The sequence below is a fragment of the Streptomyces nogalater genome (assembly GCF_039532885.1).
Lineage (GTDB): Bacteria > Actinomycetota > Actinomycetes > Streptomycetales > Streptomycetaceae > Streptomyces > Streptomyces nogalater.
In genome coordinates this window covers 82292-171605 of sequence record NZ_BAAASM010000019.1, presented here as the reverse complement: position 1 = coordinate 171605, position 89314 = coordinate 82292, and the positions used below count along the sequence as shown (strand labels likewise).

Here is an 89314-nt window from a genome sequence, read left to right as displayed (position 1 = left end):
CCTGGTTCACGGCGGCGACCGAGGCGTCCAGGGTCTTCAGGAACGGCACGATCCCGTTGGAGTGTCCGTTCGTCCCCCGGATCAGCGAACCGCGCGAGCGGATGCGGGAGTACGACAGCCCGATGCCGCCGGCGTGCTTCGACAGCCGGGCGACCTGGTGGTAGCGGCCGTAGATGGAGTCCAGCTCGTCCAGCGGGGAGTCCAGCAGATAGCAGGACGACATCTGCGGGTGGCGGGTGCCGGAGTTGAACAGGGTGGGGGAGGACGGCAGATAGTCCAGGCGGCTCATCAGACCGTAGAGCGAGGCGACCTCGTCCACGGAGCGGGCCGTGTCGTCCTCGGCCAGGCCGCTCGCGACGCGCAGCATGAAGTGCTGGGGCGTCTCGATGACCTTCCGGGTGATCGGGTGGCGCAGCAGGTAACGGCTGTGCAGCGTGCGCAGGCCGAAGTAGCCGAAGCGGTCGTCGGCGCCCTCCGCCACGGCGGAGTCCACCAGCGCGTCCAGCCGTGCGGCGTGGGTGCGGACGAACTCGGCGGTGCGGTCGGCGATCAAGCCCTCACGGTGACCCACCTCGACGGAGCCGGTGAAGGAGGTCACACCCTGGGAGGCGGCCTCGGACCGGATCGCGAGGGTCAGCAGGCGGGCGGCCAGCCGGGAGTAGGCGGGGTCCTCGGCGATCAGGCCGGCGGCGGCCTCCGTGGCCAGCTCGCGCAGCTCCGCCTCGTCGGCCCGCGCCGACCGTCCGCGCAGGGCGGCGGCGGCGACCCGCCCGGGATCGGCGTCGGGCAGATCGGCCGTCAGCCCGGACAGGGTCCGCAGCAGCGCGGCACCGGGACCGTCGGTCTCCGGTCCGCTGACCGAAGCCGGGTCGGCTGGCGCGATGGTCACGTGGGGGTCTCCCTCGCTCGGCACGGGGCCTGGCGGAGGGCAGGGGGCGACCACGAACGCACACGGCGTCGCGTCCGCCGGCCCACTCCACGAGGCCCGGACGTCGGAACGCACCCGGACCGGACGGCCGGGTGGGCTGCGGCAGGTCTTCGGACTGAACAGGCGCGCGAGCACGCAAGTACACCGTTGCGGGACAGTTCCGGATTCGCACCGGATTCCCCTGCGACGACAGCGAGGACGAGCATACATCTAGTGCCGGGCTGCCCGGACACCCCCAGATGTTGTGTCGCCCCCGCTCCGGGCGGTCAACGGGCAGACGAGGAGCGCCCGGGGGCCGTCCGGCGGGGCCGTGGGGCCGGGTCCGCCGGGCGGGTACGGCAACGGGCCGCCGGTGATCGTGCTTCCGGCGGCCCGCTGTGAGGGCCCGAGTCTTTCCGGGGCGTGGGTCAGTGGCCGGCGCCGGCCGTCGCGGGCGGCAGTTCCACCTGGACACCCGGGTCACCGGAGTCCGCCGTGTAGTCCGACGGCTTGGTCTCGTCGATGCCCTCGGGGGCCTTCAGAGCCTTCAGGACGACCGTCAGGACCACGGTGACCAGGACGTTCAGCACGAACGCCGTCAGGCCGATGTAGCCGATCTCGCCGATGCCGGGGATCTCCTTCGCGGAGCCGCCGAAGTGCTTCTGCGTCGGCGAGGCGACCCCGTACGCGGCGGCCGTGCCGTAGACCATGCCGACCGCCCAGCCGGCCAGCAGCGCCCAGCGGTGGAACCAGCGGGTGAACAGGCCGCCGACCAGGGCCGGGAAGGTCTGCAGGATCCAGATGCCGCCCAGCAGCTGGAAGTTGATGGCCACGGTCTTGTCCATGGTCAGGACGAACACCAGGGCGCCGACCTTCACCAGCAGGGAGACCAGCTTGGAGACCTTCGTCTCCTCCGCGGCCGTCGCGTTCGGCTTGATGAAGTCCTTGTAGATGTTGCGGGTGAAGAGGTTGGCCGCCGCGATGGACATGATCGCCGCCGGGACCAGGGCGCCGATGCCGATCGCCGCGAACGCCACGCCGGTGAACCAGTCCGGGAACATGTCCTCGAACAACTGCGGGATGGCGAGCTGGCCGTTGGAGACCTTCACCCCGGCCGCGATCGCCATGAAGCCCAGCAGTGCCAGCAGACCCAGCATCAGGGAGTACAGCGGCAGGATCGTGGTGTTGCGGCGGATCACCTCACGGCTGCGGGACGACAGGGTCGCGGTGATCGAGTGCGGGTACATGAACAGCGCGAGCGCCGAGCCGAGCGCCAGCGTGGCGTACGTCCACTGGCCCGCCTCCGGTGGCGCGAGCGCCCCGCGCGGCTTGCCGGTGGCCGGGTTGACCTGGTCGAACGCCTGGCCCGCCTTGGCGAAGACGTCGTCGAAGCCGCCCAGCTTGATCGGGATGTAGATGATCGCCACCGCGATGACGATGTAGATCAGCGTGTCCTTGACGAACGCGATCAGCGCGGGGGCGCGCAGGCCGGAGGAGTAGGTGTAGGCCGCCAGCACGCCGAAGGCGATGAGCAACGGCAGGTCCTTGATGAACCAGTTGGTGTTCTCGCCGCCGCCGACGCCCATCACGTCCAGCACCGCCTGGATGCCGACCAGCTGGAGCGCGATGTACGGCATCGTCGCCAGGATGCCGGTCACCGCCACCGCCAGGGAGAGGCCCTTGGAACCGAATCGGCCGCGCACGAAGTCGGAAGTGGTGACGTACCCGTGGCGGTGCGAGACCGACCACAGGCGGGGCAGGAAGGTGAAGATCAGCGGGTACACCAGGATCGTGTACGGCACCGCGAAGAAGCCGGACGCGCCCGCCGCGTAGATCGCCGCCGGTACGGCGACGAAGGTGTACGCCGTGTACAGGTCGCCGCCGAGCAGGAACCATGTGATCCAGGTACCGAAGGACCGTCCGCCCAGGCCCCATTCGTCCAGGGAGTGCTCGTTCTCGGCCCTGCGCCAGCGCGCGGCCAGGAAGCCCAGGACCGTGACGGCGAGGAAGAAGAAGATGAAGACGCCGAGCGCGACGCCGTTGACGCCGTCCTTCACTTCGCCGCACCCCCGCTCGCTTCCTTGCGGGCGCGCTGGTCACGCTGCCAGAGCTTGTACGCCACCATGGTGAGCGCGGTGGAGATCAGCACCCAGAGCATCTGGTACCAGTAGAAGAACGGGATCCCGATGAGCGTGGGGTCGACCTTGGAGTACGAGCCGACCCACAGCACCGCCACGAAGGGCGCGACGAGACACAGGGCGATGATCACCCTGGCCGGTGTGACCACCGGTGGCCTCACTTCAGGCGTTTCGGACATGCCACGGCTCCGTCCCCTTGCTGATCACCTGTGTAATGAGCAGGAAATCTAGGTGACGGTGTCGTGACAGCGGAAGCCCTCGTCCGCATATCGGTATACCGACTTGGCGAACGCGTCCCGCCGTTATCCTGCCGTTATTCCGCCGGGCGCTTCAGCCGGGCGACGAACTTGTAGCGGTCCCCGCGGTAGACCGAGCGCACCCACTCCACCGGCTTGCCCTCGCGGTCCAGCGAGTGGCGGGAGAGCATCAGCATCGGCAGGCCCACGTCGGTACCGAGCAGACCGGCCTCGCGGGGGGTGGCCAGGGAGGTCTCGATGGTCTCCTCGGCCTCGGCGAGGTGCACGTCGTAGACCTCGGCGAGCGCGGTGTACAGCGAGGTGTACTTCACCAGGGAGCGCCGCAGGGCGGGGAAGCGCTTGGCCGACAGATGGGTGGTCTCGATCGCCATCGGCTCGCCGTTGGCCATGCGCAGCCGTTCGATGCGCAGCACCCGGCCGCCGGCGGTGATGTCGAGCAGCTCGGCGAGCCGGTCGTCGGCGGTGATGTACCCGATGTCCAGCAGTTGCGAGGTCGGCTCCAGGCCCTGGGCCCGCATGTCCTCGGTGTAGGAAGTGAGCTGGAGCGCCTGGGAGACCTTGGGCTTGGCCACGAAGGTGCCCTTGCCCTGGATGCGTTCGAGCCGGCCCTCCACGACCAGTTCCTGCAGGGCCTGGCGCACCGTGGTGCGGGAGGTGTCGAACTCGGCGGCGAGCGTGCGCTCGGGCGGGACCGGCGTACCCGGCGCCTGCGTCTCCGTCATGTCGAGCAGGTGCTTCTTCAAGCGGTAGTACTTGGGCACGCGCGCGGTACGGGTGGTGCCTGCCTCGTTCTCCGCACTGCTGACGTCGGTGCTCATGCTCTGCCTTCCCGGCTCCGGATGCCGAAAGCGACCGACATCCCATCGGCCACGGCTCACATCGTGGCACGGGTTGCTGTACCAGTACTCCACCCGCACGCTCCGTGATCCCCTCTGTATACCGCCGCACCCGCTGTTGGTCTAGTCCATCGGGGCGGGGGAGTGGGGAGAAGGCCCGGCGGAACGCTCCGGTGCGGTGCACGGGAGGGGCGAGGGCGAGCGCACGGGCCGTAATAAGGGAGAGGCCAAGCATCGTCGGGCGCGCAGCCGACGCGTGGGTGACGCCGTGGCCGGCCGCGCGGTCTGCCGTCGGCGCAACCGGCCGCTCCCCGCGGTGGCCCGGCGGCTCGCGCCGCCGCCGGAGCGTTCGTGCCGCGGTCCTCCGCCGCCCCGCTCCTCCCCGTCGCCCCGGCGGCCGTCCCCGCCCGCGCCGGGGACCCGCCGCCGGGGTCGGCGGTGGTGGTGTCCTTCGCTAGATGCCCTGCCACTCCGGCTTGTTGGCGTAGGTGTGGCGGAAGTAGTCGGCCAGCTTCAGCTTGGACGCGGCGGCCTCGTCGACGACCACCGTGGCGTGGGGGTGGAGCTGGAGCGCGGAGGCGGGGCAGACCGCGGCCACCGGGCCCTCGACGGTCGCGGCGACCGCGTCCGCCTTGCCCTCACCCGTCGCCAGCAGCACCAGGTGCCGGGCCTCCAGAATCGTCCCGATGCCCTGGGTGATGACGTGGTGCGGGACCTGCTCGATGTCGCCGTCGAAGAAGCGGGCGTTGTCGATCCGGGTCTGCTCGGTCAGCGTCTTGATCCGGGTCCGCGAGGCGAGCGAGGAGCAGGGCTCGTTGAACCCGATGTGACCGTCGGTCCCGATGCCGAGCAGCTGGAGGTCCACCCCACCGGCCTCGGTGAGCGCCCGGTCGTACGCCTCGCACGCCGCCTGGACGTCCTCCGCCGTGCCGTCCGGGCCCATGAACGCGTCCATTCCTATGCCCAGCGGCTCCAGCACCTCGCGGCGCAGCACCGAGCGGTAGGACTCGGGGTGGTCCGCGGGCAGCCCCACATATTCGTCGAGCTGCGCGATCCGCGCCCGGGAGGCGTCCACGGCGCCGGAGCGCACCTTGGTGGTCAGCGCCTGGTAGATGGGCAGCGGGGTGGAGCCGGTGGCCACGCCGAGCAGGGCGTCGGGCTTGCGTCGCAGCAGCTGGGCCATGGCCTCGGCGATCAGCTCGCCGCCCGCCGCGGCGTCCGGAACGATGACAACTTCCACGCTGGGCCTGCCGTTCTGAAGTGGGCTCTGTGCGTCTATGTGGTTTAGACCAATCTAACAGAGCCGACGTTCGAGAGCGCGGGAAGAGGCGGGGAAGACCCGGGAAACTCTCAGGTGAGGGAGCCTCCCGTCGCGTCCAGCCAGTGACCGGTCACCCAGCGGCCGTCGTCCGAGGCCAGGAAGGCCACGACATCGGCGACGTCCGCCGGCGTCCCCACCCGTCCCAGCGCCGATATCGCGGCGGCGCCCTGCCACGCCTCGTCGTTCGCGCGCAGCCAGGAGGCGTTGATGTCGGTGTCGATGATGCCGGGTGCCACCGAGTTGACCGTGATCCCGCGCGGGCCGAGCAGCTTGGACAGGTCCCGGGTGAGGACGTCCAGCGCCCCCTTGGTCATGGAGTAGGCCAGGAGGTGGGGCATCGTGGCGGCCCGGGCCAGGCCGGACGATATGTTCACCACCCGCCCGCCGTCGCGCAGCCGGTCCGCGCCGAGCCGGGTCAGGAAGAACGGTGCCTTCACGTTCACCGCGAACAGCCGGTCGTACTCCTTCTCCTCGATCTCCTCGAAGGGGTGCGCGGCGGCGATGCCCGCGTTGTTCACCAGGATGTCCACCCCGTCCGCCTGCCGGTCGAACTCCGCCCACAGCCGTTCGGCGTCCCCGGGCGTGCCCAGCTCCACCCCGATCGCGAACGCGGAGCCGCCCGCCGACTCGATCGCGGCCACCGTCTCCCCGGCCGCCTCCTCGTTGGTGCCGTAGTGCACCGCCACGCGGGCCCCGTCGCGCCCCAGTCGCTCGGCGATAGCCCGCCCGATCCCCCGGCTCCCACCCGTGACCAGTGCCGTCTTCCCTGTCAGCGTGCCCATGACTGCCCCCTCCTATTTGTCTATCGGTCGCTACAGAAAGACCGTACACCACCTCGCCGACAATTTTCTAGGGGTCGCTATAAAATGGTCCGCATGACCACGGGGCAGGGCACACGGACCAAGAGCGGCGGCGCGGGCCGCACGCGGGGCAGGCCGCGTTCCTTCGACCGCGCCACGGCGCTGGAGAAGGCGCTGCTGGCCTTCTGGGAGCACGGGTACGAGGCCACCTCGGTCTCCGACCTCACCCGAATCATGGGCATCGGCGCCCCCAGTCTGTACGCGGCCTTCGGCGACAAGCAGTCCCTCTTCGACGAGGTCGTCCGCGTCTACAGCGGCACCCACGGCGCCTTCGGCGGGCGTGCCCTCGCCGAGGAGCCCACGGCCCGCGAGGGGGTCGCGCGCATGCTCCGCGAGGCCGCCGCCGAATACACCGACCCGGGCCATCCGCACGGCTGCATGATCATCCACGCCGCCATCAACTGCACCAATCCCGAGGTCGAGGGCGCGCTGAGGGAGCGGCGCAACGCCAACATCGCCGCCATCGAATCCCGGATCCGGGCGGACATCGCGGCCGGACTGCTGCCGGCCGACACCGACGCCGCCGCCCTCGCCCGGCACACCGGCGCCGTGGTCCAGGGCATGTCCCAGCAGGCCCGCGACGGCGCACGCCGGGAGGAACTGGAAGCACTCGCGGAAATTGCCATGGCCATCTGGCCCCACGACTGACCCGGGCGGGCTAGGCTGCGTGGCATCGCGGGCCGGCGCCTGTCGCGGCGCGGACGCTTCCGCACCATGGACACGCCTTCGTGGTCTAGTCCAGAATCGAACAACGACAAGCCTCCGTCTTCCCCGCACAGGAAGGCGGACCGAGGATCCGGTGCTCTCTGCCCTGACTGCCCCGGCTCCTCGACCTTCGGCCGACCGGGACCGCACACCCCACGGCCGTTGATGCTCCGGGCTGCGGTGCCGGGAGGGTTGAGGGTCCCTTCCAGGCGCCGCGGCCCGCGGGTGTTTTTTCGGCCACCGTCAGGCCCCGGGTACGCTCGCAGACGTGCCCTCCATGAACGAACTCGTACGCCAGCACACCGCCCTGGACGACTCCGACCTTGAGTGGCTCCACCTGCTGGTCTCGGAGTGGCAGTTGCTCTCCGACCTCTCCTTCGCCGACCTGGTGCTCTGGGTGCCCACCCGGGACGGCACCCGGTATGTCTCGGTCGCCCAGATGCGGCCCAACACCGGCCCGACCTCCTACCAGGACGACATGGTCGGCCACCTGGTCCCGCGCGGCCGGCGGCCGATGCTGGACGCGGCGCTGGACGAGGGCCGGATCGTGCGCGAGGGCGACCCGGAGTGGCGTGAGGAGGTGCCCGTACGGGTCGAGTCCATCCCGGTACGGCGTGAGGGCCGCGTCCTCGGCGTGATCGCCCGGAACACCAATCTGCTCACCGTGCGCACCCCGAGCCGCCTGGAGCTGACCTACCTCCAGAGCGCCTCCGACCTCGCGCAGATGATCGCCGCCGGATCCTTCCCGTTCCCCGGCCAGCAGGTCGACATGGACGCCTCCCCGCGCGTCGGCGACGGCCTGATCCGGCTGGACGCGGACGGCATCGTCCAGTACGCCTCCCCGAACGCCCTGTCCGCCTACCACCGGCTCGGCCTCGCCGCCGACCTGGTCGGTCACCACCTCGGGCAGACCACCGCCGAACTCGCCCCCACCCGCGGTCCGGTGGACGAGGCGCTGGCCAAGGTGGCCAGCGGCTGGGCGCCGCGCGAGTTCGAGATCGAGGCGAACGACGGTGTCATCCAGTTCCGGGCCATCCCGCTCAAGCCCAAGGGCACCCGCATCGGTTCGCTGGTGCTGCTCCGGGACGTGACCGAACTGCGGCGACGCGAGCGCGAGTTGATCACCAAGGACGCCACCATCCGGGAGATCCACCACCGGGTGAAGAACAACCTCCAGACGGTCGCGGCCCTGCTCCGCCTCCAGGCCCGGCGCATCGAGTCCGAGCGCGGCCGGGAGGCACTGGAGGAGGCGGTCCGCCGGGTCGGCTCCATCGCGATCGTGCACGAGACGCTGTCGCAGAACCTGGACGAGCGGGTCGAGTTCGACGACATCGCGGACCGGGTGCTGGCCATGGTCGCCGAGATCTCGCCGGGCAAGGTCACCGGCCGGCGCACCGGACGGTTCGGCATACTCGACGCCGAGGTGGCCACCCCGCTGTCCATGGTCCTCACCGAAGTCCTGCAGAACGCCCTGGAACACGGCTTCCGCGAGGGCGACACCGGCACGGTCGAGGTCTCCGCGGTGCGTGGCGGCACCACCAAGGAGGCGCGGCTGCTGGTCACCGTCCAGGACGACGGCGTCGGCCTGCCCGAGGGCTTCGACCCGCATCGCTCGGGCAACCTCGGTCTGCAGATCGTACGGACGCTGGTGGAGGGTGAGCTGGGGGGATCCTTCGACATGGTGCCCGCGTCCGGGCGCGGGACCCGGGTGATCCTCGACATCCCGGTGCGGGCCCAGAAGTAGGTGCCTTCCTCGCGGTGGCGCCTGGGGCGTCGGCAACTCCCTTGTCCGTCAACGTGTTTATCGGAGAAGGCGCCGACAAGGCGCTGCCCGGCGATGTGCTCGGGCACAGCAAAAAGCCCCGGACCGCCATTGGTCCGGGGCTGATGCTCGTTGCTGCTCTGCTTTATCGCTAAGCGCTCCGGGGGAACTGCGCGCTGCGGCTCGGGGGCGGGAGATGCGTACGTGCTGTGCGCGCCGCCAAGCTCAGGCTGTCAGCAGGGGTGGGTATGTCAGGCGGAGGCCTGACGGGCCCGGTTGCGGGCGGCGCGGCGCTTCATGGCGCGGCGCTCGTCCTCGCTGAGACCACCCCAGACGCCGGAGTCCTGACCGGACTCAAGCGCCCACTGCAGACACTGCTCGATCACCGGGCAGCGACGGCAGACGGCCTTGGCTTCCTCGATCTGCAGCAGCGCAGGACCGGTGTTGCCGATGGGGAAGAAGAGCTCGGGGTCTTCCTCGCGGCAAACGGCGTTGTGACGCCAGTCCATGGCTGCTACCTCTCCTTGGTATTACGTGCAGGTTGCTTGTGAATGTGAACGCTTTCACGAATCCCTCAACAAGTGAAGGGCCGACCGCCGAGTTCACACCCGGCGTGGTCCTTGGTTTGAAGAGGGGTTCCGGTGATCAGTGGAGGCCGGTGTTGCGGGCCGTCCCGATCGCCACGTAGAGACTCGCAAACCTCGGCGACGGATACAACCCCTTCCGGAAAGTTTTTTTTGATTCCTCGGTGTCGACTAGGTCACAGCCGTACTTCCATGGGGTGGATCCTGGCCTAAACGTTCGAGTGAAAGGACTTTTGCCCGTTCCGCTCACACAATCACACGCAGTGCACGGCGTACGCCTGTGAACGTCACGCTCGTACGCAGCCCGAGGTGGTCACCGTCCATCTGGAGGGGCAGCGGCACCTTCGAATGCAAGGTGAACTGGTCCAGATCGTGCAGGGAGACCGCGTGCTTTCCGTGCGGCCCGCGCTCGGGGGACGAAGTGAGCAACTGGGTGCCATACCGGGCAACCGCGGCCGTCGAGAGCCGGCTGAGCCCCAGCACGTCGATGCCGGTGTCGAACGACGCCTTGGGCGACGTGTACATGGGGCGATTGCCGAGGTACGTCCACGGGGACGTGTTCGAGACTATGGCGACGACGAGATCCTCGACGGGATCCGCGCCCGGCCGTTCCAGCGTGATCGTGCCGTTGCGGCGGTTCGGCTCCCCCAGGAACTGCCGGACCACCTGCCGGACGTACAGCGCGTGCGTCGACTTCTTCCCGCGCTCGCGCTGCTGCTCGACCCGGCCCACCACGCCCGCGTCGAAGCCGAGCCCGGCGTTGAAGGTGAACCAGCGGGCCGGCACGGCCTCGTCCTCGCTGCCCGGCGGGCCCGAGGTGAGCCCGAGGCCGACGATCCGCTCGGTTCCGTCGCGCAGCGCGTCCAGCAGCGCGCCGGTGGCCTCGACAGGATCGTTGGGCAGGCCCAGGGCCCGGGCGAAGACGTTGGTGGAGCCACCGGGGACGACGGCCAGACCGGGGAGGTGCTCCGGGTCCGGGCCGGCGTGCAGGAGGCCGTTGACGACCTCGTTGACCGTGCCGTCGCCGCCGAGCGCCACCACCAGGTCGATGTCGTCGCTCTCCGCCGCCTGCCGGCCGAGGTCGCGGGCGTGGCCGCGGTACTCGGTGGTGACCGCCTCCAGCTTCACCTCGCTCGCCAGCGCGTGGATGAGCACATCACGTCTGCGTGCGCTTGTGGTGGTAGCCGCCGGATTGACCACGAGAAGTGCACGCATGCATGGCAGCGTACCTACTGGGGGGTATCGGGCCCAGACCGAGGTAGGGATCCGGTAAGAGGCGGGGGCGTGAGCCTGGACACGCTCCGCCGGGCGCGTCCGCCGGGTGCCCGGCCGCCATCGGGGCGCGACGGCTACCCTTCAGGGGTGAGCAGTCAGCAGAAGCCCGCCCCCGCCACCGCCGAGACAGCCGCGACCGGGGAACCCCGTCCGCGCCGGCTGACGTATGCGGCGGTGCTGGCCGCGCTGGAGGGTGCCGCGCTGGTGATCGGCGGCCTGTGGGTGCTCGTCCGCGGGGTCACCGGGGAGCCGGACGACCGGCAGCAGGCCGTGACCCTCGGCATCACGCTGATCGTGCTCGCGCTGCTGCCGCTGCTCGCCGCGCGCGGGCTGCTGCTGCGGCGCGGGTGGAGCCGGGGACCCGCGGTGATCACCCAGCTCATGGCGCTCCCGGTGGCCTACAGCCTGGTCCAGGCCGACAGCATGGCCATCCCGGCCGGCATCGCCCTCGCCGCGATCGCCATCGCCACCCTGGTGCTCCTCGTCAACGCCGAGACGACCCGAGCCCTTGGCATCAAGGGCCCCGGCCGAGCCGAGTAGAGCCCGCCGGGGCGAGGCCGTCCGGGCAGGACGCACGAGACGAGGCCGCCCGGGCAGGACGGACGGGCAGACGGCCGGGACGAGGCCGCCGGCCGGGTCGGGGCGCACGGGGGACGGTGCCGACCGCGTGGGCCGCGGCTCACCGGACCGGCCGCAGCACTGACCGGGGCCGGCCGAGTGGGCCACGGTCGCCGAGCCGGTCGCGGTGCCGCCCGGAACTCGCCGGGCCGGTCGCGAGCGCTGACCGGGATGCGCCGAGTGGGTTGCGGCTCACCTCGTCGGGAGCGGGTGCGCTCACTCCTCCACGAGGAGCTTCTCCCGCAGCTGGGCCAGGGTGCGGGCCAGCAGCCGGGAGACGTGCATCTGGGAGATGCCGACCTCCTGCGCGATCTGCGACTGGGTCATGTTCCCGAAGAAGCGCAGCAGCAGGATCCGCTTCTCGCGCGGCGGCAGGTCCTCCAGCAGCGGCTTGAGGGACTCGCGGTACTCCACCCCCTCCAGCGCCTCGTCCTCGGCGCCCAGGGTGTCGGCGACCGCCGGCGACTCGTCGTCCGTATCGGGGACGTCCAGGGACAGCGTGGAGTACGCGTTCGCCGACTCCAGGCCCTCCAGGACCTCCTCCTCCGAGATGGCCAGCTTCTCGGCCAGCTCGTGGACCGTCGGCGACCGGCCGTGCAGCTGGGACAGCTCGGCCGTCGCGGTGGTCAGCGAGAGCCGCAGCTCCTGGAGCCGGCGCGGCACACGGACCGCCCAGCCCTTGTCGCGGAAGTGCCGCTTGATCTCGCCGACGACGGTCGGGGTGGCGTACGTGGAGAACTCCACCCCGCGCTCGGGGTCGAACCGGTCGACGGACTTGATCAGACCGATGGTGGCGACCTGGGTGAGGTCGTCCAGCGGCTCGCCGCGGTTGCGGAACCGGCGCGCCAGGTGCTCCACGAGCGGCAGATGCATACGCACCAGCTGGTTGCGCAGCTCCGCGTATTGCGGACTGCCCTCGGGCAGCGAGCGCAGCTCGACGAACATCGCCCGCGCCCCGCTGCGGTCCTGGACGCCGTGCTGCACGGCCTGCACGGCCTCCGTGTCCGGCGCGTCGTCCTCGGCGTATCGCTCGTGCTCGCTCATCGTCCCGCCCGTAGCCCTTCCCCGAGCCCTGGCCCCCGCGCGGACGGCGGATGCGGCGCCGTCGCGTGACGTCGGTGGCGTGCCCTGTCCGGCAGCGTCACCGTCGACCCGCGCGGAGCCGTCCTCCGGGTGCGGCCTGGCCTGCTCGGGGATGCCGTCGATGCCGTCCGCCGTGCGCCGGGACCCGTCCCGGGGGCCCGCCCCGGAGGTATCGGCGTCACCCGACCAGGAGGCACCCCCGTCCCCGGTCGGCAGCTCCCGTGTGCCGCGCTCTTCGTCCCGCACCGGCCCGTCCCCGTTCCTCAGGCCGGCCCTGGGCCGACACCACGCTGTTTGTAGAGGCTGATCGAGACCGTCTTGTCCTCGTCCACGGCGGACGAGACCTTGCCCGCGAGGGCCGACAGCACGGTCCAGGCGAAGGTGTCCCGCGAGGGGGCGTGGCCGTCCGTCGTGGGCGCCGACACCGTCACTTCCAGCGAGTCGTCGACAAGGCGGAAGACACAGCTGAGCACCGAGCCGGGCACGGCTTGCTGGAGCAGGATCGCGCAGGCCTCGTCCACGGCGATGCGCAGATCCTCGATCTCGTCCAGGGTGAAGTCCAAGCGAGCCGCCAGACCGGCCGTGGCCGTCCGCAGCACCGACAGGTAGGCACCCGCAGCCGGCAGCCGGACTTCCACGAAGTCCTGGTTCGCCGCGGGCTCGCCTGCGATCTGGGACACCCTCACCTCCATGGTGGTACAAGCTTTACGGGGCCGAGGGTCGCCCCCCGGGGTAACGCGTACGTGGTTCAAGCGGTGACGCTATCGCGCTCCGAACGTTCCTGTCCCCGGGACCCCAACCCCCTGGCGTCACTCACAGTAAAGCTCCGGATACGCTCCGTGTCTAGAGGGTGGGCGGGCCCAAATGGGAAGAGCGCGCGCCGGATTGACGTACCCAGACGTCAGACGCTCGAACCGTCGTGCGGAAGCCGCCACATGCAGTGTCACACGAGAACGCGCTCGGGTGAGAAGTCCCGTTCGAACGAACGCGGCTCAGACGAGCACGTGGTCGACGAAGCACCACCGCCAGTCCTCGCCGGGCTCGAAGGTCCGCATCACCGGGTGACCCGTCCGCGTGTGGTGCTCCGTCGCGTGCCGCCCCGGCGAGGAGTCGCAGCAGCCGACGTGCCCGCAGGTGAGGCACAGCCGGAGCTGCACCGGGTGCGTACCGTCCCGCAGGCACTCCGGACAGGTCGGGGCGAGCGGCGCCGGTTCCGGGTGCGGCAGCGCGTCGGCGTGCGTGCACTGTTTCATGATTGCCAGATTACGACGGGTGTGCGGATGACCGCGCCGAACAAGAGGGTGGGCGAGGACCTTGGACGTGATGCCGCTGCTGTTGCTGGTGGCGGGGAGCGCGGCGGTGGCCGCGGCGGCCCGGCGCACTCCCGCGCCGGCCCCGCTGCTGCTGGTCGCCGTCGGCCTGGCGGTCTCCTACATCCCCGGCGTCCCGTCGTACACCCTCGACCCGCACGTGGTCCTGCCCCTGCTGCTGCCCCCGCTGCTGTACACCTCGGCGAGCGACAGCTCCTACCTGGACCTGCGCGCGCAACTGCGGCCGGTGGCGCTGCTCTCGGTCGGCTACGTCCTCTTCGCGACGGTCGTCGTCGGCTGGGCCGCTTATGTGATCGTCCCCGGGCTGCCGCTGCCCGCCGCGCTGGTGCTGGGCGCGGTCGTGGCCCCGCCGGACGCGGTGGCCGCCACCGCGGTCGCGCGCCGGGTCGGCCTGCCCTCCCGGATCACCACCATCCTCCAGGGCGAGTCCCTGCTGAACGACGCCACCGCGATCACCGCCTACAAGGTGGCGCTCGGCGCCGCCGTCGGCGAGGGTGCCACCTGGGCCGGGGGCATCGGCGAGTTCGCGCTCGCCGCGGTCGGCGGGGTCGGGATCGGTCTGGTCCTCATGGCGCCCCTGCACTGGCTGCGCACCCACCTGACCGAGCCGCTGCTGCAGAACACGCTCTCTCTGCTGATCCCGTTCGTCGCCTACGGGGTCGCCGAGCAGTCGCACGCCTCCGGGGTGCTCGCCGTCGTGGTCGTCGCCCTCTACCTCGGCCACCGCGCGTGGGAGGTCGACTTCGCCACCCGGCTCCAGGAGGAGGCGGTGTGGAAGATGGTCGCCTTCGTGCTGGAGTCCGCGGTGTTCGCCCTGATCGGTCTGCAACTGCCGATCGTCCTCCAGCGGCTCGGCGAGTACGAGGGCGTCTCCGCGGCCTGGTACGCGGCCGCCGTCTTCCTGGTCGTCGTGGTGGCCCGGTTCGTCTGGGTCTACCCGGCCACCTTCCTGCCCCGGCTGCTGCCGGCACGCATCCGCGCGCGCGAGGAGAACCCCACCTGGCGGGGCGCGATGGTCACCTCGTGGGCCGGCATGCGCGGGGTCGTCTCCCTGGCCATCGCCTTCGCCATCCCGTCGACCATGGCCGACGGCCCGCGCAACCTGATCCTCTTCCTGACCTTCACCACCGTCATCGCCACCCTCGTCGTGCAGGGCGTGACGCTGCCGCCGCTGATCCGGCTGCTGCGCTTCCCCGGCCGCGACCGGCAGGCCGAGACCCTCGCCGAGGCCAACGCCCAGGCGCAGGCCTCGCGGGCCGCCGAGGCCCGGCTCGACGAACTGCTCGCCGACGAGCGCAACGCCCTGCCGCCGCCGCTCGTCGACCGGCTGCGCACCGTCCTGGAGCGCCGCCGCAACGCCGTCTGGGAGCGGCTCGGCCAGGTCAACCCGGTCACCGGCGAGTCCGTGGACGACACCTACCGCCGGCTGTCCCGGGAGATGATCAGCGCCGAACGCGAGGTCTTCGTCAGGCTCCGCGACCACCGCCACATCGACGACGAGATGCTGCGCGCCCTGCTGCGGCGTCTGGACCTGGAGGAGGCGGCGGCCTTCAGGGAGGCCGGTTAGCGCTGCGCGTCGGCTGCCGCGGGCTCCGGGAACGGCCGTCCGGTGACGACGGCGGCGATCGTGCTCCCGCGCGCGAAGGCGCCCTCTTCCGCGAGGGCGACAAGTCCGTAGAGCAACTTGGCGACATAGAGACGTTCCACCGGTAGTCCGTGCCGTTGCTCGAAGTCGCGTGCGAACGCCTCCAGTTCGGGAGTCCTACGGGCGTACCCGCCGAAGTGGAAGCGGTCGTCCAGGGACCAGGAGCCGGTACGGGCGCCGAAGGCACGTTCCTGCAGGGTCTGTATGTCGGCCTCCAGGAAGTCGCCCCTCAGCACCGGTATGCCGAGCGCGCGCCCGTCCGCCGCCAGCCCGGCGGCGAGTCCGGCGAGCGTGCCGCCGGTACCGCAGGCGACCGCGACGACCTCGGCGTGGCCGCGCAGTTCGGTGCCCAGCTCCCGGCAGCCGCGCACCGCCTCGGCGTTGCTGCCGCCCTCGGGGACGACGTACGCCCCCTCGGCGCCGGCCGCGCGCAGGATCCCGGCCAGGGTCTCCGGCTCGGTCTTGCGGCGGTACGTCGATCTGTCGACGAAGTGCAGCCGCATGCCGTCGGCCGCGCACCGGGCCAGGGACGGGTTGAGCGGGCGGCCGGCCAGCTCCTGACCACGCACCACGCCCGTGGTGGACAGGCCCAGCAGTCGGCCCGCGGCGGCGGTGGCCCGCAGGTGGTTGGAGTAGGCCCCGCCGAAGGTGACCAGGGGGCGGCCGCCGGCCGCAGCGATGTTCGGCACCAGCTTGCGCCACTTGTTGCCCACCAGGTGGGGGTGGACGAGGTCGTCACGCTTCAGCAGCAGCCGGAGCCCGTGACGCTCGAACCGGGGGTCCCGCGCCTCCTGGAGGGGCGAGGGGAGGTGCGGGGCGAGCGGGCCGGTGCTGGTCACGGCTCCATTGTCGCCCGCGGTGGGGTGTCCGGCCGCCGCCCGCGGCCGGCGGTGACCGCGACAGGGCCTAGTCCTTCAGCCGTTCCCGTACCCGCTCCCTCAGCGAGCGCATCGAGACCCCCCGCGGATCCACCTTCCCCGGCTGCCACTCCAGGTGGCCGATGACCGACCGCTCCGTCCAGCCGTGACGGCGGCACAGGGCCGCGGCGACCCGGACGATCGCCTCCAGCTGCTCGTCCGGCCACGGGTCCTCCCCGTCGCCGAGGTTCTCGCACTCGAAGCCGTAGAAGTGCCGGTTGCCGTCGGTGTTCGCCTCGTTGTCCGGCGGCAGCCCCCTCTCGGCGATCACGGCCCGCAGCACCTCGTCGTCGCCGAGCCCGGCGTGGTTGGCGCGGCCGTAGCCGACCAGGTGGACCCTGCCGTCCTTGGTGATCACGCCGTGGCACAGCGGGCCCGGCAGGTCCGGGTGGCCGTCGCGGCACAGGTCCACCGTCCGCTCGCTGCCCCGGGTCACCGTGTGGTGGATCATCACACCGTGGACGGGCCCCCAGGGACCCTTGTGATTGCGGTTGTGGTCCTGCCAGTCGCCGACCTCGACGACCGTGACGCCCTCGGCTTGGAGCGCGTCCAGGAATTCGCTCGCCGACATGGGTGGGGCCATGCCCGACTCCTTCGTTCCGTGCCCGTCCGGCCACGGAACGCGGCCGGATATCCTGCCTGCTTCTACCGAAACCGGACGACCCGGAACACATCGTTCGTACGGTGTGCGAGCCGATCCGGACAGCGGGCGGACGCCGTGCGCGCCTGTACGAAGTCCCTCTCTCTGCCCACTCATCCGATGATCCATTCCCGCTCTTTCGGGTAATGGCGCGGGCACACCCCGTGCTGGGACGCTCGGACGTGAGACCGGTGCCCGGTGCACTGCGGCACCGGGCATACATGGGAGGGCATTTCTTTATGTCGGTAGGCGAAGAGGTCCGTACCGATCAGAACAGGCCGCAGCAGTCCCTCGGGACGGCGGCAGCGCGGAATCTGGCCACCACCACCAAGTCCGTACCGCAGATGCAGGAGATCAGCTCACGCTGGCTGCTGCGCACGCTTCCCTGGGTCGACGTCCAGGGCGGCACCTATCGGGTGAACCGACGGCTGACCTATGCCGTCGGGGACGGCCGCATCACCTTTGTGAAGACCGGGGACCAGGTGGAGGTCATCCCGAACGAACTGGGCGAACTGCCGGCCCTGCGGTCGTACGCCGACGAGGAGGTGCTGGCGGAACTGGCCCGCCGCTGCCGCCAACGCGAAGTCGCCCCCGGCGAGGTGATCGCCGACTTCGGCCACCGGACCGACGAGGTGTACCTGCTCGCCCACGGCCGGGTGGAGAAGATCGGCACGGGTCCCTACGGCGACGACGCCGTCCTCGGGGTCCTCGCCGACGGCGCCTACTTCGGCGACCAGGCGCTGCTCGACCCGGAGGCGATCTGGGAGTACACCGTCCGCGCCGACACCGCGACCACGGTGCTGGTGCTCAGCCGTCAGGACTTCCAGCAGGTCGCCGAGCGCTCCGACTCGCTGAGCGCCCACCTGGAACGGCTGCGCTCGATCCCCCGGCAGCGGACCAACAAGTACGGCGAGAAGGAGGTCGAGCTGGCGGCCGGCCACTCCGGCGAGCCCGACATCCCGCACACCTTCGTGGACTACGAGCCGCGGCCCCGCGAGTACGAGTTGAGCATCGCCCAGACCGTGCTGCGCATCCACACGCGCGTGGCCGACCTTTACAACCAGCCGATGAACCAGACCGAGCAGCAGCTGCGGCTCACGGTCGAGGCGCTGAAGGAGCGCCAGGAGCACGAGCTGATCAACAACCCCGAGTTCGGCCTGCTCAGCAACTGCGAGTACGACCAGCGGATCCAGCCGCACGACGGCGCGCCGAGCCCGGACGACATGGACGAGCTGCTCAGCCGCCGCCGGGGCACCAAGCTCTTCCTGGCCCACCCGCGCGCGATCGCCGCGTTCGGCCGCGAGCTGAACAAGCGGGGCCTGGTCCCGGAGACGATCGACATCGGCGGCAACCGCATCCCCACCTGGCGCGGGGTGCCGATCTACCCCTGCAACAAGATCCCGGTCAGCGAGGCCCGTACGACATCCATCATCGCCATGCGTACCGGCGAGTCCGAGCAGGGCGTCATCGGTCTGCGGCAGTCCGGCATCCCGGACGAGATCGAACCGAGCCTGTCCGTCCGGTTCATGGGCATCAACGAGCAGGCCATCATCAAATACCTGGTGACGGCCTACTACTCGGCCGCCGTGCTGGTGCCCGACGCGCTCGGTGTCCTGGAGAACGTCGAGATCGGCCGGTGGAGGTGACGTTTCCGCACGTGGTGGCCGTGTTTGCGGCCGCCCGCAGGGGTAGGCCCTCGGGGAACGCGTCCGGGCGGCCCGGTGGCATCGGCTCGCGCGGACCTGGCGAGGGGGAGGCATGGCCGAGTACATGACGGAGACCGACGAGCGTTCCCCCGCGGTGCCGCATTCCGGCACGGCGGGGGAGCCCCGGGAGACCACGGGGGCCGCCACCGGTCCGTTCGACGGGCAGGAGGCCCTGGCGCAGCTGGAGCGCACCCGGACCCTGGTCTACCCGGAGTTGCGCGCGGCCGTGGAGTCACTGCCCGGTGCCATGCGCCGGATCGGGCTCTACCACTTCGGCTGGCAGCACGCCGACGGCACACCGGCGGCGGGCAACGCGGGCAAGGCGATCCGGCCGGCGCTGGTGCTGGCGGCGGCCGCGGCGCTCGGTGGCCCGGCGGCCCGGGAGGCGGCGGTCCGGGCCGCGGCGGCGGTCGAACTGGTCCACAACTTCACGTTGTTGCACGACGACGTGATGGACCGGGACACCACCCGCCGGCACCGGCCGACGGCGTGGACCGTGTTCGGGGACACCGATGCCATCCTCGCCGGTGACGCGCTCCAGGCGCTGGCCCTGCGGCTGCTCGCCGAGGACCCGCACCCCGCCTCCGTGCCGGCCGCGGCCCGGCTCGCGGCCTGCGTGGTGGAGCTGTGCGAGGGGCAGCACGCGGACACCGACCTGGAGCAGCGCGCTCCGGACGCGGTGACGCTGGACGAGGTGCTCGCCATGGCCGAGGCCAAGACCGGAGCGCTGCTGGGCTGCGCGTGCGCGCTCGGCGCGCTGTACGCGGGAGCCGGTGCGCAGGAGGTGGCCGCACTGGACGGCTTCGGCCGTCAGGCCGGGCTCGCCTTCCAGCTGATCGACGACGTGATCGGGATATGGGGAGACCCGCGGCACACCGGCAAGCCGGTCGGCGCGGACCTCGCCGCCCGTAAAAAGTCCCTGCCGGTGGTGGCGGCGCTCACCTCCGGCGCGCCGGAGGCGTCCGAGCTGGCCGCGCTGTACGGGAAGCCGTACCTCGGCGAGGAGGCGGAGACCGGGGAGATCGCGCGTACGGCACTGGCGGTGGAGCGGGCCGGCGGCCGGGACTGGGCACAGGCCGAGGCGGCCGATCGGATGGCCCGGGCCATGCAGGAACTGGCCCGCGCGGTCCCCGACCCGGAGGCGGCGGGCGGTCTGCTGGCGCTCGCCGAGTTCGTCACCCGGCGCAGCAACTGAGGGCCGACGGCCGGCGGCCGAGGAGAACCCGCAGGCTCCGGGTCCGGGTGGCGCCTGACCCCGCACGGCCGACCAAGGCTCCGGACCGGGGCCCCGCGCACCCCACAGTGTGCGGGGCCACCGCTTTCCGCCGCGGTCCGGGCGGCGGGAGGCGATGAGGGCGCCTACCCTGAGGGCATGGGCGGCGAGCAAGCCGACTGTCCCGTCTGCGGACAGTCCGTGGAGACGGTCGTCAAGCGGCACAAGACGCTGGGCGCCTGGGTGCCGGTCTGGGGCCGCGGGCCGTGCCGCAACCCGGGCTGCACGGCGTACACCGGCTCCGGCGGCACGGAGAGCGACCGGCATCCTGGTCCGGGTCCGGCCGCCGGCGGGCGGAATGACGGCGGCCGGGCGTCTGGGCGGCCGGGTACGCCGTAGCTTGGGTGGATGCCGAAACCGTCGTACATCCTGCACCTCACCGAACGCTCCCTGTGGGAGGCGGCGCGTGAGCGCGGTTCCTATGAGCTGTCCACCCGGGGCCGCACCCTCCAGGAGGAGGGCTTCATCCACTGCTCCGGCCGCGAGCAGCTCCCGCGCGTCGCCGCGTTCCTCTACGGCGACTACGACGGCCCGGACGAACTGGTCGTCCTGGTCGTGGACCCGGCCCGGGTCGGGGCGCCGGTGCGCTACGAGTCCGCCGAGCCGGGCGGGGAGGAGTTCCCGCACGTGTACGGGCCCCTCCCGGCCGAGGCCGTGGTGGACGTGGAGCCCTGGGGCTGAACCGGGCCGCACCCACCGGCCGGCCGGTCGCCGTCAGGACGCCGGGCGTTCGATGAAGCGGAGCTGATTGCCCGCAGGGTCCCGGAAGGCGCAGTCCCGGACCCCGTACGGCTGGTCCATCGGCTCCTGGAGGACGTCGGCGCCGGACTCCCGCACCCGCTCGTACAGCGCGTCGCAGTCGGGTGTGGTGAAGATGACACCGCGCAGCAGGCCCTTGGCGAGGAGTTCGTTGAGGGCCTGCTTGTCCGAGGGCGAGGCGTCCGGGCTCGCGTCCGGCGGCTCCAGCACGATCTCCACGTCCGGCTGGAGCGGGGAGCCCACGGTCACCCAGCGCATCCCCTCGAAGCCCACGTCGTTGCGGATCTCCATGCCCAGCACATCGCGGTAGAAGGCGATGGCCTTGTCATGGTCGTCCACCGCGAGGAAACACTGCGCGAGTTTCACGTCCATGGGCTCACCCTAGATCCGGCCGGCGCCCCGCGCCTCAGTAGGGGCGGCGGCGCGGCCTGGTCAGTCTGCGCGCCACACACGGCGGGATCGCGGCGCTCTCCTCGTGGTCGCGGGCGCGGTAGGCGCTCGGTGTCTCGCCGACCAGCTCGGTGAAGCGGGAACTGAAGGAGCCGAGGGAGGTACAGCCGACGGCGAGGCACACCTCGGTCACGGTGAGGTCGCCCCGGCGCAGCAGGGTCTTGGCCCGCTCGATCCGCCGGGTCATGAGATAGCCGTAGGGGGTCTCGCCGAACGCCTTGCGGAAGCTGCGCTGGAAGTGGCCGGAGGACATCAGGGCGTCGCGGGCCAGCTCGGTCATGTCGAGCGGTTCGGCGTACTCACGGTCCATACGGTCGCGCACCCGCCGCAGCCGTCTCAGGTCCTCCAGTGCGGTCACCCGCCCAGCCTCCCACAGTGCCGTCCGGAAAACCGGTACGAGGGTGGCGCCTTGGGACGGCACGGCCGGGAAGTCGTCGTGGCCGGAGGCGACTTCGGCCGTGGACGGCGGAGGACCGGGCGGTGTGCGTGCCGCCGGGAAGAACCGCACCCGGTCCGCGGGTGCGCGGGCCGGGTGCGGTCAGGAGGTGCTCAGGCGGTCAGGCCTGCTTGGTCTCCCAGAAGATCTTGGCGATCTGCTCGATGTAGTCCAGAGCCTTCTGGCCCGTCGCCGGGTCGGTGGACGCCTTGGCGGCCGAGAGGGCCTTCAGGGTGTCGTTGACCAGCTGGTGCAGCTCCGGGTACTTCTCGAAGTGCGGGGCCTTGAAGTAGTCGCTCCACAGGACGGAGACGTGGTGCTTCGCCAGCTCGGCGCGCTGCTCCTTGATGACGGTGGCGCGGGCCTGGAAGTGCGGGTCGGCGTTGCCGGCCATCTTCTCCTGGACGGCCTTGACCGACTCCGCCTCGATGCGGGCCTGGGCCGGGTCGTACACGCCGCAGGGCAGGTCGCAGTGGGCGCTGACCTTGACCTTGGGGGCAAACAGGCGGGAAAGCATGGAGCATTCCTTCCTCGTGATCGTCTTCTCAGGTGCGACATTACTCCCTGAGGAACGCGATTTCTCGGCTGCCCCCTGGGGCTTAGGACAAAAGTCCAGGGTGAGACTGAGACTGGTGGAGGAACGGACCGGGGAGGTGCCGGGGATGCCGGAACTGTCGCAGGAGACCGAGCGGGGGAGGGGGATGGCGCCCTTCGGGCTGGCGGAGGTGACCGGCCCGTCCATGGTGCCCACGCTGCACCACGGGGACCAGCTGCTGGTGCGGTACGGGGGTGTGGTGCGGCCCGGGGACGTGGTGGTGCTGCGCCATCCCTTCCAGCAGGACCTGCTGGTGGTCAAGCGGGCCGTGGAGCGGCGCGACGGCGGCTGGTGGGTGCTGGGGGACAACCCGTACGCGGGTGGGGACAGCACGGACTACGGGGTGGTGCCCGAGGAACTGATCCTGGGCAAGGCGCTGTTCCGGTTCCGCCCGGCCGGCGCCGGTCAGCGGTCGCCGCTCACGCTGCTGCGCTGGGCGCTCTCGGCGGTCCGGCCGCTGCTGCCCGACCGGTCGGCCTCCAGGCGTTTGCGGGCCCGGTAGGCGGCCACGTTGGCGCGGGTGGCGCAGCGGTCCGAGCAGTAGCGGCGGGAGCGGTTGGTGGAGGTGTCCAGGTAGGCGTTGCGGCACGGGGGCGCCTGGCACAGGCCGAGGCGGTCGACGCCGTACTCGGTGAGGTGGAAGGCGAGGCCCATCGCCGCGATCGCCGCGTAGCCGGCGGTGGCGTTGGAGGGGTGGTCGGCCAGGTGCATGTGCCACAGCGGCCGGCCGTCGTCGTCCCGGTAGTCGTGCCCGGAGATCTGCGGGCTGACCGGGAACTCCAGCAGCAGTGAGTTCAGCAGGTCCACGGCCAGGGTCTCGTCGCCCTGGTCGGCGGCCTCGAAGACCGCGCGCAGCCGTGCCCGGACCGAGCGGAAGCGGGTCACGTCCGCGTCCGTGGCGCGGCGGGCGGCCGACGCGTTGACGCCGAAAAGGTCGCGGACGGCCTCGACCGTGGTCAGGGTGTCCTTGCCCCGGGCCGGCTCCTCGCTGTTGACGAGGCGTACGGCGTAATCCGAGTAATAGGCCAGTTCCACTTGTAGTCCTTACGCGGGCGTCTTATGGTCGTGTCTGCGGTCGGGTAAGAGCCGGTCGTGCTTCCAGGGTATTACGCGAGATGAGGGGAGTCGGCTTTCATGGCGACGAGTACCGGAACCGACTGGGCGGCCTGGCAGGAGAGCTGGGACCGGCAGCAGGAGTGGTACATGCCGGACCGCGAGGAACGCTTCCGCATCATGCTCGACATGGTCGAGGCGCTCGTGGGCACGGCACCGCGCGTGCTCGACCTGGCCTGCGGCACCGGCAGCATCACCGCGCGGCTGCTGCGCCGCTTCCCCGAGGCCACCAGCACCGGCGTCGACCTGGACCCGGCGCTGCTCGCCATCGCGCACGGCACCTTCGACGGCGACGACCGCGTCCGGCTCGTCACCGCCGACCTGAAGGACCCCGGCTGGACGGCGAAGCTGCCGTACGACTCCTACGACGCGGTGCTCACCGCCACTGCCCTGCACTGGCTGCACGCCGAACCCCTCGCGGCCCTCTACGGCCAGATCGCGGGACTGGTCCGCGACGGCGGTGTCTTCATGAACGCGGACCACATGATCGACGAGACCACGCCCCGTATCAACGCCGCCGAGCGCGTCCAGCGGCACGCCCGCATGGAACAGGCCAAGCGGGACGGCGCCCTGGACTGGGCCGACTGGTGGCGGCTGGCGGCCGAGGACCCGGTCCTCGCCGAGCCGACCGCCCGCCGCTTCGAGATCTACGGCGAGCACGCGGACGGGGACATGCCGCCGGTGCGGTGGCACGCGCGCGTGCTGCGCGAGAAGGGGTTCACCGAGGCCCGGCCGGTGTGGGCCTCACCGTCGGACACGCTGCTGCTCGCGCTGAAGTAGGCGGGGCACACGCGAGGGGCGGTACGGGTCGCCCGTACCGCCCCCCACGCGCGGGTCACAGGACCTTGGACAGGAACGACTGGGTCCGCTCGTGGCGCGGGTTGGTCAGGACGTCCCTGGGGTGGCCGGATTCGACCACCACGCCGCCGTCCATGAAGACCAGGCTGTCGCCCACCTCGCGGGCGAAGCCCATCTCGTGGGTGACGACGACCATGGTCATGCCGGACTCGGCGAGGTCCCGCATGACGTCCAGGACGTCGCCGACCAGCTCGGGATCCAGGGCCGAGGTCGGCTCGTCGAACAGCATCAGCTTCGGCTCCATCGCCAGCGCCCGGGCGATCGCCACCCGCTGCTGCTGGCCGCCGGAAAGCTGGGAGGGGTAGTGCCCGGCCCGGTCGGCCAGGCCCACGCGCTCCAGCAGCCGCATGGCCCGCTCCCGGGCCTCGCCGCGGCTCACGCCCTTCACCTGCACCGGCGCCTCCATGACGTTCTCCGCGGCCGTCATGTGCGGGAACAGGTTGAAGCGCTGGAAGACCATGCCGATGTCGCGGCGCTTCATGGCGACCTCGCGGTCGCGCAGCTCGTACAGCTTGTCGCCCTGCTGGCGGTAGCCGACCAGCTCGCCGTCGACGTACAGCCGCCCGGCGTTGATCTTCTCCAGGTGGTTGATGCAGCGCAGGAAGGTCGACTTCCCGGAGCCGGAGGGGCCGATCAGGCAGAACACCTCGCCCGGCTTCACCTCCAGGTCGATGCCCTTGAGCACCTCCACCTGGCCGAAGGACTTGTGCACGCCCTCCGCCTTGACCATGGCGACCGCGTCCCGCGGCCGGGTGTCCTGCGTCTTGCTCAGCTTGTCGGTCATGCCGTGACCTTCCTGCCGGAGAAGGTCGTCAGATTCTTCTTCACCTTCTGCCACGGGGTCGGGGGGAGGGTGCGGCTGGAGCCGCGGGCGTAGTACCGCTCCAGGTAGTACTGGCCCACGCTCAGCACCGAGGTCATGATCAGGTACCAGGCCGCGGCGAGGAAGTACATCTCCACCGGGGCGCCGGAGTTCTGGCCGATGTCCTGGGCGTAGCGGAAGAGTTCCGCGAACTGGACCTGCGCCACGAGCGAGGTCGTCTTCAGCATGTTGATCACTTCGTTGCCCGTGGGCGGCACGATCACCCGCATCGCCTGCGGGATCACCACCCGGCGCAGGGTCTTGCCGTGGCTCATGCCGAGCGCGTGCGCCGCCTCGGTCTGGCCCTCGTCCACCGCGAGCAGGCCGGCCCGGCAGATCTCGGCCATGTACGCCGCCTCGTTCAGACCCAGGCCGAGCAGCGCCGTCAGCAGCGGCGTCATAAAGCTCGACCAGTAGTCCTTGTAGATCGGCATCAGGTTGATGTACTCGAAGACCAGGCCCAGGTTGAACCACAGGAACAGCTGGACCAGGACCGGGGTGCCGCGGAAGAACCAGATGTAGAACCAGGCGATCGCCGAGGTCACCGGGTTCTTCGACAGCCGCATCACCGCCAGGACGATGCCGCCGACGATGCCGATCAGCATCGACAGGACCGTCAGCAGGAGCGTCTTGCCGACACCGGTCATGATCCGGTCGTCGAAGAAGTAGTCGGGTATCGCGTGCCAGTTGATCTTGCCTTGGGCGAACGCGTTGATGATCGCGAAGAGGACCGCGATCGCGATGACGGCGGTGACGTACCGTCCGTAGTGCCTCACCGGGATGGCCTTGATGGCCTCGGCGCCGGCCGGGGGCGTGTCCTTCGGACCCGCCGTCTTGTCGATGTCAGTCACGGGTAGTACCTCTCGGTGGCCGCTGCTGTCTGTCGCGGGTCACTTGCCGCCGTTGATGACGGACTCCTTGACGGCGCCGTCCTGGGCGCCCCACTTTTCGAGGATCTTCTGGTACTCGCCGTTCTTGATGATCGCGTTCATCGCCGCCTGGAGGGCGTCCCGCAGCTGGGTCTCCTCCTTGGAGACCGCGATGCCGTACGGAGCCGCCTCGACCTGGTCGCCGACCAGCTCGAAGTCCTTGCCGCCGCCGGAGGTCTTCACGGCGTACGCGGCGACCGGGAAGTCGGCGGACACGGCGTCCACACCGCCCGAGCGCAGCCGGGTCTGGGCCTGCTGGTTGTCGTCGAACGCCTCGATGGAGAGCTTCTTGCCCTTCGGACACTTCTCGGCCTGCTGCTTGGCCAGGTCGTCCGAGGTGGTGCCGCGCTGCACGGCCACCTTCTTGCCGCACAGGTCGGCCCAGGTCTTTATGCCCTCGGTGTCTCCCTTGCGGGTGTATATGGAGACACCGGCGGTCAGGTAGTCGACGAAGTCGACGCCCTCGCCGACGTGCTTGCCGGTGTCGGGGTCGACGCCCTCCTGACGGTTCTTGTTGTCCGTCATCGCCGACATCGCGATGTCGTACCGGTCCGAACGCAGACCCGTGAGCAGCGCGTCGAAGGTGCCGTTCTGGAACTCGAACGTCACCCCGAGCTGCTTGCCCAGGGCCTCCGCCAGGTCCGGGTCCAGGCCGACCACCTTGCCGGAGGAGTCCTTGTACTCCACGGGGGCGTACGCGATGTCCGAACCGACCCGGATCTTGCCCTTGCCCCGGATGTCCTGCGGGAGCCTGTCGGCGAGCGGGGCGCTGTCGGCGGACGCGCTGCCGGAGTCCTTGTTCTTGTCCTTGGTCTGGTCACCGCAGCCGGTGAGCAGCAGGGCGCCTGCGACCGCGATCGCACCGACCGCGGCAAGACGGGAGCGCGCGGCGGTGGTACGACGGGTGGAGCTTGCGGTCATCGTGGTTCCTCCGGCGGATGGGAAGAGTTGCCGATGGGTCGACGGAAACACACACCTTCGGGTGTCGCGACCTCGTGGGTTTACGGCATCTTGCCATTCGGACTACGCCATTCAGGGGCGTCACTATGTCAAAATCGGATAACGGGTGACCCCCGAACCGCATCAGGTCGGTACAACCTTGGTCCATAGCCGCAGGACCATCTACGGGAAACCGTCCCTCCGGCCGGAGAATCTTCGGCGTGTCTCACTATGTGGTCGGCCGGGCCCCTCTGAGGCTTGCGCGATTTCACGCCATTTCCGTCCGTCGATCGCGCGCCATCTCCGCGCCATCCGGCCGTTCCGGGATGTGACCTTGGACCTATTGGACTCGTCGCGGGCACCGTCCGTCCGGTAAGAAGGTTCTTTACACCCCTCATCCGGGGCTCAGAGCGCGTGTGCGGCGCGCCCGTCGCGTATGGCCTCGTACGTATCAGCAATCGGGCCGTACGCGGTGCCCGCCCACCCCTCACCAGGAGTGGTCGACCCTCAAACCATGCATACCTAAGGGGTAAGACAAAGTGGCAGCGGAGATCGTCAATCCTCGCAGCGACAGCACAACGGACCAGGACGGCGGGGCCGAGCCCCTCGATTCCTTCGATCCGGCGTTCGCGCTGCACCGCGGCGGCAAGATGGCCGTGCAGGCCACCGTGCCGGTCCGCGACAAGGACGACCTTTCCCTCGCGTACACGCCCGGCGTCGCGCGCGTGTGCACCGCGATCGCGGAACAGCCCGAGCTGGTCAACGACTACACGTGGAAATCCAATGTGGTCGCCGTCGTCACCGACGGTACGGCCGTGCTCGGGCTCGGGGACATCGGTCCCCAGGCCTCCCTCCCCGTGATGGAGGGCAAGGCCATCCTGTTCAAGCAGTTCGGTGGCGTGGACGCGGTCCCGATCGCCCTCGACTGCACCGACGTCGACGACATCGTGGAGACCGTCGTCCGGCTCGCTCCCTCCTTCGGCGGAGTGAACCTGGAGGACATCTCGGCCCCACGGTGCTTCGAGATCGAGCGCCGGCTCCAGGAGCGACTGGACATCCCGGTCTTCCACGACGACCAGCACGGCACGGCCGTCGTCACGCTCGCTGCGCTGCGCAACGCGGCGCGGCTGAGCGGTCGCGAGATCGGGCAGCTGCGGGCCGTCATCTCGGGCGCCGGCGCGGCCGGGGTCGCCATCGCCAAGATGCTGGTCGAGGCCGGCATCGGGGACGTGGCGGTGACGGACCGCAAGGGTGTGGTGTCGGCCGACCGGGACGACCTGACCCCGGTCAAGCGCGAGCTGGCCGGATTCACCAACAAGGCCGGCCTCACCGGCTCGCTGGAGAACGCCCTGGCGGGTGCGGACGTCTTCATCGGCGTCTCCGGCGGTACGGTCCCGGAGGAGGCCGTGGCCTCCATGGCGGAGGGCGCCTTCGTGTTCGCGATGGCCAACCCGAACCCCGAGGTGCACCCCGACGTCGCGCACAAGTACGCGGCGGTCGTCGCCACCGGGCGCTCGGACTTCCCCAACCAGATCAACAACGTGCTGGCCTTCCCCGGCATCTTCGCCGGCGCGCTCCAGGTGCGGGCCACGCGGATCACGGAGGGGATGAAGATCGCCGCCGCGGAGGCGCTGGCCGCGGTGGTCGGTGACGACCTCGCCGCCGACTACGTGATCCCGTCGCCGTTCGACGAGCGGGTCGCTCCCGCCGTCACCGCGGCGGTCGCGGCCGCCGCGCGCGCCGAGGGCGTCGCCCGCCGGTGACCTCCCGCTGAACGGACCCGCCCGGAAGGGCGGGGCCGTTTTTCTGTCGGTCGGGAGGGCCGGTCGGGGGCGCTGTCCGGGAGGGCTGAACGGCAGGGCTGTTCGGCAGGGCTGTTCGGCAGGGCTGTTCGGGAGGGCCGGGAAGCGTCGGTCGGAGGGCGTTCGGACGCGCTGTCCGGCGGGTCGGGTCTCCTTCGGCGGTGCGGCCGGGCGGTGTGGTGTCCGGTGGTCCTGCGCCGGGCGGGTGCCGTCGCGCAAGAGGGCATGTGTCACAGGCGGGCCTGGTTCCGCCGGCCGCGCCGCGCACCTATCGTCGGCTGCATGTTCGCTGTCTACGCCGCCCGAATCGACCGCGACCAGCCGCTCACCGGCCTTGAGTTGGGGGAGCGTCCGGCTCCCGAGGCCCGGCCCGGCTGGAGCACCATCACCGTGCGCGCCGCCTCCCTCAACCACCACGACCTCTGGTCCCTGCGGGGCGTCGGCCTCCCGGAGGACCGGCTGCCGATGATCCTCGGCTGCGATGCCGCCGGTGTCGACGCGGACGGCAACGAGGTCGTCCTGCACTCCGTCATCGGCCAGAGCGGCCACGGCGTCGGCCCCCACGAGCAGCGCTCCATCCTCACCGAGCGCTACCAGGGCACCTTCGCCGAACAGGTCGCCGTGCCGACCTGGAACGTGCTGCCCAAGCCGAAGGAACTGTCCTTCGCCGAGGCCGCCTGTCTGCCGACGGCCTGGCTGACGGCGTACCGGATGCTGTTCACCAACGCCGGGGTACGGCCCGGGGACTCGGTCCTCGTGCAGGGCGCGGGCGGGGGTGTCGCCACGGCCGCGATCGTCCTCGGCAAGGCGGCCGGGCTGCGGGTCTTCGCCACCAGCCGGGACGAGGCGAAGCGGAAGCGGGCCGTGGAGCTGGGCGCGGTGGAGGCGGTGGAACCGGGGGCCCGGCTGCCGCAGCGGGTGGACGCCGTCATCGAGACCGTGGGCGCCGCGACCTGGTCCCACTCGGTGAAGTCGCTGCGGCCCGGCGGCACGCTGGTCATCTCCGGGGCGACCAGTGGGGACCGGCCCTCGCATGCCGAGCTGACGCGGATCTTCTTCCTCGAACTGAAGGTCGTCGGCTCCACGATGGGCACCAAGGACGAGCTGGAGGACCTGTTGTCCTTCTGTGCCGCGACCGGGGTACGGCCGGTGATCGACGAGGAGCTGCCGTTGGACCGGGCGCGCGAGGGCTTCGAGCGGCTCGCGTCGGGTGAGCAGTTCGGGAAGATCGTGCTGACCAACTCCTGAGGTACTTCGGCCCCCCACCCGACTCGGTCGGCTGGGGGACTCGTTCGTCTGTCCGGCTCGATTGGGATGGGGCTTGCCGGCTCGGTTGGCTGCCGGGAGGGGGCGGGACTGTGGGGCTTGGGACTCCGGGGGCGGCTCGTTGGGGTCAGCGCTTGCAGGGGTGGAGGATCGCTGCGATGTGGGCCGCGGCCTTGGTGAGGTGGTGGCGGGCTTCCTGGAGTTGGGCCGGGGTGATGCCGTTGTCCCTGGCCGCGTCGCGGATGTCGTCGCGGAAGCGGTCCAGCAGGCGGTCCAGGTCGCGGGCCGGGTCACCGGTGGGCGTCTCGTGGGCCCAGGTCGGTTCGTACTCGGCGGGGAAGCCCTCCGGGGCCGGGGTGTAATGCGGTTCCGTGGGCGGAGTGGGCCCGGACGTCTCCTCGGAGGTGCGGGGGAAGTCCCGGTCCATGCCCAGGCCCTTGCCTGGGCCCCTGCTCGGGCCCCTACCCGGGTCCGTGGTCCAATCGTCGCCGAAGTCGCTGCCCGGCTCTGTGCCGGCGCCCGCCCGGCCCTTGCCGAAGCCCTTACCAGGGTCCGTGCCGGCGCCCGGCCGGTCCGCGCCCGGGACCTTGCCCGGGCCCGTGCTGACGCCCGGCCAGTCCTTGCCGAAGCCCTTGCCCGCGTCCGTGCCGGCGCCCGGCCGGTCCTTGCCCGGGGCCTCGGCGGAGTCCTTGCCCGGGTCCCTCACCCGGTCCTTGGCGGAGTCCCCCACCCAGTCCTTGCCCGGGTCCCTCACCCGGTCCTTGGCGGAGTCCCCCACCCAGTCCTTGCCCGGGTCCCCCACTCGGTCCTTGCCGGAGTCCTTGGACGGGTCCGTGGCCCAGTGCCTGGACGGGTCCGTGGCCCAGTGCCTGGACGGGTCCGTGGCCCAGTCCTTGGTCCATTCCTTGCCGAAGTCGCCGAATTCCTTCGTCAGTTCGGCTAGGCCCTCGCGGAGGCCGGTTGGCCAGTCGCCGCGTGTGAAGTGGTCCTGGACGCGTTCCTGGACACGCCGGGCGATGCGCTGTACCTCCTCCTGCGCCTGGGCCCGGGCCCGTGCCTGTGCTTCCTGTGCCTGGCGGCGGGCCCGCTGGGCCTCCTCGCGTGCCCGGCGGCTCTCGTCCTTCGCGCGCCGGGCCTGCTCCTTCCACTCCTGCTTGACCCGGCGCATCTCCTCCTTGGCGGCCCGCCACGCCTCCTTGTCACCCGGCTCGCCGTACTCCCCCTGGGCGAAGTCGCCCCCGGACGCGGCGGCGCGCACCTCGCGGCGCAGGTCGCCGGCCGCGCCCCGCACGTCGGCCCTTATCTCGGCGGCCAGTTCCGCGACGGACTCGCGGATCTCCAGCTCCAGGTCGGCCAGTTCACCGCTGCGGTCGGCCAGTTCGGCGCGGCCCGCGTCGGTGATGGCGTACACCTTGCGGCCGCCCTCGGTGGTGTGCCGGACCAGGCCCTCCGACTCCAGCTTGGCCAGGCGCGGGTAGACCGTGCCCGCCGAGGGGGCGTAGAGGCCCTGGAAGCGTTCCTCCAGGAGCCTGATCACCTCGTAGCCGTGGCGGGGGGCCTCGTCGAGCAGCTTGAGCAGGTACAGGCGGAGGCGGCCGTGGGCGAAGACGGGAGGCATGTCAGAGCACCTTCTTGTCGGTCGTGCCGTCGGCCGGGGCGCCGGTGGCGGCGGCGTCCTGGCCGGAGACGGAATTGTCTCCCGTCGCGGCCGGGGGGCGATCGGCCGGGTGGGGTGCCGTCCGGTCATCCGGGTCGGTGACCGTGACGGTGACCGTGGTGGTGTCGGGCTCCGGCGGTCGCGGCGGGCCGGCCTGCCAGGAGGCGTTCTCCTCCTCGTCCCGGGGCGGGCGGCGCAGCAGGGCTATCGAGCCCGAGACCGTGGTGGCCCGTAGTCTGCCCGTGCCCGCGCCGAGCCGGCCGGTGATCTTGTGCGCGCCCCACCGGCCGCGCACCCTCAGCTCCTCGAAGGCGATGGAGACCACGCCGCTCGCGGTGTTCGCCTCCACCTCGGCGTCCGCCGGGTGCGGCAGACGGATCGCGATCTCGCCGGAGACGCTGGTCAGACCGACGTTCGTGGGGCCGTCCGGGTCCAGGTCGACGATCAGCGAGCCGCTGACGGTGTCGGCGCGCACGGAGGGGCCGGAGCCCGCCACGACGGTGAGGTCTCCGGAGACCGAGTGGAACGTCAGGTCCCCGGTGACCGCCTGGGCCTCCAGGCTTCCCGAGACGGTCTCCGCGCGGACCGGTCCCGACACGCCGACCAGGGTGGTGTCGCCGTTCACCCCCCTGATCACCGCGGAGCCCCGGATGCCCGAGACGACCGCGCCGGCGCCCACCACGCCCACCTCCACGCGCGTGCCGGCCGGGACCGCGAGCGACACCACCGCGCTGCGCCGCCGGCCCCCGCGGTCGAGCCACTTGAGGAAGCCCTTCCAGGGCAGGTCCTCGTAGGTCACGGTCAGCGTGGAGCCGTTCCGGGTGACCACCAGGGGCGGCCCCTGCAGGTGCGTCACCTCCAGTCGCGCCGAGTCCTCCTCCGTGCCGACGACGTTCACCATGCCGTCGACGACGCGGACCCGGAGATTCCGCACGGGGCTGTCGAAGGCCAGCTTCTGGGGTGCGGTGACGGACCACTCGGACATGGGACCTCCTGGGCCGGGGCGCGGCGACTGATGCGGCGAAGGACACGCCATATCGCGTTCCCTTCCAAACACGATATATCTCGGTGCGGTGAAGTCAAGACACTCTTTCGAGGAGGATGCGCCGGCGTGGGGAGGGGGCCCTGCGCGCGGCCGCCCGGGTCCGGGGCGCGTCGGCGGCGGCATACGCTGGTGGGGAGAGTTGCCAGGCTGGATGTTCACGCAGGAGACGTAGCCCCTATGTACTTCACCGACCGCGGTATCGAGGAGCTGGAGAAGCGGCGTGGCGAGGAAGAGGTCACCTTCGAGTGGCTCGCCGAGCAGTTGCGCACGTTCGTGGACCTGAACCCGGACTTCGAGGTGCCCGTGGAGCGGCTGGCCACCTGGCTCGCCCGGCTCGACGACGAGGACGACGAGTAGGCCGGGGGACGAGAAGACCCCGCCGGGCAGGCGAAAGGGCCCGGTACCGAGCGCGAACTCGGTACCGGGCCCTTTTCCGGGAGGCTTACGCCTCGAACACCTCACGCACCAGCTGCTCCTGCTCGGCCTGGTGCCGCTTCGCGGAACCCACCGCCGGGGACGAGGAGTGCGGACGCGAGATGCGCCGCAGCCGCTCGCCGGCCGGGATGTCCGCGCCGACCGCCAGGTCCAGGTGGTCGATCAGGTTGAGCGCGATGAACGGCCAGGCACCCTGGTTCGCCGGCTCTTCCTGGGCCCACAGGTACTTCTCGGCGTTCGGGTACTTGTTGACCTCCGCCTGGAGCTCGTCACCCGGCAGCGGGTACAGCCGCTCGATGCGGATGATCGCCGTGTCCGTGGCGCCCCGCTTCTGCCGCTCGGCCTCCAGGTCGTAGTAGACCTTGCCGGCGCAGAAGACGACCTTGCGGACCGCGGCCGGGTCGACCGTGCTGTCGCCGATGACCGGGCGGAACTGGCCGTTCGTGAACTCCTCCGCCTTCGACGCGGCGGCCTTCAGGCGCAGCATCGACTTCGGGGTGAAGACGACCAGCGGCTTGTGGTGCGGGTTGTGCACCTGCCACCGCAGGAGGTGGAAGTAGTTCGACGGCGAGGTCGGCATGGCGACCGTCATGTTGTTCTGCGCGCACAGCTGGAGGAACCGCTCGGGGCGCGCGGAGGAGTGGTCCGGGCCCTGGCCCTCGTAGCCGTGCGGGAGCAGCAGGACGACGCCGGAGGTCTGGCTCCACTTCTGCTCCGCCGACGAGATGAACTCGTCGACGACCGTCTGCGCGCCGTTGACGAAGTCGCCGAACTGGGCCTCCCACATCACCAGCGCGTCCGGGCGGGCCAGCGAGTAGCCGTACTCGAAGCCCATCGCCGCGTACTCGGACAGCAGTGAGTTGTAGACGTTCAGCCGCGCCTGGTCCTCGGCGAGGTACTGCAGCGGGGTGTACTCCTCGCCGGTCTCCCGGTCGATCAGCACCGCGTGGCGCTGGCCGAAGGTGCCGCGCTGGGAGTCCTGGCCGGCCAGCCGGACCGGGGTGCCCTCCAGCAGCAGGGAGCCGATGGCGAGGGTCTCGCCCATGCCCCAGTCGATCGTGCCGTCCTCGACCATCGCCGCCCGGCGCTGGAGCTGCGGCAGCAGCCGCGGGTGGACGGTGATGTTGTCGGGGATGTTGACCTGGGACTCGGCGATCCGCTTGACGACCTCGGTGGAGACCGCGGTCGGGACCGCGACCGGGAAGCCGTCCTGGGGCGCCTGGACGTCCCCGGCGGCCGGCTGCGAGGTGGCCTCGCGGACCTCGGTGAAGACCTTCTCCAGCTGGCCCTGGTAGTCCTGGAGGGCCTGCTCGGCCTCTTCCAGGGTGATGTCGCCGCGACCGATCAGGGACTCGGTGTACAGCTTGCGCACCGAGCGCTTCTTGTCGATCAGGTCGTACATCAGCGGCTGGGTGAAGGCCGGGTTGTCCGACTCGTTGTGACCGCGGCGGCGGTAGCAGATGAGGTCGATCACCACGTCCTTGTTGAAGGCCTGGCGGAACTCGAAGGCGAGCCGCGCCACGCGCACGACGGCCTCGGGGTCGTCGCCGTTGACGTGGAAGATCGGGGCCTCGATCATGCGGGCCACGTCCGTCGCGTACATGGAGGAACGCGAGGACTCGGGGGCCGCGGTGAAGCCGACCTGGTTGTTGATGACGATGTGGACCGTGCCGCCGGTGCGGTAGCCGCGCAGCTGCGACATGTTCAGGGTCTCGGCCACCACGCCCTGGCCCGCGAAGGCCGCGTCGCCGTGGATCGCCACCGGCAGCACCGTGAAGTCCGTGCCGCCCTTGTTGATGATGTCCTGCTTGGCGCGGGCGACACCCTCCAGGACCGGGTCGACGGCCTCCAGGTGGGAGGGGTTGGCGACCAGCGAGACCTTGATCTGCTCGCCGTCCAGGCCGGTGAAGGTGCCCTCGGCGCCCAGGTGGTACTTCACGTCGCCGGAGCCGTGCATCGACTTCGGGTCGAGGTTGCCCTCGAACTCGCGGAAGATCTGCGCGTACGACTTGCCGACGATGTTGGCCAGAACGTTCAGCCGGCCGCGGTGGGCCATGCCGATGACGACCTCGTCCAGGCGGGACTCGGCCGCGGAGTCGATCACCGCGTCCAGCAGCGGGATGACGGACTCGCCGCCCTCCAGGGAGAAGCGCTTCTGGCCGACGTACTTCGTCTGCAGGAAGGTTTCGAACGCCTCGGCGGCGTTCAGCCGGCGCAGGATGCGCAGCTGCTCCTCGCGCTCCATCTTGGAGTGCGGGCGCTCCACCCGGTCCTGGATCCACTTGCGCTGCTTGGGGTCCTGGATGTGCATGAACTCGATGCCGGTGGTGCGGCAGTACGAGTCGCGCAGCACACCGAGGATGTCGCGCAGCTTCATCATCGACTTGCCGGCGAAGCCGCCGACGGCGAACTCGCGCTCCAGGTCCCACAGGGTGAGCCCGTGCTCGACGATGTCCAGGTCCGGGTGCTTGCGCTGCTTGTACTCCAGCGGGTCGGTGTCGGCCATGACGTGGCCGCGGACCCGGTAGGAGTGGATCAGCTCGAAGACGCGGGCGGCCTTGGTGACGTCGTCGTCGTGGCTGGCGTCGATGTCCTTGAGCCAGCGGACCGGCTCGTAGGGGATGCGCAGCGCCTCGAAGATGTCGTCGTAGAAGCCGTTCTCGCCGAGCAGCAGGTTGGCGACCTGGCGCAGGAACTCGCCGGAGGCGGCGCCCTGGATGACCCGGTGGTCGTAGGTCGACGTGAGCGTCATGACCTTGGAGACGCCGAGCTTGTTCAGGGTGTCCTGGCTGGTGCCCTGGAACTCCGCCGGGTAGTCCATGGAGCCGACGCCCATGATCACGGACTGGCCGGGCATCAGGCGCGGCACGGAGTGGACGGTGCCGAGGCCGCCGGGGTTGGTCAGGGAGACCGTGACACCGGAGAAGTCGTCCATCGTCAGCTTGCCGTCGCGGGCGCGGCGGACGATGTCCTCGTAGGCCTGCCAGAACTCGAAGAAGTTCAGCGTCTCGGCCTTCTTGATGGCGGCCACGACGAGCTGGCGGTCACCGTTGGGCTTGACCAGGTCGATGGCCAGGCCGAGGTTGACGTGCGCCGGCTTGATCAGGGTCGGCTTGCCGTCCTTGACGCCGTAGGACCAGTTCATCGACGGCATGGCCTTGATGGCCTGCACCATCGCGTACCCGATGATGTGCGTGAAGGAGATCTTCCCGCCGCGGGCGCGCTTGAGGTGGTTGTTGATGACGATCCGGTTGTCGAACAGCAGCTTCACCGGGACGGCGCGGACCGAGGTGGCGGTCGGCATCTCCAGCGAGGCGTCCATGTTCTTCGCCACGGCGGCGGACGGGCCGCGCAGCGTGACCAGCTCGGGACCCTCGGGGGCCTGCTTCGCCGGTTCGGGCTTGGCCTTCGGCTGAGCGGGCGCCTGTGCGGGTTGCGCCGGCTTGGCCGGGGCGGCCTTCGCCGCGGGAGCGGCCGGGGCCGCGGGGGCCGGGGCCGGGGCGGGAGCCGCGGCGGGCTGCGGGGCCGGGGCGGCGGCCCGGGGGGCCGGGGCCGCGGGTGCCTGCGGGGCCGTGGTGGTCTCTGCGGCCCCCGTGGCCGCAGCACCCGCCGGGGCCGGGGTGGCAGGAGCCCCCGGCTTGTAATCGGCGAAGAAGTCCCACCAGGCGCGGTCTACGGAGTTCGGGTCCTGGAGGTACTGCTGATAGATCTCGTCGACGAGCCATTCGTTCGCACCGAACGCGGCTGCGGGGTTCTTCCCGGCTTGGTCGTCGGTGGAGATGCTCGATGAGTTACTGGGGGACTGTGGCGACACGGCGGCAACCGCCCTCTTCCGCTTCACAAGGTGATGGACAGCGGGAATAAAGGCTACGCCTCCCTGGCCGGGAAGGTCAGGTCGAGCAAGGTCATCGTCGTGTAAGTCACATCGGAAATCTTGTTTCGGGGCTTGATATGGCGGGAAACAAGCGTGGTTCCGCACAGGGGAGGGTGCACCGGCGGGGCCCGCCGCCGCCGTCGTCAGGCGGGTGCCCGGGCCTGCGCCGATCACACGTGTCCTGCCGCGCGAACTCGCCGGGGACCGTCGTGGATCTTGTGCTTCCGGTGCGGACCCTATGTCAACCGGCCGACGAAGTCAGTCCCGGAAGAGTGACGATGATCCGGCAGCCACGCTCGGATTCGGCCACCCCGATCCGGCCGCCGTGCAGATCCACCGCCCAGCGGGCGATCGCCAGCCCGAGCCCGGTCCCGCCGTCGCTGCCCGGACCGTGCGGCCGGGTGACCGCACCCCGGTTGAACCGCTCGAACACCCGGTGCCATTCGGACCGGGGGATGCCGGGGCCCTCGTCCAGGACCTCCAGCACCAGCGACTCCGGCTGCGGTCCGCGCCGCGCCTTCACGCTCACCCGGCCGTGCGGCGGGCTGTGCTTGACCGCGTTGTCGATCAGGTTGGCGACGACCTGGTGGATGCGCTCGGGGTCCGCGTGCGCGGTCAGCTCCGGCGGCGAGACGTCCAGGTGCAGATGGACGTCCGTGCGGGTGTGGCTGCCCGAACCGGAGGCGATGCCCGCGCGCACGGAGGCGACCATGTTGGCCTCCTTCAACACGCCCGAGAGGTACGGCCACACCTCGAAGCGGCGTGCCTTCAGCGGCACCACGCCGTTGTCGAGCCGGGACAGGTCCAGCAGGGTCTCCACCAGGCGGCCCAGCCGCTCGGTCTGCTTCAGGGCCGTCCGCATGGTCTCCGGATCGGCCTCGGTGACCCCGTCGACGATGTTCTCCAGCACCGCGCGCAGGCCGGCGATCGGGGTGCGCAGCTCGTGCGAGACGTTCGCCACCAGCTCCTTGCGCTGGTTGTCCTGGGCCTCCAGCTCGTCGGCCATGACGTTGATCGTCTGGGCCAGATCGCCGAGTTCGTCGCGGCGGCTCTCCCGCACCCGGCGCGTGTAGTCGCCCTGCGAGATGGAGCGGGCCACCGTGTTCATCTCGTCCAGCGGCATGGTCAGCGAGTGCGCCACGAACTGGGTGATGAGCAGGGTGGCGATCATCGAGAAGACCGTGATGAAGCGCAGCTCCGTCTGGGTGTGCACCGCGACGAGCGACAGCCCGGTGGTGATCAGCACCGCGATGACGACCAGCGCGCCCAGCTTGGTCTTGATCGAGAACGGGCGTACGCCGCCCCAGGGTTCCTCGCCGAGGGTCCCGGGGCTCCTCCGTGCGGCCTGGCGCCCGCTGCCGCTCACGGGGTCGGTGTCTCCAGCGCGTAGCCCACGCCGTGCACGGTCCGGATCCGCTCGGCGCCGATCTTGCGGCGCAGCGCCTTGATGTGGCTGTCGACCGTGCGGGTGCCGGAGGCGTCCGCCCAGTCCCACACCTCGGCCAGCAGCTGCTCCCGGGAGAGCACCGCGCGCGGGGTGTTCGCCAGGCACACCAGCAGGTCGAACTCGGTGGGCGTCAGGTGGACGTCCTCGGACTTCACCCGCACCCGGCGCTGGGCGTGGTCGATCTCCAGCTCGCCGAGGCGCAGGATGCCGGTGCGGGGGGTGGCGGCGGCCAGCGCGGCCCGCTCCACCCGGCGCAGCAGCACGTGCACCCGGGCCGCCAGCTCACGCATGGAGAACGGCTTGGTCATGTAGTCGTCGGCGCCCACGCCGAGCCCGACCAGCATGTCCGTCTCGTCGTCCCGCGCGGTCAGCATCAGCACCGGCACCGGCCGCTGGGCCTGCACCCGCCGGCACACCTCCAGCCCGTCGAAGCCGGGCAGCATGATGTCGAGGATCAGCAGATCGGGCTGCCAGGCCTCGGCCGTGTCGACGGCGGCCGGACCGTCGGCCGCCGTCTGCACCAGAAATCCCTCGGCACGGAGCCGGGCCGCGATGGCGTCGACGATCGTGGGGTCGTCCTCGACGACCAGCACCCGGCGCTGTGCGCCCGGGGTGGTCGTCGCCGCGCCGCTCTGGGAGGTGTGTGTCTGCTCCATCGCCCGCCCCTGTTGTGTTGCTTTCCGGAATCCGTGGGGTGATCCCATGTCTGCGTCAGACGCTTGAAAGATCCGCGTCAGGGCAGCACATTACGGGGACTCACCGCGCTGTCGCTATCCAGGTCGGACGGCGAGGTGGACGGCGTCGGGAACGCCCCGGGCAACGGGCACCTCTTCGGTACGCACCTGCTGGAACCCGGCATTCCGCAAGGTTCCTTCAAATTCCGGAGAGGGTTCGGCGGACCACACCGCGAGTACTCCGCCGGGCCTCAACACCCTTGCGCAGGCGGCGAGTCCGGCCGGCGAATAGAGGCTGTCGTTGTCCTCGGTGACGGTCCAGCCGGGGCCGTTGTCGATGTCGAGGCACAGCGCGTCGAACGTGTCGGAAGTCTCATTGACGTACGCCACGAGATCGGCTCGGACGATCGCGGTGCGGGGGTCGGCGAGGGCGCCGGCGGAGATCTCGGCGAGCGGGCCGTCCCGGTGCCAGTCGATGACGGCGCCCTCGCGCTCCACCACGGTGATCCGCCCCCATGCCGGGTCGGCGGCGGCGTGTGCGAGCGAGAAGCCCACGCCCAGCCCGCCGATCAGCACCGCCGGGGCGGGCCGTCCGGCCAGCGCGTCGCGGGCGGCGTCGATCAGCAGCCGCTCCGAGCGCCCGTCGGAGGTGTCCATCAGGAAGCAGCCGTTGGCGATGATCTGCAGAAGCGCACCGTGTCTGCGCAGCACCACCTCGCCGTACGGGCCTTCGCGTCGGTCCAGGACCACGGGAGTGTCGTACACGGCAGTCATGTCCCCCATCCTGCTCGAACAGGGCCGGATGGTCACGGGAATTGGGCAGGACGCCCACGGACGAGTGGCCCCGGGCGGGAGCCTTGGGGCGCCCGGCGGATGCGAAGCGCTCGGCGGACGGCAGGCGCCGGCGGGCCGGAGGCCGCCGTGAACCGGCGTGCGCGTGGTGCCGGTCGGGGGCGGCGGCGCACCGGGCGCGAAGGGCGGGGCCCGGAACGCGAGGAGCGCCGCACCGTGGCACCCGGCACACCTGGGCCCGCGGCGAACGCCTCTCCGGCCACACCGTCTCCGGCCGGTACGGTCCCCGCCCCCGAGGGAGGGCGGGCGTACGCCGACGGGAGCAAGTGATCGCTCAGAGCGAACAAGGGTCCGGGAACAATCGGCGACGCCAGAACATTGAGTCGGCATAGCTCAAGTTGACTGCCTAAGGGGAGATCATGGCTGCTGAGTCACCGGCGTTCACGCTGACCCTGCCCGTGCTGCCGCTCGACGACGAGGTCGTACTGCCCGGCATGGTGGTTCCGCTGGACCTGAGCGACGCCGAGGTGCGGGCCGCGGTGGAGGCCGCGCAGGCCGCCGCCCGTTCCGAACCCGGCAAGCCCAAGGTGCTGCTGGTGCCGCGCGTCGACGGCACGTACGCCAAGACCGGCGTCCTCGGCACGGTGGAGCAGGTCGGCCGGCTGGCCGACGGTGACCCCGGGGCCCTGGTCCGCGGCCGGAGCCGGGTCCGCATCGGCGCCGGCACCACCGGACCGGGCGCCGCGCTCTGGGTGGAGGGCGCCGGCGTCGAGGAGAGCGTGCCGGAGCCGCTGCCGGGTCAGGTCGCCGAACTGGTCAAGGAGTACAAGGCGCTCGCCACCGCCTGGCTGCGCAAGCGCGGCGCCTGGCAGGTCGTGGACCGCGTCCAGGCCATCGACGACGTCTCCGCGCTGGCCGACAACTCCGGCTACTCGCCCTTCCTGTCCACCGAGCAGAAGGTCGAACTGCTGGAGACCGCCGACCCGGTGGCCCGCCTCCGCCTCGCCACCCAGCAGCTGCGCGACCACCTCGCCGAGCAGGAGGTGGCCGAGACCATCGCCAAGGACGTCCAGGAAGGCGTCGACAAGCAGCAGCGCGAGTTCCTGCTGCGTCGTCAGCTGGAGGCCGTCCGCAAGGAACTGCGCGAGCTGAACGGCGAGAAGGAGGGTGAGGAGTCCGACGACTACCGCGCCCGCGTGGAGGCCGCCGACCTGCCGGAGAAGGTCCGCGAGGCCGCCCTGAAGGAGGTCGACAAGCTGGAGCGCGCCTCCGACCAGTCGCCCGAGGGCTCCTGGATCCGCACCTGGCTGGACACCGTCCTGGAGATGCCGTGGAACGAGCGAACCGATGACAGCGCTTCCGCGTACGACATCCGGGGCGCCCGGGCCGTGCTGGACGCCGAGCACGCGGGCCTGGAGGACGTCAAGGAACGCATCATCGAGTACCTGGCCGTGCGCAAGCGACGCACCGACCGGGGCATGGGCGTCATCGGCGGGCGGCGCGGCGGCGCGGTGCTGGCCCTCGTCGGCCCGCCCGGCGTCGGCAAGACCAGCCTCGGCGAGTCCGTCGCGCACGCCATGGGCCGCACGTTCGTCCGGGTCGCCCTCGGCGGCGTCCGCGACGAGGCCGAGATCCGCGGCCACCGCCGTACGTACGTCGGTGCGCTGCCCGGCCGGATCGTGCGCGCGATCAAGGAGGCCGGGTCGATGAACCCGGTGGTCCTGCTGGACGAGATCGACAAGGTGGGCTCCGACTTCCGGGGCGACCCGGCCGCCGCCCTGCTCGAAGTCCTCGACCCGGCGCAGAACCACACCTTCCGCGACCACTACCTGGAGGTCGAGCTGGACCTCTCCGACGTGGTCTTCCTCGCCACCGCCAACGTCCTGGAGGCCATCCCGGAGGCCCTCGCCGACCGCATGGAGATCGTCCGGCTGGACGGCTACACCGAGGACGAGAAGGTCGTCATCGCCCGTGACCACCTGCTCCCGCGCCAGCTGGAGCGGGCCGGCCTGGACCGCGGCGAGGTCACCCTGGACGAGAGCGCCCTGCGCAAGCTGGCCGGCGAGTACACGCGCGAGGCCGGCGTGCGCACCCTGGAGCGCTCGATCGCGCGCCTGCTCCGCAAGATCGCCGCCCGGCACGAACTGGGCGAGCGGGAGCTGCCGTTCACCGTCACCGACGGCGATCTGCGCGACCTGATCGGCCGGCCGCACCACGTGCCCGAGTCCGCCCAGGATCCGGCCGAGCGCCGTACGGCGGTGCCCGGCGTGGCGACCGGACTCGCGGTCACCGGTGCCGGCGGCGACGTGCTCTACGTGGAGGCGTCCCTGGCCGACCCGGAGACGGGCGCGGCGGGCCTGACCCTCACCGGCCAGCTGGGTGACGTGATGAAGGAGTCGGCGCAGATCGCGCTGAGCTTCCTGCGCAGCCACGGCGCCGAACTGGAGCTGCCGGTGGCCGACCTGAAGGACCGGGGCGTGCACATCCACTTCCCGGCGGGCGCGGTGCCCAAGGACGGCCCGAGCGCGGGCATCACGATGACCACGGCCCTCGCCTCGCTGCTCTCCGGCCGGCTGGTCCGCACGGACGTGGCGATGACCGGCGAGGTCTCGCTGACCGGCCGTGTGCTGCCCATCGGCGGTGTGAAGCAGAAGCTGCTCGCCGCCCACCGCGCCGGGGTGACCACCGTGATCATCCCCAAGCGCAACGAGCCCGACCTGGACGACGTGCCGGCCGAGGTGCTGGACAAGCTCGACGTCCACACCGTCACCGACGTGCGCCAGGTGCTGGAGCTGGCGCTCGCGCCGGCCGCCACCGGCGCGGAGCCGGCGGTTCCCGTGGCGGCGTGACGGACGCCGCGGGAAAGGCGAGGCCCGGGTCCCGCGAGGGGCTGCCCGGGCCTCTGCCGCGCCCCGGGGCCGGCGTCTCCTTCCCGGAGCGTCCTCAGAGCGCGTCCGGGGTCTGCGCGTCCGGGGTCTGCTCCGCCCACACCGTCTTGCCGGTCCGCTCGTGCCGGGTGCCCCAGCGCTCGGCGAGCTGCGCGACCAGCAGCAGGCCCCGGCCGCCCTCGTCGAAGATCCGGGCCCGGCGCATGTGCGGGGTGCTGCCGCCGGCGTCGTAGACCTCGCAGATCAGGCGCGAGCCCGGGCGCAGCAGCCGGAGCCGCACGGGCGGGCCGCCGTAGCGGATGGCGTTGGTGACCAGTTCGCTGACGATCAGCTCGGTGGTGTACGCGGCCTCCTCCAGGCCCCAGGCGGACAGCTGGTCCCCCACGTACCGGCGGGCCCGGGAGACGACCGTCGGCTCGTGCTCCAGCTCCCAGCAGGCCACCCGGTCCCCGCGCAGGGCCCGGGTACGGGCGAGCAGCAGGGCGTGGTGGTCGTCCGGGCGGTGTCCGGCCAGCTCGGTGATGACCCGGTCGCACACCGAGTCCAGCGACGGCGCCGGACGGTCCGGCGCGCCGTACACCCCGTCCAGGGCCCGTCCGACGGCGTGGCCGTGGGGCTCGGACGGTCCGTTCGCGCACAGCGCCAGCAGGCTGCCCTCGGGCAGCTCCGTCTCGACCGCCTCGAAGGGCGGTCCGCCCATTCCCAGCGGCGGCCCGGCGGGCACGTCGAGGAGGCGGACGGCGCCGTCGGGGGTCACCACGGCGGGCGGCGGATGCCCGGCCCGGGCCGCGGCGCACCGGCGCGAGACCGGGTCGTAGACGGCGTACAGGCAGGTGGTGCCGATGCCGCCGGCGGTCTCGGTGGCCGGGTCCGCGCTGCTCTCGTCGGCGGCCAGCCGCAGTACCAGGTCGTCCAGGTGGGCGAGCAGCTCGTCGGCGGGCAGGTCCACGTCGGCCAGGGTGCGCACCGCCGTGCGCAGCCGGCCCACGGTGGCCGAGGCGCGGAAGCCGCGACCCGCCACGTCACCCGCGACGAGCGCCACCCGCGCCCCCGACAGCGGGATCACGTCGAACCAGTCGCCGCCCGCACCGGCGGCGGCCGGCAGACAGCGGGTGGTGATCTCCAGGGCGGCCTGGTCGGGCAGCGGGTGCGGGAGCAGGCCGTGCCGCAGGGGCGCGGTACCCCGGGCCGGGGCCTCGGCGCGGGCCTGTTCGATGCAGGCGGCGGCCTTGGCGGCGAACTCCTCGGCGAGCCGTACGTCCTCCGGCCCGAAGGACTCCCGCCGCCGGGTACGGCCGAACAGGGCCACACCGAGCGTGCCGCTCCCGGCGACCAGCGGCACCACCAGCAGGGACCGCGTGCCGGACGCGCGCAGCCACCCGGCGCACGGGTCCAGCGCCGCCCACTCGGCGATGCCCGGTTCCGCCGTGTCGTACAGCAGCGGGCGGGCCGTCGCCAGGCAGCGGGCGGGCGGCGAGCCGGCCGGGCAGACGACCGCCTCGCCGACGCAGGTGCCACGGGCGGTCCCGCCGTCGTCCGGGACCGCGCGCAGGGCGGCCCGGCGCAGCACGGCCCGCCCCGGCTGCGGGCCGCCGGCCGCGCCGCCGGAGCGCGGGCGGTCCAGCAGGTCGACCGCCATGACGTCGGCCAGCCGGGGGACCGTGACCTTGGCGAGTTCCCGGGCGGCCAGGACCTGGTCCGCCACCGCCGCGGTGGGCGGCCCGGTCTCGTCCGCCGGGCCCGGCCCGCCGGCCGCGTCCGGGGCCGGCCGCGACACGGACAGGCAGACGGCGCGTACCCGGCCGTCGGCGTCCTTCAGCGGGGTCAGGACGGCGGTGCGGCCGAGGTCCGGGCCGAGCCGGCCGTGCGCCTCCTGCGGCCGGCCGGACTCCAGCGCCGCCCGCATGGACCGCTCGGCCTCCTCGCCGGCGGCGCCGGGCACGATGTGGGTCAGGCACAGCCCGCGCATGGCGGCCTCGGGCAGGGCGAGGGCGTGCTCCAGCCGGCGGTTGGCCCGCAGCAGGCGCAGGTCCGGGTCGAAGACGGCCAGCGGAAAGGGCGACTGGAGGAAGGTCCACTCCTCCAGGGGGTCGCCCCGGGGCGGCTGCGGCCGGGTGGTCACCGCGCTCACCACGAGCCAGTCGGTGCGTCCGGCGGGGGAGGTGCGGCGGTGGGCGAGGACGTCCAGCTCCAGGCGCCGGCCGTCCTGGTGGCGCAACGGGACGGTGCCGTGCCAGCGGCCGCGGCCGGCCAGGGTCCGGCGGGCGCCGGCGGGGTCGGTGGCGAGCAGCGCGGCGGCGGGCCGGCCGACCACCGCCGGGGAGTCGTAGCCGAGCAGCCGCCGCGCGCCGTCGCTCCAGCCGGTCAGGATGCCCCGCTCATCGATGGTGGCCGTGGCCGTGTACGTCGCTGGTCGCTCCATCGCCGCTCATCTCGCCCTTGCTCGGCAGGCTCTCCTGACCAGCATGATCCCGGGTGGCGCGGAGCACCAACGCAGGGCGCGGGCCGGGGAGAACGGCCCACGCCCGCCGGGCCCGCGCGCCGCGGCCGCACCCGCTCGCGGCCGGCCGTCGTCTCAGCCGTTGGCCAGGGCCTGGACCCGGTCCAGGGCGCCGTTGAACTTGTCGTGGTCCCCGACCGTCGGGCCGGAGGAGGTGTACTGCCACATCGTGTAGAACGACCACCCGGCCGGCAGCGTCCCCGGGTCCGAGGCGTAGCGGGCGATCCACAGCGGGTTGTTCACCGCGAAACCGCCGTAGTTGCCGGTGCACTGGGTCCACCAGCTGGTGGCCGTGTAGATCACGGCGTACCGCCCGGTGCGCGCCTTGTAGGTGTTGAGGAAGTCGGCGATCCAGCCGACCATCTGGCTCGCGGTCTTGCCGTAGCAGGCGGCGCCGTACGGGTTCCACTCGATGTCCAGGGCGCCGGGCAGGGTCTTGCCGTCCCTGGACCAGCCGCCGCCGTGGTCGACGAAGTAGTTGGCCTGGGTGGCGCCGCTGGTGGTGTCCGGGGTGGCGAAGTGGTAGGCGCCGCGGATCATGCCCACGTTGTAGGAGCCGTTGTACTGCTGGGCGAAGTACGGGTTCGTGTAGTACGTGCCTTCCGTCGCCTTCGTGTACGCCCAGCGGACGCCGCTGTTCCACAGCGTGGACCAGGCGACGTTGCCCTGGTGGCCGGAGACGTCCACGCCCTCGGTCTGGGTGGCGTTGCCGGTGCTGGGGGTGCCGCTTCGGCCGTCGTGGGCGAGGACGCCCATGCCCAGGTAGGCGGAGCCGCGGGCGGGCGTGCTCGCGGCCTGGGCCGAGGCGGGCGGGAGGGCGAGGGAGAGCGCCGCGAGCAGGGCCGTGACCAGGACGGCGAGGGCGCGCGGACGGAGCGGGCGGGTACGACGGGTGGGACCGGGTCTGAGCACGGTCATGGCGTGCCTCCGGGATGGGGAGTGGGGGAGCGATGTGGGGATCGTGGGGGGTGACCGCCGGCCCACTGGGCGTGGGCATGCCATTAATGGCGTGGTAAAGAAGCTACGCACGTAGATGACGGCGTGGAAGGGGGTCCGGACGACGCCGTTGGTCTATGCCTGCGAAATACTGACGGAGCTGCGGCAATGACGACGTGTGACAGAAACTTTCAGGACTGCGAAACCGATCAGGGGTGCTGACGTGCACGAGGACAGAAACAGCGGTGGACCGGGCGCCGCCTGCCAGGTGACGCCCAGTGGTGCAGACCAGGAATTCCTGTCGCTGGAACGCGAGTTGACCGTGCTGCTGCGGCGCGCCCGGGCCAACCAGGCCGAGATGGCCCGGGAGGTCCACCCCGACCTGGAGTCCTCCGCCTACGGCCTGCTCATCCGGCTGGACGAACAGGGCGGCCGGCGGGCCACCGAACTCGCCGCCTACATCGGGGTCGGCAAGGCCACCATGTCCCGGCAGCTGCGCGCCCTGGAGGAACTGGGCCTGATCGCCCGCGAACCCGACCCGGCCGACGGCCGCGCCTGGCTGGTCACCCTCACCGAGGAGGGCCGCCGCCGCGTCGGCACCGTCCGCGAGGCCCGCCGCGCCCGCTACGTGCGCGAACTCGCCCACTGGGACCGCCGCGAGGTCGCCGAACTGGCCCGGCTGCTGCACGAGCTGAACGACGTCATGGCGAAATAGCGGCTCACAGCCGCGCGTACACCACCGTCGCGTCGTCGTGCGTCTTGCCCCGCCCCAGGAAGGCCCGCCGCTCCCGGTCCGCCGCCTCCAGCCCGCGCACCCGCTCGACCAGCGACCGGGCGCCCTCCTTGGCGACCACGTCGAACAGGGCCGCCCAGTCCCCCTCGCGGAACATCTCCGTCCAGCGGGTCGCGCCGTCCGTCAGCGCGGCCAGCGCCCGCACCTCGCGCCGGGGCAGCACACCGGTGACCGCGCGGGCGGCCACGGCGGGGTCGGCGGCGGCCGTGAAGAACCCGCCCTCCTTGTTGCGCAGACGGGCGTCGATCAGCGCGTCCGAGACCAGCGCGGAGCGGGGGAGCCGGGCGAGCCGGTCGTCCAGCACCGGGGTCACCGTCCCGTCGGGCCCCCGCAGCAGCAGCGCCGCGTCCGACAGCACCAGGTACTCGACCTCGGCGGCGGACCAGCGGGCCAGCGCGACGGTTGCCTGGGGCGTCCGGGGGTGAGAAAGGTCACAGGTGTCCGCGTGCGCCTCGGCGGTGCGCCGAACCGCCCGCGCGAGAATCTCCGGCAGCGTCAGATCTCGGCTGGAAACGGTCAGTTCGGTCAGCGCGCCGCCCAGCCGCGCGGTGAACCAGGGCACGGAGTGCAGACAGCCCGCCCCGTCGCGCGGCGGTGTCACTCCGTCCAGGACGACCACGCAACCGCCCTGTCCGCAGGCGGGTAGTCCGACACCGGCGAAGTCCTCGTTGGGGCGGGTCGCGTCGCCGGGTTCCGAAACGAGATCAGTACGCACCCGGTCAGTCTGCACGACCCCTTCACACGGTCCGCCGCGGACCGCGGGCGTCGGGGAATTCCCGCGACCTCGCAGGTCAGCCGCCTGGTTTGGGCTGGAATGAGGCACTCCGGGAAGACGTGGTGGCGAATACTGCCAAAGCCTGCCGCGCGCGTCCAACCGGCCCGCCGCACGCGAGCCGGGCACACGCCGGAGGAACTTGCCCGCCAACTCCCCTCCGATGTTCACTCCTTCGGGTGGCGGGTCAGGTGATGCGCGACCACTGCCCACCGGCGCTGGGAGGGTCGGGAACCGTACGAACCGGGTGAACGCACCACTTGGCCCCGAAGTGACGGGGCACCACCCGGGCCCCTGGGTAGACGAGTTCGAGAATGCGAGCACCGGTGCAGAAAAAGCGGCCTCGGCGCACAGGCAGTCAGCCGGCCCCCGCGGGGACCGTCCCGCAGACCCCCGTGGGCACCGGCCGCCCCACCCATGTGCGCACCCGGCTGATCGTCGCCGTCGCGGTGGTGGCCGCCGCCGTGGCCGGGGCGGGCGTGCCCGCGCTGCTGACCGCCTCCGGGGACGTCGGCGACTCCCAGGAACTGGTGACGCTCGCCGCCCGCACCCAGGACGCGCTCACCCTCGCCCACTCCCTGGCCGACGAACGCGACGAGGTCACCTCCTACGTCGCGGCCGGCCGCCCCCGCTCCAAGGCACCCTCCGAGGACCGCAGCGCCCGCGTGGACCGGCAGGCCGCGGAGTTGCGCGCGGACACCGACACCCCGGCCCGCCTGCGCGCCGCCCTCGACGGCATCGACAAGCTCCGCCGGGCCGCCCTCACCGGCAAGACCGACGCCCTGCGGACCCACCAGGCCTACTCGGCGACGATCACCGAGCTGCACCGGCTCGCCGAGCGACTGGCCGAGCAGCTTCCCCCGCGGGCCGGCTCCGGCGCCTACGCCCTCGCCGAACTCGACTCCGCCGTCCAGCAGTCCGCCGCCGCCCGCGGCCTGCTGCTGGCCGCGCTGAACGTCCCCGCCGCCACCCGGACGGTCATCGACCCCGTCACCGGCCTGCCCACCACCTCCGCCGCCGGCGACGACGCGGACCGCGCGCGGCGCGACGCGCTCACCGCCGCCGCCCAGCAGGCCCGGCTGCGCGCCGACGCGGCCCTCGCCGACTTCCGCGCCACCGCCCCCGAGGCGGCCGTCGACTCCTACGACTCCACGGTCACCGGCCCCGAGGTCAACTCGGCCGAGAAGTTCCTCGCCACGCTCACCGACCAGCCGACCCTGGCCGACAGCGAGCTGACCACCAGCACCAAGAAGCTGGACGCGGCCCTGTCCGCCCGTGTCGACCTGATGCGCGGCGCCGAGTCCGCGCTCTACGACCACCGCACCAAGGACCTGGAGGAACTCCGGGACGACGACGTCACCGCCCTGGAGATCCGCGTCGCCGTCCTCGGTGTGCTGCTGCTGGTCGCGGTCGGCGTCGCCACCGCCATGGCCCGCAGCCTGACCCGCCCGCTGTCGGTGCTGCGCCGCGGCTCGGCCCGGCTGGCGCAGGCCGAGGACCCGGCGGCCCAGGACCCGATCGCCTTCACCGGCCGCAACGACGAGTTCGCCCAGGTGGTCCGCTCGGTCAACGCCCTGCACGCGCACGCCGCCGCCCTGCACGAGCGGGTGGCCACCCTGGAGACCGACCGCAAGCACCTGGTGGGCCAGCGCCAGAAGATGGCCGACGCCCGCGAGGAGCTGCGCGCCGAACTCGCCGACTCCGCCGCCCAGCTGGAGCGGCTGCGCGCCAGCATCGGCTCGACCTTCGTCAACCTGGCGCTGCGCACCCTGGGCCTGGTCGAACGCCAGCTGGCGGTCATCGAGGGCCTGGAGGACCGCGAGCAGGACCCCGACCGCCTGGCGACCCTCTTCAAGCTGGACCACTTCGCCACCGTGATGCGCCGGCACAGCGAGAACCTGCTGGTCCTCGCCGGCACCGAGCACGTCCAGCAGCACCCCGGCCCGGTGCCGCTGGTCGACGTGGTCCGGGCGGCGGTCAGCGAGATCGAGCGCTACGAACGCGTCCGCATCGCCTCCCTGCCGCCGCACGCGCACGTGGCCGGGTTCGCCGCCGACGACCTCTCCCACCTGCTGGCCGAACTGATGGAGAACGCCACGTCGTTCTCCCCGCCGGAGCTGCCGGTGGAGGTCTCCGGCTGGCTCCTGGAGTCGGGCGAGGTCATGCTCTCCGTCCAGGACGAGGGCATCGGCGTGGCCAAGGACCGGCTGGACCGCCTCAACGCCCGCCTCACCGACTTCGACCCGCAGTCCCTCTACGACCAGGAGGACGCCGACGGTCTCGGCCTCGGCCTCTACGTCGTCGCGCGGCTCGCCCACCGGCACGGTGTGCGGGTCCAGCTGCGCGACCAGAAGCAGGGCGGCACCGCGGCGGTCGTGGTCCTGCCGGCGCAGCTGCTCGCCGAGGCCCCGCCGGCGGCCCTCCCGCCGAAGGCCGAATCCGGCGCCACCACGGGTACGTACACCCTCCCGGGCGCCGACGCGGAGGCCAACTCCAACGTCCTGCGGGCCCGCACCAAGGACCCGCTGGTGGCCCTGGCCGAACAGGCCGTACGGGACACCCACGAACAGGCGACCCCGCCCACCGACCCCACGGAGACCCGCCCCAAGCCGGCGGAGACCCCGGCCGAGACGACGATGGAACTCCTCCTGCCGACGGCGCAGGAGGAGCCGGCGGAGCCGGAAGACGCGACGGAGCCGGAAGACGCGACGGAACCGAAGGACCGGGCCGAGTCCCCGACGACTCCGCGCACGACCCTGCCGGCCCGGCCCACGGGCCCGGCGGCCGCCGACGGCGAAACCGAGGCGAACGCGCCGGCCGAGGCGCCGCAGGCAGACGCGGCGGAGCCGCTCACCAGCAAGGGTCTCCCCAAGCGCACACCCAGGATCACCGCCCCCGCCGCCCCGCCCCGCCAACGCAACACCCGCGTCGACGCCGAAGCCCTGCGCCGCAGGCTCGGCGGCTTCCGCAGCGGTGCCGAGGCCGGTTACCGCGACGTAGAGACGGAGATCGCCGAGAAGACGGCCGGCCACCGGCGGCCGACCAGTTACGCACACGCCGAAGAAGCCACGGGGGGCACAGCCGAGGAGGCAAGCAGTTGACCGCGCCCACAACCTACGGACTGAGCAGTGAAGCCCGTAACCTGCACTGGCTGCTGACCAACCTGGTCGAGGAAGTACCCGGCATCCAGTCCGTCGCCGTGGTCTCCTCGGACGGACTGCTGCTGCTGTCGTCCGACCCGGCCCACACGGAGCAGTCCCGTACGGCCCGCCCGGCGAAGGGCCCGCGCGGGTCCTCCGCCGACCTCGCCACCATCGTCTCCGGCATCGGCAGCCTCACCGTGGGCGCCGCCCGGCTGCTGGAGTACGGCGGGGTCAAGCACACCATGGTCGCGATGGACGAGGGCAGCCTGTTCGTCATGTCGATCAGCGACGGCTCGCTGCTCGGCGTGCACGGCTCCGCCGCATGCGACATGAGCGTGGTGGCGTACCACATGGCGCTGTTCGTGGGCCGTGCCGGGCACGTCCTGACCCCCGAACTCCGCAGCGAGCTGCGCAAATCCATGGAGGCCGAGTCGACGGGGAGCACCCGGTGACCGGCCCCGCGAACAAGCCGGGCAAGCAGCGGCTCCCGGTACGCGGCGGCGACCGCAAACCCGCCCGCGTCCGCCCCTACTCGCTCACCGGCGGCCGTACCCGCTTCGGCCACGTCCTCCTCGTGGAGACGTTCGTGGCCGCGCTGGAGGCTCCCGAGGAGCGCAAGGAACTGACGAACGGCTCGCAGGCGAACCGGGGCATGCCGGAGATGCTGGCCATCGTCGAGTTGTGCCGCCGTATGCGCACGGTGGCCGAGATCGCCGCGCTGCTGAAGATGCCGCTCGGTGTGGTCCGCGTCCTCCTGAGCGATCTCGCGGACCAGGGAAAGATCCGTGTGTACGGCACCGGAACCGGTCATGGCACCGGCCGCCCGGACCGCGCGCTGCTGGAAAGGGTGCTGAGTGGACTCCGCCGTCTCTGACGCCACCGCCGCCTTCGGGGGCACTCCCCTCGCCGCCTCCTACGGCGAGCCGGACGAGGACCTGAAGTCGTGGCAGACGGACCGGACGCGCGCCCCCATCGCGACGAAGATCGTGGTGGCGGGCGGCTTCGGCGTCGGCAAGACCACCCTGGTCACCTCCGTCTCGGAGATCACGCCCCTGCAGACCGAGGCGCTGATGACCGAGGCCAGCGAGGACACCGACGACCTGTCCGCCACCCCGGGCAAGCTCACCACCACCGTGGCCATGGACTTCGGCCGCATCACGCTCGACGACGACCTGGTGCTCTACCTGTTCGGCACGCCGGGACAGCAGCGGTTCTGGTTCATGTGGGACGACCTGGTGCGCGGCGCGATCGGCGCCGTCGTCATGGCCGACACCCGCCGCCTGAAGGACTGCTTCCCCGCGCTGGACTACTTCGAGAGCTGCGGACTGCCGTACGTCGTCGCCGTCAACCACTTCGACGGCAGCGAGCGGTTCGAGCCGGAGGACGTACGGGAGGCGCTCACCATACCCGCGCACATCCCTGTCATGATCATGGACGCGCGGCGGCGGTTCTCGGTGATCGAGACCCTCCTGGCCCTCGTCGGCCACGCGCTGGACGAAACCCCCGAGTAGTCCTGATAGGAGTCCCCACCCGCATGCGGAAGATACTCGTCGTGGGAGCCGGTCAGTCCGGCCTCCAGCTCGCCCTCGGCCTGCAGTCGCACGGTTACGAGGTCACCTTGATGTCGAACCGGACCGCGGACGAGATCCGCACCGGCCGGGTCATGTCGACGCAGTGCATGTTCCACACGGCACTCCAGCACGAGCGCGATCTGCAGCTGAACTTCTGGGAGTCCCAGGCCCCGAAGATCGAGGGACTCGGCGTCTCGGTGGCCGCGCCCGGCTCGCACGACCCGGGCCCCACCCAGCGCGCCGTCGACTGGGTGGGCCGGCTGGACGGGTTCGCGCAGTCCGTCGACCAGCGGGTGAAGATGGCCGGCTGGATGGAGACCTTCGCGCAGCGCGGCGGCCAGCTGGTCATCCACGGCGCGGCCGTCGGCGACCTGGACTACTTCTCCCGCACCTACGACCTCGTGCTGGTCGCGGCCGGCAAGGGCGAGCTGGTGTCGATGTTCGCCCGCGACCCCGAGCGCTCCCCGTACGCCGAGCCGCAGCGGGCGCTGGCGGTGGCGTACGTGCACGGCCTCGGTCCGCGCCCGGAGCACCCGGAGTTCGACGCGGTCCGCTGCAACCTGGTCCCCGGGGTCGGCGAGCTGTTCGTCATGCCGACACTGACCACCTCCGGCCGCGCCGACATCCTGTTCTGGGAGGGCATACCCGGCGGCCCGCTCGACGTCTTCCGCGGTGTGAAGGACCCGGCCGAGCACCTCTCCCTGACCCTGGAACTCATGGAGCGGTTCACGCCCTGGGAGTACGCGCGCGCCACGAAGGCCGAACTGACCGACGCGGGCGGCACGTTGGCCGGGCGCTACGCCCCGACCGTGCGCAACCCCGTCGGCCGGCTGCCCTCGGGCGGTCTGGTCCTGGGCGTGGCCGACGTGGTCGTGGCCAACGACCCGATCACCGGGCAGGGCTCCAACTCGGCGTCCAAGTGCGCGGCGGCGTACCTGGCCTCGATCCTGGAGCATGGCGACAAGCCCTTCGACGAGGAGTGGATGCGGGCCACCTTCGACCGTTACTGGGCCACCGCGCAGCACGTCACCAAGTGGACCAACGCCATGCTGGCCCCGCCGCCGGAGCACGTGCTGAACCTCATCGGCGCGGCCGGGTCGCTCCAGCCCGTGGCGGACCGTTTCGCCAATGGATTCAACGACCCGGCCGACTTCGAGGACTTCTTCTTCGACCCGGACAAGGCGGCCGCCTACCTGGGGTCGCTCACGGGAGCCTGATGGTTCTGTCCCCTTTTGACACCTGAAATCGGCGGGGGGACGCTGGGACAGGTGTGCAGGGGGGACAAGCCAGGGAGGAGTTCCCATGAACGCTCGACGTGTACGCCTGGCCGTTCTGGCGCCCGTGGCGGTGTCGTCGCTTGCGTTGGGGACGGTGACGTTCTCCGCCTCGTCAGCGGCGGCGGCATCACCCACCTGTAGCGTCAGAAACACCGAAAACCCCAGGAACCTGCTGGTCAGCGGCAGGGACTTCAGGCCGAACAAGTCCGTGGCCGTCGAATCCGCCAGCGGGGCCGAGGGCAGCGCGAGGGCGGACGCCACGGGCCGCTTCTCCCTGACGGTCACCGGCGCGAGCGGTACCGTCACCGCCCAGCAGATCGGCGGCCCCGTGGTCGGCTGCGGCACGGCCGAGGAGGGGGAGCAGAGGAACGCCAGGCAGCAGTACCGCGAGGGCTTCCGGCAGGGATTCGCGACCGTGCGGGAGAACTGCGACACGAGGGAGCGGCAGCGGGGATTCGCGCGCGTGGACGAGAACTTCGAGAAGGGGTTCAAGGACGGCGCGAATCTGGCGAGCCGACGGTTCTGCGAGGACTAGCCGGGTCCCCCCGTACCAGGACGTACGGCGCCCAGGATCGGGTGGGCGGCGATCGGGGAGACCGTGACCCGCCCGCCCGGTCTCGGTGCCTGGACGACCTTTCCGTCCCCCACGTACATCGCCACGTGTGTCGCCTCGGGGAAGTACACCACCAGGTCCCCGGGGCGCAGTTGCCGCAGCGGCACCTTCCCGAGCCGGTCCCATTGCTCCTGGCTGGTGCGCGGCACCGGGACGCCCGCCTGGGCCCAGGCCCGCGAGGTCAGCCCCGAGCAGTCGTAGGCGTCCGGGCCCGCCGCGCCCCACGCGTACGGCTTGCCGACCTGGTCCAGGGCGTAGCGGACCGCGCGGTCGGCGGCCGGTGCGGTGGGGCCGACGGCGGGCGGTGCGGCGGGGCCGGCGGCGGGCGGTGCCGCCGGGCGGTCGGCGGGCAGGGCGCCCGCGGTGGTGAGGGCACGCTGGGCCTCGGCGACGCCCTGTTCCTCCAGCCGGGCCACGGCCGCGAGCTGGTCCGGGGTGAGGGTGGCCAGCAGGCGCTCCACGCCGGCCAGTTTCGTCCGGACGTCGTCGCGCTGCCGCTTCTGCCGCTCGGCCAGGCCGAGCTGGGTGTCCAGGGCCTTGCGGGCCGCGCGGGCCAGGGCGTCCTGGCGCCGTTCGGTGACGGTCAGCCGGGCCACCGCACGGGCCCGTTCGCGCGCCAGCTCGCCGATGACATGGCCCTCGTCCAGCGCGGCTTGCGGATCGGGGGCGAGGAGGAGGCGGACGTAGGGGCCGAGGCCGCCGCCGCTCTGGTACTGCTGCCGGGCCAGCCGGCCGGCATCCAGGCGCCGGGAGCGCAGGGCGAGCCGGGCGCGGGCGAGTTCACCGTCCAGCCGGGCCACCTCGGCGCGCTGCCGCTCCAGCTTCTCCGTGGTGGCGTTGTAGGTCTCGGTGGCCTGCTCGGTCTGCCGGTACAGCCGCTGAAGGTCCGTCAGCAACCGCGCCACGGACGGCTGCCGGTCCGGTGCGGCCGCAGGCGGCCGTGCGCCGGGTGCGGACACGGACGGCTGCGGATCCGGTACGGCCGCGGCGGGTACGGGCGCGAGGACGGCCTGGGCCGCGACCGCGGCCGTACCGGCCAGACGCCGGAGCACTGCTGACACGTCATCACCTCCGGGGCGCGGAGGGCGGGCTCTCCGCCGTCCGTCGCACGGTGATAATCAGACGTGTCGGCACCCCCTATGCGGGAAGGCTGCGCGGTTCGGCGCACCACTTTCACTCGTTCGTGTCACCCGGCTTGCCGGATCGCGGGGCATGGGGCGGGGTGTCGGGCGGCGGAGCGGCCGGGGCGGTCGGCCTGGACCAGGGCCACCTGAGCCGTCCGCCGGTGGTGTCGTCCGGGTCGTAGCGGTACTTCCAGCCCTGGACCAGCCCGAGCCGCCTGCTGTGCCCGCGTGGCACGCGCCGGTAGACCAGCACCGTGGCCGGGCCGCCGTCCGGGTCCGGGACGGGGATGCGGTACGTCTTCGGGGGGTGCCCGGTGGGGCCGAGCAGGACGGGCAGCACGCGTCCGTCCATGGGGCCGCCCTCGAAGGGGGTGTCCTGGCTCTTCACGCGCTCGGTACCGGATCGTTCTCGGCGAGCGTGGCGACGAGCGCCGCCGTCTGCGGGTCCCGGCCCGCGGTGACCTTGAGGACGGCCACGAACTGCTCGACCAGCCAGTCCCGCAGCTCCGCGGGCGGCGGCTGCTTGTCGTTGTCCAGCCAGATCAGGGAGGCCGCCTCCACGGCCGCGATCCACATCCGCACGGTCATGCGCAGCGGCGGGCCGGGCTCGCTGACCTCCATGTGCTGGTAGATGTGGTCGGCGGCGGACCGGCGCACATCGTCCACGATGGCGGTGGTGCGCTTGGTCTCCACCACGCTGCCGCCCTGGAGCAGTGCGCTGAAACCGGTGTCGTGCTGGTCGACGAAGGCCAGATAGCGGTCCAGGACGCGGGACAGGCGGGACAGCGCGGACGTCTCGTTGGGCTCGTCGAAACACTGGTTCAGCTGCTCGGCGGCCGACCCGAGCGCGGCCTCGTAGAGCTGCTGCTTGCCGCCCGGGAAGTAGCGGTACACCAGGGGACGCGAGACTCCGGCCGCCTCCGCCACGTCATCGAGGGACACGTCCTCGGGCGCGCGGTGCGCGAAGAGCGAGAGCGCGGCGTCGAGGAGCTGGTTCCGTCGCTCCTCGACGCTCAGGCGGCGGTATGCGGGGGTGGCCGACTGGGTCATGGCGGTCAGCCTAACCGCCGTCGCGAGGGCGCCATGCGGCGCTCGCGGGCGCCCGGGGCGCACATGCGCCGCGCCCGCGCCCCCCGGGAGGGTTTGCCGGACCTACGCCAGGAGACCTGACGCCCGCCACAGTCGCCGCCCCACGCCCCGCAGGACACCGATGTCGTCCAGGAAATCGGTCAGGCGCTTCGCACCCGTCTGCATGACTTCCCGCCGGTGCCCGCTGGCCTTCACCTGGGCCATCGCCTCCCGCTTGTCCAGCCCCACGTTCGTGTACACCTCCGGGTTGACGAAGGCGACCGAGAAGACCCGGGCGAACTCGCCGGAGGTGACCCGGGTGAACTCCTGGGACCACTTCGGGGCGGTCACCATCTGGCGCCGCAACTCCTCACGGGCGTACCGGACGTGCCGGGCCTCCTCCACCACGTGGATCCGCGTGACGCCCCGGATCAGCGGCTGCACCCGCTCGTCCGGGAAGGTCAGCCGCTGCATCCAGTCCAGGACCTCCTCGCCGAGCAGGGTGGCGGTGAACGAACCGGGGGTCGTGGAGATCGTCTTGAACAGGCGGCCGAGGTTCTGGTGGGTCCGGCTCACCGGGTACCAGGGCGTGTCACCGCGCGATATCAGGCGGGCGAACATCTTCGAGTGCCGGCACTCGTCCTCGATCTCGGTGAGGGCGTAGCGCACGTGGGCGCTCGTCGCCGCCTTGTCGTAGACGTGCCGGACCAGCAGCTGCATCAGGATCAGCTCGAACCAGATGCCGAGCGAGGCCAGCGCCGCGGCCTCGTGCCGGGAGAGCAGGATGCGCTGCTCCTCGCTCATCCGCCGCCACATCGGTGTGTCGTAGAGCGAGACCAGTTCCGGCGGCCAGAACCACTTGCCCTCCTCGAAGGGCGCGTCCCAGTCCAGCTCCTTGTCCGGGTCGAAGGAGTGCTTGGCGGAAGAGGCGAGCAGCCGTTCGGCTACTTGTTCCCGGTCCTTGAGCAGGCCCAGCGCGTCGCGCAGCCCCTCCAGCGCGTCCGCTTCCGTCAGGGTCGTCATGGCTCCCTCACCTCGTTACCCGGGGGTAGTCGTCCTGCACTTATAAGACTCCTTGTCAGTAAGGTCGTCAATCCCCCGCGCAGGACTTGTTGACCCGGCGGCCGCGCGTGAGCCTGGGGAGTATGCGGACCCACGACCTGTACGCCAACGATCCGGAAGACTCCCCCTGGCAGGTGCCCGCCACCGGCGCGGCCCGGTTCACCTGGGAGTACGACGACGGGCGCGACCGTCTGCTGGCCCTGTACCAGAAGGGCAAGGACAGGCAGTGGGACGGGCGGACCCGCATCGACTGGGACCTGGAGGTGGACCCGTACGACGCCCTCGGCACGCCCGAGGAGGCCATGTCCCTGTACGGCACCCGCCATTGGGACAAGCTCTCCGACAAGGACAAGGGCGAACTGCGCCGGCACTACGCCTCCTGGCAGTTCAGCCAGTTCCTGCACGGCGAACAGGGCGCGATGATCTGCGCGGCGCGGATCGTGGAGTCGGTGCCCGACCTGGACGCCAAGTTCTACTCCGCGACCCAGACCATGGACGAGGCCCGGCACGCCGAGATCTACGGCCGGTTCCTGCACGAGAAGATAGGCCTGCTCTACCCGGTCAACGACGACCTGCGGTCGCTGCTCGGCGACACCCTGCGCGACAGCCGCTGGGACATGCCCTACCTCGGCATGCAGGTGCTGATCGAGGGCCTGGCGCTGGCCGCGTTCGGCATGATCCGGGACACCACGAACAAGCCGCTGCCGAAGCAGATCCTCACCTACGTCATGCAGGACGAGGCCCGGCACGTGGCCTTCGGCCGGATGGCGCTGCGCGACTACTACCGGCAGCTCACCGACGCCGAACTGCGCGAGCGCGAGGAGTTCGTCATCGAGGGCTGCTACTTGATGCGCGACCGGCTGCGCGGGGTGGAGGTGCTGGAGAACTTCGGCATCCCGAAGGCCGAGGCGCGGCAGATCAGCGAACAGTCCGAGTTCCTCCGCCTGTTCCGCAAGCTGCTGTTCAGCCGCATCGTCCCGTGCGTCAAGGACATCGGCCTGTGGGGCGAGCGCCTCCAGCGGGCCTACGCGGACATGGGCGTCTTCGAACTGGGCGACTCCAGCCTGGACCTGCTGATGGCCCAGGACGAGGAACTGGCCGACCGGCTGGACGCCGAACGCTTCGCCGCCCAGGAGCGGCAGCGGGTGGCGGAGGTGGAGACGGCGATCGAGTCGGGCGCGAGGCAGGACTGACGGCACGCGCGGCCGGCGACCAGGGCTGACGGCGGGGTGAGGGGTGCCGCCGGGCCGCGCGGGACGCGGTGGCGGGGGTGTCGGCGGGGTGCAGTAGCGTGCTGGCGTGTCCATGCCTTCGTCGCAGCCGCCGCCGTACCCGGGGCCCTACGGCCAGCAGCCTCCGCAGGCCGCCCCCGGCCCGTACGGCTCGCCGTACCCCCAGCAGCAGCCCCACCCGCAGCACCAGCAGCCGTACCCGCAGCACCAGCAGCCCTACCCGCCGCAGCAGTACCCGGGCGGGCAGCCCTACCCGCCGCAGCAGCCCTACCCCGGCTGGGGCGTGCCGCCCATGGCGCCGCCGCCGAGGAAGCGCCGGGTCGGGCTGGTGCTCGGCATCGTCGGCGGGGTCGTCACGGTCGTCGTCGCCGGGCTCGTGGTGCTCGGCATGGTGGCCGGGAGCGGCTTCCCGGCGGCGGAGAACAAGCTGGTCCTGCCGCACACCCTGCTCGACGGCGAGTACACCCTCGCCGAGGACCTCTCCGACACCGAGGGCGCAAAGGTCGAGGACGAGGCCGACGGCGCCTGGGACGCCAAGGACGTCCACGCCGCCGTCGGCCGCTACGGCCCGCCCGGCGACGACTCCCGGGCCATGCTGCTCGTCTCCGGCATGTACGGCCGGTTCAAGCACACGTCCGCGATGCGCCGGGGCCTGCTCAAGGGCGCCGCCGAGGCCGACGGCGTGACCGTGGAGCGGCCCGCGCGGGACGTCACCCCGGCCGGCGCCGCCACCCCCGTCAGCTGCCAGGTGCTCACCCAGAAGAGCGCCGCGGTCACCCTGACCTACGGCGTCTGCGCCTGGGCGGACGGCAACACGGCCGCCGCCGTCGGGAAGGTCGACCGCTCCGTGCGCGACCCCGCCGACGTGGACCTGGAGGAGGCCGCCCGCACCACCCTGCGGATCCGCTCCGAGATGCTCCGGCCCGCCGGCTGACCCGGCCCTCAGCCGCCGAGCACCGCCCGCATCACCTCGCGCGCGATCGGGGCCGCCGTGCCGCCGCCGCTGATCTCGCCCCGGTCCGCCGACGCGTCCTCCACCACCACCGCGACCGCCACCTGTGGCTCCGGCGCGTCGGCGGACTTGGCCCAGGAGACGAACCAGGCGTACGGCACCCCCGTGTTGCCGACCCCGTGCTGTGCCGTGCCGGTCTTGCCGCCGACCAGCACGCCGGGGATGGCCGCGTGGGTGCCGGTGCCCTCCTGGACCACCCCGGCCATCAGCTCCGCCAGCGCGTCCGCGGTGGCCGGCCGCATCACCTGCCGGCCGGGCCGCGCCCCGCTCCCGGACAGGGGCGCGCCGCCGTGCCGGGTGGTCCGCTCCACCAGATACGGCGGACGCAGCACCCCGCCGTCCGCGACCGCCGCCGCGACCATCGCCATCTGCAAGGGCGTGGCCCGCGTGTTGTACTGCCCGATCGACGACAGCGCCAGCTGCGCCCGGTCCACGTGCGTGTCGAAGGTGCTGGGCGCCACGGAGAAGGGGATGCGCACCTCGGTGTCGTTGAACCCGAACGCCTGCGCCGTGGCCACCATGTCCCGCACCCCCACATCCACCCCCAGCTTGGCGAACACCGTGTTGCACGACCACTCGAAGGCGTCCCGCACCGAGGCGTCCGCGCAGCCGTCGCCCTCGTTGGTCAGCCGGGTGGTGGTGCCGGGCAGCCGGTAGGGGTCCGGGGAGTCGGTCCGCTCGTCCAGGTCCGTGACCACCCCCGCGTCCAGCGCCGCCGCCGCGGTGACCACCTTGAACGTCGACCCCGGCGGATACGTCTGCCGCACCGCCCGGTTGAGCATCGGCTTCTCCGGGTCGTGGTTGAGCCGGGCCCAGGCGGAGGCCACCGCCTCGTTGTTGCCCGACAGCTCCGAGGGGTCGTACGACGGGCTGGTCACCAGCGCCAGGATCCGTCCCGTGGCCGGTTCCACCGCGGCCACCGCGCCCTTGCGCCCGGCCAGTCCCCGGTACGCGGCCTTTTGCGCCCGCCGGTTCAGCGTGGTCACCACATCACCGCCACGGCCGCGCCCCCGGGTGACGTCGTTCCACAGCGGCAGCGGCGCGAGCAGCGGATCGGTGCCCGACAGCACCCCGTCCTCGGTGTGCTCCAGGAACGTGGTGCCGTACGTCTGCGAGGAGAAGCCGGTGACCGGGGCGTACAACGGGCCGTCCGTGTACGAGCGTTCGTAGCGCAGCTGCTCCCCGGTGTCCACCGACCCGGTGACCGGCGCGCCGTCCACCAGGATGTTCCCGCGCGGCTGCTGGTAGCGGGCGATCGTGGCCCGCCGGTTGGCCGGGTTGGCGTCGTACTCCCGGGACTGCACCACCTGCACCCGGGCCGCGTTGGCCAGCAGCGCCGCCAGCAGCAGGGCGCAGAACACGCAGGCGTGCCGGATGTACCGCGCCATCGGCCGCCCGCCCTCGGGCAGCGGGCCGTACTCGGTCACGGCGCCTCCCGCCCGTCGTACTGGCTGCGCGCCGAGTCGCTCACCCGGACCAGCAGCGCCACGATCACCCAGTTGGTGACCACCGAGGAGCCGCCCTGGGCGAGGAACGGCATCGCCATGCCGGTCAGCGGGATCAGCCCGGTCACCCCGCCCGCGATCACGAACACCTGGAGCGCCACGATCGAGGCCAGCCCGACCGCGAGGAGCCGGCCGAACGGCTCGCGCAGCGCCAGCCCCGCCCGGTAACCGCGCTCCACCAGCAGCGCGTACAGCAGCACGATCGCCGCGAGCCCCGCGAGGCCCAGCTCCTCCCCGGCCGTCGCCAGGATGAAGTCCGACTTGACGGCGAAGCCGATCAGGATGGAGTGCCCGAGCCCCAGCCCGGTGCCGAGGAGGCCGCCGGCGGCGAAGGCGAACAGGGACTGGGCGAGCTGGTTGGGACCCCGCCCGGCCTCGATGGTGGCGAACGGGTGCAGCCAGTCCTCGATCCGCCCGCCCACATGCGGTTCCAGCCGTCCCACGGCGACGGCGCCGAGCACGGCGAGCAGCAGCCCGACCGCGATCCAGCCGGTGCGCCCGGTGGCCACGTACAACAGCACCACGAACAGCCCGAAGAACAGCAGCGAGGTCCCGAGGTCCCGCTCCAGCACCAGTACGCCGACGCTCACCAGCCAGATCGTCAGGATCGGCCCCAGCACCCGCCCGGTCGGGAACTGCAGCCGCCACAGCCGGCGCCCGGTGTACGCCAGCGCGCTGCGGTTGGCGGCCAGATAGGCGGCGAAGAACACCGCGAGCAGCACCTTGGCGAACTCGCCGGGCTGGATGGAGAACCCGGCGATCCGGATCCAGATCCGGGCCCCGTTGACCGCCGGGAACAGGATCGGCAGCGCCAGCAGGGCGAGGGCGGCCACCACGCAGACGTACGCGTACCGCTGGAGCACCCGGTGGTCGCGCAGCACCAGCACGATCCCGATGAACAGCCCGACGCCCAGCGTGGACCACACCAGCTGGGTCGGGGCCGCCTGATCGCCCGGTGTCTCCAGGTCCAGCCGGTAGATCAGCACCAGGCCCAGCCCGTTGAGCAGCACCCCGATGGGCAGCGGCAGCGGATCGGCGTACGGCGCGCGGATCCGCACCGCGATGTGGGCGAACAGGGCGAGCATCCCGAGTCCGGCGCCGTACCCGACGGCACCCGGCGGCACGGTCCCGGACCGGGCGAGCCCCACCGCGCAGTAGCCGTACACGGACAGCAGGACGGCCAGCACGAGCAGGGACAGCTCGACGCCCCGGCGCCGGGGAAGGCGCACGGCGCGCGGGGGAGCGGGGGCCGCCGCCAGAGTGCTTCCGGCCTTCGTCATGTCCGGAACTTACCGAAATGGGGCGTCTTGTGTCCGTTGTTGGGGGGCCGGGCGCGCCCCGGAGGCGCGCAGCGCCTTCAAGGGGCGCGGGGGACGGCGCGCTCGGCCACACACCACGGAAAGCCCGAGAACCACCCGCGGCCCCGAGCCCTACTCGCCCCCGGACAACCGCAACGTAGCCACCGCGCCCCCGTCCGCCGCGTTGCCGAAGCCCAGCGCGGCGCCCAGCACCTCCGCCTGCCCCACCGCGATCGTCAGCCCCAGCCCGTGCCCGGTCGCCCCGCCCTCCGTGCGGAAGCGCTGCGGTCCGTGCGCCACCAGGTACTCCGGATACCCGGGCCCGTGGTCCCGTACGGTCACCACCGGTCCGTCCACGGTCAGCACCACCGGAGGCGCCCCGTGCCTGTGCGCGTTGGCCACCAGATTCCCCAGCACCCGCTCCAGCCGCCGCCGGTCGGTCTCCACCCGGACGTCCCGCAGGACCCGCACCTCGGTGTCGGTGCCCGAGGCCCGCACCACCCGTTCGGCCAGCGCGCCCAGCGCCTCCGTGCCCAGCTCCAGCCGTTCCCGCCCGGTGTCCAGCCGGGAGATCTCCAGCAGGTCCTCCGTCAGCGTGCGCAGCGCCGCCACCCGGTCCCGTACCAGCTCCGTCGGCCGGCCCGGCGGCAGCAGTTCGGCCGCCGCGTGCAGCCCGGTCAGCGGGGTGCGCAGCTCGTGCGCCACATCCGCGGTGAACCGCTGCTCGCTCAGCAGCTTGCCCTGCAGCGAGGACGCCATCGAGTCCAGCGCGGCGGCCACCGCGGCCACCTCGTCCTGCGGCCGGGTCGGATCCTTCGTCCGGGGATCGTTCACCCGGGCGTCCAGGTCACCGGCGCTGATCCGGCGCGCCACCCGCGCCGTACCGTGCAGCCGCCGGGTCACCCGGGTCACCGCGAACACGCCGACCAGCACCGTCGCCCCGATGGCCAGCGCCGACGACCACACGATCGACTCGTCCAGACCGGCGATGGTGCGCGACTGCTGCGAGTAGTCCACCGCCACGCCCAGCGCCCGGTGCCCGGCCACCGGCCCCGCCGCCCACATGGCCGGACGGCCCCGGTAGGTCGCGACCATCGTGCCGCGCTGCCCGGACAGCGCCAGCCCGCGCAGCGACGGGGGCAGCTCCACGGGATCCACCCGGGCGCCCGGCAGCAGCCGGTCCCCGGCCTCGTACGCCTCGGTGGCGTCGGCGAGCCGGGACAGCGCCAGGTCACGGGCCTGGCCCACGGTCTGGTCGGTCACCGAGACGTGCACCAGCACGCCGAGCAGCGCGGCCAGCGCGCAGCACATCACCGTGATGAACACGGCGGCCTTGACGGCGAGCGCCCCGGACCAGTGCGGCAGCGTGAGCCTCATCGCGCACCCGGGGAGGCCGAGGGGGACGGCGTGCGCCGGCCGTGCCGGCCGTCGCCGACGTGCAGGTACTCGTCGCGGGAGAACACCATCGCCCGCTCGTCCGGGTCCCACACCCAGGTGGTGCGGTACTCGTAGCCGGAGGTGTCGGCGGGGGAGCGCTCGATCAGCGCCCGCCCGGCCAGCTCCACCCCGAGGAGCGCGTCGTTGTCGGCCAGCACCTGCACCAGCCGGTGCCCCTCGGCGGTGTAGACCCGCACCGCCGTCTGGTTGCTCGGGTACAGCCGGAAGCCGAGCGTCAGCTCCGCCCGGCCGTCCCCGGTCAGGTCCCGGTGGTACGGCTTGAGCAGCGGGCACCGGCCCCGGTCGCCGCCCGGCCGGCACTGCCGCATCCGGTCCGCGGTCGCGTGGTACGGCCCCTTGGGCCCGTAGTCGCCGGGGCGCGCCGTCAGCTCCGCCGCCACGACGTCCACCGGATCGACCTTCCGGATGTCGCCGCCGGGGACCGTGACGCCCTCGACGGTCTCCCGGGTGGCCACGTCGTACGGATAGGCCGGACTGGACGCGGGCCTGAGGTCCGGCCACAGCCGGGTGGGGCTCACGGCGGTCGTGGTCGGCCCGGCGGCGCGCAGGCCGCCGGTGTCCCCGCAGGCCGTCGCCGTCGCCGAGAGCAGGGCGACGGCGGCCAGGGCGAGGGCGGTACGCGCGGGACGACGGGCTGGCATCCCTACATTCTGACCGAAGCCTGCTTTGTACTGCTTCGCGTGCTCCGGGCGAGGGGCGGCGGGCTACTCGGCCAGCTCCTCCAGCAGCCGTACCGTCGCCAGGCCCGTGCGCAGGTACTCCACGAACAGCTCGTTGTGCAGCGCCCACGCCGAACGCCGGGCCCGGATCAGCTGGATCGCCTGGTCGGCCGTGTCACCCCGCTGGACCAGCGCGTGCGCGACGACCAGTCCCGAGCGGTTGTAGCCGTGGTAGCAGCGCACGAGCACCCGGCGCCCGGCCTCCAGCGCGTCGTTCACCGCACGGGCCAGCCGGATCACCCCGGCCAGCTGCGTGCCGTCCAGCGGCCCGTCCGGGATCGGCCACACATGGTGCTCCACGCCCGGACCGGGCCCGTGGCCCGGCAGCCGCAGCAGCGACTGCACCACGTCGAACTCGTCCCGTACGACGGCGAGCTCCAGCCGCCCGGAACGGTCCCGGAACGCGTGACCGCCCATCCACAGGCCGGGCACGATCTCGTTCCACGGGCTCTTCGGAGCCGGTACATCGGGCTGCGATCCGCGGGTCCGCAACGGTGCCTCCCCAACTCCCCGCACAGGGCCGCCCACCACGGTAACCGGTCTTGCCCCGGCGGCGCCCCGCCTGTTCCCATGGTCGAGGGGTGATGGCGCATGAGCGGACTGCGCGTGGTGCCGGCCTTCCGGCACGGTCGTGAGCGGCTGTACGTCTGCCGCACGGACGGAGCGGCCGTGGCCTGGTACGACCGTGAGTCGGGCCGGGTCGACCTGCTCGCCGAGGACGACCGGGACGCCGTGCTCCAGGTCCTGCACCCCTTCCTCACCGGCCCGGTGACCGTGGGCCCGCCCCCGCTGCCGACCCCCGCCGAACTCGCCCGGCTGACCCTGCACCCGGACGACGACCTGGCCCCCAACCGCCCCGGCGAGGCCCTGCTCGTCGCCCTGGACCGCCACCCCGGCCCCGCGCACCGGCTGCGCCCCGACCCGCGGCGGCGCGCCCTGAGTGCCGAGCAGGCCGTGGGACAGGCGCTGGACGGGCTGGAGGGCGCCGGCTGGCACACCCTGCACTCCGTCCCGCTGCCCGGCGGCGACCGCATCCACCACCTGGTGATCGGCCCCGGCGGACTGTTCGCCGTCCACGCCCTGTACGCCCGCCGGGCCCGGGTCCGGGTCGCGGACCCGATGGTCGCCCTGGGCCGCCGTGAGGCCGCGCCGCTGCTGCGCCCGCTGCGCTCCGCCGCCGACCGCGCCTCCTACGCGCTGACCGCGGAGGTCCACCCGCTGCTGGCCCTGGTGGACCCGGCCGAGGTGACCGTGACGGCCCGGCCGCGGGGGATGCGGATCCTGCGCGAACCGGAGCTGGCGGACCTGGCCCGGCTGGGCGGGGTGCTCAAGCCGGCGGACGTGGAGGCGCTGCACGGGATGGCACGCGACCGGAACGTCTGGCTGCGGGTGTGAACCCGGCCGGCCGGACGGGGCGGGTGCGTCAGGGCAGCGGAGCGACCCGCTCCGGGTCCGGCAGGGGTCAGGGCAGGGGAGCGGTCGACGGCGGGTCCGGCAGGGGTCAGGGCAGGGGAGCGGTCGGCTCCGGGTTTGGTGCGGGTCAGGGCAGGGGAGCGGCCGACGCCGGGTCCAGCAGGGGTGCCATCAGGTCGCCGTGGTCCGCCAGGCGCGGGGCGATGTCGTCGGCCCGGAACGCCAGCTGCGCGGGGCTGCGGCAGTCGGCGACCTCCTGCCAGGTCACCGGCGCGGACACCAGCGGGGCCGGGCGGGCGCGCACGGTGTAGGGGGTGGCCGTGGTCTTGCGGGCCGCGTTCTGGCTCCAGTCGACGAACACCTTCCCCGGCCTCAGGCTCTTCGTCATCCGGTGCACCACCAGCCGGGGCAGGGCGCGCTCGGCCTCCACCGCCAGCGCCTTCGCGTACTCCGATGTCCGTTCGGACGAGCTGTCGCGCACCGCCGCCAGCAGATGCAGCCCCTTCGACCCGGCGGTCTTCGGGTACGCCTCGATCCCGTCCGCCGCGAGCCGCTCGCGCAGCCACAGGGCGACCTCGCAGCAGTGCACGATGTGCGCGGGCGGCCCCGGGTCGAGGTCGAAGACCAGCCGGTCCGCCTCCTCGGGGCGCTGCACCCGCCACTGGTGGGTGTGGAACTCGGTGACCAGGTTGGCCGCCCAGACCAGGCTCGGCAGGTCCTGGACGAGGACCATCCGGGCCGGGCTGTCCGGGGAGGAACGGGGGACCTCGGCGGTGGTGACCCACTCGGGCGTACCCGGCGGCACGTTCTTGGTGAAGAACAGCTGGCCCTCGGGACCGTCCGGGTAGCGCAGGAAGGACACCGCCCGGTCGCGCAGATGGGGCAGCAGGGCGGTGGCGGTGGTCGCGTAGTAGTGCAGCAGCTCCGCTTTGGTGAAGCCGGTCTCCGGATAGAGCACCTTCTCCAGATTGCTGAGCGCGACCCGGCGCCCCTCCACCTCTGTGATAGGCGTCATAGGATGACAATCCCAGACAAACCGGAGAAAACGGCGATGGAAGGGTGCGGCACGTGCGATCGATATGGAACGGCGCGATCTCGTTCGGCCTGGTCAGCATCCCGATCAAGCTGGTGAACGCCACGGAGAGCCACGCGATCTCCTTCCGTCAGGTCCACACCGAGGACAACGGCCGCATCCGCTACCGCAAGGTGTGCGAACTGGAGGACCGCGAGGTCAGCCAGGCCGAGATCGGCAAGGCGTACGAGGACGCCGACGGCACGATGATCCCGATCAGCGACGAGGACCTCTCCCACCTGCCCATCCCGACCGCCCGCACCATCGAGATCGTGGCCTTCGTGCCGGCCGACCGGATCGACCCGCTCCAGATGGGCGCGGCGTACTACCTCGCGGCCGGCGGGGCCCAGGCCGCCAAGCCGTACACGTTGCTGCGCGAGGCCCTCAAGCGCAGCCACAAGGTCGCCATCGCCAAGTACGCGCTGCGCGGGCGGGAGCGGCTCGGCATGCTGCGGGTGGTCGGCGACGCCATCGCCATGCACGGCCTGCTGTGGCCGGACGAGGTCCGGGCCCCGGAGGGCGTCGCGCCGGACGAGCACGTGACCATCCGCGACAAGGAGCTGGACCTCGCGGACGCCCTGATGGACACCCTCGGCGAGGTCGACCTGGAGGACCTGCACGACGAGTACCGGGAGGCGCTGGAGGAGGTCATCGCCGCGAAGGCCTCCGGCGAGGCCCCGCCGGAGTCCCCGGCCCCCGCCACCGGCGGCAAGGTGCTGGACCTGATGGCCGCCCTGGAGAACAGCGTCCGGGCGGTCCGCGAGTCCCGTACCGCCCCGGAGGAGGAGGCGGCGGAGGCGGAGGTCAGACAACTGCGCCGGGGCGCGTCGGCGCCGAAGGAGACGGGCGCCAAGAAGTCCACGTCGACGAAGAAGACCCCGGCCGCGAAGAAGGCCGCCCCCGCCCGCAAGTCGACGTCGAAGGCGGGGGAGGGGGCGGCGAAGAAGACGACGGCGAAGAGTACGGCGACGGCGAAGAGCACGGCCGGGAAGAAGACGGCGACGAAGAAGACGGCGTCCCGGAAGCGGACGGCGTGAGGAGTGCCGGGCGCCACGGGCCGACTGCCGGCGCCACGCGCAACGGAGCCTCCGCCACCTTGATCCAGTGACAGGTGTGGCTCCGACGCCGTGGTGTTCGGCTACGCGCCTCCGCGAAAACCGTTGGCGGAACCACGGCAGCCACTGCTACGTTTCCTGAGGCCGTACTGGAGAGCGAGGAGGTGGTACCCGTGAACGTATCGACATGGGTGCTCTCCTCCGGGGGTACGGTCGGGCGATAGGTCGCGTCCGGGAGCGCCGTCTCTGAGCCCTCCCGAAAGGCACGACCATGCACTTCACTTCCGAACAGCGTCTCGACGATGGCGTCCTCGAGCGCGAATTCACCCTCGGCGAGATCCCCGGCATCCTGTGGACGCCCGTGTCCGCGTCCGCACCGGTGCCGCTGATCCTGCTCAGCCCCCCTCCCCTCGGGCTGCGCAAGGTGTACCCCCGCCTGGTGGCCCGGGCCCAGCACGCTGTGGCGGACGGCTTCGCCACGGCCACCATCGAGCTCCCCGGAAGCGGCGACCGGCCCCGCCTGCCCGCCGCCGGGCAGGCCCTTGCGGACCTGCGCCGGGCGCTGGAGGCCGACGAGCCGGTCAGTGACGAGATCATCGACGCCCTCATCCTCCCTCTGGTCGAAAGGGCGGTCCCGGAATGGCAGGCCGCCCTTGACGCCCTCCTGTCGCTGCCCGAGATCGGCGGCCCGGTCGGGTACTCGGGGGGAGTGATCTCCATCGGAACCCGGTTGGCGGTGGTCGAGCCGCGCATCTCGGCCGCCGTTCTGTTCGCCGGGAGTTTCATCCCCAGGGCCATGTTCGAGGAGGCCCGCCAGGTCACCATTCCGCTGCACGTCCTGCTGCAGTGGGACGACGAAGGGAACGACCGGCAGGCGGCCCTGGACCTGTTCGACGCCTTCGGCTCCAAGGAGAAGACCCTGCACGCCAACATGGGCGGGCACACCGGCGTCCCGCGGTTCGCGGGGGACGCCGCGGCCCAGTTCTTCACCCGACACCTGAAGTGACGCCGGGCCGTCAGGTCACCAGCAGACGGTAGCCGTGTCGGCCAGGATGCTGCTCATCCAGGGGCAGGTCCCGGCCCTCCTCGGCTCTCTGCACCACGGGCCCCTGCCGGACTGTCGGCAGGGGCCCGTGGTGCCCGAAGCCATGAATTGCTCGACGTCTGCAGAGCTTCGAGTGCTGCCCGAACTCGTGTACAGGTGCTGTCGGCTGGGCTTCTACGCGCCACCCACCTCCTGCGTGCCCTGCCCGTCCTGACGAACCTCGAACTCAATCGCTGATGGCCGGCGCCGTCGGGATGGCAGGAGGTGTTCGGCGTCAGGACGGGATGGCTGCCCGCATGACGGCGTGCCAGGGAGTGGCGTCGAAGATCAGGTGGATGGTGTCGATGCGGCCCTGGGTGAGGTGGAAATATTCGGCGGTGCGCTGGGTTCCGACGGCCGGGATCGATGTGTGGACGTCGTAGACCAGGGCGGCTTCGGTCTCGCCGTACAGCTCGCTGACCAGATCGACGCCGGTCACGATGCCCAGGAACGCGTCCAGGCCGCTGAGATGGCCGTGCGCGCCGTCGGAGGACAGCAGGGGGCTTTGGAAGTGGAAGGGCTCGGCGAGAGTTCGAGCAGCGGCGGGGATGTCGCCGCGGAATCAGCGCGGTGGTAGGCACGGACGGTGGCGCGCGTCGTGGTCGTTGTGGTCCCTGTCATGCCGAGGTGCTCCCTTCGGTGGCAGCGAGGTGGGCGGCGATGCGCTGCTGGTTCTGAACGAGCCGTAGGCACAGGTGGCGGAGCTGGTGGAGTTCGGTGTCGGTGAATCCGTGGAACAGTGCCGTCATCGCCCGCTGCGTCGGCGCCCGGAACTTGTCCAGCCATGTCAGGCCGGCGGGGGTGATGCGGACGACGACGGATCGCCGATCACCCGGGTCGGGGTCGCGCCGCACGAGCCCTTCGCGTTCGAGGGTGTCGACCAGGCCGGTGGCGTTGCGGGGAGTCATGCCGGCGGAGCGGGCGAGGTCGCCGGGATTGGCCCCGGTCTCGCCGAGGGTGCACAGTCTGACGAGGATGTCGACGGCTCCTGTACTGAGGCCGCGGCCTTCGGAACCGTGCGTGCTGAGCCGCTCGACGGATTTGTGCGCGGCACGGGCGGCGGCCGCCGCCTCCAAACGGAGCGTGTCGCCCCCTGCCGCGAACTCGGCCATAGCCCTGCGGACTTGGGGGTCATAGATCAGCCCGTCCGTGTCATGGGAGAGTCCTTCGAAGTTAGTTACGTGCTTCACAATGAAGGAATACTGAATCTTGTCGGGTCCGGTCAAGGGGAGTAGCTGGATGCGGTCCCCACTCGCAGGCTGTGCGTGCGATCCGCCCCGCACCCCACCCGCCCCGCATCCCGCTCGACACCCCCTCGCGCCCCGCTCGCCCCCCTCGCACCCCGTCACGCGGCGGAAGCCCCCCGCCCCCGCCCGAGCAGCACCACCCCGCCCCCCGCCACGGCCAGCCCCGCCAGTGCCGTGCCGAAGACCGTCGCGCCCGTCGTGAGGCCGACCGCGTCGCTCAGGTATCCCGCGCTCACCGGCAGGAGCCCGGCGGGCAGGTAACCCCCGACGTTCAGCGCCGCGTTGGCCTCGGCGAGCCGCGCCCCGGGCACGGCCGAGTTCAGCAGCGACAGCCCCCCGAGCTGTCCCATCCCCTGCCCGGCCCCCGCCAGCAGCGCCGCCCCGGCCAGCGCGGCGACCGACCCGGTGTGCACGGCCAGGAGGAGCGCGGCCATGCCGAGGGCGGTGGCACCGGCGCCGTAGGCCAGCACCGTACGCCGCCCGAGCCTCCGTACCGCGAACTGCACGCCCGTGGCGGACAGGAACATCGCGAACGCCAGCGCCCCGGAGACGATCCGGCTCCCCGTACCGAGCAGCCCCGCGAGCAACGACGGCCCGAGCGACAGCACGAAGGACGTGGCGGTGATACCGGGCGCGAACACGGCGATGCCCAGCGCGAGCTGCCACCCGGCACCGCGAGGCACCCCGGGCACCCGCACCCACCCTCCGGCGCCCCGGCCGTCGCCACCGCGGCCCCCGTGATCACCGCGCACCGGCATCCGGAGCACGACCACCACAGCCGACGCCAGCAGCACCGCCTCCACCGCGAACACGGTGACCGTGGGCCCGGGCAGCGTCTCGGACAGCACCCCGGCCAGCAGAGGCCCCAGCCCCGCCCCGAACACCATCGCGCAGGAGGCGAGCAGCGCCGCGAGCCGTCGCCGGGCGGGCCCCGCCACGTCCGTCACCGCGGCCATCCCGGCCGAGACCACGGCCCCGACCGCGATCCCGGTGCACAGCCGGGCCGCGATGAGCGCGCCGACACCGCCCGCGGTCGCGAAGACCAGGCAGGCGACGAGGGCGAGGCCCAGCGCGGGCAGCAGTACCGGCTTGCGCCCGATCCGGTCGGAGACGACCCCGCAGACCAGCAGGGACCCGAGCAGCCCCGCGATGTAGCAGGCGAAGACCACGGTCAGCGTGCCCTTGCTGAATCCCATCTCGCGCTGCCACAGGACATACAGCGGGGTCGCCGCGTTGGACAGCACGAACACCGCCGTCACGGGCCAGGCGGCGAGCCAGACCCACCGGACGGGCACCTCACCCCCGTCCACCGCTCCCTGGGTACGCACACCGGCGGTCGCCGTCGTCATGGCACAGTCCTCCCCTGGACCTCGGTACGAGTCGAGTCGTACTTGTACGAGCGGAGTCGAACTTAGCATGCAGTACGATCGGAGTCGTACAGGAAGTGCGTGCGAGGGGAGCCGCAGTTGAGCGGGCAGAGGACCGAAGCGACCCGGCCGGCCGTGGGCGTGGAGGAGCGGCCGGAGCCCCCCGGCCTCCCCGACCCGCTGCCCGAACCGGCCGCCGCCGACATCCGGCTGGAGACCGTGCTGGGCGCGCTCAGTGACCCGCTCAGGCTGCGGATCGTCCGCAAACTCCTCCTGGAATCCGAGGAGTTCGACCACACCTGCGGTTGGTTCGGCCTGGACCGCCCCAAGTCCTCGCTGACCCACCACTTCCGGGCCCTGCGCGAGGCGGGCGTCACCCGGCAGCGCCAGTACGGCCTGGAGCGCCGCAGCCAGGTCCGGGTGGCCGACCTGAACGCCCGCTTCCCCGGCCTGCTGGACCTGGTGGCCGCGTGGACCCCGCCGGACGGCGACTGAGAGGCGCGCAGGCCGGCGGGGCCCGGGATGCGGACCGCGACCCGGTCCCCGACCATGGGAGTCGTCGCGAGGGGAGGGACAGTCAGGGCCGCGCCGACCTCCTGGGAGTGTGACGATGACCGGTGACAGACCCTCCGCGGCGGCCTGGCGCAACCTGGTCATGGCCACCGTCGGCTTCACCCTCACCTTCTGGGCCTGGAACCTGATCGCCCCGCTCGCGGCCGACTTCGACGAACGGCTGCACATGGGCGCCTCGGCCCAGTCCCTCCTGGTCGCGGTGCCGGTGCTGGTCGGCTCACTCGGCCGGGTCCCGGTCGGCGCGCTCACCGACCGCTACGGCGCCCGCCTGATGTTCCCGCTGACCAGCGCGCTGACGATCATCCCCGTACTGCTCCTGATCCCGGCGCGGTCGTCGTACGCCGCCCTGCTCCTGGTCGGCTTCGTCCTCGGCCTCGGCGGCACGACGTTCGCGATCGGCGTGCCGCTGGTCAACTCCTGGTTCCCGCCCGCCCACCGGGGCGCGGCCCTCGGCGTCTTCGGCATGGGCATGGGCGGGGTGGCGCTGTCCGGCTTCCTCACCCCGCGCATGTACCACCGGGGCGAGAACCTGCCCTTCCTGGTCATGGCGGTCGCCCTGGCGGTCTACGCCGTCCTGGCCGCCTTCCTGATCAACGACCGCCCCGGCCGCCCGGTCCCCGCCACCCCCCTGGCCACCCGCCTCACCGGGGCGGCCCGCCTCCGCGTCACCTGGGAACTGTCGGCGCTCTACGCGATCGGCTTCGGCGGCATCGTCGCGTTCGGCGTCTACCTCCCCACCTACCTGCGCACCTGGTACGGCCTCAGCCCCACCGACGCCGGCACCCGGGCGGCCGGCTTCGCCCTCGTCACGGTGATCTTCCGCCCCCTCGGCGGCTGGCTCGCCGACCGCGTCCACCCGGCGGTCGTCACGGCCTGGGCGCTGGGCCTGGTCGCGGTCCTGGCGATCATCCAGTCCTTCGACCCGGTCCTGGTCCCCACCGCCACGGTCTGCCTGCTGCTGATGGCGGCGGGCCTCGGCACGGCCAGCGGCTCGGTCTTCGCCCTGGTCTCCCGGGTCACCCCCCAGCCCCAGGTGGGCAGCGTCACCGGCATCGTCGGCGCGACAGGCGGCCTGGGCGGCTTCGTCCCACCCCTGGTGATGGGCGCCGTCTACAGCGCCAAGTCCTCCTACTCCATCGGCTACATGCTCCTGTCCGACCTGGCCCTGGCAGGCTGCGTCTACGCCTACACCCGCATGCGCACAGCAGGCACACCCCCGGACCCGACCCACCCCCCGGCCCGCCCGACCGGACAACCCACCACGACCCACGGCGGCGGCCACCTCTGAGCCCCAGCCGCAACCGCAAGGGCATCCCGCCCCGGATAAACGCGAAGACCCCGCCCCAGCGCTTCCGCTGGTGACGGGGTCCTCAGACACTTCCTGCGAAGTGCCCCCGGCAGGATTCGAACCTGCGCACACGGCTCCGGAGGGCCTGTCGGTTCCGGACGTAAGCGCTGGTCACGGACTTCCGGCCGATCGGTTAGCGTTCACTTGTCCGCGGATAGTCCACGGACCGTCTCCTGAGCCGTAGCTCCTATGTGGATCGGTCGGTGGCGACCATACCGGTCGTGGTACGGCCCTGGGAGGACGCTACGGGGCGGGAGCGGTTGCTTTTGCATTCCGCTGCTGCACTGCAACGGCTCCGGCATGCGCCGTGCCTCACAGCACCAGCCGTAACCGAACCGGCACCCACCCGCCAGGCGACCAGGCGACTTCAACCCGTTCAAGATCAGTAGTAGTCCGTTGCGACACTACTGAGGTACAGGCGTTCGGCGTCGTCCGCCTGCTCGATGGCCTGACGTACGCTCTCGTTCTTCAGGTCGAGCACGCGGAGGCTCTTGTCTTTTATCTGCGCAACAGCTTCGATCCGGTGAAACTCGTCGCCGTATTCGACGGTGAAGTCTGCGAGGCCTCGCAATTTCGGAAGCGCGTCGCTGAGGTGGAACCCGTGTGGGTCGACGATGGAGACCTTCACGTTGGCCTCGGTGCCGTGGAAGAACACGAAGTCTGGGCACATCCGGCGCCAGTTGCCCTTGCCATCCTTGTACGCGACCGCCAGAGAGTCATCAGAGGCACGTCCTGGGTTGCGGTACCAGGCTAGGAAACCGGAGCGGTTGCGCTCGGTGTCGAGTACGGCCGTCTCCCAAGCGTTGAGGGAGCCGATGGGGAAGTTGCCGTTCTCGTCAGACATGAGGTGCTGTGGCCGGGTGTCGACCTTGGTGCCTTCCTCGCCAGCTGCGGTCTCCTCGGCGCGGACCTTGGGGCGGCGGATGTCGATGCGCTGGGGCTCTGTCGACATTGCTCGGATGTCATCGTAGACCGCCTGCCGCTCGTCGGTCAGGCCCTTGATGTCAACCCGGTACTGCGCCAGCCAGTTGTTCGTGAGCCCGGTGGCTTCGCGGTCGAGTTCGGCCTGGACACCGTCGATCTGGGCCAGTGCTGCGACCTTGAGGTGAGCGTCGAATAGGCCATCGTCGTCTTCGTCTGCGACAGCGATGTGGTCGGCGTACTTGCGGGCGAGGTCAGCGGAGAGGACGCGCTGGGCGTTCTTGAAGTCAGCTTCAATGGACCGCTCGTCTGCGATCTCGTGAAACTTCTCGGCGTCTGCGACCTTCTTGCCCGCGACTGAGGCAACTATGGTCTCGCCCTCGACGTCGAGAAGTCCGTAGGTGGCGGCCTCGATCTCGTTCTTGTGGCGGGCCATGAGTCCGTCCAGGACGGCGAACATCTCGGCATGGGCGGTCTTCCGGGCGTTGGGGAGGAGCCCGTCGCGGGAGAGCGCCTGAGCAAGGCTGGAGAGCCGCTTCGTAGGCTTCGCGGCCCTCTTCGGCAGGGACTGCGAGGGGAGAGCATCGAACGCCTCCCACACGTATTTGGGGATCACCTCGTTGACGTGCATGTCGACGGGGTCGATGAGCACCCGCCGCCCGGCGCCGCCACCGGTCCCACCGTTGCCGTCATCACCCTCCGACTTCTTCCCGAGCAGGATGTCTGCGACCTCTGTCGCAGTTGCTCGGTTGAAGAGCGGCAGCACACATTCGACAGAGTTGAGCCGGTCGTCCCCTGCGATGCGGCGAGCTAGAGGTGTGCGGACCATGCGCCCGAGCAACTGGGTGATGTGCGTCTTGTCGGTTGCGGGCCGGTACGACACCAGCACCTCGGCGCGGGGGCAGTCCCAGCCGGTGGAGATTGCGTCCTTAGCGAGCAGGACACGGATATGGCTGGCCTCCTGCACCTTCTCCGGCGCGATGTGCGGGACCTCGTAGTCCCCGATCTGGATGGGCGTGTGGTTACCGAACACGTGCGCGATGCCGTCACCCGGAAGTTCAGGCCACTCCTCGCGAACCGCGTCCACGGCGCTCTGGAGCAGTTCCTTCGAGGGCGTGTTCGGCACCTGCACCACGAGCAGCGGGACGACCGTGTCGCCGGGGGAGTCCTGGGTCTCGGCGTACTGCTCCCACAATCGTCCAGCCGCTTTGACCTTGCGGGTGCCGCGCTTGAGTAGCACCGTGTCGAAGGTGCCCTTCTTGGCCGGGAAGTCGAGTCGGATATCGTCCTTTAGGAGGCCTGACTCCTGGATAAGTGCTGGGTCGATCTCGTAGTGCGGATACGGGTACCTACCCTCGACGTCCTTCATGGCTTCGGTGAACCGCTCGATCGTCGCGGAGATACCCCACACCACCGGGATGGGCGGGACGCCGTTGGCGCCGTTGATGAGCCGCTTCACGATGGTCTGCTGCTCGGCATTGTCCGCGGTGGTGCGGCGTCTCATGCCCTTGTGTGCCTCATCGAGGACCAGATAGAGGGTTAGTCGGTCGTCCTCTATGGTGTTGCGGATAGTGTCCCAGATCGTGTGCTGTCGAAGATCCGGCGTCGTGCCCCGCTCAAAGAGCGTATCGCCGGCCTCGACGGCGCCGCGGACCAGGAGCGAGTTCTTCGACAACTTCTGGGAGTTAAGGAAATACACCTTCCCGGGTTCGAATTTTTCCCGGTTGAAGGTGTTCTCAATAACTTGGAGACGGGAGTAGGCGATCCGGTCCCCGGACGCATCGAGGATGCGTGCCTTCGTCTGCTCGTTCAGGGACGGGTCGTCTGTGAACCACAAGACAACCGCGCCAGGGTCAGCTTCGAAGTCCCAGTCCGGATCGCCGAAGAACAGTCCTTCGATGACGGCCGAGGCCATGACGGTCTTGCCCGCACCCGTGGTGGCAGCGAGCGAGAAGGACACGCTTCGACCCTTGCGGTGGTAGTCGTCGCGGGCATCGGCAAAGTAGGTGAGCATCTGGCCTACCGCATCGGCCTGGTATTCCTTCAGGGTGTATTTCATCGGTCACTCCCTGCCCGTGTTGATCTTGAAGTTGGTCAGGTAGGACTCGTAGAGCCGGACCGGCTCGACGTGAGGCGGCAACTCGGAGCAGACCATTTGGAATGCCCGATCGTCGTCGGTCACGATGAATGCCACTCGCACTCGCTCAGCGGCCGCGAGCGCGTCAAGGAAGGCGTGCGAGGCGTCCAGGTCGAATAGCACTCCATACGTGTCGGCGACTGCGAAATCGTGGGTTGCCTTGTCGATTCGCGTTCCCTCGGCTCCACCCCTGAGCCACAGAATCGGCGCGACTGCCTCGAACGAGCGATGGTGCGCGACAGACCTCGGGGCCTCGTACGTCATGGTGAAGAACTCGACGTTCTCCTCGAACCCATCTGCCATCGGAAACTCGGAAGTGAACTTGTAGTCACCCTTGACCGGCTCTCCGCTCGGAGTCAGCCCTGTGACGGCAGCCTTGATGCGAGGTTTCGTGACGTAATCACAGATACCTCTTGCCTCCCACTCGGCGTCACCGGGTCGCAGACCACGTGCGCGCAGGCCTGCCTGCTCCTCCGCGCCAACCTCGTTGTTCGTCACGCTAATGGACTGTCTGCGACCACTGTCCTGCTCGTTCAGCCGCATTACCGCGTGAGCGGTGGTGCCAGAGCCGGCGAAAAAGTCGAGGATGACTGCGTCAGGCTTATCGGCAACGACAAAGCGCAGTGAATCCTCGACGGCATACAGTGATTTGGGAAAGTCGAACCTTTTCTCGCCCAAGAGAGATTTGATGAGGTGTGAGCCGTGGTCACGTGCAAAGTGGCTCGTCTGGCTCCACACGCTGCGCGGGGTGACGACTTTCTTCGCCCCGTCAGCAAGAGCGAGTTCCAAGGAGCCTTCCGGGCTCCTGCCGGTGACCACGAATGTCCCGTTGGCGATATTCGCGAGAGTTCCGGGCTGGAGATAGGTGATGGGGCGCAGTCCCGTTTCAGGGTCGCGCTTTCCGAGCCGCGCCGTACCTGCCGCAAAATATTCGCGCATCTTCGCGGCAGAGAACCGCCACGTCTGTTCGCGTCCGTCACTTGCAATCGGCCACACGGCCACTGTGCCGGACTCCAGGACCACCTCTGACCTCGGCGTGTTCTTCGGAATCGGTTCCCCGACCCTGACGAGTGCGCCAGATTCGCGGTCGAGAATAACAGGATAGAAGAGCGCAGGCCGAGCGCGCCGCTCGGCAGAAGCGGTCCCACGCCGCATCGCTGTGAACCAGACTGTCGGCATCGTCTTCGGCTTCGACGTGCCCTCGTCAGTGGCGTCGTCGAGCATGGTTGAGACCCACGGGGAGATGCGCCCGTCACCGATGAATACGTAAAAGACGTATTCGTCCACACGTGCGAACCGTCCTGCCCGGGACGAGCCCGCCCGGTTGATAACAGACGAAACCATCTGGATGTCGGCCTCTGGGAAGGTCTGCTCCAAGAGGAGGCCTAGGCGGAGATACTCCTTCTCATCAATGGTGACGATGAGAACCGAGTCATGTGGCTTGAGGAGTCGCTTCGCTAGCTTGAGGCGCCGTTCCATGAACGCTAGCCACTTGGAGTGGCGATATATGTCCTCGCCATCGACATAGTTGTTGTTGTACTTCCAGTCGCGGGCCCCCGTGTTATATGGGGGGTCAATATAGATTGCGTCGATCTTGCCTTCGTGCGTGTACAGTAGCGTTTGTAGCGCGTGGAAGTTCTCGGCGTTGATGACGGTATGGAACGGCCTGTCGCCGCCACGTTCGATCTTCCCGGTCGATACCAGGCCTGGATAGATCGGGTCGCGAAACTCAGCCACGACGATCAGATCGTCGCAAGCCCGGCTGGTTGTCTCGACCTCGTCGGAGTCTGGGCTCACCCTCCGCGCCAACGAGGCCACTCGACCGTCGTCGGTCCGACTGATGCTCATGACTCGCCACAGACGCTGGTCGACGCCCTTGGAGTCCTCCCCGCGGGGTGCAAGAAAGCGAACCTTGTCGCCCTTCCTGATCGGCCTGCCCGGCAACTCGACGGTCTCGGGGGTGTGACGCTCGAAGTTGAGTCCGAACGCGCGCCGCTCGGTGAGCGCCTTGATGTGGTCACGGAGGTCGTCGGCCAGCGCTCGATTTTTTTGCTCGACCTGACGCAGGAGGTTGCTCAGTGACGACAAGGCTGCCCTTTCTAGATGTACCGCTCGCTTGGTTCTCGCAGGGTACTCGGTCGCGCGACGCGCTTCGGGGTGGCTTTGGGCCACTGCCGCCAACTTGTTAGCAACCAGACGCCGGGGGCGTCGCTGGCCCCCCGACATCGGTCGCATCACGGTCACCCGTCGCCCCTAGGGCGACCAAGTCGTCCGGCTGCCCCGATCAAGCACCATCGAGTACCAGCAGTAGCGGAAGAAGTGAAGAGGCCGCGCTCTGGCCTGCGGCTTCTTAAATCGACGTCGAATCATCCCCCAAGCGCCTTGCCGTTTCCAGGGGTTCACCTGCGGCGGTACGCCAAGATCCCGTCCACGCCTCGCCCATAAACCCCGGCATACGGCCGCACATACACGAAGACCCCGCCCTCAGCGTTTCCGCTGGTGACGGGGTCTTTGGGCACCTTATACAGGGTGCCCCCGGCAGGATTCGAACCTGCGCACACGGCTCCGGAGGCCGTTGCTCTATCCCCTGAGCTACGGGGGCGTGTCGGGCGCTGAGCTTCTCGCTCGCGGCGACGGGTAGAACACTAGCAGGTCCGGAGGGGTGATCAGCAATTCGGTTCCCCGGGCCGGGGGGAGCACGTCCCCTGGACGGGGTGGAAGTGGGGAAAACCCGGACGCGGTGGCCGGTCCGCACCTACTCTCGACTTGTGCCAGGCGCTCCGGGCCGGGTGCTTGTTGTGGACGACAACAAGGTCATCCGGCAGCTGATCAGGGTCAACCTCGAACTGGAAGGGCTAGAGGTCGTGACCGCGGCCGATGGTGCCGAGTGTCTGGATGTGGTCCATGAGGTGCGGCCCGATGTCGTGACGCTCGACGTCGTCATGCCTCGGCTGGACGGGATCCGCACCGCCGCCCGGCTCCGCGCCGATCCCCGTACGCGCCATCTGCCCGTCGCGATCATCAGCGCCTGTACGCAGTACGAGGTCGAGGCCGGCCTCGACCTCGGCGTCGACGCCTTCCTCGCCAAGCCCTTCGAACCCGCCGAACTGATCCGGATCGTGAAGGACCTCATCGGGCGGAACAAGACCGGGCACGCGGTGTCCGGGGGAGAAGGCGGTGGCGGTGGCGGCGGTGGTGGCGAGGGGGAGAGCGTCGACGGGGACGCCGTAGTCAGTCCGGAGAGCGGCCAGGATGTCGTCGGCGAGGTCGAGGGGGGTGAGCGTGCCCCGGCGCCTCAGGATGCCTCCTCACCCCAGAGCGCCCCGTCACCGCAGAGCGGCTCGTTGCCTCAGAGCGGTTCGTTGCCTCAGGGCGCCCCGTTGCCTCAGAGTGCCTCGTCACCCCAGGACGTCCCCCACGGTCACGACGCCGTCCCCGGTCACGACGGTCTTCCCCGCCACGACGGTCTTCCCCAGTCATGACGGCGTCCCGGCAGTCCTTCATGACGGTGTCCCGGCAGTCATTCATGACGGTGTCCCGGCCGTCGTGACGGTCTCCCAACGGGGGGGACGGTCTTCCCCCCATCGCACTTCCCCTCACGCCTCCCCCTCACGACGGCACCCCTCCCCCTCCACCCCCTCCCGTCCTCACGGCGTCGTCCCGCGTCGTCCCGCGTCAGGAACACATAACCGGCTCGCCCACCCACCCCCCTCCTCCCCTACGCTTGTCCCGTGACCCCCGCCGAGTTGTCCCGCACCGTGTTGCACGCGGTGTGTCGTGCTGTCGACGACGGGGAACTGAGCGTGGCCGTGCCCGAGCGGGTCGTGGTGACCGAGCCGGGGCCCGGCGGGTGCGGGGACTTCGCCACCGCCGTCGCGCTGCGGCTCGCCCGCGCCGCCGGGCAGCCTCCGCAGCGGGTCGCCGGGATCCTGCGGGAACGTCTCGTCGGGGCCGAGGGGGTCGAGGACGTCGTCGTCACCGGGCCGGGGTTTTTGAACATCCGGCTCGCGGAGCGGGTCGATCCCGTCGCCGCGCTGGTCGCCGAGATCCGGGAGCAGGGCGCCCGGTACGGGCACGGTGACGCGCTCGCCGGGCAGGTCCTGGTGCTCCGGGTGCCGTACGAGGTGCGGGCCGAGGTCGTCGCCAACGCCGTCGTACGCATCGTGGGGACCCAGGGCGGCCGGGCCACCGTGGAGCACGGCGAGAGGGCCGATCTGCGGCCCGTGCCCGCCCCGGAGGACCCGGCGCCGCTCGGGCCCGACGCCGCCCGCTGGGCCCTGCTCCACCCCGCCCCGCACGACCGGCCCCGGATCACCGCCGACCACCTGGTGCAGCGTGAGGGCAATCCGCTGTTCCGGGTGCGGTACGCCCACGCCCGTGTCCGCTCCCTCGGCCGCAACGCCGCCCGCCTCGGCTTCGCCGCCGAGCCCGGCCCCCCGCGCACCGAGGCCGGCGCCCCGCTTCTCACCCCCCTCGCCGACTACCCCCGCATCCTCACCGCGGCCGCCACCCACCGTGCCCCGGACCGGCTCGCCCGGCATCTCGTCACCGTCGCCGATGCCGTGCTGCCCCTGCTGCCTTCCGTGCTTCCCGTCGGCGAGGAGAAACCCTCGGCCGCCCACCGCGCCCGGCTGGCCCTCGCCGAAGCAGCCGGGACGGTGCTGGCCGGTGGCCTGTCCCTGCTCGGCATCGACGCACCCGAACATCTCTGAGGCGCGTGAGCAGATGCGTCCCGGAGAGAGACAGAGAGCCTGAGAATCACGTCATGAGCCGTTCCGCCCATCCCGCCGGGCCCCGCCACGCCGACGTCCTGCCCGAGGGCCACCACCCGGCGCCGCCCGCCGACCTCAACGCCCTGGACCGGAAGGTGTGGGCCGAGACCGTCACGCGCGGCGACGACGGCGTGGTCGGTGTCGCGGGGATCCCCGTCACCCGGCTCGCCGAGGAGTTCGGCACGCCCGCCTACATCCTCGACGAGGACGATTTCCGGACCCGGGCGCGTGCCTGGCGCACCGCGTTCGGCCCGGACGCCGATGTGTTCTACGCCGGCAAGGCCTTCCTCTCCCGCGCCGTCGTGCGGTGGCTGGACGAGGAGGGGCTGAATCTGGACGTGTGCTCCGGTGGCGAGCTGGCCACCGCGCTGTCCGCGGGGATGCCCGCCGAGCGCATCGCCTTCCACGGCAACAACAAGTCCGTCGAGGAGATCCGCCGGGCCGTGGAAGCCGGTGTCGGGCGGATCGTGCTCGACTCCTTCCAGGAGATCGTGCGGGTCGCCCACACCGCCCGGTCCCTCGGCAAGCGGCAGAAGGTCCAGATCCGGATCACCGTGGGCGTCGAGGCACACACGCACGAGTTCATCGCCACCGCCCACGAGGACCAGAAGTTCGGCATCCCGCTGGCCGGCGGGCAGGCGGCGGAGGCCGTACGGCGGGCGCTCCAGCTCGACGGGCTGGAGCTGATCGGGATCCACTCGCACATCGGGTCGCAGATCTTCGACATGTCCGGGTTCGAGGTCGCCGCCCACCGGGTCGTCGGCCTGCTGAAGGACATCCGCGACGAGCACGGCGTCGAACTGCCCGAGATCGACCTCGGCGGCGGCCTCGGCATCGCCTACACCAGCGCCGACGACCCCCGCGAGCCGCACGAGATCGCCAAGGCGCTCACCGAGATCGTCACCCGCGAGTGCGAGGCCGCCCGGCTGCGCACGCCCCGTATCTCCGTCGAGCCGGGGCGGGCCATCGTAGGACCCACCGCGTTCACCCTGTACGAGGTCGGCACGGTCAAGCCGCTGGACGGGCTGCGGACCTACGTCTCCGTCGACGGCGGCATGTCGGACAACATCCGCACCGCGCTGTACGACGCGGAGTACAGCGTCGCGCTCGTCTCCCGCGCCTCCGACGCCGAGCCGATGCTCGCCCGGGTCGTCGGCAAGCACTGCGAGAGCGGGGACATCGTGGTCAAGGACGCGTTCCTGCCGGCCGACCTGGCGCCGGGCGACCTCGTCGCCGTGCCGGCCACCGGCGCGTACTGCCGGTCCATGGCCAGCAACTACAACCACGTCCTGCGGCCGCCCGTCGTCGCCGTACGGGACGGCGAGGCCCGGGTGATCGTCCGGCGCGAGACGGAGGAGGACCTCCTGCGTCTCGACGTCGGGTGACGCCCGCCGAGAACGACGGGGGCGCGAGAGCGGAAGATCTCCGGTCTCCGGCCCCCGTACAAATGAAATAGATGTCTCACGATCCGGACGAAGGGTAGAAACTCCCGTCCGGTGAGTGAGACTGGTCCCACCGTAGACGGTATGAAGGAAACGAGGTCGGATGATGCGTACGCGTCCGCTGAAGGTGGCGCTGCTGGGCTGTGGAGTGGTCGGCTCAGAGGTGGCGCGCATCATGACGACGCACGCCGACGACCTCGCCGCCCGGATCGGGGCCCCGGTCGAGCTCGCCGGCGTGGCCGTACGGCGGACCGGCAAGGCCCGTGACGGCATCGACCCCGCGCTCGTCACCACCGACGCCACCGCCCTGGTCAAACGCGGGGACATCGACGTCGTGGTGGAGGTCATCGGCGGGATCGAGCCGGCCCGGACGCTCATCACGACCGCCTTCGAGCACGGCGCCTCCGTCGTCTCGGCCAACAAGGCCCTGCTCGCCCAGGACGGGGCCGCCCTGCACGCGGCGGCGGAGACGCACGGCAAGGACCTCTACTACGAGGCCGCCGTCGCCGGTGCCATCCCGCTGATCCGGCCGCTGCGCGAGTCGCTCGCCGGCGACAAGGTCAACCGGGTGCTCGGCATCGTCAACGGCACGACCAACTTCATCCTCGACAAGATGGACTCGACCGGCGCCGGCTACCAGGAGGCCCTGGACGAGGCCACCGCCCTGGGGTACGCCGAAGCCGACCCGACCGCCGACGTCGAGGGCTTCGACGCCGCCGCCAAGGCCGCGATCCTCGCCGGTATCGCCTTCCACACGCGCGTCCGCCTGGACGACGTCTACCGCGAGGGCATGACCGAGGTCACCGCCGCCGACTTCCGCTCCGCCAAGGAGATGGGCTGCACCATCAAGCTGCTCGCCATCTGCGAGCGCTCCAAGGACGGGACGTCGGTCACCGCGCGGGTGCACCCCGCCATGATTCCGCTCAGCCACCCGCTCGCCTCCGTGCGCGGCGCGTACAACGCCGTGTTCGTGGAGAGCGACGCCGCCGGGCAGCTGATGTTCTACGGCCCCGGCGCCGGCGGCTCGCCCACCGCCTCCGCCGTCCTCGGCGACCTCGTCGCCGTCTGCCGCAACCGGCTCAGCGGCGCCACCGGCCCCGGAGAGTCGGCCTACGCCGACCTGACCGTCTCCCCGATGGGCGACGTCGTCACCCGGTACCACATCAGCCTGGACGTGGCCGACAAACCGGGCGTGCTCGCCCAGGTCGCCACCGTCTTCGCCGAGCACGGCGTGTCCATCGACACGGTTCGGCAGCAGGGCAAGGACGGCGAGGCCTCCCTCGTCGTCGTCACCCACCGGGCTTCCGACGCCTCCCTGTCCGGGACCGTCGAGGCCCTGCGCAAGCTCGACACCGTGCGGGGTGTCGCCAGCATCATGCGGGTTGAAGGAGAGTAACCAGCAATGACCCACCAGTGGCGCGGAATCATCGAGGAGTACCGGGACCGGCTGCCCGTCTCCGACACCACGCCGGTCGTGACGCTCCGCGAGGGCGGCACGCCCCTCGTGCCCGCGCAGGTGCTCTCCGAGCGCACGGGCTGTGAGGTCCACCTGAAGGTGGAGGGGGCCAACCCCACCGGGTCCTTCAAGGACCGCGGCATGACCATGGCGATCAGCAAGGCCAAGGAGGAGGGGGCGAAGGCCGTCATCTGCGCCTCCACCGGCAACACCTCCGCCTCCGCCGCCGCGTACGCGGTGCGGGCCGGCATGGTCTCGGCCGTCCTGGTGCCGCAGGGCAAGATCGCCCTCGGCAAGATGGGCCAGGCCCTCGTGCACGGCGCGAAGATTCTCCAGGTCGACGGCAACTTCGACGACTGCCTCACCCTCGCCCGCTCGCTCAGCGAGAACTACCCCGTGGCGCTGGTGAATTCGGTCAACCCGGTGCGGATCGAGGGGCAGAAGACGGCCGCCTTCGAGATCGTGGACATGCTCGGCGACGCGCCCGACATCCACGTCCTCCCGGTCGGCAACGCGGGCAACATCACCGCCTACTGGAAGGGCTACCAGGAGTACGCCGCCGACGGCATCTCCACCCACACCCCCCGGATGTGGGGCTTCCAGGCCTCCGGCAGCGCCCCGATCGTGCGCGGCGAGGTCGTCAAGGACCCGTCGACCATCGCCACCGCCATCCGTATCGGCAACCCCGCCTCCTGGAGCAACGCGCTGGCCGCCCGGGACGAGTCCGGCGGTGCCATCGACGAGGTGACGGACCGTGAGATCCTGCGCGCCTACCGTCTGTTGGCCGCGCAGGAGGGCGTCTTCGTGGAGCCCGCCTCCGCCGCCTCGGTGGCCGGTCTGCTCAAGGCCGCCGAGCAGGGCAGGGTCGACCCGGGCCAGCGCATCGTGTGCACGGTCACCGGCAACGGCCTGAAGGACCCGGACTGGGCCGTCGCCGGCGCGCCGCAGCCGGTCACCGTCCCGGTCGACGCCGCCACCGCGGCCGAGCGCCTCGGCCTCGCCTGAGCGCCCCCGAACCGGGAAATCCCTGACAAGGTGCACAGGGGGCTTACGACACGCATCGTGCGCCTCCTGTGCGCCCTATGTCGCCACAGAACCTTCCTTCGATAGGCTGTACCGAACCCGCCTACCGCATATGCCCTCGCGTATGGCAGGCGCCGCGCCGTCTCCGCGGCCCGCCGGGTCTCCGTAGTCAGTCATCGGCAGTCCACCGGATGACCATCGAATCCATCGAGCGTCATCCGACCGTCAACGCAGCTCAAGGAGAGTCTTCGAGCGATGGCCGGTCCAGCGTTCCGCGCCGCCGCCGTCCGGGTGCGCGTTCCCGCCACCAGCGCCAACCTCGGCCCGGGCTTCGACGCCCTCGGCCTCGCGCTGGGGCTCTACGACGACGTGGTCGTCAGGGTCGCCGACTCCGGGCTGCACATCGACATCGCGGGTGAGGGCAGCGAGACCCTGCCGCGGGACGAGAGCCACCTCCTCGTCCGCTCCCTGCGGACCGCCTTCGACCTGCTGGGCGGACAGCCCCGCGGTCTGGAGATCGTCTGCGCCAACCGCATTCCGCACGGCCGGGGCCTCGGCTCCTCCTCCGCCGCGATCTGCGCCGGCATCGTGGCCGCCCGCGCCGTGACGATAGGCGGCGAGGCCCGCCTGGACGACGCCGCGCTGCTGGAACTGGCCACCGAGATCGAGGGCCACCCGGACAACGTGGCCGCGTGTCTGCTCGGCGGCTTCACCCTGTCCTGGATGGAGGCCGGCAACGCCCGCGCCATCAGGATGGAGCCGAACGATTCCATCGTTCCGGTGGTTTTCGTGCCCGGAAAGCCGGTACTGACCGAGACCGCCCGCGGCCTGCTCCCGCGCAGCGTGCCGCACGTGGACGCCGCCGCCAACGCGGGCCGCGCCGCCCTGCTGGTCGAGGCCCTCACCAGGCGCCCCGAGCTGCTGCTGCCCGCCACCGAGGACCGCCTCCACCAGGAGTACCGGGCCCCGGCCATGCCCGAGAGCGCCGCGCTGGTGGAGCGGCTGCGCGCCGACGGCATCCCGGCCGTCATCTCCGGCGCCGGGCCCACCGTCATGGCCCTCGCCGACGCCGACAGCGCCGACAAGGTCTCCCACCTCGCGGGTGAGGGCTGGGCCGCCAACCGGCTGGACCTGGATGTCCAGGGAGCGAGCGTGCTGCCGCTTGCGACCTGACACACGGTTGCCGGATTTGGAGAGGGGGAATGTTTGTTGGATCCGGTAGTGTTAATCTCAAGTCTGCACCCGACCCCACCATGGCGAGGTGCCTTGTGTCCCCGTCCGGGACAGACATTCTTCCGGGAGCCTCCCGGGCCACTCCGTGTTCCGTGCGCCGTACCTGGGCAGTACGACGTATGCGGACACTGAGCGGGCCGCCGGTAGGGGTACCCCCTCTGGGGGCGCTTCGGAATCGGTGCTACCACGCCACGTGACACTGGGTGCCACGGCTCGCGGAAGCGCCATCACCGCACATTTCTTCCGCCGCTTTGGCGGACCACCGCCCCGGCACGGTCCACAGAAGACAGGACCGTAGCCGGACAGCACAACCGGTCGCCGAGCCAGACAGGCCGACGTCCGCTCCAGGGAAGGACCCTTCGTGAGCGACACCACCGATCTGATGGGCGCACGTGTCGAGGAGACCGCTGCCGCGCCCGCCACGGACGCCTCCGCGCCTGCCACCGGTGCCGGCTCCCGGCGGCGCCGCGGTACCGGCCTTGAGGGCATGGTGCTGGCCGAGCTGCAGCAGGTCGCCTCGGGCCTCGGGATCAGGGGCACCGCGCGGATGCGCAAGAGCCAGCTGATCGAGGTCATCAAGGAGGCGCAGGCCGCCGGGGGCGCCCCCGCCGCCGCCAAGGCCGACACCGCCACCGAGACCAAGCCGAAGCGCCGGGCCACCTCCCGGGCGCGCACCGGTGAGGAGGCCGCGGAGAAGAAGGCGGCCAAGGCCGCCGAGGCCCCTGCCGAGAAGAAGGCCGCGGCCCAGCAGCAGATCGAGATCCCGGGCCAGCCGGCCGGGGACACCGCCCGCGCGACCGCCGCCGAGCGCGGGGCGGAGGACGCCCCGGCCGAGCGCCGCCGCCGCCGTGCCACGGCCGAGGCGGGCAGCCCGGCCCAGAACGGCGCCGAGACCGTCGCCGCCGAGGCCCGGACCGAGCCCAAGACCGAGACGCCCGCGCAGCAGCCCCAGCAGGGCGAGGCCAAGGGCGACGCCGGTGACGGCGAGGGCCGTGGCCGCCGGGACCGCCGCGAGCGCGGCCGGGACCGGGACCGTGACCGCCGCAACAAGGGCGACGAGCAGCAGGGCGGCCAGCAGCGTCAGCAGCAGGGCCAGCAGCAGGGCGGCCGGCAGGACAGCCGGCAGGACGACGACGACTTCGAGGGCGGCCGCCGTGGCCGTCGCGGCCGCTACCGCGACCGCCGGGGCCGTCGCGGCCGCGACGAGATCGCCGAGCCGCAGCTCGCCGAGGACGACGTCCTGATCCCGGTCGCGGGCATCCTGGACATCCTCGACAACTACGCCTTCATCCGGACCTCCGGCTACCTGCCGGGCCCGAACGACGTCTACGTCTCCCTCGCCCAGGTCCGCAAGAACGGCCTGCGCAAGGGCGACCACGTCACCGGTGCGGTCCGCCAGCCGAAGGAGGGCGAGCGCCGCGAGAAGTTCAACGCGCTGGTCCGCCTGGACTCCGTCAACGGCATGGCGCCCGAACACGGTCGCGGCCGCCCGGAGTTCAACAAGCTCACCCCGCTCTACCCGCAGGACCGGCTCCGCCTGGAGACCGACCCGGGCGTGCTGACCACCCGGATCATCGACCTCGTGTCGCCGATCGGCAAGGGCCAGCGCGGTCTGATCGTGGCCCCGCCGAAGACCGGCAAGACCATGATCATGCAGGCGATCGCCAACGCGATCACGCACAACAACCCCGAGTGCCACCTGATGGTCGTCCTGGTCGACGAGCGTCCGGAAGAGGTCACCGACATGCAGCGGTCGGTCAAGGGCGAGGTCATCTCCTCGACCTTCGACCGCCCGGCCGAGGACCACACCACGGTCGCCGAGCTGGCCATCGAGCGCGCCAAGCGGCTGGTCGAGCTGGGCCACGACGTGGTCGTGCTGCTGGACTCCATCACCCGTCTGGGCCGCGCCTACAACCTGGCGGCGCCGGCCTCCGGCCGCATCCTGTCCGGTGGTGTCGACTCGACCGCGCTCTACCCGCCGAAGCGGTTCTTCGGCGCGGCGCGCAACATCGAGGACGGCGGCTCGCTGACCATCCTCGCCACCGCCCTGGTGGACACCGGGTCCCGCATGGACGAGGTGATCTTCGAGGAGTTCAAGGGCACCGGCAACATGGAGCTGAAGCTCGACCGCAAGCTCGCGGACAAGCGGATCTTCCCGGCGGTGGACGTGGACGCGTCCGGCACCCGCAAGGAGGAGATCCTGCTCGGCGCCGAGGAGCTGGCCGTCGTCTGGAAGCTCCGCCGGGTGCTGCACGCGCTGGACCAGCAGCAGGCGATCGAGCTGCTTCTCGACAAGATGAAGCAGACCAAGTCGAACGTCGAGTTCCTGATGCAGATCCAGAAGACGACGCCGACGCCGGGCAACGGCGACTGAGCGTCAGGGCATCGCTGAAAAAGGCCGCCTCCCGT

General features: G+C 71.4%; 77 protein-coding genes, 1 tRNA gene, 2 pseudogenes and 1 riboswitch. Of the genes and pseudogenes, 35 read left to right on the top strand and 45 right to left on the bottom strand.

Features of this window, described 5'->3' with window-relative positions; translation table 11 throughout:
* From ABD350_RS15760 to ABD350_RS15735, 6 genes are all read right to left on the bottom strand, one after another.
* On the bottom strand, window positions 1-889 hold an 889-nt coding region (locus ABD350_RS15760; protein ID WP_344348702.1), incomplete at its 3' end, for a ribonucleotide reductase N-terminal alpha domain-containing protein.
* Window positions 890-1012: 123 nt separating this feature from the next.
* A riboswitch (cobalamin riboswitch) is annotated at window positions 1013-1172 on the bottom strand.
* Window positions 1173-1335: 163 nt separating this feature from the next.
* On the bottom strand, window positions 1336-2964 hold the full coding sequence (gene mctP / locus ABD350_RS15755; protein WP_344348701.1) for a monocarboxylate uptake permease MctP: 1629 nt from the start codon (window positions 2962-2964) through the stop codon (window positions 1336-1338).
* Window positions 2961-3224, bottom strand: coding sequence for a DUF3311 domain-containing protein (locus ABD350_RS15750; RefSeq protein ID WP_344348700.1), 264 nt, complete (start codon window positions 3222-3224; stop codon window positions 2961-2963). The genes mctP and ABD350_RS15750 overlap by 4 nt, the downstream gene beginning before the upstream one ends.
* Window positions 3225-3358: 134 nt before the next feature.
* Window positions 3359-4120 (bottom strand): GntR family transcriptional regulator, encoded by a 762-nt coding sequence (locus tag ABD350_RS15745; protein WP_289968086.1) that lies wholly within the window; start codon window positions 4118-4120, stop codon window positions 3359-3361.
* A 472-nt stretch (window positions 4121-4592) separates the two neighbouring features.
* Window positions 4593-5378, bottom strand: a complete 786-nt coding sequence (gene nagB, locus ABD350_RS15740) for a glucosamine-6-phosphate deaminase (protein WP_344348699.1) — start codon at window positions 5376-5378, stop codon at window positions 4593-4595.
* A gap of 110 nt (window positions 5379-5488) precedes the next feature.
* Window positions 5489-6241: an SDR family oxidoreductase gene (locus ABD350_RS15735; protein WP_344348698.1), complete on the bottom strand. Its 753-nt coding sequence runs from the start codon at window positions 6239-6241 to the stop codon at window positions 5489-5491.
* Window positions 6242-6334: 93 nt separating this feature from the next.
* On the opposite strand from ABD350_RS15735, the gene ABD350_RS15730 reads away from it, so the two are divergent.
* Both ABD350_RS15730 and ABD350_RS15725 read left to right on the top strand, forming a co-directional pair.
* On the top strand, window positions 6335-6967 hold the full coding sequence (locus ABD350_RS15730) for a TetR/AcrR family transcriptional regulator (RefSeq protein ID WP_344348697.1): 633 nt from the start codon (window positions 6335-6337) through the stop codon (window positions 6965-6967).
* A gap of 325 nt (window positions 6968-7292) precedes the next feature.
* Complete coding sequence (locus ABD350_RS15725) at window positions 7293-8768, top strand: sensor histidine kinase (protein ID WP_344348695.1); 1476 nt, start codon at window positions 7293-7295, stop codon at window positions 8766-8768.
* A 269-nt stretch (window positions 8769-9037) separates the two neighbouring features.
* Here ABD350_RS15725 and ABD350_RS15720 read toward each other — a convergent pair whose 3' ends face one another.
* Complete coding sequence (locus ABD350_RS15720) at window positions 9038-9295, bottom strand: WhiB family transcriptional regulator (RefSeq protein WP_003992873.1); 258 nt, start codon at window positions 9293-9295, stop codon at window positions 9038-9040.
* A gap of 321 nt (window positions 9296-9616) precedes the next feature.
* Window positions 9617-10585 carry a diacylglycerol/lipid kinase family protein gene (locus ABD350_RS15715; protein ID WP_344348694.1) on the bottom strand — a complete coding sequence of 323 codons (969 nt, stop codon included), beginning with the start codon at window positions 10583-10585 and terminating at the stop codon, window positions 9617-9619.
* 147 nt (window positions 10586-10732) lie between these two features.
* Here ABD350_RS15715 and ABD350_RS15710 point away from each other — a divergent pair, with 147 nt between their 5' ends.
* Window positions 10733-11185: a hypothetical protein gene (locus ABD350_RS15710; protein ID WP_344348693.1), complete on the top strand. Its 453-nt coding sequence runs from the start codon at window positions 10733-10735 to the stop codon at window positions 11183-11185.
* 294 nt (window positions 11186-11479) lie between these two features.
* Here ABD350_RS15710 and ABD350_RS15705 read toward each other — a convergent pair whose 3' ends face one another.
* The 3 genes from ABD350_RS15705 to ABD350_RS15695 form a co-directional block, all read right to left on the bottom strand.
* Entirely contained in the window at window positions 11480-12592 is a 1113-nt protein-coding gene (locus ABD350_RS15705; protein WP_382466963.1) for an RNA polymerase sigma factor SigF, read from the bottom strand.
* 17 nt (window positions 12593-12609) lie between these two features.
* A complete protein-coding gene (locus ABD350_RS15700; RefSeq protein ID WP_030609825.1) occupies window positions 12610-13026 on the bottom strand; it encodes an ATP-binding protein in 417 nt (138 codons plus the stop codon).
* Window positions 13027-13338: 312 nt separating this feature from the next.
* Window positions 13339-13599 (bottom strand): UBP-type zinc finger domain-containing protein, encoded by a 261-nt coding sequence (locus ABD350_RS15695; protein WP_344348692.1) that lies wholly within the window; start codon window positions 13597-13599, stop codon window positions 13339-13341.
* A 61-nt stretch (window positions 13600-13660) separates the two neighbouring features.
* Between ABD350_RS15695 and ABD350_RS15690 the strand changes: the two genes are divergently transcribed.
* On the top strand, window positions 13661-15244 hold the full coding sequence (locus ABD350_RS15690; RefSeq protein ID WP_344348691.1) for a Na+/H+ antiporter: 1584 nt from the start codon (window positions 13661-13663) through the stop codon (window positions 15242-15244).
* On the opposite strand, the gene ABD350_RS15685 is transcribed toward ABD350_RS15690, so the two are convergent.
* Window positions 15241-16161, bottom strand: coding sequence for a 1-aminocyclopropane-1-carboxylate deaminase/D-cysteine desulfhydrase (locus ABD350_RS15685; RefSeq protein WP_344348690.1), 921 nt, complete (start codon window positions 16159-16161; stop codon window positions 15241-15243). The genes ABD350_RS15690 and ABD350_RS15685 overlap by 4 nt on opposite strands.
* 67 nt (window positions 16162-16228) lie before the next feature.
* Entirely contained in the window at window positions 16229-16822 is a 594-nt protein-coding gene (locus tag ABD350_RS15680; protein WP_344348689.1) for an N-acetylmuramoyl-L-alanine amidase, read from the bottom strand.
* A gap of 296 nt (window positions 16823-17118) precedes the next feature.
* Between ABD350_RS15680 and ABD350_RS15675 the strand changes: the two genes are divergently transcribed.
* From ABD350_RS15675 to ABD350_RS15660, 4 genes are all read left to right on the top strand, one after another.
* Window positions 17119-18525: a family 2B encapsulin nanocompartment shell protein gene (locus ABD350_RS15675; protein ID WP_344348688.1), complete on the top strand. Its 1407-nt coding sequence runs from the start codon at window positions 17119-17121 to the stop codon at window positions 18523-18525.
* A 112-nt stretch (window positions 18526-18637) separates the two neighbouring features.
* Entirely contained in the window at window positions 18638-19780 is a 1143-nt protein-coding gene (locus tag ABD350_RS15670; protein WP_344348687.1) for a family 2 encapsulin nanocompartment cargo protein polyprenyl transferase, read from the top strand.
* Window positions 19781-19957: 177 nt separating this feature from the next.
* Window positions 19958-20197, top strand: coding sequence for an LITAF-like zinc ribbon domain-containing protein (locus ABD350_RS15665; RefSeq protein ID WP_344348686.1), 240 nt, complete (start codon window positions 19958-19960; stop codon window positions 20195-20197).
* Between the two features lie 9 nt (window positions 20198-20206).
* Window positions 20207-20539 carry a DUF952 domain-containing protein gene (locus ABD350_RS15660; RefSeq protein WP_344348685.1) on the top strand — a complete coding sequence of 111 codons (333 nt, stop codon included), beginning with the start codon at window positions 20207-20209 and terminating at the stop codon, window positions 20537-20539.
* Window positions 20540-20572: 33 nt separating this feature from the next.
* On the opposite strand, the gene ABD350_RS15655 is transcribed toward ABD350_RS15660, so the two are convergent.
* The 3 genes from ABD350_RS15655 to sodN all read right to left on the bottom strand — a co-directional run bounded on the left by ABD350_RS15655 (window position 20573) and on the right by sodN (window position 22020).
* On the bottom strand, window positions 20573-20989 hold the full coding sequence (locus ABD350_RS15655) for a VOC family protein (RefSeq protein ID WP_344348684.1): 417 nt from the start codon (window positions 20987-20989) through the stop codon (window positions 20573-20575).
* A 34-nt stretch (window positions 20990-21023) separates the two neighbouring features.
* Window positions 21024-21425 (bottom strand): helix-turn-helix transcriptional regulator, encoded by a 402-nt coding sequence (locus ABD350_RS15650; RefSeq protein WP_344348683.1) that lies wholly within the window; start codon window positions 21423-21425, stop codon window positions 21024-21026.
* Window positions 21426-21624: 199 nt separating this feature from the next.
* Window positions 21625-22020, bottom strand: a complete 396-nt coding sequence (gene sodN / locus ABD350_RS15645; RefSeq protein ID WP_344348682.1) for a superoxide dismutase, Ni — start codon at window positions 22018-22020, stop codon at window positions 21625-21627.
* Window positions 22021-22165: 145 nt separating this feature from the next.
* Here sodN and sodX point away from each other — a divergent pair, with 145 nt between their 5' ends.
* Entirely contained in the window at window positions 22166-22600 is a 435-nt protein-coding gene (sodX, locus tag ABD350_RS15640; RefSeq protein WP_344348708.1) for a nickel-type superoxide dismutase maturation protease, read from the top strand.
* Here sodX and ABD350_RS15635 read toward each other — a convergent pair.
* Window positions 22504-23133 (bottom strand): CGNR zinc finger domain-containing protein, encoded by a 630-nt coding sequence (locus ABD350_RS15635; RefSeq protein WP_344348681.1) that lies wholly within the window; start codon window positions 23131-23133, stop codon window positions 22504-22506. The two genes, sodX and ABD350_RS15635, sit on opposite strands and share 97 nt — an antisense overlap.
* Window positions 23134-23232: 99 nt before the next feature.
* On the opposite strand from ABD350_RS15635, the gene ABD350_RS15630 reads away from it, so the two are divergent.
* A complete protein-coding gene (locus ABD350_RS15630) occupies window positions 23233-23991 on the top strand; it encodes a class I SAM-dependent methyltransferase (RefSeq protein WP_344348680.1) in 759 nt (252 codons plus the stop codon).
* Window positions 23992-24046: 55 nt separating this feature from the next.
* On the opposite strand, the gene ABD350_RS15625 is transcribed toward ABD350_RS15630, so the two are convergent.
* From ABD350_RS15625 to ABD350_RS15615, 3 genes are read right to left on the bottom strand one after another with little or no spacing between them, the layout of a single operon-like run.
* Window positions 24047-24799 carry an amino acid ABC transporter ATP-binding protein gene (locus tag ABD350_RS15625; protein ID WP_344348707.1) on the bottom strand — a complete coding sequence of 251 codons (753 nt, stop codon included), beginning with the start codon at window positions 24797-24799 and terminating at the stop codon, window positions 24047-24049.
* Window positions 24800-24849: 50 nt separating this feature from the next.
* Window positions 24850-25782 carry an amino acid ABC transporter permease gene (locus tag ABD350_RS15620; protein ID WP_344348679.1) on the bottom strand — a complete coding sequence of 311 codons (933 nt, stop codon included), beginning with the start codon at window positions 25780-25782 and terminating at the stop codon, window positions 24850-24852.
* A 39-nt stretch (window positions 25783-25821) separates the two neighbouring features.
* Window positions 25822-26781, bottom strand: coding sequence for an ABC transporter substrate-binding protein (locus ABD350_RS15615; protein WP_344348678.1), 960 nt, complete (start codon window positions 26779-26781; stop codon window positions 25822-25824).
* Window positions 26782-27338: 557 nt separating this feature from the next.
* On the opposite strand from ABD350_RS15615, the gene ABD350_RS15610 reads away from it, so the two are divergent.
* Window positions 27339-28562, top strand: coding sequence for an NAD(P)-dependent malic enzyme (locus ABD350_RS15610; protein WP_344348676.1), 1224 nt, complete (start codon window positions 27339-27341; stop codon window positions 28560-28562).
* Window positions 28563-28883: 321 nt separating this feature from the next.
* Entirely contained in the window at window positions 28884-29849 is a 966-nt protein-coding gene (locus tag ABD350_RS15605) for a zinc-binding dehydrogenase (RefSeq protein WP_344348675.1), read from the top strand.
* An 895-nt stretch (window positions 29850-30744) separates the two neighbouring features.
* On the opposite strand, the pseudogene ABD350_RS15595 reads toward ABD350_RS15605, so the two are convergent.
* Both ABD350_RS15595 and ABD350_RS15590 read right to left on the bottom strand, forming a co-directional pair.
* Window positions 30745-31485: pseudogene (locus tag ABD350_RS15595) on the bottom strand (PadR family transcriptional regulator); the annotation flags it as partial.
* 1 nt (window position 31486) lies between these two features.
* Window positions 31487-32509, bottom strand: coding sequence for a DUF4097 family beta strand repeat-containing protein (locus ABD350_RS15590; RefSeq protein WP_344348673.1), 1023 nt, complete (start codon window positions 32507-32509; stop codon window positions 31487-31489).
* A 237-nt stretch (window positions 32510-32746) separates the two neighbouring features.
* Here ABD350_RS15590 and ABD350_RS15585 point away from each other — a divergent pair, with 237 nt between their 5' ends.
* Window positions 32747-32926 carry a DUF6104 family protein gene (locus ABD350_RS15585; protein ID WP_003992906.1) on the top strand — a complete coding sequence of 60 codons (180 nt, stop codon included), beginning with the start codon at window positions 32747-32749 and terminating at the stop codon, window positions 32924-32926.
* Window positions 32927-33011: 85 nt separating this feature from the next.
* Here ABD350_RS15585 and ABD350_RS15580 read toward each other — a convergent pair whose 3' ends face one another.
* From ABD350_RS15580 to ABD350_RS15565, 4 genes are all read right to left on the bottom strand, one after another.
* On the bottom strand, window positions 33012-36818 hold the full coding sequence (locus ABD350_RS15580) for a multifunctional oxoglutarate decarboxylase/oxoglutarate dehydrogenase thiamine pyrophosphate-binding subunit/dihydrolipoyllysine-residue succinyltransferase subunit (protein WP_344348672.1): 3807 nt from the start codon (window positions 36816-36818) through the stop codon (window positions 33012-33014).
* 301 nt (window positions 36819-37119) lie between these two features.
* On the bottom strand, window positions 37120-38244 hold the full coding sequence (locus ABD350_RS15575; protein WP_344348670.1) for a HAMP domain-containing sensor histidine kinase: 1125 nt from the start codon (window positions 38242-38244) through the stop codon (window positions 37120-37122).
* Complete coding sequence (locus ABD350_RS15570; RefSeq protein ID WP_030609901.1) at window positions 38241-38981, bottom strand: response regulator transcription factor; 741 nt, start codon at window positions 38979-38981, stop codon at window positions 38241-38243. Before ABD350_RS15570 ends, ABD350_RS15575 begins: the two co-directional genes overlap by 4 nt.
* Window positions 38982-39095: 114 nt before the next feature.
* Entirely contained in the window at window positions 39096-39773 is a 678-nt protein-coding gene (locus ABD350_RS15565; protein WP_344348668.1) for a spermine/spermidine synthase domain-containing protein, read from the bottom strand.
* Window positions 39774-40210: 437 nt separating this feature from the next.
* Here ABD350_RS15565 and lon point away from each other — a divergent pair, with 437 nt between their 5' ends.
* Entirely contained in the window at window positions 40211-42640 is a 2430-nt protein-coding gene (lon, locus tag ABD350_RS15560; RefSeq protein WP_344348667.1) for an endopeptidase La, read from the top strand.
* Between the two features lie 94 nt (window positions 42641-42734).
* Here lon and ABD350_RS15555 read toward each other — a convergent pair whose 3' ends face one another.
* Window positions 42735-45101: an ATP-binding SpoIIE family protein phosphatase gene (locus ABD350_RS15555; protein WP_344348666.1), complete on the bottom strand. Its 2367-nt coding sequence runs from the start codon at window positions 45099-45101 to the stop codon at window positions 42735-42737.
* A 153-nt stretch (window positions 45102-45254) separates the two neighbouring features.
* Window positions 45255-46097 carry a lysozyme gene (locus ABD350_RS15550; RefSeq protein WP_344348665.1) on the bottom strand — a complete coding sequence of 281 codons (843 nt, stop codon included), beginning with the start codon at window positions 46095-46097 and terminating at the stop codon, window positions 45255-45257.
* Between the two features lie 241 nt (window positions 46098-46338).
* Here ABD350_RS15550 and ABD350_RS15545 point away from each other — a divergent pair, with 241 nt between their 5' ends.
* Window positions 46339-46830, top strand: a complete 492-nt coding sequence (locus tag ABD350_RS15545; RefSeq protein WP_189756369.1) for a MarR family winged helix-turn-helix transcriptional regulator — start codon at window positions 46339-46341, stop codon at window positions 46828-46830.
* A 4-nt stretch (window positions 46831-46834) separates the two neighbouring features.
* Here the strand turns inward: ABD350_RS15545 and ABD350_RS15540 are convergent, their stop codons facing one another.
* The gene (locus ABD350_RS15540; protein WP_344348664.1) at window positions 46835-47623 is read right to left on the bottom strand and encodes a protein phosphatase 2C domain-containing protein; all 789 of its coding nucleotides are present in this window, start codon (window positions 47621-47623) and stop codon (window positions 46835-46837) included.
* A gap of 371 nt (window positions 47624-47994) precedes the next feature.
* Here ABD350_RS15540 and ABD350_RS15535 point away from each other — a divergent pair, with 371 nt between their 5' ends.
* The 6 genes from ABD350_RS15535 (at window position 47995) to ABD350_RS15510 (ending at window position 54206) form a co-directional block, all read left to right on the top strand.
* Entirely contained in the window at window positions 47995-50781 is a 2787-nt protein-coding gene (locus ABD350_RS15535; protein WP_344348662.1) for a sensor histidine kinase, read from the top strand.
* On the top strand, window positions 50778-51275 hold the full coding sequence (locus ABD350_RS15530; protein ID WP_344348660.1) for a roadblock/LC7 domain-containing protein: 498 nt from the start codon (window positions 50778-50780) through the stop codon (window positions 51273-51275). Before ABD350_RS15535 ends, ABD350_RS15530 begins: the two co-directional genes overlap by 4 nt.
* The gene (locus tag ABD350_RS15525) at window positions 51272-51697 is read left to right on the top strand and encodes a DUF742 domain-containing protein (protein ID WP_344348659.1); all 426 of its coding nucleotides are present in this window, start codon (window positions 51272-51274) and stop codon (window positions 51695-51697) included. The genes ABD350_RS15530 and ABD350_RS15525 overlap by 4 nt, the downstream gene beginning before the upstream one ends.
* Window positions 51678-52334 (top strand): GTP-binding protein, encoded by a 657-nt coding sequence (locus ABD350_RS15520; protein WP_344348658.1) that lies wholly within the window; start codon window positions 51678-51680, stop codon window positions 52332-52334. The genes ABD350_RS15525 and ABD350_RS15520 overlap by 20 nt, the downstream gene beginning before the upstream one ends.
* 23 nt (window positions 52335-52357) lie before the next feature.
* Window positions 52358-53611, top strand: coding sequence for a styrene monooxygenase/indole monooxygenase family protein (locus tag ABD350_RS15515; RefSeq protein WP_344348657.1), 1254 nt, complete (start codon window positions 52358-52360; stop codon window positions 53609-53611).
* 85 nt (window positions 53612-53696) lie between these two features.
* Complete coding sequence (locus ABD350_RS15510) at window positions 53697-54206, top strand: hypothetical protein (RefSeq protein ID WP_344348656.1); 510 nt, start codon at window positions 53697-53699, stop codon at window positions 54204-54206.
* Here the strand turns inward: ABD350_RS15510 and ABD350_RS15505 are convergent.
* The 4 genes from ABD350_RS15505 to ABD350_RS15490 form a co-directional block, all read right to left on the bottom strand.
* Window positions 54203-55345, bottom strand: coding sequence for a C40 family peptidase (locus tag ABD350_RS15505; protein ID WP_344348655.1), 1143 nt, complete (start codon window positions 55343-55345; stop codon window positions 54203-54205). The two genes, ABD350_RS15510 and ABD350_RS15505, sit on opposite strands and share 4 nt — an antisense overlap.
* Before the next feature lie 112 nt (window positions 55346-55457).
* Window positions 55458-55796 (bottom strand): hypothetical protein, encoded by a 339-nt coding sequence (locus tag ABD350_RS15500; protein ID WP_344348654.1) that lies wholly within the window; start codon window positions 55794-55796, stop codon window positions 55458-55460.
* On the bottom strand, window positions 55793-56458 hold the full coding sequence (locus tag ABD350_RS15495) for a TetR/AcrR family transcriptional regulator (protein ID WP_344348653.1): 666 nt from the start codon (window positions 56456-56458) through the stop codon (window positions 55793-55795). Before ABD350_RS15495 ends, ABD350_RS15500 begins: the two co-directional genes overlap by 4 nt.
* 102 nt (window positions 56459-56560) lie before the next feature.
* Window positions 56561-57499, bottom strand: coding sequence for an AurF N-oxygenase family protein (locus tag ABD350_RS15490; RefSeq protein ID WP_344348652.1), 939 nt, complete (start codon window positions 57497-57499; stop codon window positions 56561-56563).
* 122 nt (window positions 57500-57621) lie between these two features.
* On the opposite strand from ABD350_RS15490, the gene ABD350_RS15485 reads away from it, so the two are divergent.
* Together ABD350_RS15485 and ABD350_RS15480 are read left to right on the top strand one after the other, a co-directional pair.
* Window positions 57622-58731, top strand: a complete 1110-nt coding sequence (locus ABD350_RS15485; protein ID WP_344348651.1) for a ferritin-like domain-containing protein — start codon at window positions 57622-57624, stop codon at window positions 58729-58731.
* Between the two features lie 112 nt (window positions 58732-58843).
* Window positions 58844-59704 carry a hypothetical protein gene (locus ABD350_RS15480; RefSeq protein ID WP_344348706.1) on the top strand — a complete coding sequence of 287 codons (861 nt, stop codon included), beginning with the start codon at window positions 58844-58846 and terminating at the stop codon, window positions 59702-59704.
* Between the two features lie 8 nt (window positions 59705-59712).
* On the opposite strand, the gene ABD350_RS15475 is transcribed toward ABD350_RS15480, so the two are convergent.
* From ABD350_RS15475 to ABD350_RS15455, 5 genes are all read right to left on the bottom strand, one after another.
* Window positions 59713-61170 carry a penicillin-binding transpeptidase domain-containing protein gene (locus ABD350_RS15475; RefSeq protein ID WP_344348705.1) on the bottom strand — a complete coding sequence of 486 codons (1458 nt, stop codon included), beginning with the start codon at window positions 61168-61170 and terminating at the stop codon, window positions 59713-59715.
* Window positions 61171-61205: 35 nt separating this feature from the next.
* Entirely contained in the window at window positions 61206-62567 is a 1362-nt protein-coding gene (locus tag ABD350_RS15470; RefSeq protein ID WP_344348650.1) for an FtsW/RodA/SpoVE family cell cycle protein, read from the bottom strand.
* Between the two features lie 150 nt (window positions 62568-62717).
* Window positions 62718-63962 carry an ATP-binding protein gene (locus ABD350_RS15465; RefSeq protein ID WP_344348648.1) on the bottom strand — a complete coding sequence of 415 codons (1245 nt, stop codon included), beginning with the start codon at window positions 63960-63962 and terminating at the stop codon, window positions 62718-62720.
* Window positions 63959-64684: a hypothetical protein gene (locus tag ABD350_RS15460; protein WP_344348647.1), complete on the bottom strand. Its 726-nt coding sequence runs from the start codon at window positions 64682-64684 to the stop codon at window positions 63959-63961. Before ABD350_RS15460 ends, ABD350_RS15465 begins: the two co-directional genes overlap by 4 nt.
* Before the next feature lie 63 nt (window positions 64685-64747).
* Window positions 64748-65254: a protein-tyrosine phosphatase family protein gene (locus tag ABD350_RS15455; protein WP_344348646.1), complete on the bottom strand. Its 507-nt coding sequence runs from the start codon at window positions 65252-65254 to the stop codon at window positions 64748-64750.
* 99 nt (window positions 65255-65353) lie between these two features.
* Here ABD350_RS15455 and ABD350_RS15450 point away from each other — a divergent pair, with 99 nt between their 5' ends.
* Window positions 65354-66157: a nuclease-related domain-containing protein gene (locus ABD350_RS15450; protein ID WP_344348645.1), complete on the top strand. Its 804-nt coding sequence runs from the start codon at window positions 65354-65356 to the stop codon at window positions 66155-66157.
* 145 nt (window positions 66158-66302) lie between these two features.
* Here ABD350_RS15450 and ligD read toward each other — a convergent pair whose 3' ends face one another.
* Entirely contained in the window at window positions 66303-67190 is an 888-nt protein-coding gene (ligD, locus tag ABD350_RS15445; RefSeq protein ID WP_344348643.1) for a non-homologous end-joining DNA ligase, read from the bottom strand.
* A 53-nt stretch (window positions 67191-67243) separates the two neighbouring features.
* On the opposite strand from ligD, the gene ku reads away from it, so the two are divergent.
* Both ku and ABD350_RS15435 read left to right on the top strand, forming a co-directional pair.
* Complete coding sequence (ku, locus tag ABD350_RS15440) at window positions 67244-68284, top strand: non-homologous end joining protein Ku (RefSeq protein ID WP_344348642.1); 1041 nt, start codon at window positions 67244-67246, stop codon at window positions 68282-68284.
* 289 nt (window positions 68285-68573) lie between these two features.
* A complete protein-coding gene (locus ABD350_RS15435; RefSeq protein WP_344348641.1) occupies window positions 68574-69308 on the top strand; it encodes a dienelactone hydrolase family protein in 735 nt (244 codons plus the stop codon).
* Between the two features lie 313 nt (window positions 69309-69621).
* Here ABD350_RS15435 and ABD350_RS15430 read toward each other — a convergent pair whose 3' ends face one another.
* The 3 genes from ABD350_RS15430 to ABD350_RS15420 all read right to left on the bottom strand — a co-directional run bounded on the left by ABD350_RS15430 (window position 69622) and on the right by ABD350_RS15420 (window position 71982).
* The gene (locus ABD350_RS15430; protein ID WP_344348639.1) at window positions 69622-69825 is read right to left on the bottom strand and encodes a hypothetical protein; all 204 of its coding nucleotides are present in this window, start codon (window positions 69823-69825) and stop codon (window positions 69622-69624) included.
* 178 nt (window positions 69826-70003) lie between these two features.
* Window positions 70004-70612 carry a MarR family winged helix-turn-helix transcriptional regulator gene (locus tag ABD350_RS15425; protein ID WP_344348638.1) on the bottom strand — a complete coding sequence of 203 codons (609 nt, stop codon included), beginning with the start codon at window positions 70610-70612 and terminating at the stop codon, window positions 70004-70006.
* Window positions 70613-70731: 119 nt separating this feature from the next.
* Entirely contained in the window at window positions 70732-71982 is a 1251-nt protein-coding gene (locus tag ABD350_RS15420; RefSeq protein ID WP_344348637.1) for an MFS transporter, read from the bottom strand.
* Between the two features lie 117 nt (window positions 71983-72099).
* Here ABD350_RS15420 and ABD350_RS15415 point away from each other — a divergent pair, with 117 nt between their 5' ends.
* Complete coding sequence (locus ABD350_RS15415) at window positions 72100-72495, top strand: ArsR/SmtB family transcription factor (protein ID WP_344348636.1); 396 nt, start codon at window positions 72100-72102, stop codon at window positions 72493-72495.
* A 115-nt stretch (window positions 72496-72610) separates the two neighbouring features.
* Window positions 72611-73861, top strand: a complete 1251-nt coding sequence (locus tag ABD350_RS15410) for an MFS transporter (protein WP_344348635.1) — start codon at window positions 72611-72613, stop codon at window positions 73859-73861.
* A 442-nt stretch (window positions 73862-74303) separates the two neighbouring features.
* Here the strand turns inward: ABD350_RS15410 and ABD350_RS15405 are convergent, their stop codons facing one another.
* The 3 genes from ABD350_RS15405 to ABD350_RS15395 form a co-directional block, all read right to left on the bottom strand.
* Complete coding sequence (locus ABD350_RS15405) at window positions 74304-76901, bottom strand: DEAD/DEAH box helicase (protein WP_344348634.1); 2598 nt, start codon at window positions 76899-76901, stop codon at window positions 74304-74306.
* 3 nt (window positions 76902-76904) lie between these two features.
* Entirely contained in the window at window positions 76905-79067 is a 2163-nt protein-coding gene (locus ABD350_RS15400; RefSeq protein WP_344348633.1) for a site-specific DNA-methyltransferase, read from the bottom strand.
* Between the two features lie 442 nt (window positions 79068-79509).
* Window positions 79510-79581: transfer RNA gene (locus ABD350_RS15395), tRNA-Arg, on the bottom strand.
* A gap of 118 nt (window positions 79582-79699) precedes the next feature.
* Here ABD350_RS15395 and ABD350_RS15390 point away from each other — a divergent pair.
* The 7 genes and pseudogenes from ABD350_RS15390 to rho form a co-directional block, all read left to right on the top strand.
* Window positions 79700-80188, top strand: a pseudogene (locus ABD350_RS15390) (response regulator); the annotation flags it as partial.
* A gap of 522 nt (window positions 80189-80710) precedes the next feature.
* Window positions 80711-81691 (top strand): ArgS-related anticodon-binding protein NrtL, encoded by a 981-nt coding sequence (gene nrtL / locus ABD350_RS15385; RefSeq protein WP_344348632.1) that lies wholly within the window; start codon window positions 80711-80713, stop codon window positions 81689-81691.
* Window positions 81692-81744: 53 nt separating this feature from the next.
* Window positions 81745-83136 (top strand): diaminopimelate decarboxylase, encoded by a 1392-nt coding sequence (lysA, locus tag ABD350_RS15380; RefSeq protein WP_344348631.1) that lies wholly within the window; start codon window positions 81745-81747, stop codon window positions 83134-83136.
* A gap of 160 nt (window positions 83137-83296) precedes the next feature.
* Complete coding sequence (locus ABD350_RS15375; RefSeq protein WP_344348630.1) at window positions 83297-84589, top strand: homoserine dehydrogenase; 1293 nt, start codon at window positions 83297-83299, stop codon at window positions 84587-84589.
* 6 nt (window positions 84590-84595) lie between these two features.
* Complete coding sequence (gene thrC / locus ABD350_RS15370) at window positions 84596-85654, top strand: threonine synthase (protein WP_344348628.1); 1059 nt, start codon at window positions 84596-84598, stop codon at window positions 85652-85654.
* Window positions 85655-85927: 273 nt separating this feature from the next.
* Window positions 85928-86845: a homoserine kinase gene (gene thrB, locus ABD350_RS15365; RefSeq protein ID WP_344348627.1), complete on the top strand. Its 918-nt coding sequence runs from the start codon at window positions 85928-85930 to the stop codon at window positions 86843-86845.
* A 421-nt stretch (window positions 86846-87266) separates the two neighbouring features.
* The gene (gene rho / locus ABD350_RS15360) at window positions 87267-89279 is read left to right on the top strand and encodes a transcription termination factor Rho (RefSeq protein ID WP_344348626.1); all 2013 of its coding nucleotides are present in this window, start codon (window positions 87267-87269) and stop codon (window positions 89277-89279) included.
* Window positions 89280-89314: the final 35 nt, after the last annotated feature.

Excerpts from the sequence above, each read along its gene's own strand:
- ABD350_RS15750 (WP_344348700.1), bottom strand. The coding sequence starts at position 3,224 with ATGTCCGAAACGCCTGAAGTGAGGCCACCGGTGGTCACACCGGCCAGG.
- ABD350_RS15745 (WP_289968086.1), bottom strand. The coding sequence starts at position 4,120 with ATGAGCACCGACGTCAGCAGTGCGGAGAACGAGGCAGGCACCACCCGT.
- ABD350_RS15735 (WP_344348698.1), bottom strand. The coding sequence starts at position 6,241 with ATGGGCACGCTGACAGGGAAGACGGCACTGGTCACGGGTGGGAGCCGG.
- ABD350_RS15730 (WP_344348697.1), top strand. The coding sequence starts at position 6,335 with ATGACCACGGGGCAGGGCACACGGACCAAGAGCGGCGGCGCGGGCCGC.
- ABD350_RS15720 (WP_003992873.1), bottom strand. The coding sequence starts at position 9,295 with ATGGACTGGCGTCACAACGCCGTTTGCCGCGAGGAAGACCCCGAGCTC.
- ABD350_RS15715 (WP_344348694.1), bottom strand. The coding sequence starts at position 10,585 with ATGCGTGCACTTCTCGTGGTCAATCCGGCGGCTACCACCACAAGCGCA.
- ABD350_RS15695 (WP_344348692.1), bottom strand. The coding sequence starts at position 13,599 with ATGAAACAGTGCACGCACGCCGACGCGCTGCCGCACCCGGAACCGGCG.
- ABD350_RS15680 (WP_344348689.1), bottom strand. The coding sequence starts at position 16,822 with ATGGCCCCACCCATGTCGGCGAGCGAATTCCTGGACGCGCTCCAAGCC.
- ABD350_RS15675 (WP_344348688.1), top strand. The coding sequence starts at position 17,119 with ATGTCGGTAGGCGAAGAGGTCCGTACCGATCAGAACAGGCCGCAGCAG.
- ABD350_RS15670 (WP_344348687.1), top strand. The coding sequence starts at position 18,638 with ATGGCCGAGTACATGACGGAGACCGACGAGCGTTCCCCCGCGGTGCCG.
- ABD350_RS15665 (WP_344348686.1), top strand. The coding sequence starts at position 19,958 with ATGGGCGGCGAGCAAGCCGACTGTCCCGTCTGCGGACAGTCCGTGGAG.
- ABD350_RS15660 (WP_344348685.1), top strand. The coding sequence starts at position 20,207 with ATGCCGAAACCGTCGTACATCCTGCACCTCACCGAACGCTCCCTGTGG.
- ABD350_RS15655 (WP_344348684.1), bottom strand. The coding sequence starts at position 20,989 with ATGGACGTGAAACTCGCGCAGTGTTTCCTCGCGGTGGACGACCATGAC.
- sodN (WP_344348682.1), bottom strand. The coding sequence starts at position 22,020 with ATGCTTTCCCGCCTGTTTGCCCCCAAGGTCAAGGTCAGCGCCCACTGC.
- sodX (WP_344348708.1), top strand. The coding sequence starts at position 22,166 with ATGCCGGAACTGTCGCAGGAGACCGAGCGGGGGAGGGGGATGGCGCCC.
- ABD350_RS15630 (WP_344348680.1), top strand. The coding sequence starts at position 23,233 with ATGGCGACGAGTACCGGAACCGACTGGGCGGCCTGGCAGGAGAGCTGG.
- ABD350_RS15625 (WP_344348707.1), bottom strand. The coding sequence starts at position 24,799 with ATGGTCAAGGCGGAGGGCGTGCACAAGTCCTTCGGCCAGGTGGAGGTG.
- ABD350_RS15615 (WP_344348678.1), bottom strand. The coding sequence starts at position 26,781 with ATGACCGCAAGCTCCACCCGTCGTACCACCGCCGCGCGCTCCCGTCTT.
- ABD350_RS15605 (WP_344348675.1), top strand. The coding sequence starts at position 28,884 with ATGTTCGCTGTCTACGCCGCCCGAATCGACCGCGACCAGCCGCTCACC.
- ABD350_RS15590 (WP_344348673.1), bottom strand. The coding sequence starts at position 32,509 with ATGTCCGAGTGGTCCGTCACCGCACCCCAGAAGCTGGCCTTCGACAGC.
- ABD350_RS15585 (WP_003992906.1), top strand. The coding sequence starts at position 32,747 with ATGTACTTCACCGACCGCGGTATCGAGGAGCTGGAGAAGCGGCGTGGC.
- ABD350_RS15570 (WP_030609901.1), bottom strand. The coding sequence starts at position 38,981 with ATGGAGCAGACACACACCTCCCAGAGCGGCGCGGCGACGACCACCCCG.
- ABD350_RS15565 (WP_344348668.1), bottom strand. The coding sequence starts at position 39,773 with ATGACTGCCGTGTACGACACTCCCGTGGTCCTGGACCGACGCGAAGGC.
- lon (WP_344348667.1), top strand. The coding sequence starts at position 40,211 with ATGGCTGCTGAGTCACCGGCGTTCACGCTGACCCTGCCCGTGCTGCCG.
- ABD350_RS15555 (WP_344348666.1), bottom strand. The coding sequence starts at position 45,101 with ATGGAGCGACCAGCGACGTACACGGCCACGGCCACCATCGATGAGCGG.
- ABD350_RS15550 (WP_344348665.1), bottom strand. The coding sequence starts at position 46,097 with ATGACCGTGCTCAGACCCGGTCCCACCCGTCGTACCCGCCCGCTCCGT.
- ABD350_RS15535 (WP_344348662.1), top strand. The coding sequence starts at position 47,995 with ATGCGAGCACCGGTGCAGAAAAAGCGGCCTCGGCGCACAGGCAGTCAG.
- ABD350_RS15515 (WP_344348657.1), top strand. The coding sequence starts at position 52,358 with ATGCGGAAGATACTCGTCGTGGGAGCCGGTCAGTCCGGCCTCCAGCTC.
- ABD350_RS15510 (WP_344348656.1), top strand. The coding sequence starts at position 53,697 with ATGAACGCTCGACGTGTACGCCTGGCCGTTCTGGCGCCCGTGGCGGTG.
- ABD350_RS15495 (WP_344348653.1), bottom strand. The coding sequence starts at position 56,458 with ATGACCCAGTCGGCCACCCCCGCATACCGCCGCCTGAGCGTCGAGGAG.
- ABD350_RS15490 (WP_344348652.1), bottom strand. The coding sequence starts at position 57,499 with ATGACGACCCTGACGGAAGCGGACGCGCTGGAGGGGCTGCGCGACGCG.
- ABD350_RS15485 (WP_344348651.1), top strand. The coding sequence starts at position 57,622 with ATGCGGACCCACGACCTGTACGCCAACGATCCGGAAGACTCCCCCTGG.
- ABD350_RS15480 (WP_344348706.1), top strand. The coding sequence starts at position 58,844 with ATGCCTTCGTCGCAGCCGCCGCCGTACCCGGGGCCCTACGGCCAGCAG.
- ABD350_RS15475 (WP_344348705.1), bottom strand. The coding sequence starts at position 61,170 with ATGGCGCGGTACATCCGGCACGCCTGCGTGTTCTGCGCCCTGCTGCTG.
- ABD350_RS15470 (WP_344348650.1), bottom strand. The coding sequence starts at position 62,567 with ATGACGAAGGCCGGAAGCACTCTGGCGGCGGCCCCCGCTCCCCCGCGC.
- ABD350_RS15465 (WP_344348648.1), bottom strand. The coding sequence starts at position 63,962 with ATGAGGCTCACGCTGCCGCACTGGTCCGGGGCGCTCGCCGTCAAGGCC.
- ABD350_RS15460 (WP_344348647.1), bottom strand. The coding sequence starts at position 64,684 with ATGCCAGCCCGTCGTCCCGCGCGTACCGCCCTCGCCCTGGCCGCCGTC.
- ABD350_RS15450 (WP_344348645.1), top strand. The coding sequence starts at position 65,354 with ATGAGCGGACTGCGCGTGGTGCCGGCCTTCCGGCACGGTCGTGAGCGG.
- ligD (WP_344348643.1), bottom strand. The coding sequence starts at position 67,190 with ATGACGCCTATCACAGAGGTGGAGGGGCGCCGGGTCGCGCTCAGCAAT.
- ABD350_RS15435 (WP_344348641.1), top strand. The coding sequence starts at position 68,574 with ATGCACTTCACTTCCGAACAGCGTCTCGACGATGGCGTCCTCGAGCGC.
- ABD350_RS15420 (WP_344348637.1), bottom strand. The coding sequence starts at position 71,982 with ATGACGACGGCGACCGCCGGTGTGCGTACCCAGGGAGCGGTGGACGGG.
- ABD350_RS15410 (WP_344348635.1), top strand. The coding sequence starts at position 72,611 with ATGACCGGTGACAGACCCTCCGCGGCGGCCTGGCGCAACCTGGTCATG.
- ABD350_RS15405 (WP_344348634.1), bottom strand. The coding sequence starts at position 76,901 with ATGAAATACACCCTGAAGGAATACCAGGCCGATGCGGTAGGCCAGATG.
- lysA (WP_344348631.1), top strand. The coding sequence starts at position 81,745 with ATGAGCCGTTCCGCCCATCCCGCCGGGCCCCGCCACGCCGACGTCCTG.
- ABD350_RS15375 (WP_344348630.1), top strand. The coding sequence starts at position 83,297 with ATGATGCGTACGCGTCCGCTGAAGGTGGCGCTGCTGGGCTGTGGAGTG.
- thrC (WP_344348628.1), top strand. The coding sequence starts at position 84,596 with ATGACCCACCAGTGGCGCGGAATCATCGAGGAGTACCGGGACCGGCTG.
- thrB (WP_344348627.1), top strand. The coding sequence starts at position 85,928 with ATGGCCGGTCCAGCGTTCCGCGCCGCCGCCGTCCGGGTGCGCGTTCCC.